100 protein-coding genes, 3 tRNA genes and 1 riboswitch (2 of these 104 cut by a window edge) are annotated in these 115,343 nt (G+C 44.2%); of the genes, 56 read left to right on the plus strand and 47 right to left on the minus strand.

The genetic code is table 11. The features are described 5' to 3' along the window. From L4C44_RS10330 to purF, 7 genes are all read left to right on the plus strand, one after another. Positions 1–3,329, plus strand: the 3' portion of a protein-coding gene (locus tag L4C44_RS10330; RefSeq protein ID WP_428804978.1) for a FimV/HubP family polar landmark protein. It extends 1,669 nt beyond the left edge of the window; the window shows 3,329 of its 4,998 coding nt (coding positions 1,670–4,998); its start codon lies off the left edge, out of view; it ends in the stop codon at positions 3,327–3,329. A 194-nt stretch (positions 3,330–3,523) separates the two neighbouring features. After that, positions 3,524–4,318 (plus strand): tRNA pseudouridine(38-40) synthase TruA, encoded by a 795-nt coding sequence (truA, locus tag L4C44_RS10335; RefSeq protein ID WP_004734161.1) that lies wholly within the window; start codon positions 3,524–3,526, stop codon positions 4,316–4,318. 176 nt (positions 4,319–4,494) lie between these two features. After that, positions 4,495–5,421: an acetyl-CoA carboxylase, carboxyltransferase subunit beta gene (gene accD, locus L4C44_RS10340; protein ID WP_017062348.1), complete on the plus strand. Its 927-nt coding sequence runs from the start codon at positions 4,495–4,497 to the stop codon at positions 5,419–5,421. Positions 5,422–5,463: 42 nt separating this feature from the next. Next, on the plus strand, positions 5,464–6,726 hold the full coding sequence (folC, locus tag L4C44_RS10345; protein ID WP_146492283.1) for a bifunctional tetrahydrofolate synthase/dihydrofolate synthase: 1,263 nt from the start codon (positions 5,464–5,466) through the stop codon (positions 6,724–6,726). Then, on the plus strand, positions 6,727–7,302 hold the full coding sequence (locus tag L4C44_RS10350) for an SPOR domain-containing protein (protein WP_052878957.1): 576 nt from the start codon (positions 6,727–6,729) through the stop codon (positions 7,300–7,302). It abuts the gene before it with no gap. Between the two features lie 61 nt (positions 7,303–7,363). Next, complete coding sequence (locus L4C44_RS10355; protein ID WP_009848678.1) at positions 7,364–7,855, plus strand: CvpA family protein; 492 nt, start codon at positions 7,364–7,366, stop codon at positions 7,853–7,855. 34 nt (positions 7,856–7,889) lie between these two features. Continuing rightward, on the plus strand, positions 7,890–9,404 hold the full coding sequence (gene purF / locus L4C44_RS10360; protein ID WP_060982247.1) for an amidophosphoribosyltransferase: 1,515 nt from the start codon (positions 7,890–7,892) through the stop codon (positions 9,402–9,404). Positions 9,405–9,527: 123 nt separating this feature from the next. Here the strand turns inward: purF and L4C44_RS10365 are convergent, their stop codons facing one another. Beyond that, positions 9,528–10,403, minus strand: a complete 876-nt coding sequence (locus tag L4C44_RS10365; protein ID WP_017067604.1) for a LysR family transcriptional regulator — start codon at positions 10,401–10,403, stop codon at positions 9,528–9,530. Positions 10,404–10,631: 228 nt separating this feature from the next. On the opposite strand from L4C44_RS10365, the gene L4C44_RS10370 reads away from it, so the two are divergent. From L4C44_RS10370 to recR, 7 genes are all read left to right on the plus strand, one after another. Next, positions 10,632–11,735, plus strand: a complete 1,104-nt coding sequence (locus tag L4C44_RS10370; protein WP_048669227.1) for a response regulator — start codon at positions 10,632–10,634, stop codon at positions 11,733–11,735. Positions 11,736–11,883: 148 nt separating this feature from the next. Beyond that, entirely contained in the window at positions 11,884–12,021 is a 138-nt protein-coding gene (locus L4C44_RS10375) for a hypothetical protein (RefSeq protein ID WP_017067606.1), read from the plus strand. A 74-nt stretch (positions 12,022–12,095) separates the two neighbouring features. Further along, positions 12,096–12,467, plus strand: a complete 372-nt coding sequence (locus L4C44_RS10380; RefSeq protein WP_146492282.1) for a YbaN family protein — start codon at positions 12,096–12,098, stop codon at positions 12,465–12,467. A gap of 161 nt (positions 12,468–12,628) precedes the next feature. Next, entirely contained in the window at positions 12,629–13,174 is a 546-nt protein-coding gene (gene apt, locus L4C44_RS10385) for an adenine phosphoribosyltransferase (RefSeq protein WP_019823185.1), read from the plus strand. An 18-nt stretch (positions 13,175–13,192) separates the two neighbouring features. Beyond that, positions 13,193–15,427, plus strand: coding sequence for a DNA polymerase III subunit gamma/tau (gene dnaX / locus L4C44_RS10390; protein WP_428804979.1), 2,235 nt, complete (start codon positions 13,193–13,195; stop codon positions 15,425–15,427). Positions 15,428–15,579: 152 nt separating this feature from the next. Next, positions 15,580–15,909 (plus strand): YbaB/EbfC family nucleoid-associated protein, encoded by a 330-nt coding sequence (locus L4C44_RS10395; protein ID WP_017062338.1) that lies wholly within the window; start codon positions 15,580–15,582, stop codon positions 15,907–15,909. Positions 15,910–15,986: 77 nt separating this feature from the next. After that, positions 15,987–16,586, plus strand: a complete 600-nt coding sequence (recR, locus tag L4C44_RS10400) for a recombination mediator RecR (RefSeq protein ID WP_019823189.1) — start codon at positions 15,987–15,989, stop codon at positions 16,584–16,586. 98 nt (positions 16,587–16,684) lie between these two features. Here the strand turns inward: recR and L4C44_RS10405 are convergent, their stop codons facing one another. From L4C44_RS10405 to L4C44_RS10415, 3 genes are all read right to left on the minus strand, one after another. Then, positions 16,685–17,344: a porin family protein gene (locus tag L4C44_RS10405; protein WP_048662027.1), complete on the minus strand. Its 660-nt coding sequence runs from the start codon at positions 17,342–17,344 to the stop codon at positions 16,685–16,687. Positions 17,345–17,575: 231 nt separating this feature from the next. Further along, a complete protein-coding gene (gene aqpZ / locus L4C44_RS10410; protein WP_327783624.1) occupies positions 17,576–18,265 on the minus strand; it encodes an aquaporin Z in 690 nt (229 codons plus the stop codon). Between the two features lie 93 nt (positions 18,266–18,358). Then, complete coding sequence (locus tag L4C44_RS10415) at positions 18,359–18,607, minus strand: YkgJ family cysteine cluster protein (RefSeq protein ID WP_146492279.1); 249 nt, start codon at positions 18,605–18,607, stop codon at positions 18,359–18,361. Positions 18,608–18,766: 159 nt separating this feature from the next. On the opposite strand from L4C44_RS10415, the gene L4C44_RS10420 reads away from it, so the two are divergent. Beyond that, a complete protein-coding gene (locus L4C44_RS10420) occupies positions 18,767–19,204 on the plus strand; it encodes a YcgN family cysteine cluster protein (protein WP_017059388.1) in 438 nt (145 codons plus the stop codon). Between the two features lie 148 nt (positions 19,205–19,352). On the opposite strand, the gene L4C44_RS10425 is transcribed toward L4C44_RS10420, so the two are convergent. From L4C44_RS10425 to rlmA, 5 genes are all read right to left on the minus strand, one after another. Continuing rightward, positions 19,353–20,930, minus strand: a complete 1,578-nt coding sequence (locus tag L4C44_RS10425) for an alkaline phosphatase (protein WP_428804980.1) — start codon at positions 20,928–20,930, stop codon at positions 19,353–19,355. 193 nt (positions 20,931–21,123) lie between these two features. Continuing rightward, complete coding sequence (locus L4C44_RS10430) at positions 21,124–23,010, minus strand: BCCT family transporter (RefSeq protein WP_285953180.1); 1,887 nt, start codon at positions 23,008–23,010, stop codon at positions 21,124–21,126. A gap of 129 nt (positions 23,011–23,139) precedes the next feature. Further along, positions 23,140–23,493, minus strand: coding sequence for a hypothetical protein (locus L4C44_RS10435; protein WP_029405548.1), 354 nt, complete (start codon positions 23,491–23,493; stop codon positions 23,140–23,142). Between the two features lie 265 nt (positions 23,494–23,758). Beyond that, positions 23,759–24,712 carry a ChaN family lipoprotein gene (locus L4C44_RS10440; protein ID WP_285953182.1) on the minus strand — a complete coding sequence of 318 codons (954 nt, stop codon included), beginning with the start codon at positions 24,710–24,712 and terminating at the stop codon, positions 23,759–23,761. A 75-nt stretch (positions 24,713–24,787) separates the two neighbouring features. Beyond that, positions 24,788–25,603: a 23S rRNA (guanine(745)-N(1))-methyltransferase gene (gene rlmA, locus L4C44_RS10445; RefSeq protein ID WP_428804981.1), complete on the minus strand. Its 816-nt coding sequence runs from the start codon at positions 25,601–25,603 to the stop codon at positions 24,788–24,790. Between the two features lie 205 nt (positions 25,604–25,808). On the opposite strand from rlmA, the gene L4C44_RS10450 reads away from it, so the two are divergent. Next, positions 25,809–26,777, plus strand: coding sequence for a nucleoside hydrolase (locus tag L4C44_RS10450; protein ID WP_428804982.1), 969 nt, complete (start codon positions 25,809–25,811; stop codon positions 26,775–26,777). A 146-nt stretch (positions 26,778–26,923) separates the two neighbouring features. Here the strand turns inward: L4C44_RS10450 and L4C44_RS10455 are convergent, their stop codons facing one another. Continuing rightward, complete coding sequence (locus L4C44_RS10455) at positions 26,924–27,808, minus strand: D-hexose-6-phosphate mutarotase (protein WP_428804983.1); 885 nt, start codon at positions 27,806–27,808, stop codon at positions 26,924–26,926. Positions 27,809–28,051: 243 nt separating this feature from the next. Beyond that, a complete protein-coding gene (gap, locus tag L4C44_RS10460; protein WP_017630988.1) occupies positions 28,052–29,047 on the minus strand; it encodes a type I glyceraldehyde-3-phosphate dehydrogenase in 996 nt (331 codons plus the stop codon). A 319-nt stretch (positions 29,048–29,366) separates the two neighbouring features. Here gap and msrB point away from each other — a divergent pair, with 319 nt between their 5' ends. Beyond that, entirely contained in the window at positions 29,367–29,804 is a 438-nt protein-coding gene (msrB, locus tag L4C44_RS10465) for a peptide-methionine (R)-S-oxide reductase MsrB (protein WP_428805016.1), read from the plus strand. Between the two features lie 172 nt (positions 29,805–29,976). On the opposite strand, the gene L4C44_RS10470 is transcribed toward msrB, so the two are convergent. Beyond that, on the minus strand, positions 29,977–30,783 hold the full coding sequence (locus L4C44_RS10470; RefSeq protein ID WP_146492304.1) for a DUF2989 domain-containing protein: 807 nt from the start codon (positions 30,781–30,783) through the stop codon (positions 29,977–29,979). Positions 30,784–30,896: 113 nt separating this feature from the next. Here L4C44_RS10470 and L4C44_RS10475 point away from each other — a divergent pair, with 113 nt between their 5' ends. Beyond that, positions 30,897–31,178, plus strand: coding sequence for a YeaC family protein (locus L4C44_RS10475; RefSeq protein WP_146492272.1), 282 nt, complete (start codon positions 30,897–30,899; stop codon positions 31,176–31,178). A gap of 104 nt (positions 31,179–31,282) precedes the next feature. Here the strand turns inward: L4C44_RS10475 and ansA are convergent, their stop codons facing one another. Together ansA and sppA are read right to left on the minus strand one after the other, a co-directional pair. Then, on the minus strand, positions 31,283–32,299 hold the full coding sequence (gene ansA, locus L4C44_RS10480) for an asparaginase (RefSeq protein ID WP_060982262.1): 1,017 nt from the start codon (positions 32,297–32,299) through the stop codon (positions 31,283–31,285). 118 nt (positions 32,300–32,417) lie between these two features. Further along, positions 32,418–34,268, minus strand: coding sequence for a signal peptide peptidase SppA (gene sppA, locus L4C44_RS10485; protein WP_428804984.1), 1,851 nt, complete (start codon positions 34,266–34,268; stop codon positions 32,418–32,420). Positions 34,269–34,547: 279 nt separating this feature from the next. On the opposite strand from sppA, the gene L4C44_RS10490 reads away from it, so the two are divergent. From L4C44_RS10490 to L4C44_RS10500, 3 genes are all read left to right on the plus strand, one after another. After that, positions 34,548–36,557, plus strand: coding sequence for an NADPH-dependent 2,4-dienoyl-CoA reductase (locus L4C44_RS10490; RefSeq protein ID WP_048660802.1), 2,010 nt, complete (start codon positions 34,548–34,550; stop codon positions 36,555–36,557). Between the two features lie 207 nt (positions 36,558–36,764). After that, the gene (locus L4C44_RS10495; protein WP_428804985.1) at positions 36,765–37,313 is read left to right on the plus strand and encodes an NAD(P)H nitroreductase; all 549 of its coding nucleotides are present in this window, start codon (positions 36,765–36,767) and stop codon (positions 37,311–37,313) included. 115 nt (positions 37,314–37,428) lie between these two features. Continuing rightward, positions 37,429–39,405, plus strand: coding sequence for a DNA topoisomerase III (locus tag L4C44_RS10500; protein WP_428804986.1), 1,977 nt, complete (start codon positions 37,429–37,431; stop codon positions 39,403–39,405). A gap of 39 nt (positions 39,406–39,444) precedes the next feature. Here the strand turns inward: L4C44_RS10500 and L4C44_RS10505 are convergent, their stop codons facing one another. After that, complete coding sequence (locus L4C44_RS10505) at positions 39,445–40,446, minus strand: DUF3080 domain-containing protein (protein WP_428804987.1); 1,002 nt, start codon at positions 40,444–40,446, stop codon at positions 39,445–39,447. Between the two features lie 7 nt (positions 40,447–40,453). Continuing rightward, the gene (locus tag L4C44_RS10510; RefSeq protein WP_146492266.1) at positions 40,454–41,140 is read right to left on the minus strand and encodes an SDR family oxidoreductase; all 687 of its coding nucleotides are present in this window, start codon (positions 41,138–41,140) and stop codon (positions 40,454–40,456) included. Positions 41,141–41,401: 261 nt separating this feature from the next. Here L4C44_RS10510 and L4C44_RS10515 point away from each other — a divergent pair, with 261 nt between their 5' ends. Next, a complete protein-coding gene (locus L4C44_RS10515) occupies positions 41,402–42,322 on the plus strand; it encodes a histone deacetylase family protein (RefSeq protein ID WP_428804988.1) in 921 nt (306 codons plus the stop codon). 66 nt (positions 42,323–42,388) lie between these two features. Here L4C44_RS10515 and L4C44_RS10520 read toward each other — a convergent pair. After that, positions 42,389–42,479 (minus strand) — tRNA-Ser (locus tag L4C44_RS10520). A gap of 227 nt (positions 42,480–42,706) precedes the next feature. Here L4C44_RS10520 and L4C44_RS10525 point away from each other — a divergent pair. Beyond that, positions 42,707–42,865, plus strand: a complete 159-nt coding sequence (locus L4C44_RS10525) for a hypothetical protein (protein WP_372383956.1) — start codon at positions 42,707–42,709, stop codon at positions 42,863–42,865. Here L4C44_RS10525 and L4C44_RS10530 read toward each other — a convergent pair. The 3 genes from L4C44_RS10530 to L4C44_RS10540 form a co-directional block, all read right to left on the minus strand. Beyond that, positions 42,852–42,942: transfer RNA gene (locus tag L4C44_RS10530), tRNA-Ser, on the minus strand. The two genes, L4C44_RS10525 and L4C44_RS10530, sit on opposite strands and share 14 nt — an antisense overlap. Before the next feature lie 138 nt (positions 42,943–43,080). Then, positions 43,081–44,889 carry a DUF3413 domain-containing protein gene (locus L4C44_RS10535; protein WP_327783639.1) on the minus strand — a complete coding sequence of 603 codons (1,809 nt, stop codon included), beginning with the start codon at positions 44,887–44,889 and terminating at the stop codon, positions 43,081–43,083. Between the two features lie 28 nt (positions 44,890–44,917). Beyond that, positions 44,918–45,145, minus strand: a complete 228-nt coding sequence (locus tag L4C44_RS10540) for a YejL family protein (protein ID WP_017068253.1) — start codon at positions 45,143–45,145, stop codon at positions 44,918–44,920. Between the two features lie 84 nt (positions 45,146–45,229). Here L4C44_RS10540 and yejK point away from each other — a divergent pair, with 84 nt between their 5' ends. From yejK to L4C44_RS10555, 3 genes are all read left to right on the plus strand, one after another. After that, the gene (yejK, locus tag L4C44_RS10545; RefSeq protein ID WP_017061190.1) at positions 45,230–46,234 is read left to right on the plus strand and encodes a nucleoid-associated protein YejK; all 1,005 of its coding nucleotides are present in this window, start codon (positions 45,230–45,232) and stop codon (positions 46,232–46,234) included. Positions 46,235–46,339: 105 nt separating this feature from the next. Next, on the plus strand, positions 46,340–47,746 hold the full coding sequence (locus tag L4C44_RS10550) for an Hpt domain-containing protein (protein WP_428804989.1): 1,407 nt from the start codon (positions 46,340–46,342) through the stop codon (positions 47,744–47,746). A gap of 76 nt (positions 47,747–47,822) precedes the next feature. Continuing rightward, positions 47,823–49,001: a chemotaxis protein gene (locus tag L4C44_RS10555; RefSeq protein ID WP_428804990.1), complete on the plus strand. Its 1,179-nt coding sequence runs from the start codon at positions 47,823–47,825 to the stop codon at positions 48,999–49,001. Positions 49,002–49,092: 91 nt separating this feature from the next. On the opposite strand, the gene nhaC is transcribed toward L4C44_RS10555, so the two are convergent. Continuing rightward, positions 49,093–50,529 carry a Na+/H+ antiporter NhaC gene (gene nhaC / locus L4C44_RS10560; protein WP_017063453.1) on the minus strand — a complete coding sequence of 479 codons (1,437 nt, stop codon included), beginning with the start codon at positions 50,527–50,529 and terminating at the stop codon, positions 49,093–49,095. A gap of 500 nt (positions 50,530–51,029) precedes the next feature. Here nhaC and asd point away from each other — a divergent pair, with 500 nt between their 5' ends. Both asd and L4C44_RS10570 read left to right on the plus strand, forming a co-directional pair. Next, positions 51,030–52,148 (plus strand): aspartate-semialdehyde dehydrogenase, encoded by a 1,119-nt coding sequence (asd, locus tag L4C44_RS10565; protein WP_017629874.1) that lies wholly within the window; start codon positions 51,030–51,032, stop codon positions 52,146–52,148. A 120-nt stretch (positions 52,149–52,268) separates the two neighbouring features. Then, entirely contained in the window at positions 52,269–52,790 is a 522-nt protein-coding gene (locus tag L4C44_RS10570) for a prepilin-type N-terminal cleavage/methylation domain-containing protein (RefSeq protein ID WP_428804991.1), read from the plus strand. A gap of 45 nt (positions 52,791–52,835) precedes the next feature. Here the strand turns inward: L4C44_RS10570 and L4C44_RS10575 are convergent, their stop codons facing one another. Next, positions 52,836–53,681 carry an ion transporter gene (locus L4C44_RS10575; protein WP_428804992.1) on the minus strand — a complete coding sequence of 282 codons (846 nt, stop codon included), beginning with the start codon at positions 53,679–53,681 and terminating at the stop codon, positions 52,836–52,838. Between the two features lie 149 nt (positions 53,682–53,830). Continuing rightward, positions 53,831–54,469: a YchE family NAAT transporter gene (locus tag L4C44_RS10580; RefSeq protein WP_004734056.1), complete on the minus strand. Its 639-nt coding sequence runs from the start codon at positions 54,467–54,469 to the stop codon at positions 53,831–53,833. Positions 54,470–55,107: 638 nt separating this feature from the next. Here L4C44_RS10580 and adhE point away from each other — a divergent pair. Further along, positions 55,108–57,813: a bifunctional acetaldehyde-CoA/alcohol dehydrogenase gene (gene adhE / locus L4C44_RS10585; RefSeq protein WP_123304746.1), complete on the plus strand. Its 2,706-nt coding sequence runs from the start codon at positions 55,108–55,110 to the stop codon at positions 57,811–57,813. Between the two features lie 187 nt (positions 57,814–58,000). On the opposite strand, the gene L4C44_RS10590 is transcribed toward adhE, so the two are convergent. The 3 genes from L4C44_RS10590 to sodB form a co-directional block, all read right to left on the minus strand. After that, the gene (locus L4C44_RS10590) at positions 58,001–58,684 is read right to left on the minus strand and encodes an SDR family oxidoreductase (protein ID WP_146492258.1); all 684 of its coding nucleotides are present in this window, start codon (positions 58,682–58,684) and stop codon (positions 58,001–58,003) included. A 277-nt stretch (positions 58,685–58,961) separates the two neighbouring features. Continuing rightward, positions 58,962–59,465, minus strand: a complete 504-nt coding sequence (locus L4C44_RS10595; RefSeq protein WP_372383960.1) for a VC2046/SO_2500 family protein — start codon at positions 59,463–59,465, stop codon at positions 58,962–58,964. Between the two features lie 248 nt (positions 59,466–59,713). Continuing rightward, entirely contained in the window at positions 59,714–60,298 is a 585-nt protein-coding gene (gene sodB, locus L4C44_RS10600; protein WP_004734050.1) for a superoxide dismutase [Fe], read from the minus strand. Positions 60,299–60,567: 269 nt separating this feature from the next. Here sodB and L4C44_RS10605 point away from each other — a divergent pair, with 269 nt between their 5' ends. Together L4C44_RS10605 and L4C44_RS10610 are read left to right on the plus strand one after the other, a co-directional pair. Further along, a complete protein-coding gene (locus L4C44_RS10605; protein WP_004741702.1) occupies positions 60,568–60,906 on the plus strand; it encodes a Grx4 family monothiol glutaredoxin in 339 nt (112 codons plus the stop codon). A gap of 98 nt (positions 60,907–61,004) precedes the next feature. Beyond that, entirely contained in the window at positions 61,005–61,634 is a 630-nt protein-coding gene (locus L4C44_RS10610) for a DsbA family protein (protein WP_146492255.1), read from the plus strand. Positions 61,635–61,676: 42 nt separating this feature from the next. On the opposite strand, the gene L4C44_RS10615 is transcribed toward L4C44_RS10610, so the two are convergent. From L4C44_RS10615 to rnt, 4 genes are all read right to left on the minus strand, one after another. Continuing rightward, complete coding sequence (locus L4C44_RS10615; RefSeq protein ID WP_428804993.1) at positions 61,677–66,035, minus strand: transporter substrate-binding domain-containing protein; 4,359 nt, start codon at positions 66,033–66,035, stop codon at positions 61,677–61,679. Positions 66,036–66,081: 46 nt separating this feature from the next. After that, positions 66,082–67,425, minus strand: a complete 1,344-nt coding sequence (locus L4C44_RS10620) for a response regulator (protein ID WP_428804994.1) — start codon at positions 67,423–67,425, stop codon at positions 66,082–66,084. Positions 67,426–67,698: 273 nt separating this feature from the next. Continuing rightward, positions 67,699–69,024, minus strand: coding sequence for a Na+/H+ antiporter family protein (locus L4C44_RS10625; RefSeq protein ID WP_048659751.1), 1,326 nt, complete (start codon positions 69,022–69,024; stop codon positions 67,699–67,701). A 65-nt stretch (positions 69,025–69,089) separates the two neighbouring features. Then, entirely contained in the window at positions 69,090–69,734 is a 645-nt protein-coding gene (gene rnt / locus L4C44_RS10630; RefSeq protein ID WP_017632534.1) for a ribonuclease T, read from the minus strand. 188 nt (positions 69,735–69,922) lie between these two features. Here rnt and motY point away from each other — a divergent pair, with 188 nt between their 5' ends. Then, positions 69,923–70,804 (plus strand): flagellar protein MotY, encoded by an 882-nt coding sequence (motY, locus tag L4C44_RS10635; RefSeq protein ID WP_428804995.1) that lies wholly within the window; start codon positions 69,923–69,925, stop codon positions 70,802–70,804. A 102-nt stretch (positions 70,805–70,906) separates the two neighbouring features. Here motY and L4C44_RS10640 read toward each other — a convergent pair whose 3' ends face one another. The 9 genes from L4C44_RS10640 to rsxA all read right to left on the minus strand — a co-directional run bounded on the left by L4C44_RS10640 (position 70,907) and on the right by rsxA (position 79,265). Next, the gene (locus L4C44_RS10640; RefSeq protein ID WP_004734047.1) at positions 70,907–71,341 is read right to left on the minus strand and encodes a DUF2753 domain-containing protein; all 435 of its coding nucleotides are present in this window, start codon (positions 71,339–71,341) and stop codon (positions 70,907–70,909) included. A gap of 200 nt (positions 71,342–71,541) precedes the next feature. Further along, positions 71,542–71,958: a lactoylglutathione lyase gene (gene gloA / locus L4C44_RS10645; RefSeq protein ID WP_428804996.1), complete on the minus strand. Its 417-nt coding sequence runs from the start codon at positions 71,956–71,958 to the stop codon at positions 71,542–71,544. Positions 71,959–72,084: 126 nt separating this feature from the next. Continuing rightward, positions 72,085–72,720: an endonuclease III gene (nth, locus tag L4C44_RS10650; RefSeq protein WP_010437137.1), complete on the minus strand. Its 636-nt coding sequence runs from the start codon at positions 72,718–72,720 to the stop codon at positions 72,085–72,087. 184 nt (positions 72,721–72,904) lie between these two features. Then, positions 72,905–73,597 (minus strand): electron transport complex subunit E, encoded by a 693-nt coding sequence (locus L4C44_RS10655; RefSeq protein ID WP_076656929.1) that lies wholly within the window; start codon positions 73,595–73,597, stop codon positions 72,905–72,907. After that, the gene (rsxG, locus tag L4C44_RS10660; RefSeq protein WP_428804997.1) at positions 73,597–74,226 is read right to left on the minus strand and encodes an electron transport complex subunit RsxG; all 630 of its coding nucleotides are present in this window, start codon (positions 74,224–74,226) and stop codon (positions 73,597–73,599) included. The genes L4C44_RS10655 and rsxG overlap by 1 nt, the downstream gene beginning before the upstream one ends. 12 nt (positions 74,227–74,238) lie before the next feature. After that, the gene (rsxD, locus tag L4C44_RS10665; protein WP_017105543.1) at positions 74,239–75,285 is read right to left on the minus strand and encodes an electron transport complex subunit RsxD; all 1,047 of its coding nucleotides are present in this window, start codon (positions 75,283–75,285) and stop codon (positions 74,239–74,241) included. Beyond that, on the minus strand, positions 75,285–78,083 hold the full coding sequence (rsxC, locus tag L4C44_RS10670) for an electron transport complex subunit RsxC (RefSeq protein ID WP_428804998.1): 2,799 nt from the start codon (positions 78,081–78,083) through the stop codon (positions 75,285–75,287). Before rsxC ends, rsxD begins: the two co-directional genes overlap by 1 nt. 7 nt (positions 78,084–78,090) lie before the next feature. After that, positions 78,091–78,684, minus strand: a complete 594-nt coding sequence (rsxB, locus tag L4C44_RS10675; protein WP_004734040.1) for an electron transport complex subunit RsxB — start codon at positions 78,682–78,684, stop codon at positions 78,091–78,093. Between the two features lie 2 nt (positions 78,685–78,686). After that, positions 78,687–79,265, minus strand: a complete 579-nt coding sequence (rsxA, locus tag L4C44_RS10680) for an electron transport complex subunit RsxA (protein ID WP_004734039.1) — start codon at positions 79,263–79,265, stop codon at positions 78,687–78,689. Between the two features lie 830 nt (positions 79,266–80,095). Here rsxA and L4C44_RS10685 point away from each other — a divergent pair. From L4C44_RS10685 to L4C44_RS10705, 5 genes are all read left to right on the plus strand, one after another. Continuing rightward, a complete protein-coding gene (locus tag L4C44_RS10685) occupies positions 80,096–80,908 on the plus strand; it encodes a winged helix-turn-helix domain-containing protein (RefSeq protein ID WP_428804999.1) in 813 nt (270 codons plus the stop codon). A gap of 145 nt (positions 80,909–81,053) precedes the next feature. Then, entirely contained in the window at positions 81,054–81,419 is a 366-nt protein-coding gene (locus L4C44_RS10690; protein WP_285953198.1) for a hypothetical protein, read from the plus strand. A gap of 102 nt (positions 81,420–81,521) precedes the next feature. Beyond that, on the plus strand, positions 81,522–83,009 hold the full coding sequence (sph, locus tag L4C44_RS10695) for a sphingomyelin phosphodiesterase (protein WP_428805000.1): 1,488 nt from the start codon (positions 81,522–81,524) through the stop codon (positions 83,007–83,009). Positions 83,010–83,709: 700 nt separating this feature from the next. Then, positions 83,710–85,041 carry an excinuclease ABC subunit B gene (locus L4C44_RS10700; RefSeq protein WP_146492246.1) on the plus strand — a complete coding sequence of 444 codons (1,332 nt, stop codon included), beginning with the start codon at positions 83,710–83,712 and terminating at the stop codon, positions 85,039–85,041. Positions 85,042–85,060: 19 nt separating this feature from the next. Then, the gene (locus L4C44_RS10705) at positions 85,061–85,501 is read left to right on the plus strand and encodes a hypothetical protein (RefSeq protein WP_146492245.1); all 441 of its coding nucleotides are present in this window, start codon (positions 85,061–85,063) and stop codon (positions 85,499–85,501) included. Between the two features lie 351 nt (positions 85,502–85,852). Here L4C44_RS10705 and L4C44_RS10710 read toward each other — a convergent pair. Further along, positions 85,853–85,928: transfer RNA gene (locus tag L4C44_RS10710), tRNA-Asn, on the minus strand. Between the two features lie 509 nt (positions 85,929–86,437). Between L4C44_RS10710 and uvrB the strand changes: the two genes are divergently transcribed. From uvrB to luxU, 3 genes are all read left to right on the plus strand, one after another. After that, the gene (uvrB, locus tag L4C44_RS10715; protein WP_146492244.1) at positions 86,438–88,468 is read left to right on the plus strand and encodes an excinuclease ABC subunit UvrB; all 2,031 of its coding nucleotides are present in this window, start codon (positions 86,438–86,440) and stop codon (positions 88,466–88,468) included. Between the two features lie 302 nt (positions 88,469–88,770). Next, positions 88,771–90,159 carry a quorum-sensing sigma-54 dependent transcriptional regulator LuxO gene (luxO, locus tag L4C44_RS10720; RefSeq protein WP_146492243.1) on the plus strand — a complete coding sequence of 463 codons (1,389 nt, stop codon included), beginning with the start codon at positions 88,771–88,773 and terminating at the stop codon, positions 90,157–90,159. A gap of 24 nt (positions 90,160–90,183) precedes the next feature. Next, positions 90,184–90,528, plus strand: a complete 345-nt coding sequence (luxU, locus tag L4C44_RS10725; RefSeq protein ID WP_146492242.1) for a quorum-sensing phosphorelay protein LuxU — start codon at positions 90,184–90,186, stop codon at positions 90,526–90,528. 89 nt (positions 90,529–90,617) lie between these two features. Here the strand turns inward: luxU and L4C44_RS10730 are convergent, their stop codons facing one another. Continuing rightward, positions 90,618–91,505 (minus strand): YvcK family protein, encoded by an 888-nt coding sequence (locus tag L4C44_RS10730; protein ID WP_146492241.1) that lies wholly within the window; start codon positions 91,503–91,505, stop codon positions 90,618–90,620. Between the two features lie 194 nt (positions 91,506–91,699). After that, positions 91,700–91,852, plus strand: a riboswitch (molybdenum cofactor riboswitch). Here L4C44_RS10730 and moaA point away from each other — a divergent pair. From moaA to L4C44_RS10785, 11 genes are all read left to right on the plus strand, one after another. Beyond that, the gene (moaA, locus tag L4C44_RS10735) at positions 91,841–92,830 is read left to right on the plus strand and encodes a GTP 3',8-cyclase MoaA (protein ID WP_102339796.1); all 990 of its coding nucleotides are present in this window, start codon (positions 91,841–91,843) and stop codon (positions 92,828–92,830) included. It overlaps the preceding riboswitch by 12 nt. A 356-nt stretch (positions 92,831–93,186) precedes the next feature. Then, positions 93,187–93,699 carry a molybdenum cofactor biosynthesis protein B gene (gene moaB / locus L4C44_RS10740; protein WP_004734027.1) on the plus strand — a complete coding sequence of 171 codons (513 nt, stop codon included), beginning with the start codon at positions 93,187–93,189 and terminating at the stop codon, positions 93,697–93,699. Positions 93,700–93,711: 12 nt separating this feature from the next. After that, a complete protein-coding gene (moaC, locus tag L4C44_RS10745) occupies positions 93,712–94,191 on the plus strand; it encodes a cyclic pyranopterin monophosphate synthase MoaC (protein WP_017093480.1) in 480 nt (159 codons plus the stop codon). After that, positions 94,188–94,433 (plus strand): molybdopterin synthase sulfur carrier subunit, encoded by a 246-nt coding sequence (gene moaD / locus L4C44_RS10750; protein WP_017632501.1) that lies wholly within the window; start codon positions 94,188–94,190, stop codon positions 94,431–94,433. The genes moaC and moaD overlap by 4 nt, the downstream gene beginning before the upstream one ends. 2 nt (positions 94,434–94,435) lie before the next feature. After that, positions 94,436–94,891: a molybdopterin synthase catalytic subunit MoaE gene (gene moaE, locus L4C44_RS10755; RefSeq protein WP_327783650.1), complete on the plus strand. Its 456-nt coding sequence runs from the start codon at positions 94,436–94,438 to the stop codon at positions 94,889–94,891. A 652-nt stretch (positions 94,892–95,543) separates the two neighbouring features. Beyond that, positions 95,544–97,175 (plus strand): ABC transporter substrate-binding protein, encoded by a 1,632-nt coding sequence (locus tag L4C44_RS10760; RefSeq protein ID WP_327783651.1) that lies wholly within the window; start codon positions 95,544–95,546, stop codon positions 97,173–97,175. Between the two features lie 114 nt (positions 97,176–97,289). After that, positions 97,290–98,210: an oligopeptide ABC transporter permease OppB gene (oppB, locus tag L4C44_RS10765; protein ID WP_017062174.1), complete on the plus strand. Its 921-nt coding sequence runs from the start codon at positions 97,290–97,292 to the stop codon at positions 98,208–98,210. A gap of 12 nt (positions 98,211–98,222) precedes the next feature. After that, complete coding sequence (gene oppC, locus L4C44_RS10770; protein WP_428805001.1) at positions 98,223–99,125, plus strand: oligopeptide ABC transporter permease OppC; 903 nt, start codon at positions 98,223–98,225, stop codon at positions 99,123–99,125. Between the two features lie 42 nt (positions 99,126–99,167). Beyond that, positions 99,168–100,139, plus strand: a complete 972-nt coding sequence (locus tag L4C44_RS10775; protein ID WP_048659733.1) for an ABC transporter ATP-binding protein — start codon at positions 99,168–99,170, stop codon at positions 100,137–100,139. Continuing rightward, positions 100,136–101,128, plus strand: a complete 993-nt coding sequence (oppF, locus tag L4C44_RS10780; protein WP_017632507.1) for a murein tripeptide/oligopeptide ABC transporter ATP binding protein OppF — start codon at positions 100,136–100,138, stop codon at positions 101,126–101,128. The genes L4C44_RS10775 and oppF overlap by 4 nt, the downstream gene beginning before the upstream one ends. Positions 101,129–101,326: 198 nt before the next feature. Beyond that, complete coding sequence (locus tag L4C44_RS10785; protein ID WP_146492237.1) at positions 101,327–102,274, plus strand: glutathione S-transferase family protein; 948 nt, start codon at positions 101,327–101,329, stop codon at positions 102,272–102,274. Here L4C44_RS10785 and L4C44_RS10790 read toward each other — a convergent pair. The 3 genes from L4C44_RS10790 to L4C44_RS10800 all read right to left on the minus strand — a co-directional run bounded on the left by L4C44_RS10790 (position 102,266) and on the right by L4C44_RS10800 (position 106,939). Further along, positions 102,266–103,249 (minus strand): GGDEF domain-containing protein, encoded by a 984-nt coding sequence (locus tag L4C44_RS10790; protein ID WP_146492236.1) that lies wholly within the window; start codon positions 103,247–103,249, stop codon positions 102,266–102,268. The genes L4C44_RS10785 and L4C44_RS10790 overlap by 9 nt on opposite strands. Before the next feature lie 180 nt (positions 103,250–103,429). After that, the gene (gene pta, locus L4C44_RS10795; protein WP_285953202.1) at positions 103,430–105,595 is read right to left on the minus strand and encodes a phosphate acetyltransferase; all 2,166 of its coding nucleotides are present in this window, start codon (positions 105,593–105,595) and stop codon (positions 103,430–103,432) included. Between the two features lie 147 nt (positions 105,596–105,742). Next, complete coding sequence (locus L4C44_RS10800) at positions 105,743–106,939, minus strand: acetate kinase (protein ID WP_017107306.1); 1,197 nt, start codon at positions 106,937–106,939, stop codon at positions 105,743–105,745. A 341-nt stretch (positions 106,940–107,280) separates the two neighbouring features. Between L4C44_RS10800 and yfbV the strand changes: the two genes are divergently transcribed. The 4 genes from yfbV (at position 107,281) to L4C44_RS10820 (ending at position 112,695) form a co-directional block, all read left to right on the plus strand. Further along, entirely contained in the window at positions 107,281–107,733 is a 453-nt protein-coding gene (gene yfbV / locus L4C44_RS10805) for a terminus macrodomain insulation protein YfbV (protein WP_017099049.1), read from the plus strand. A 316-nt stretch (positions 107,734–108,049) separates the two neighbouring features. Next, complete coding sequence (locus L4C44_RS10810; protein WP_146492234.1) at positions 108,050–109,015, plus strand: ABC transporter substrate-binding protein; 966 nt, start codon at positions 108,050–108,052, stop codon at positions 109,013–109,015. A 190-nt stretch (positions 109,016–109,205) separates the two neighbouring features. Continuing rightward, complete coding sequence (gene malZ, locus L4C44_RS10815; RefSeq protein WP_428805002.1) at positions 109,206–111,059, plus strand: maltodextrin glucosidase; 1,854 nt, start codon at positions 109,206–109,208, stop codon at positions 111,057–111,059. 169 nt (positions 111,060–111,228) lie between these two features. Next, positions 111,229–112,695 carry a GGDEF domain-containing protein gene (locus L4C44_RS10820; RefSeq protein ID WP_285953204.1) on the plus strand — a complete coding sequence of 489 codons (1,467 nt, stop codon included), beginning with the start codon at positions 111,229–111,231 and terminating at the stop codon, positions 112,693–112,695. Between the two features lie 30 nt (positions 112,696–112,725). On the opposite strand, the gene dusC is transcribed toward L4C44_RS10820, so the two are convergent. Together dusC and L4C44_RS10830 are read right to left on the minus strand one after the other, a co-directional pair. Further along, positions 112,726–113,682 carry a tRNA dihydrouridine(16) synthase DusC gene (dusC, locus tag L4C44_RS10825; protein WP_428805003.1) on the minus strand — a complete coding sequence of 319 codons (957 nt, stop codon included), beginning with the start codon at positions 113,680–113,682 and terminating at the stop codon, positions 112,726–112,728. An 86-nt stretch (positions 113,683–113,768) separates the two neighbouring features. Further along, complete coding sequence (locus tag L4C44_RS10830) at positions 113,769–114,323, minus strand: prepilin-type N-terminal cleavage/methylation domain-containing protein (protein WP_285953205.1); 555 nt, start codon at positions 114,321–114,323, stop codon at positions 113,769–113,771. 210 nt (positions 114,324–114,533) lie between these two features. Here L4C44_RS10830 and L4C44_RS10835 point away from each other — a divergent pair, with 210 nt between their 5' ends. Then, positions 114,534–115,154 carry a YecA/YgfB family protein gene (locus L4C44_RS10835; protein ID WP_061018518.1) on the plus strand — a complete coding sequence of 207 codons (621 nt, stop codon included), beginning with the start codon at positions 114,534–114,536 and terminating at the stop codon, positions 115,152–115,154. Between the two features lie 125 nt (positions 115,155–115,279). Here the strand turns inward: L4C44_RS10835 and dsbB are convergent, their stop codons facing one another. Next, a protein-coding gene (gene dsbB / locus L4C44_RS10840; protein WP_428805017.1) for a disulfide bond formation protein DsbB crosses the window boundary here: on the minus strand, positions 115,280–115,343 show its 3' portion. It continues 446 nt past the right edge of the window; only the last 64 of its 510 coding nucleotides appear in the window; its start codon lies beyond the right edge, outside the window — the gene reads right to left on this strand; it ends in the stop codon at positions 115,280–115,282.

Here is a 115,343-nt window from a genome sequence, read left to right on the forward strand (position 1 = left end):
CTTCGGCTTCTAGCGTAGAAGATGATATTGACGATATCTTTGCTCAGGTTGCCGCTCAGAACGATCAAGCGAATGATCCTTTTAACCTCGATAGCGACGATGAGATTGCCACTAACTTAAACAGTGGTTTGGCGTCTGATGATGATATCGAGAACATTCTATCTCAGTTCGATAAGCCAATCGTAGATGAAGAACCTCAAGATAGCGTTGACCTGCTTGATGAGCAATTGGCAGGGGATGACGTTGATCTAAGTAACTCGACAGACCTCCTTGATGAAATGTTGGAAGACGAATCGGGTGTAGAGTCTGAAAGTGAGCCTTTAGGTTTTGACTCCCTATCTGAACTTGAAGAGCTTTCTGGTTTATCGACGGATGATGACCTAAACATCGCAGAAGACAGCACGGAAACCTTGGATGAATTGATAGGCGATTCTGACGATGATGATTTCGAACTTGATGCCGAAAGTACCGACTTACTGGATGATTTTCTTGATAGTGAATTGTCAGGTGATGAGCTTTCAGCGGATGTACAAGAATCAGAATCTTTAGACCCGTTTGATGACTTACTGACAAGTGGCATTGAAGATGAGCTTGAGTCTGAAGAGAAGGCGTTTGATAAAGAGCTTGATGCAGCCTTTGGTTTTAACAACGTCAACGAGGAGCCGGAAAAGGATTCAGGCGTTGCTCTTACTCCGTTAACCTCAGAAACATCTGACGTTGAGCCTGAGCAAGCGTCGGACATTAGTGAAATAACACAACCTGAAATCGTTCGTGATGAATCGCTAGATTCGGAACTGATCCAAGAAAGTGCTGACGTTAAGCCAGAAAATGATGAAAACTTCAATCGTGATGACTTTATCGATGACTTGTTCGGTGTCGCACCGGCAACGGATGCTTTGCTTGATGACTCGCTAGAAACAACAGACGAAGCGTTGATTGATGAGTTAATGACTTCTGATGACAATGATTCGCTGCAAGCGACAGAAGAGCCTGTTGAGCCCTCAATTGAAAATACGGTTGAACTAGAGCAAGCGTCTCTTTCAGATAGCAACCAAGCATCAGCGGACGAAATTGCATCATCGGTTGAAGATGACGAACTGGATATCGACTCGCTGTTATCTGAGAATTCTGATTTTGACAAACCAGCTTTTGAAGAGCGAGTTCAAGAAGAAACTGCGTCACTAGAATCAGAACCGAAAGAAGCCGACGTACAAGAGCAGCGCGAAGACATTGCTGCTAGTTCTGAAGAGCAAGCTTCACCATCATCTTTAAATGATATCTCTGAATATGAAGAAGAGACGGTTGAAGACTGGTTAGCTGAAGCGATCGACGATGTAGAGTCGCCTGCGGACGTAGCTTCTGATTTTGACTTTGAACCGAAAATCCAAGGTAGTGAACAATTTGAAGATGTTGTTGAATCCTTGCCAGAGCCAGAGCCAGAGCCAGAGCCAGAGCCAGAGCCAGAGCCAGAGCCAGAGCCAGAGCCAGAGCCAGAGCCAGCTCGTGCTGCAAATATGCCAGAGAACATTCCGAATGAATTTGGTGTGCCGCAAGACGATGATTGGCTGATTGAAGACGATACGTCTGCACCAGAAGTATTAGCAGAAACTGATGTAACACCAGAACCAGTAACACCTGTTGTTGAACCTCAGTTAGACGCTGAACCGCAAGTTGAAGCTACACCACAAGCGGAAGTGGCAGAACAAGAAAGCGAAGAAGAATTCTCGTTTGATGACTTCGAACTTCCAGAGTTTGGTGAAGAAGACGCACTGGCGGAAGCTGATGCTGCGCCACAATCAGAAATAGCGAAACAAGAAAGCGTAGATGAGTTCTCGTTCGATGACTTTGAGTTGCCAGAGTTTAGTGAAGAAGACGCACTAGCGGAAGCTGATGCTGAATCAACACCAGAACCAGTAATGCCTGCTGTTGAGCCTCAATTAGATGTTGAACCTCGAACTGACGCTCAGGGTCAAGACGACGAAGAGTTCTCGTTTGATGACTTTGAGCTACCAGAGTTCGGTGAAGAAGACGCACTAGCAGAAGCTGATGCTGAATCAACATCAGAACCAATAACGCCTGCTATTGATTCTCAACCAAGTGTTGAATCACAACCAATCGCTGAGCCTCAACTAGATGCTGCACCAAAGGCTGAAACTGCTAAACCAGAAAGTGAAGAAGAGTTCTCGTTTGATGATTTTGAGTTGCCAGAATTCGGTGAAGAAGATGCATTAGCTGAAGTGGTGAGTGAGCCGGATGAAGCTCAATTAGAACAAGACCTATCTGATGGTACAGAGAAGTTCGAGTTCAATGACCTTGATCTTCCAGAGTACGATGAAGAAAGCGCAAAAGCGGACTCTGTTTTAGATGATATTGAGCAAAGCAGTGCTGAGCCAGTAGCAGAAGATGAAGACGTAGAGTTCGATGAGCTTGATTTACCAGAATACGGTGAAGATGAAGCCATCTCAGACGCGTTTGCAGAGAAACCAACACCACTGACTTCTTTCAGCCCACAAGGCGAAGAGCAAGATGCGTTGCATGATTTGTTCGCGAACCCACAAAGCTTCAGTCAGGCTGAAGATTTCTCGAATCCACAAGACTCTGAGTTGGCTGGTTTTACACAGCCAGAAGAATCACTGAGCACAGCTTCTGAGCTAAACTCAACGCCTACAGCGGTTCAAGACGAACCACTAGAAGGCTTTGATGACTTTGATGAGACAGCATTAGCTGAGCTGCTTTCTGAAGATGTTCAAGACTCTGTCGACAACATGTTTAATAAGCCATTGGATGCAACATCGATTGATAGTGCAGGGCTAGATATTGATGCCATGCTTGAAGTTGGTGGCGAAGACTGGAAAGGCTTTAACCTAGCGCCAGAGCAACAATCGAGCATGCATCATGATGTGCCTGACGACCAACAAGAGATTTGGGCGTCGGCTGAACAGCAAGCTGAACCGAAGATCAAAGAAGAGAATTGGGCTCAACAAGACAACCTAACCGAATCAGGCAGCAGTCGTGATAAGCAATACATGACGATTGATGAACTGATGGCTCAAGTCGAGCGAGAAGGTGAAGAAGTCACTAATCCAGACGATGAAGAGCTTAAACTGGATGTTGGTCTCAACGAATTCCCTGATGTTATCGGTGATATTGGCAATTATGATGTCGACAGTAATGCAGAAGCTGCGGGTAAGCTTGATTTGGCTAAAATCTACATCGAGATGAGTGACTCGCATGGGGCAATTAAGCTTCTAGAAGAGGCAATCGTTGACGGCAGCGATGATATTCGTCGAGAGGCAAAAAATCTTATCGATTCGTTAAACGGTCGATAAATTAACAAATCATAAAGGGTAGCGTTGGCTACCCTTTATTTTTAGATGATACAGAGCGCTATTGTTTGATTTGCTTTCCCAAAAGCATCGCCTAGGTCGATGCTGATTGTTTATTGAAGTTTTAGCCCCATCCTATTTGGGCTAGCACTGATTTCCGTATATACTTCTCGCCCATTTTCAAAGAGAACAAGAACATGAAAATTGCTTTAGGTATTGAATATAACGGTACCCACTACTTTGGTTGGCAGCGCCAACGAGACGTGAAAAGTGTCCAAGAAGAATTGGAAAAGGCTCTTTCAGTTGTCGCGAATCACCCTGTAGAAGTTATGTGCGCAGGTCGTACAGATGCCGGTGTTCACGGTACGGGACAAGTCGTTCACTTTGAAACTAATGTCGATCGTAAAATGGTGGCATGGACAATGGGCGCGAATGCCAACATGCCAAAAGATATTGCGGTTCGTTGGGCGACAGAAGTGAATGAGGATTTTCATGCTCGCTTCTCAGCAACTGCCCGCCGTTATCGCTACATTATCTTTAACCATGCACTTCGCCCTGGCATTTTGAATTCAGGCGTGAGCCATTATCATGGCCATCTTGATGAGAAAAAAATGCACGAAGCGGGTCAGTACTTACTTGGTGAGAATGATTTCACTTCGTTCAGGGCAACACATTGTCAATCCCGTAGCCCATGGAGAAACATGATTCACTTGAACGTGACTCGTCATGGACACTACATTGTGATTGATATTAAAGCGAATGCGTTTGTTCACCACATGGTGAGGAATATTACTGGTAGCCTTATTGCCGTAGGTAAAGGTGAGCAGAAACCAGAGTGGATCCAGTGGCTTTTAGAAGCTAAAGATCGAAAAGTAGCCGGCGCAACTGCAAAAGCGGAAGGTTTGTATCTTGTGGATGTTGATTATCCTGAACATTTTGAGCTACCACGAGAGCCAATTGGTCCTCTATTTTTGCCGGACAATTTGAACTAAATGTGAGACTTAGGTTCAAAAAATATTACGGTTTAGTGCGTAAGATAGTGCCAGAAAATAGGTACAACCAGTTTTTTATCTACAGTCGCTGTTTTATGTGCTTTAATTCCCACGCATAATTCCCAAATTTATTTCTTTCGCAATCAAGCGGAAGAATCGAAACAAAAAGGTCTTCCATGAGTTGGCTTGAAAAGATTTTAGAAAAAAGCAACATCGTAACATCTCGTAAAGCGTCTATCCCTGAGGGTGTTTGGACTAAATGTACTTCTTGTGAGCAGGTTCTGTACCATGCAGAACTAGAGCGTAACCTAGAAGTATGTCCAAAATGTGACCATCACATGCGCATGAAAGCACGTCGTCGTCTGGATACCTTCCTAGACAAAGGTGAGCGTGTTGAACTCGGTGCTGATCTTGAGCCACAAGACAAGCTGAAGTTTAAAGACTCAAAGCGTTACAAAGAACGTATCTCTGCTGCTCAAAAGAACAGTGGTGAGACAGACGCATTAGTTGCAATGAAAGGCGAACTGCTTGGTTTACCTATTGTAGCGTGTGCTTTTGAATTCTCATTCATGGGCGGCTCAATGGGTTCTGTTGTTGGTGCTCGCTTTGTGAAAGCGGTAGATGCTGCTATTGAGAACAACTGTGGTTTAGTTTGTTTCTCTGCAAGTGGTGGTGCTCGTATGCAAGAGGCATTGATGTCTCTAATGCAAATGGCGAAAACCAGTGCAGCTCTAGAGCGCTTATCTGCGAAAGGCCTACCGTTTGTTTCAGTAATGACCGATCCAACAATGGGCGGTGTTTCTGCAAGTTTGGCAATGCTTGGCGATATCAACATTGGTGAACCAAAAGCACTGATTGGTTTTGCTGGACGTCGTGTAATCGAACAAACGGTACGTGAAGACCTTCCTGAAGGTTTCCAACGTAGTGAGTTTCTTCTAGACCACGGTGCTATCGACATGATCGTTGACCGTCGTGAGATGCGTCAGCGCGTTGCAAGCCTTGTTGCTAAAATGACCAACCAGCCTTCACCATTAGTAGTTTCTGTGAACGATTCACCGAATGAAGCTACTTATGAAGTACCAGAAGCGCCAGAAAAAGGGTAAAGTACCTTCTAACAAACCAACTTAATTATGGTTATGAGTTAGATGAGTCAACAACCTATTCCTCAAGCCACATCCTCTTTGGAGATGTGGCTTGATTATTTATCAAACATCCACACAACCGCTATTGATCTTGGATTAGACCGAGTTCAGGCCGTCGCCTCTAAGGCAAACCTTACCAAACCTGCTCAACATGTTATTACTGTTGCCGGAACCAATGGCAAAGGCTCTACATGTGCACTGATGGAAGCGATTCTATTGGACGCTGGTTACTCAGTTGGTGTCTATAGCTCTCCCCACTTAATTCGCTATAACGAGCGTGTTCGTATCAACGGCCAAGATCTATCTGATGAAAAGATGGTTCAGTCTTTCGATTTCATTGAAAAAGAGCGTGGCGAAATTAGCCTGAGCTTTTTCGAATATGGCACTTTAGCTGCGTTACGTGCGTTTCAAACTGAAGCGGTTGATGTTGTGCTATTAGAAGTTGGTTTAGGCGGACGTTTAGACGCTACCAATATCGTTGAGCATGATGTTTCTGTGATTACTAGTTTGGCTGTCGACCATGTTGACTGGCTTGGTGATGACATCAATGTAATTGGCTTTGAGAAAGCGGGCATTTATCGTAGCGGTAAACCAGCTATTTGTGGTCAACCTAAACCACCGGCAACGGTTGCGGCACACGCTGATGACATTAAGGCTGAGTTCTACCAAGTTGGTATCCAATACACCTATGATGTTGACGGTGATACGTGGAACTGGCGCAGTGGCGCATTTCAACTGGAATCGCTACCTATTCCAAGCCTGCCGTTACCTAATGCTGCAACTGCGTTGATGGCATTGGGCACATCAGAGCTTAGTATTAGTGACGTGAACGTTGTTAACGGTATGAAGAATGCGCAGCTTCCAGGGCGTATGCAGCAAATTAGCGAACAACCCGTGATTGTGCTTGATGTGGCGCACAACCCTCATTCTGCTGAATATTTTGCGCAGCAAGTTACGAAGAAGTATGCAGGTAAAAATTTACACGTTGTAGTCGCCATGCTTCATGACAAAGATATCCCAGCGACATTGGAAGTATTAGCGCCAATCGCAACTCATTGGTATCCAGCTTCATTACAAGGGCCACGCGCAGCGACAGCCGCTGAATTGTGTCAAAGCCTACCTGACAGCGTAGAGCAGCATTCAAACCCTGTCGCAGCGTTTGAAGCGGCTTTAGCTGCTGCTAAAGGTGACGATGTTGTGTTGGTTGTCGGTTCTTTCCATACCGTGGGTGAAGTGTTGGAGCATTGGCAGAAAAAAGGAAACTAAATGGCAAGTAAATTCCAAAGCCGATTAGTCGGCACCATCATTTTAGTGGCCATTGGCGTGATTGTATTGCCCGATGTGCTAGATGGTAAGAAGCTCCACTATAAAGAAGAGTTTGCAAGCATTCCGATTAAGCCTGAGCTTGATAGTAATGTTGAAGTGTTTGAAGTACTCGATCCTGTTGAAGATCAGATAGCGCTACCGGATTCTCCGGTTGAGCAAGTGGTTGAAAGTGGTCGTACTGACAATTCAAACACGCAAACCGCGTCTTCTTCCAATAATAAAGAAGCAGACAAAGTGGCGGTCGTGGTTAAGCCAGTACCGGAAAAAAATGAATACCAAGACAGTGCTTGGATTATTCAATTGATGGCTTTGAAGAATGCTGACAACGCAAAAAATGTTGTTAAGGATCTGCAAAAGCGCGGTTATCAGGCTCACACCAAGCAAGAAAAAACTTTTACGCGAGTAATTATTGGCCCGGATGTCTCTAAATCCAAACTTGAGCGACAAATTAAGGAATTAGAAAAAATTACGGGTTCAAAAGGCCAGTTGCTCAAATTTAAACCGTTAAATCCATAAGAAAACGTTTGCGTCAGCATTTTTTCTGTTAAAATGCGCGCCAACTTAAGATGAAGAATTCATGAATTGGTTAGATTTTGTCATTTTAGGCGTGATCGGCTTCTCTGCCGTGATCAGTTTAGTTCGTGGTTTCGCTAAAGAAGCCTTGTCACTCGTAATTTGGTTTGGAGCATTTTTTATTGCTAGCCAGTACTACGCTAAATTAGCGATGTACTTCACCAATATCGAAGATGAGATGTTTCGAAACGGAACTGCGATAGCAGCATTGTTTGTTGCAACGTTAGTTGTGGGTGCCTTAGTTAACTATGTCATCGGTCAGCTAGTTCAGAAAACAGGCCTGTCAGGTACAGATAGAATCCTCGGTGTCGTCTTTGGTGGCTTACGTGGTGTTTTGATTGTTTCTGCAGTGTTGTTTTTCATGGATGCGTTTACTGCATTCCCAAGTTCTGAGTGGTGGAAGAATTCGCAATTGGTTCCGGAATTTAGTCGAATCATTGCGCCGTTCTTCGAGCATTTACAAGCAACATCTAGTTTCTTATCTGGCGCGCTCTAGCGCCAGTTAATGTCGAAAAATCGAGGATTAGGACATGTGTGGTATTGTTGGAATCGTGGGTTCAACACCTGTAAACCAGTCTATTTATGACGCTTTAACGGTATTGCAGCATCGTGGCCAAGATGCCGCTGGTATTTGTACCATAGAAAGCAATCGTTTCCGTCTGCGTAAGGCGAACGGTTTAGTAAAAGATGTTTTTGAAGCAAAACACATGCAGCGCCTACAAGGTGAAGTTGGTATTGGCCATGTTCGTTATCCTACAGCGGGTAGTTCAAGTGCGTCTGAAGCTCAGCCTTTTTACGTAAACTCTCCTTTTGGCATTACGTTGGCACACAACGGTAACCTGACGAACGCAAATGAAGTTCGTGAAAAGTTGTTCGAAAAAGACCGTCGTCATGTAAATACAACCTCTGACTCTGAAGTTCTACTGAACGTATTAGCTCATGAGATCGATACCGTTAAAGGTAACGTGACTTCAGATGACGTTTTCCGCGCTGTTGCAAATGTGCACCGTACAATTCGTGGTGCTTATGCTGTAACTGCGATGATCATCGGCCACGGTATGATTGCATTCCGTGACCCACATGGTATTCGTCCACTGTGCCTTGGTAAGCGTGAAGTTCAAGGTAAAACAGAGTACATGGTAGCGTCTGAATCGGTAGCACTCGATGCTGTTGGTTTTGACTTCATGCGCGACGTAGCACCAGGTGAAGCTATCTACGCAACGTTTGACGGTGAGCTTTTCACTAAGCAATGCGCAGACAACCCACAACTAAACCCATGTATCTTTGAGTTTGTATACTTTGCACGCCCAGATTCATTTATCGACAAAATTTCGGTTTACAGCGCACGCGTTGAGATGGGTGAGATGCTTGGTAAGCGTATTAAAGAAGAGTATGCAGACTTAGATATTGATGTGGTTATCCCAATTCCTGAAACATCGAATGATATTGCGCTACGAATTGCTCAAGCGATCAATAAGCCATACCGTCAAGGTTTCGTGAAAAACCGCTATGTTGGCCGCACGTTCATTATGCCTGGTCAGCAACAACGTAAGAAGTCGGTTCGCCGTAAGCTCAACGCAATCCGCTCTGAGTTTAAAGGTAAGAACGTTCTTCTAGTTGACGATTCTATCGTTCGTGGTACGACATCAGAGCAAATCATCGAGATGGCTCGTGATTCTGGCGCAAACAAGGTTTTCATGGTATCAGCGGCTCCAGAGGTTCGCTTCCCTAACGTTTACGGCATTGATATGCCGAGCGCGACAGAGCTGATTGCTCATGGTCGTGATAACGAAACGATTTGTAAGCAGATTGGCGCAGATGCTCTGATTTTCCAAACACTACCAGATTTGATTTCTGCAGTAGGCATGGGCAATCAAGACATCGCACGCTTCGATACATCAGTATTCAACGGTGAGTATGTAACGGGCGATATCGACCAAGCGTACCTAGATTTCCTAGACTCTTTGCGTAATGACGACTCAAAGGTTCAACGTGAGATTCAACAAGATCTTGCGAACTTAGAGTTACACAATGAAGGTGCTTAATTAGCGTTTCGTCAGTAATAAAGAGTTTTTTGCTAGCAATGATTCAATATTGCTAGCGATACAGAAAATAAAAAACCAGAGCATCGGCTCTGGTTTTTTTGTTTGTGGAGAAGGAGATTGATCTTAATGAATGTGGTACGCGATCACAAAATCAATAAACAATCTAACTTTCTCTGGTAGATGGTCTTTGTGGTTGTAAAGCATATAAATATCACGAGGGTTAGCGCTCCAGTCTTCTAAGACTTGTACTAAGCTGCCATCTTCAATGTATTCACGAATCATCACGTCAGGCATCAGGGTAATACCTAGGCCTTCTGAGCAAGCTTGTCTCACGACATTAAGCGCATTGGCGTTGAAACGGCCTTTCTCGCTATTTACCACCGTCTCTTCATTCGAATTACTCAGCTGCCACTTAATCAGCGGGTAGCCTTTGAGTAGCGAATGGTTCGCTAGCTCTTCAGCATGGCTTGGAGCTGGGTTCTTCGCTAAGTACTCAGGGCTCGCGATAAGAATATCTTTGACTTCACTGATTTTGCGAGCGATTAGGCTTGAATCACGCTGCGGGCCGACACGGAAAATTACGTCCCACTCAGTTGGATCCAGCTGATCTGCTTGGTTGTTCATCATCAGCTCAATATTGATATCAGGGTATTGAGTCATGAATTCACTGAACATTGGCATCATCATGCGCTTGGTCAGATTTGAGGGGGCCGTAATACGAATCTTACCGGAAGCGCCTTTGCACACGTCAGTTAACTCTTCTGCGGTAGAAGAGAGACGTTGCAACAGCGGAGAGCATTCATTGAAGAAACGTTCGCCTGCCTCTGTTAAAGAAAGTTTACGCGCGTGTCTATTGAGAAGCCTAAGGTTCAAAGAATCTTCCAAGGCTTGGATGCGTCGTGTGATGGTCGCAACCGGAATCATAGTCTTGCGCGATGTTGCGGTGTAGCTCCCATTTTCAACGACGAGTCGAAAGAGGTTTAAATCATCTAATTTCATAAATCCAGACACATTTGTTTACAATCTCATCTAATTTATACGTAACAGTGAGATCAATGTTTGCGTTACGTCAACTCGTTGCACTATTTACAAGTATTCCAACCCTGGTCACGAATTACCAGCAAAGAGTGCAAATTTGTGTATTTAGCATTTTATTACTAAGTTTTATATTAGTTCTTAGAACAGATAACAATAATAATTCGACTTAGTTTTGTGAGGTTATAGATTATGTACAAAACTCACAGTCAGCCAGTAATGACCTCGGCTCAGGAAGTAATTAACCAAAAATGCGTGATGTTGGTTGATGATGATCCTATTTTTCGCCGTATAACCAGCGCGTACCTAGACAAGGTCGGTTATAAAGTGGTTGAGGCTGAAAATGGACTGGACGCTCTGCAAAAGCTTAGAGACTCAGCGCCAGATTTAATTGTGTGTGACTTATCAATGCCAATACTTGATGGCATAGAGCTTGTGGAAGAGCTCAGTTTAGAGTACCCGTCACTGCCTATGATCGTGGTGTCCGGCACTGATGATATGTCTGATGTGGCGAAAGCCTTGCGATTTGGTATTAAAGACTTTTTAGCGAAACCGTTAGAGGATCACGGTCATCTAGGAAGTGCGATTGCGAATACATTGACAGATTCGTTCGATAACATTTCAGACCAACGAGATTTTTCGAGCCAGTGGTTCTGTGTGGATGACGGGGGAGAGATCCCTGAAGACCAAGAACTGCATTGGCACCTGAATTACCTTCAAGATAATCCAAGCGCAGCAAAAGATTTACTGCATGCGCTGCTTCCAGAGAAAGATACGCGACAAGGCTCATGGCGTTGCAGTTACCGTTTACTGCAATCAACAGAGATGATGCCACTTGTGTTTGATTATGCGTGGATGATGAACGGGCAATTTGCTTTTTACCTCGTCGATTCATCGTCTTCTGATAATGGCGGCTCAGCAACAACATTGTTGGTGAGAGCGCTGTTCCACGATTACATAAGAAACAGAAAAGATTTTAATGTTGATCTCAAAGATATTGCTGAGATCTTAGAGAAGGGGATTCGTTGCTCTAAATGTTCTACCCCAGTGAATGCCTTGTTTGGTGTTGCCGACCTTGCCGAGGGAACCATCTCCATTTTACCTGCGGGCTTAGATGGGCAATGGTCGAATGGTGAATTGAATCAACATATTGCAGCAGGTGAGCGCTTGGGCGAGAACTGCAAGAAGAACTTTATAACGCGGGACCTTCCGATCGAACAGGGCTGCCAACTTTCGTTAAGCCTACTTGGAGCGGCAAGTTTTAGTTTAGACATACACCAAGGGTCTACCGATTAACCCTATATTTCCTCGGTTTTTGTGAATAATTGATTAAGGTATAGTTGCGCAAATGGTGCGGCTATGCCTTTTTTGTTAAATGTCGATTTAGCAAAGCGGGTTTGGTTCGCCAGATACTTACCTTTACTAACAAAAACAAGAAGCAATCATGGCAGATAACAAAGACTTTCAAGACCCGTTTAATGTATTCTATTTTTTAGGCTTTCTAGCCGCATTTTTAATGATCCCATTGCTACCTGCAACACTTACGTTGATCCGTGTATTCAATGGTTACGCAACATTCTAGTTAAGCTGTCGTCGCTGATTAACGATAGCTAACTCAAGGAGGCCACAATTAGCGTTCGAGTTTTAAGTCTCAATATTGCTGGTGGCCTTTGCATATTTCTCGCAGTTCTAGGGATAGTTTTACCTGTTCTGCCAACCACACCTTTTCTCCTTCTTGCTAGCGCATGCTTCATGCGAAGTAATCCGAAAGTTCATAAATGGATGCACGAGCACAAAACGCTGGGTCCTTTACTGAACAATTGGTACCAACACGGTGCCGTAACCAAACAAGTTAAAACGCGCGGCGTATTCTTTATCTTGTTGAGTTTTGCGTTATCCATCTACTTTGCCCCTATCATGTGGGTCAAGGCTTTCCTAATTTGTGTACTTGTTATTCTTCTCACATGGTTTATGCGACTTCCAACTCATGAGTTGGTTGCTGACAGCAAAGAAAATCACTACCATTAAGCCAGTGTGCCTGCTTGTATAGCGGGCGTTTATTATTTCAGCAATCAGAGTTATGACTCTCGTTGCAATGAATACCAATCGTACCTTTCCTTAATTCCAAGCGTTGATGTTTGATTCGTTGACGAGAGTTTGGAAAGCGGCCTAATGAAGTGCATAAGATTATGAACACAGAAAAAATCTCTCTGATCAAAGCAAGCATCAAAAGCATTCCTGATTACCCTAAAGCGGGTATTTTATTCCGTGACGTAACAAGCTTGATGGAAGATCCAGCGGCTTACAAAGCGACAATCGACTTGCTAGCGGAAACATACAAGGACATGGGCTTTACTAAGATCGTTGGTACTGAAGCTCGTGGTTTCTTATTTGGTGCGCCTTTGGCACTAGAGCTAGGTGTTGGCTTCATTCCTGTTCGTAAACCGGGCAAACTGCCTCGTGAAACTGTGGCACAATCTTATGAGCTTGAGTACGGCACAGATACGCTAGAAATCCATACTGACGCTATCGTTGAAGGCGATAAAGTGTTGATGGTTGATGATTTGCTAGCAACGGGCGGTACGATTGAAGCAACAACAAAGTTGATTCGTCAGCTAGGTGGTGTGGTAGAACACGCTGCATTTGTTATTAACCTTCCAGAAATCGGTGGTGACAAGCGCTTACAAGGCTTAGGTCTAGAAGTGTTTAGCATCTGCGAATTCGACGGCCACTAATCCTTTTCGGAATTATTCATGAGCTATCTTGCGTTAGCGCGAAAATGGCGACCAACCAAATTCAAAGAAGTGGTTGGTCAAGCCCATGTTTTAACAGCATTAGAGAATGCCCTTAGCCAAAATAGGTTGCACCACGCGTACCTATTTAGCGGAACACGCGGTGTCGGTAAAACGACCATCGGCCGCTTGTTTGCTAAGGGACTTAACTGTGAAACAGGCATTACTTCAACCCCTTGTGGTGAATGTGCAACTTGTAAAGAGATCGATGAAGGTCGCTTTGTTGACCTGCTAGAGATCGATGCGGCATCACGTACCAAGGTAGAAGATACCCGTGAGCTTCTGGACAATGTTCAGTACAAGCCAGCGCGTGGTCGCTTTAAGGTTTACCTTATCGATGAAGTACACATGCTTTCTAGGCACAGTTTTAACGCGCTTCTAAAGACGTTAGAAGAGCCGCCTGAGTATGTTAAATTCTTGCTCGCAACGACTGATCCGCAAAAGCTTCCTGTGACGATTTTGTCGCGTTGTCTGCAGTTTCATCTTAAGCCGATCAGCGTTGATAATATTCACGAACAGCTTGACCACATTCTTGAACAAGAGAGTGTGACGTCTGAACCTCGTGCGCTAGGGATGATTGCTCATGCTGCTGACGGCAGTATGCGTGATGCTCTGAGTTTAACGGATCAAGCTATCGCATTAGGCAACGGTAATGTCATGACAGACACCGTGGCTCACATGCTCGGTACGCTAGACACCGACCAAGCAATTCACCTGCTTGAAGCGATCAGCAGTAAGCAGCCTCAAGTGGCTATGGCTTGTATTCAAAGCCTTGCTGAGAACGGCGTAGAGTGGGATGGTTTGCTGAATCAGCTTGCGACTCAACTCCATCGTTTGGCGATGTTCCAAGCTCTGCCATCCACATTAGATAAAGCACAACCAGATGCTGAGAAGCTAGAACTGTTGAGTAAGGCACTAAGCCCTCAAGACATTCAGCTTTACTACCAGATCGTGTTGAAAGGTCGTGAAGACTTACCGTTGTCGCCAACCGCTCGTGTTGGTATTGAGATGGTAGTTTTACGCATGTTGGCCTTTAGACCTGCTGAACAAACGGTTGCAACAGCAATCTCGACTCAGTCGACAAGCACTGCACCAGCAGCTCAAGCTCAGAGCATTGCTCAATCTGTGAGCCAACCTGCGCCAATGGCAGCTCCGAGACAGCCTCAGATGCAACAACAGGCGCCTCAACAGCAAGCTATGCAGCAACAATCGGTACAACAGGCTCCACAGCAGAATCCGGCACAGTATTCAGATTCGCAAGGTTACGCTGATCACGCAGGCAACCAAGGTTATCCAGAACAGGGTTACCCGCATAGTCAGTATGATGCGCCACCGGCTTATGACGAACGTCCTAGCTACGGTGCAGAGCAGCCTCAACAATCGAATTATCAGAATCAAGCGCCAGCTCAGCCGCAAAACGCTGCACCTTCAGCGCCACCTGCTTCTGCTGCTCCGCAAGGACAATCAGAACGTCCGGCTTCACCTGTCAGTGGTTTACGCCACCAATTGCGTTCTCAACGCAGGGGCAGTACAACACCGGACAACAAAGGTTCAGCGCCAAAAAAGGCTAAAGCGACACCAGCTAAAACTTCAGTTCTTGACCGAGTTGCTCAGCAACACGGTGGCTCTGAGCGGGTGTCGCCAGCTTCTTTATCTGCCTCCTCTGCAGAAAAGGTAACCAATGATAATGAACCTTATCGCTGGAAACCGTCTAAACCTGTAGTGAAAGAGGTGAGCAAAGAGCTTACACCTACTCAGATCAAGCGTGCGTTAGAGCATATTAAGACACCAGAAATGGTCGATAAATTGCTTCAAGAGTCGATTGCTCAAGATGAATGGTCCGCCACGATTCAAAAGCTAGAGACAGCCAAGCTTGTTGAACAGTTAGCATTGAACTCAGTGTTTGCTAAAAACGACACATCAATCACTTTAACGTTAAGAGCGAGCCAAGCTCACTTGAATACGGACCGCGCGCAGAGCGAACTATTACAGTCGCTCAATACTGTGCTCGGAGAGGAGTGTCATTTGAGTGTTGAAATCGGTGATGGTGGAGAAACGCCACTAGAATTACGAGAAAGGTTGTACCAAGGCAAGTTGAAAGACGCGTTTACCAGTTTGGAAAACGATGCCAACGTACAGTTTATCGAAAGACGTTTTGCTGCAGAACTCGACAGAGACAGCGTTCGTCCTATCTAGAACACTTTCTCGTTTAGTGACCGGCATATCATCCCAGATAAGCAAATCTGAGAACTGAACATCGAGGGGTTGAATCACACTGGCTTAACCCCCATTTAAGCACGTATAGCTTAATTAATTTTAATAAACCAATTAGACCAGAGAGTATTAACATGTTTGGTAAAGGCGGTATGGGCAACATGATGAAGCAAGCCCAGCAAATGCAAGAGCGCATGCAAAAGCTTCAAGAAGAAATCGCAAATATGGAAGTTACAGGTGAGTCAGGTGCTGGCCTTGTAAAAGTAACGATCACTGGTAGCCACAGCGTTCGCCGTGTTGATATCGATGAAAGCCTAATGGAAGACGATAAAGAGATGCTTGAAGATCTTATCGCTGCTGCTTTCAACGATGCGGCTCGTCGCGTTGAAGAAACTCAAAAAGAGAAAATGGCTAGCGTAACTGGCGGAATGCAACTTCCACCAGGTATGAAGATGCCTTTCTAAGAAACTATTTCTAAAGGTTTATTCAAGCTGCGGTTTATCTTGAGTAAACCGTTACTTGAAAATTAGAACGGTTAAATATGCGTACCAGTCATATGCTGGAGCATTTGATGGAGGCCTTACGTTGTCTACCTGGGGTTGGCCCCAAGTCGGCGCAGCGTATGGCCTTTCATTTGTTACAGCGCGATAGAAAAGGCGGCCTACAGTTGGCTGAAGCTCTTAGCCAAGCAATGACCGAAATTGGTCACTGTAATGAGTGCCGTACTTTTACTGAAGAAGATACTTGCCACATTTGTACCAATCCTAAACGTCAGGAAAATGGTCAAATCTGTGTAGTAGAGAGCCCTGCAGACATTGCAGCTATCGAAGCAACTGGCCAATACTCTGGTCGTTACTTTGTTCTTATGGGTCACCTTTCACCACTTGATGGTATTGGTCCAAGTGATATCGGTCTCGATGTGCTGGACTACCGCTTACGACGTGGTGATATCTCTGAAGTAATCCTAGCGACCAACCCGACAGTTGAAGGGGAAGCGACAGCGCACTACATTGCTGAGCTATGTAATGCCCATGAAGTGAACGCAAGCCGTATCGCTCATGGTGTTCCCGTTGGTGGTGAGCTAGAGCTGGTGGATGGCACCACGCTTTCGCACTCCTTACTCGGTCGTCATAAGATCTAAAAAAGCCGCTTGGTGAATTATCACTGAGCGGCTTTTTCTTTATTAAGGCAGTCTGAATATCTTCCCTATATTCACTTTAGCTGAATATCACTATCTAATTAGAAGCGGTAATCGACAGACACAGTAAACTCGCTGTTGTTTGGTACAGATAGTTCAATTAAATTGCCTTCAGAATATGATTCGAACATATGACGGTATTGGAAATCGGCAGAAACGTTTTTCATGATCTTGTATTGAACACCGGCTTGTAAACCGTACACAAAGTCAGTTTCTTTAGATTTAGCTGAACCATTCTCTGAAGAGTCAATTAGATCAATATACTCGCCTTTAAAAGTGTTTTGTGTCATACCAACCGTCGCGCCACCAAATACGGAGAACTGAGAGTTAATGGCGTGAATATAGTCATAAGATAAAAGGAACTCTGTCTGAGCTAAATCTAGATTAATTTCGTCCTGATCCCCACGGCTATGCCATAGTTCATTGTCACCAGTAAAGTTAATCGTACCAGTAATTCTGTGGTTTTCTTGAATGTAAGCACCGCCACGAATATGGAAAGCAGCGCCTTTGGCTGTTTTACTTTCTTTAAAGCCAGGTCCAGAGATTTGAGCTTTAGCCGAGTGGTAACCCAAACCACCACCAACAAAAAACTCGGTTTTAATTGGCTCTGGCATTAATTCAGGGGTTGGTGCCGATTCGTTAGCGAAAGCTGTTGTTGCCGTTAAAGAAGAAAGAGCTAGTACAAGTAGTGTTTTTTTCATTGTTATGTCCATCGGTATAGGGAATGGGGTGCATTATGCGCAGCACTGACAACTGCGGCTAATGATTCAATGGAATAGCCCTGTTAACCAAAAGTTATTAAGCTAGAGGTGACCGATGTGATAGGAAGATACAGGTAGAGCTTTATAAGTAACTAAACGACATAAAACACAAAGCCGCTAATTTAACGGCCTTGCATTTATTTAACGTAGGTTTTGATTGAGTTATAGGACTTAATCTGAACCTCTCACTGCTTTGTAGATCATTGCGCCAATCACGGCACCAATAATCGGTGCAACCCAGAATAGCCATAATTGCGACACAGCCCAATCACCGACAAACACAGCTACGCCAGTACTTCGAGCGGGGTTCACTGAGGTGTTGGTTACAGGAATGCTGATAAGGTGAATTAGGGTTAAACATAGACCGATAGCGATAGGTGCGAATCCAGCCGGTGCTTTTGAATCGGTTGCGCCCATAATCACGAACAGGAACACCATGGTCATGACAACCTCACACACGAGTGCTGCGGTAAGTGAATAGCCTCCTGGAGAGTGTTCACCATAACCATTTGAAGCAAAGCCTGATGAGACAACGTCAAAACCTGCTTGGCCGGAAGCTATAACAAATAGCACGCCACCCGCGATAATACCGCCAATCACTTGGGCAATAATATAAGGCGCAACATCTTTGCCATCAAAGCGACCACCACTCCATAGACCGATGGTGACAGCTGGGTTGAGGTGACAACCTGATATATGCCCAATAGCAAAGGCCATGGTGAGTACGGTTAAACCAAAGGCGAGGGAAACTCCGAGTAGACCAATTCCCACATCGGGGAAAGCGGCGGCCAATACTGCACTACCACAACCACCTAACACCAACCAAAATGTACCGAACATTTCTGCGATATACCTATTCATAACGATCCTTATTAATCTTTACCAGTATCAATAAGATAGTTTAAATTTATCAAAGTTGTGAAATCTTGGGCATATATAAAAAGAAAAGTATTGTTAGGTTATTGCTTCGAGCTCAATAAGGTTATCAAGTGCTTCTTGATCTGTTTTTCCACAGATGATAGGACAAGCTTTAAATTGGTGACACACCTTGGGGCGTGAAGACTGACCAAATAGCTTACAGAGATTTTGCTCATTTAATTGAATGCAACGCACGCCAGCAGGCTTGCCATTTGGCATTCCAGGAATAGCAGATGTAATACTTGGAGCGACACAGCATGCTCCACAACCTAGGCGACATTCCATCAAATTAAACTCACTAAATAACAGGGTGCGCGATAGTAGCAAAAAATGATGAGAGTGACAGCTGTTGATTGAATCAAAGAATGAACAATTATTATCCTTGAACTTTTTATGGGCTAGCGGTATAACACGCACCCCAGTAAAAGAGTAAGAAGTAATCCTATGACGAATCCATTTTGGCAAGAAAAGACACTAGAACAAATGACCGAGAATGAGTGGGAATCACTGTGTGACGGTTGTGGTAAGTGTTGTCTACATAAGCTAATGGATGAAGATAGCGATGAAGTGTACTACACCAATGTAGCGTGTAGCTGGTTAAACGACAAAACATGTTCATGTAAAGATTACCCGAACCGCTTCACTTCAGGTGAAGAGTGTTTGAAGCTGACTCGTGACAAGATCGATGAATTCCATTGGTTGCCAGATACTTGTGCCTATCGTCTTCTATCTGAATCTAAGCCGATCCCTGAGTGGCACCCATTGATCACTGGATCAAAAACAGAGATGCATGCAGCTGGTGAAAGTGTTCGTAATAAAGTGGTTTACGAAATTGATGTTGTTGATTGGGAAGACCACATTTTGAACCACCCAAATCGTTAATGATTAAAGAAAAACAGTCGCTCAATAGCGGCTGTTTTGCTATTTGGCGTCACCTAAATTTGAAACTTACTTAGTTTAAAGGCTTAAAGGTTTAAAACAAAAAACGCCCCGAAGGGCGCTAAAGTTAAACGAGCAAAAAAGATTCAGGCTAGTTTACTTGTTGTTTAATGTACTCACCTAGTTCTGAGTGGTGCATGATTTTCGAAACTGGCAGTATCTTTTCAGCAGGACCCCAAGCAAACACGTTCACTGGTGTGTGAGTGTGTGTACCTGTACCCCAAACGATGTTTTGACCTGTTGCTTGTTCTCGAGCAAGTAGGTTGCCACGGTCGTTATATGGGAAGAATGCATCGAAATCGTTGATAGCAGGCACTTCTTCTGCCGACAAATATTTGTGCTGAGCCAATCGGTATGGGTTCGGCTTACTTGCTAATACATTTTTCGCTTGTTCAGCTGTAATAGGGAACTCACTGCTTTTGTTGACGATCTCAGCGAGCTTTTCAGGTGTTTGCTGCGCTTTATCCAGCTTCTGAAATTCGCTGATCATGCCGTAGTAGCTTTGCTTCTGATTATATAAACCATCGAGAATATCGAATGCACCAAAGTTAAAGTTAGGTGCATAGTCGCGGTCGGCGAAGGCTTCACCAGAACGTTTCTGTGGTTTTGGTAGGTCGTTAGAAGAGTAGCTGAAGCCAAAAGATCCTGTTTCATGGTCTGCAGTTACAATCACGATCGTGTCTTCACGATCTTTTGCCCATTCATACACTGTTTGGATCGCTTCATCAAATTTGAGCAGTTCATGCAGCATAGTGCCTGCATCGTTACTGTGTCCCGCCCAATCTATTTGGCCGCCTTCGACCATTAGGAAAAAGCCATCTTCATCTTTGGATAGGATGTTGAGCGCTTTTTGTGTCATCTCTTTCAGGCTTGGCTGAGTTCGTTCGCCACTCTTTTTCTTGTTGCTGTAAGCGATGCCATCATCCATGCCTGAGTAGGCGAACAGGCCAAGTAGTTTATCGCCCTTAGCGTCGTCTAGCATGTTGCGATTAAACGCCAGTTGGTAGCCGTCTTTCTCTGCTTCAGTCAGCAGGTTACGGTCGTCTTTACGCTTCGATTTGAGATAAACATCACCTTGAGTTAGTTTTTCAAGTTGCTTATAGGTTTCACCTTTGTCGTTGGTCGATTTAGGGATCCAATGACGCAGTCCTCCAGAGAGCATCACATCAGCGCCGGTTGCTAGCATATCAGATGCAATTTGATTCTCTAAAGAACGGTGAGGTTGGTGAGCGGCGAAAGAAGCAGGGGTCGCGTGAGTTAAGCGCGTGTCGGAAACTAAGCCGGTCGCTTTGCCTGCTTTTTTCGCTTTCTCAAGTACTGTCTCAACATGGTTACCCTGAGAATCGATACCGATCACCTCTGAACCGCTGTAGATACCCGTTGCAAGCATGGTCGCAGAGCAAGCTGAATCCACTACGATTGCGTCTTCCGGATGCGTTAGGGATGAACCAATAACCCCTTCTTGAGCAAGTTGATAAATGGCCGTTTTGTTCCCTTTATAGATTGAATTTGGCGCTTGGTTTGCGTAGGTTTCCAATAAGCCAACTTGCTGAGGTCCCATACCGTCGCCGATCATCAGAATGACATTTTTGATTTCTGCTGAAAGTACGTTGAATGAGAGTGTAGAGGTTACCACTGCGGTAACAATTGGTTTCATAAACTTCTTCATTAGTTATCCCTTTTTATATAAGCGGGATGATTAGAACACCGATTTGTGTCAAAGTCGTTTCATATTTATTTCATCAATATGAAATTGAGCAATAACTCAAGTTTTTAGAAAAGCATAAAAAAAGGCTCACATCTCTGTGAGCCTTGGTCGTATTTAGGAGGGTCCAAATCAATGGACTGCGTCATGGCTAATGTCAAGCAAGCGGTAAGTCTGCAACCACCTGGTTGAACGTGATACGAGCATTCTGAGCTTGCTCAGATAACTCGATCTTTTTCGCTTGTGCGGCACTAAGATTACTCTCGGCCAACTCAAGTGCTTGTTGTAGATTCTCTGGTAACTCGTGAGTTTCCATTTGTGAACCTTGTTCTAACACATAAGCGCGAATTTCTTTCTTCACTGCGGCAAGTTCTGTGTAAGCAATACGCTCAAGTTCTGCGGCTTCTTGCGCAGCATCTTTTTCTTTCTCAAATTGAGCCAGCGCCATACCTTCTGCAGACCAAGGGTCCATGTCTGGCAGTTCTTCGATGTTGATCGTTGGCTCGATGTACGCATCTTGATGGCGCAGGTCTAGGTTTGTCGCACGAACCGCTGAAATCATCAACATGACAGAGATAGCAAGCAGCGGCAGGCCACCAACAATCGCCGCCGTTTGTAGCGTACTTAGACCGCCCAAGAACATTAGAATCGTTGGTAGGAACGATAGAGTAAATGCCCAGAACATACGGTTCCAACGCATTGGTTCTTCTGTCACGTTGTTTTGTACAACAGACGCTAGGATGTATGAGATTGAGTCAAAGGTTGTCGCAGTAAAAATGATACACAGTAGTGTAAATACCGCGATAACTAGTGTGCTCATTGGCAGTTGGGCAAGCATCGAGAAGATAGCTTTGGTTGCGCCTTCAGCATTCAAAATAGCAACGACATCTAGCTCACCAGAAAGTTGCAGTGATAAGCCGTAGTTACCTAAAATCATGAAGAATAAGAAACAACCTAGAGAACCAAAGAAGATCGAACCTGACACCATTTGTTTGATGGTTCTGCCGCGAGAAATACGCGCAACAAACAGACCCATACTTGGTGCAAATACTAGCCACCATGCCCAGTAGAAAATTGTCCAGTCTTGTGGGAAGTGAGTATTTTCAAAGGTACCGTAACCACCAAATGGTTCAGCCCAAGTTGCCATCACGAAGAAGTTAGATAGTAGACGACCAATTGAGTCTAAACCTGTTTCTAGCATGAAGATTGTTGGACCTGCAATCAGAACGAAAGCCAGTAGACCCATCGCACCCCAGAAGTTGATGTTACTTAGGATCTTGATGCCTTTTTCCAATCCAGCATAAGATGAGTAAGCAAAAATCGCAGTACACACTAAAAGAACCATCACTTGCGTTAGGTTATTTTTAGGTAGACCAAATAGGTGATTCAGACCTTCAGTGATTAGAGGTGCAGCTAAACCTAGCGTTGTTGCAGCGCCGCCTAATAGACCGAAAATGAAAAGGATATCGACGATTTTTCCAGGTACGCCTTTACTGCGGTGTTCACCAAGAACAGGCATTAACGCACTAGAGATCTTTAGAACTGGCTGTTTACGTACATAGAAGAAGTAAGCGATAGGAATCGCCGGGATCAGGTAGATAGACCAAGCGATTGGTCCCCAGTGGAACAAACCGTAAGTTGCAGCCCAACGAACCGCTTCTTCACTACCAGGTTCTAGTTGGAAAGGAGGTGATTGGTAGTAGTAAGCCCACTCAATACAGCCCCAGTACAAGATACTTGCACCGATACCGCCACAAAATAACATTGCAGCCCATGATGCTGTTTTGAATTCAGGCTCTTCATCAGCTTCGCCCAGTTTAATTTGTCCCATATCACTGAACACAACGTAAACCATAAATGCACAGGCAGCGAGGCCTAGTGCAAGATATAGAAATCCAAGTTGGTCAGTCATGAATGTTTTCGCAACCGCAATCCAGTCTGCGCCCTGTGCTGGGAACAAAATTAGCGGGAAAACTATCGTGAGTAGGAGTGCAATCGCACCAAAGAAGGTAGGCTTGTCAATAAGCTCAAAAGTGTTTTTCACGAGTATTATTCCATTAAAATGAGAGCGGAATTATGGAATGAACTCGTTTTTTAGACCAAATCGGGTCTGTTGTCGTGACGACAAATCGCTTTAATGCAGAAGGAAATCTGCGGTAACAGGAGAGTAAAGTTAGATTAAAGCGAGTAGGATGCCACCAACGGTTGCCGCTGCGGATAAGTATTGCCCTGCTGAATAAGAACCATCGTCCTCTTCTTCAATCTTATCTGGATGATCCATACCTAAAGCGCCATGAGCAAATGACTCTACCTTATCGGTAACGGTCGCGTTTTCAGCTTCGACTTTTTTGGCTTCTTTATCGATTTCTTTAAGTGCAGATAATAGAGCTTTGCCTTCATCAGAAAGCTTGACGGTATTTTGTTCAACCTTAAGAGGTGCAGGCTGTTCAGCTTCAGTGCTTTTAGCTTGTGCATTCATTTGCGAAGGTGAATACAGCTGAGTATTACTCGTTCCTACTGGCGTCATATCGCCCTCCTTACCTATCCTTAAATATAGTATCGGCAGAGGTGTGAAAAACTTGTGCAATTAATCATCGATAGTGATGTTTTTTATTCGCACATTACATTTTCTTCTGCTTGGTTAAATTGTCTATTTACTAAGCAAGTCCTGTGCCGATAAGAATGTTTGATTTTAGATAGAGTTAGGATGAATGACGGGAACGTGATCTAGTTCTGACGATGGACTGATTATCTAGGATTAGTCCATCGACTCTTTAGCTTAGAAGAATGGTTTAGTCACATTCTAGGCTAGCACTGCGTTTTGACAGGTGCTTGTATGCCTTCATTCGGTTCTCTTTCTTAACAAAGCGAGCCGGTGGCGAGAGAACTTCAAGCTGATAATCGCTGTTATCCGATGTGATCTCTTCAACTGGGCTGATGATGGCGATTTTCAAATCAGGGTTACGGCGTAGAATTGATGCCGCCGTCCCTAAACCACCCTCGGTGTGGAACATGCCTGCTACATGAATCACTTGTTTATTCGGATTCGACGCTAGGTAATCCACAATTGATTCAGCCATGGTTTCATCCCAGGTTACTTGAGCGGCAAACTGCTTTTCTGTTTGCTCTGGCGTGCCGTGATGCATAGAAGCCATGAACTTTTCTTTGTATGGGCTATCGCCAGTATCCACTTCTGCAGCAATCCATAGGCGTTGCTCGGTCGATAATTGGTCTAGGTAAGGCAATCCTTTACGGCCAATGCACTGAACGAATGGCTTTGGTGCATTTGCCGCAATAACATCGACGTCGTTGGCTTTTGAGAACTCAACTAACGCGCGGTAATCACTTTCGTAATTTGGCCACGCCGCTGCTTGAGACATGAGAATTTGTTCGCCAATTTCACCGTTTAAGTATTGGTCGAGTGTGGTTTGGTGCTCTCGAGTGAACTGTTCCATTGAAAGTGTAATGTTTGATGTTGCATTGCGGCGCGCTTTTAAGAAATCAGTTTGAAAGCGGTGGATGGCGGAGTGAGTATGCCATTCGCCAATAAGAATGACGTCAGCGTCTAGCAACTCTTGAGGTAAAGCGTTAAGTGAGAGTGCTTCGCCTTGTGGTGAGGCAAACTGGTAATCGTAGTAGGTGGAAACGGTTTCCGGTTGAACCACTTTTTGAGAAGTGTTTTCTGAGGGTTGATTAGCACAAGCTGTGAGAAGAGTGGCTAATCCGGTAAGAATAATACGTCGCATGAAATGCCTCCTTGAAGAACACGCATACTAAAGGAGGCAAGATGAGATTTCAATGCAAACGATAATCAATATCAATTAAACCTGTTTGCGATACACTCTTAGCATAAAGTCAGCTTCACAGTTGAATTGCTCTGCGTTGGTGAGTTGTTGTTTAAACTCTTCAGTCGCTTTCCAAGCAAACGGCGTCATCTGTAGTAGGTCGAATGCATCTGACCCCGATAGTTCCATCATATAGTTTAGATGCTCTTGGTGTTCAAGCGTAAAACCTTCGATCAATTCAGGATCTTCATCGTGTAAACGCACACCATCATAAATGGCGTCACGCAACTGATATAGGTGTCGGCTTGCCGGTGTTACTGTAATCACGACACCATTGTCTTTAATTGTACGTTGGAGCTCTTCTGCCTTACATGGTGCATAAATGCGCAGAATGCCGTCTAAGCTGTTTTCTGCAAAGGGTAGGCGATGGCTAGAGGCAACAGAGAAGTCGACTGCTGGGTAGCGTTTAGCGGCGTATTTGATAGCAATCTTAGAAATGTCTAGACCAAAAATAGCACCGTTCTTATCTTGAAGATTCAACGCGATTTCATTGGTGTAATACCCTTCACCACAGCCAATATCCAATAGGCTAGGTGCAGTTTCTGGCAGGTAGTTTGAACATAGTTCGACTACTGCTTGGCGCATAGGATTGTAATGGTTGCCTTCTAGGAAACGACGACGTGCTTGCATCATCTCTTTGTTGTCACCTGGATCTTTTGAACGTTTATGATGTGCAGGCATCAAGTTGACATAGCCTTCTTTCGCTAGGTCGAACTGATGGTTCTTTTCACACTTAAACGTACGATCGTGTTGAGATAAAGGTTGGTGACACAAAGGGCATTGGTAAGTCATGACGATCTCAGAGGCATATAGTTGGGCGCAGATTCTATCAAAAAGGTCAGCATCAGGCTAAATAAAAAAGCCAAGAAGACCAGTCATTAGAGTGGTGATTTTACGGCTTATCATAATAAAAATCATAGCTTAGGTTTAGGTCACGTTTATCTCCGTTTTTTCTGGGTATCGTCTACCTTTCCCTACTGTTTAATTAGAAGCTGATATGACAAAGAAAATCATCCTAGATACAGATCCGGGCATCGATGATGCAATGGCCATCCTATTTGCAGAGGCTCACCCTGAGATTGAGCTCATGGGCATTACTACGGTTTATGGTAATGCGACGATAGACAATGGTACTCAGAACGCACTCTATTTGAAGCAGAAATTTGGTATGAAGGCGCTTGTAGCAAAGGGTACTGATAAGCCCTTGGTTAGAGATCCTGTTGGAGCTACGGTTGTGGTGCATGGCGAAGCGGGGTTTGGTGATGTTAAAGCACCAAGTGCGCTAGAAGTTACAGCGATTGAAAAGCCGGCTTATCAGTTCATTATCGACAGTGTTCGAGCTGAACCGGGAGAGATTACACTCGTGGCCGTTGGGCCTCTCACTAACCTTGCTCTGGCGTTGGAAGCTGACCCTGAAATCGTCGACTTAGTAAAGGAAGTGGTCATTATGGGCGGGGCCTTTGGTGAAAATGACCACAGAGGTAATGTGACTCCATTTGCCGAAGCGAATATACACGATGACCCTCATGCAGCCGACAAGGTATTTACTGCCTCATGGCCTGTTGTGATTATCGGTCTTGATGTTACTGAAGAGAGTTTTTTTACTCGCCAATACCTTGATGATCTGCGAGACGAAGCAGGTGAGGTGGGACAGTTCATCTGGGATGTTAGCCGTTACTATTTAAAGTTCTATTCCGAAAAAGTGGGAATGGAAGGGTGTCATGTTCATGATCCATCAGCGATTGCTTATGTCATCCAACCTTCTTTGTTTGAATGTCGAAGTGGTGCGGTTAGGGTTGTCACGGATGGCCCTGCGGAAGGTATGACGATTCAAAAAAGCGATCAACGTAGCTATATGAATGATGAATGGAGTTCGTTCCCTGCACAAAAAGTGGGTGTCAAAGTGGACGACACGGCGCTGCTGTCACTCTATAAAGAAACGTTAGTTCAATTTTCACAGAGCTAAGCCTGCTATTAAGCACGCGATAGTTCTAATCGTATAGAACTAGGTACTTAACAGCCATAAAAAAGGCCGGGGTTAACCGGCCTTTAATGTGTCTCACTGTACTTAATTGGTTACTGAATAGCTTACTTAACTATTTACCGAACCGGTTACTGAGCAGCAAGCACTGTAATCAACTGGTGGCTTTCGCCTGGCTGCAGTGTTTTGCCTGCTTCTAGGCTTGGTGCGTGCAGTGTTGATTCAACACATAGCATGGTTAGGTAACCATCGTCTTGCATGTCGCCCATACTAGTAGCGCCTTCCGCCCACGGGTTCCACAATACTGCAGAGTTATGGCCGTGGTTTTCAACCGTTAGAGTACGATCCAGCTTTTGGTCAGCAACAAAGATTTGCGCTTCTGGCTGAGTGTAAACGCGGTCAATCGTATCGGTTAATACAAGCTCAGCACCGCCTTGGCAGATCTTGCCACCTTGCAGGCTATCAATGTACTCAGCACCCATACCTGTGGTGGTTGTGCTGTGAATATCGCCAACATTTAGGTAAGTGTGCAGCGCGCCAGAGAAAGTCCATGGCTGTGAATCTGTGTTCTTCACATCTAATGTTACTTTCAGTTCATCGCCAATCTCAACATTTAGGCGCGCATCGAACTGATGAGGCCATACTGCCAGCGTCTCTTCACTAGGTTTAAGACCTAAGCTTACAATCACACCAGCTTCGCTTTCGCGGTGCTCAACTAATTGCCACTCGCTTGAACGAGCAAAGCCATGTGCAGGAGCTGCAATGCGGCCAAACCAAGGCCAACATACTGGAATACCACCGCGCAGTGCTGTTTTGCCATCAAACTTAGCTTGTTGGCTCATCCAAATAAGGTCTTCTTGGCCTTGTGGTTGGAACGACACGACATGGCCGCCAAACAGTGAAATCGCTGCGTTTGCTTTATCGTGGATAACGCGAACCAGTTTTACACCTTCGTGTTCAACGATAGTGACGTTGTCAGAAAGTACAGCCAGTGCAGGTAGAGTTGATAAATCCATTACATGATCCTTCTAAGGAAATTGAATTCAAATGCTGACTAGAGCGGTGCTTGTATTTCTATGAGTAACAAGCAAGAGTCAGTATTAGAATTGAATTTTGCGTTTGGGCCATCTCGATGAACTTAGATAGACGCGGTTTAAAAGATAGCAGGTATTAAAAAGGCGACACTAAGGTCGCCTTTTTCAAAGTCTGCTCAAAACAGTCTTCGCTAATGCTTATCTAAAGCTATTTCTAAAAAGAAATTACTTAGAGATGTGAGCGATTAGGTCTAGAACTTTGTTTGAGTAACCGATTTCGTTGTCGTACCAAGATACAACTTTAACGAATTTGTCAGTTAGAGCAACACCAGCTTTAGCATCGAATACTGAAGTTTGAGTTTCGCCGATGAAGTCTTGAGAAACAACTTGGTCTTCTGTGTAACCTAGAACGCCAGCCATTTCGCCTTCAGAAGCTTCTTTCATTGCAGCACAAATTTCTTCGTAAGATGCAGCTTCTTTTAGGTTAACTGTTAGGTCAACTACAGATACGTTAGCAGTTGGTACACGGAAAGCCATACCAGTTAGAAGGCCGTTTAGTTCTGGAAGAACAACGCCTACAGCTTTAGCAGCACCAGTTGAAGATGGGATGATGTTTTGAGAAGCACCACGGCCACCGCGCCAGTCTTTAGCAGAAGGGCCATCTACAGTTTTTTGAGTTGCTGTAGTAGCGTGAACTGTAGTCATAAGACCAGACTCAATGCCCCACTTATCGTTAAGTACTTTAGCGATAGGTGCAAGACAGTTAGTAGTACAAGAAGCGTTAGAAACGATGTCTTGACCAGCGTAAGATGCTTGGTTAACGCCCATTACGAACATTGGAGTTGCATCTTTAGAAGGACCAGTAAGAACAACTTTCTTAGCACCAGCAGTGATGTGCTTACGTGCAGTCTCGTCAGTTAGGAAAAGACCAGTAGCTTCAGCAACAACGTCTACGTTGATTGCGTCCCACTTAAGTTCTTCTGGGTTACGCTCAGCTGTAACACGTACAGTTTTACCGTTAACGATTAGGTTACCGCCTTCAACTTCAACAGTACCGTTGAAACGGCCGTGAGTTGAGTCGTACTTAAGCATGTATGCCATGTATTCAACGTCGATAAGGTCGTTGATACCAACAACTTCGATGTCATTGCGCTCTTGCGCTGCACGGAATACGAAACGACCGATACGGCCAAAACCATTAATACCTACTTTGATAGTCATTGTAGTTGCTCCACAACTTAATTTCTGATTAAAGATAACTGGTAGTAAAATTACAGAATCCAGTATACATCTGCAATAGATAATCCGACTTAACTTGTTTAATGTCAAAAAAAAGCGACGCTTTTCTTAACAATTGGGTGTAAGTGGTTGAAAATTGACCATTGCGAGTGGCTCTGTACCCTTCCAGTTGGGTAAAATACCCCTAAATGATGATTCACTTATGAGTGTATATGTACAATGTTTTCTAGTGAGAAAGTATGTGCTACAAAACGACTCATATGCAAGCCTTTATAGAAAAAAGTAAATATAATAAATGAGAATGTGGAGAGATATTAACGTGATTCAAAAGGGAGGAAATATGATAAAGCCTGATGAATACTGGCGTGAACGCCTATCAGACGACGAGTTTGCAGTATGTCGTCAACGTGGTACTGAAGCCCCATATAGCGGTAAGTTACTGCACAACCAAGACACAGGTGTCTATAGCTGCACATGCTGCGAAAGCCCTTTGTTTCTGTCGGATAACAAATATGACTCTGGGTGTGGTTGGCCAAGCTTTGATGCCCCAGTAAATGATGAAGCAGTACGCTATATAGAAGATCTAAGTCACGGAATGAAGCGTGTAGAGATCCGTTGTACCGCTTGTGATAGCCATTTAGGTCACGTTTTTCCTGATGGTCCGAAGACCACTGGTGAACGGTTCTGTGTTAATTCAGTGTCGTTAATTTTCAACAAAAATGACGAAAGTACGAAATAACTTGTAACTATTGTCTAATCCTTACAGGTCGCATTTGTCGATTTAGGAATGCTGAAACGCCCAAGATTTCAGATTTAACTCTAGTACAAATAAAAACAGCTACCAAAAAGGTAGCTGTTTTTTTAAAGCAGGTGAATAAGAAGCTTAAGTTAGAACACTATAAATGAAGCGATCAGTAACTCGGGACGATTGAAGGGCTGTAGACCCCATCCTCAATAGCTTCGACAATTTTGTCTGCGTCTTTATTTAACTGTTTGTATTTTGAATCTTCAAAACGATAGAGAACGGCCAGTTCCGCTTCTGATGCAATTGGTACATCAAACTCTTTGGCAACCATCGCCCAGACATACGCCTTTTCCATATGGCCCAAGCTGTGATTGATGCTGGCCATTGACTTAAAGATCTCTGTATTGACGGCAGAGTTGCTCGACAACGTTAAGGCATTATTAAGCAGCTTAAGTGTTTTAGCATGATCTCTGGTGGTATAGAAGGTTGCTAAGGCATATTGCATCTCTGCCGTGTTTAACGCTTCTGTGCCTTCCAGTTGTAGGAAACTGCGTCTTGCGTTGGTGTCTCCAGTTTGCGACCACAAGAAGTAAAGCGTTTCCGGTGTATCAGATTGCGATAGCTCACCAACAATGCGCTCAGACTCTTCAATACTGTGCATTAAAGAGGTAAAGCGGCGCTCTTGCAGTTTAGATTGGTCAATAGTTTCGATCTGAGCTGCGAGCTCTAGGCACTTTTTGTAAGCAGTGACTAATTCGAACTCTTTAATCTTATTGATTTCGGAGGGGTGTTTCTGAACTTCAAATCGATGCCAGATAAGATCGGTACGTGCGACACGACATTGCCCATCGTTCATGTTCAATTGTTCACACTGAAGGCCCGGGTTGCTTTGGCACAGTTGATCGGTATTTTTGTTTCCTTCAAGACACCCAACCAGAGTGAAAGGCAATAGGCTAATCGCCAACCATTTCATAATTTTCATATTCCTTCACTTGTGATCAAATGCACTTATTATCGGTCAGGTTCTTGACTCAATTCTGTTACGGGTTATTTTCTGGTGAAAATTGTTAAAACTAAGGCTTTACCATGGATGCAGAACAACTTCTTAGCGCAATGACACCCGAGGTCTACGAACGTTTAACTTATGCAGTTGAAACGGGTAAATGGCCAGAAGGTACGGCGCTCTCAAAAGAGCAGCGCGACTCGTGTATGCAAGCGGTTATGTTATATCAATCTAAACATAACTCTGAAGCTCAACATATGACAATTGCAGCTGGTGGTGAGATTAGCTTTAAATCTAAGTCTGAACTAAAGAAACAGTTTAAATCAGATCAAGACGATATTGTTAGGGTTAACCCTAATCATTAGGCTTAAATTACAACAAAGGGGTGGTAATGTGCCACCCCTTTTACTTTAAGCCGTTTATTTATAAGCAATAAAACGATTTAGTTCACGTTAAGTGGCTAACAGACTTATAAGCTCATCTCGCCACGCAACACTTGTTGCATTTGAGTTTTCACTTCTTCGTAGCTTAGATTTTGGCTTAATAGGTAGTGAAGTTTCGCTAGTGCCGCTTCCGGAGTCATATCATAACCACTGACAACCCCAGCTTCTGCTAAAGCACAGCCCGTCGCATAGCCACCCATGTTCACTTTACCTGCTAAACATTGAGTTAGGTTTACCACGATAACTCCACGCTCTGATGCGTCTTTTAGGTGCTGAAGTAGTTCTGGGTTTTGTGGTGCGTTACCCACACCAAAAGTAAGTAGAATCATTGCGTTAACAGGCTGCAATAGTGTGTTGCGGATCACTTCATGTGATATGCCAGGGTACATAGTGATTACGCCGATAGGTTGCGGAGTAATATTATGAACCTTGAAAGCACCTTCAGGCTGCTCGTTTACCTTTACGTTATTGCTGATTTGGATATTGATACCCGCTTCTAGCAATGGGTTCAGATTTGGAGAAGTAAACGCATTGAAGCCATCAGCGTGTGATTTTGTGCTGCGGTTACCACGCATTAACTTGTTGTTAAAGAACAGCGTCACTTCGTTTATTGGGTAGTTTGCAGCAATGTGTAGCGCATTCAGTAGGTTTGCTTGTCCGTCTGAACGAAGCTCTGCTAATGGGATCTGAGAGCCCGTTACAATCACAGGTTTGCCGAGGTTTTCAAGCATGAAAGACAGTGCAGAGGCGGTGTATGCCATAGTATCTGTACCATGCAGGATAACGAAACCATCGTACTTATCGTAGTTCGCGCGGATGTCATCAGCGATAGTCTGCCAATCAAGTGGCGTCATATCTGAAGAGTCCATTAATGGAGAGTATTCGTGAATGGTGTACTCAGGCATCTCTGGGCGATGGAATTCAGGCATGCCAGCTAGCTGCTTATCCATGAAACCTGCGACTGGAACATAGCCGTGGTCAATAGACTTCTGCATGCCAATTGTGCCGCCGGTGTACGCGATATAGATGTGTTTTCTTTCCATGGCGAATAATACTTAGTGTGATATAGGGAACAGGGGGGCGATTATAGCGAATTATCATGCAATAAAAAGAGGCACCTAACACAGAGGCGCCTCTTGATAATAAAGCGTTGAACTTATCTTATTGAACTTGGCAATTTAAGCAGAAAGCGTAGCGGCCTTGTGGGTCGTTAAAGTTGCCTAACAGCTGGCTATCTTGAGCTAACTGTTGAGTAACAGGCTGTAAACTGCTTGGTATCATCGATTGAATATCAAGGCCTATCGACATCTGAACTTGGTTCATAAATTCTTGAATAAATTGTTCAGTGGCCGAAAGTGGCTCTTCTACCCAGTAGATGTTGTAGCTTTCAAGTTCTGCAAGTGAAGCCGCAGCTGCAACCGCATCATCAAAATCGCCAATCTCATCGACTAAGCCTTTCTGGATTGCATCTTGACCTGTCCATACTCGGCCTTGAGCGATCTTGTCTACAGCATCGACTTCCATGCCGCGATTTTCTCCAACTAGGCTGATGAATCGGCGGTAACCGTTTTCAATGCCCATTTGAAAAGCGTCTTTCGCGCCATCGCTAAGTCCTGTCGTAATACCGATACCTGAGAAAGGTGACGTACCAACGCCGTCAGTGTAAACACCAATATCGTTTAATCCTTTTTCGAAGGTCGTGATAACACTGAAGATACCAATCGAACCGGTGAGCGTGGTTGGTTGCGCTAGGATCTTATCCGCACCCATCGAGATCCAGTAACCACCTGAAGCAGCAAGGCTCGACATCGACACAACAACCGGTTTACCTGCTTGCTTGATCGCTTCTATTTCATTGCGGATCACTTCTGAAGCAAATGCGCTACCACCTGGGCTATCTACACGAAGTACAACGGCTTTCACTTTATCGTCATTACGCGCTTGGCGAAGTAGGGCTGCAGTAGTATCACCACCAACCGTACCACGCGGCTGTTTACCATCCATAATTGCGCCGCTAGCAACAATCACGGCGACATCGTGTGACTCACTGGTCATGTCTGGAAGCATGGTTGCAAGGTATTCGTAGTAACCAAACGCGTTGTAGCTGTCTTGACCGTCACTGCCGAAAACATCGGCAAGCTCTAGTCGAACTTGTTGGCGTGTCGCTAGCTCATCCACTAAGCCAAGTTTCTCAGCCAGTTTTGCAATGTCACCGTCCACAGACTCAAGTTCTTTCAAGAACGTTTCCATGCTTGGGTTCAGTGTTTTAGCATCGATCTGACGGTTGTTGCTGACGTCATCAACGTACGCACCCCACAGTTGGCTTAACCAACGAGAAGCGGACTCTTTCGCTGCATCTGACATGTCGTCACGAATGAAGGGCTCGATAGCTGATTTATAGGTACCAACACGGAACACGTGCGTATTTACGTCTAGCTTCTCTAATAAGGTTTTGTAGTAAAGCGAATAGGCGCTGTAACCTTTGAGAAGCACACCACCGTCAGGGGACATGTACACCTTAGTGGCGTAACTTGCCAGGTAGTATTGGCTCTGGTTGTAGAAGTCACCTACCGCATAAATCGGCTTACCCGACGCTTTAAACTCATTTAAGGCTTTAGCAATGTAACGCAGTTTAGTTAGATTGGTCTCTGGCAGCTCTTTAAGTGCTAAAACAATACCCGTTACATTATCGTCGTCTTTTGCGTAGCGAATCGTTTCAACGATATCAAACAGGATGTTTTCTTTTGGAAGGTCTTTGCCTAGCAGCGAACCCGTGACCGAATCCATCGGGTTAATATAGCGGCTTTGCTCTACGATAGGGCCAGACAGGTTAAGTACTAACGCTGATTCTTGTGGAACAGTCGGCTGGGCCGTATCTGAATGGAAGTACACAAAGTAGATGATGGCGATACTGAGTAAAAAGAAAAGGTTTACCAGCGCAAGACGCACAAACGTGATGAGCTTCCAAATCCCTTTAAAGATCATGCCTATAAATTTGAATATTTTTTTCATTCTGTCTCCGCAGTGAGATCACGTCGCTTTAACAAGCCGTAGTACCATTAATCTCAAAAATATGAACTGCTTAGTATCCTACGATAATTCCCAAGCTCAAACTATACCAAGAATTGTTAATCGATATATATTCTCATTAAGTGTAGTTAGATTAAGAACTTTTGAACGATTAATACATCCTGCATTATGATCGGTGTTACAAAAATGTAAACGGCTGTTTGAACTTTTGGTAATTGAGTTATATTGTGGTCTGACCACAAGGATATAATAATAGAAGTGATGTCTGCCATGTACCCACATTTACTTGAACCACTCGATCTTGGTTTTACTCAATTACGTAACCGTGTATTGATGGGATCAATGCACACAGGTTTAGAAGAAAATAAAGAAGGCCTGCATAAACTCGCCGCGTTTTATGAAGAGCGAGCAAAAGGAGGCGTTGGCCTTATTGTTACCGGTGGTTTTTCTCCTAATTTACGTGGCAGATTGACCCCATTTAGTGCTGAATTCAGTAAAGTGAAGCACGCAAAAGCTCACCAAGTTGTTACTGAAGCCGTGCACAAGCATGGCGGTAAAATTGCCCTTCAGTTGCTGCATGCTGGCCGCTATGCAATGCACCCATTCGCGCAAAGTGCTTCTGGTATTAAAGCGCCAATTGCTAAGTTCGCACCTAGCGAGATGAGCCCTCGTCAGATCAAAAAGACCATTGGTGCCTTTGCCAATAGTGCCGAGCTCGCTCAAGTGGCAGGTTACGACGGCATTGAGATCATGGGATCGGAAGGTTACTTGATTAACCAGTTCATCTGTAAGCGTACCAACATGCGTTACGACGAGTGGGGCGGTTCTTACGAGAAGCGTATGCGTTTCCCTTTAGAGATCGTTAAATCGATTCGCGAAGCGGTGGGTAAAGATTTCATTATTATTTTCCGTTTGTCGATGCTTGATTTGGTTGAGCAAGGCAGCACGTTTGAAGATGTTGTTCTTTTGGCTCAGAAGCTAGAAGAAGCGGGCGTGACTATCATCAATACTGGCATTGGTTGGCATGAAGCTCGTGTTCCGACTATCGCGACACAAGTACCACGAGGTGCTTTCTCTTGGGTGACGGAAAAAGTGAAACCATACGTGTCGATCCCAGTGGTGACTTGTAACCGAATCAACACACCAGAAGAGGCCGAGCGTATCCTCAGTTCAGGACAGGCCGACATGGTATCAATGGCGCGTCCATTTTTGGCTGACCCTGACTTTGTTAATAAAGCCGCTCAAGACCAAGCTCAGTTCATCAATACCTGTATCGGTTGTAACCAAGCTTGTTTAGATAACGTGTTTAAAGGTAAACGTGCGAGCTGTTTGGTTAACCCACGAGCTTGTTACGAGACTGAAATTGTTGTTCAACCTGCTCAAGCCACTAAGACCATTGCGGTTGTCGGTGCAGGCCCCGCAGGCTTGGCTTGTGCGACGACATTAGCGCAACGTGGACACAAGGTTGACTTGATAGAGAAGAATGACCGTATCGGTGGACAATTCAGACTGGCAATGCAGATTCCGGGCAAAGAAGAGTTCAGAGAAACGATTCGTTACTTTGCTAACCAAATCGATGCATCAGGTGTGAACCTGAAACTGGATACCGAAGCAACGTTTGAGATGTTGCTGAAGTACGATGAAGTGGTGATGGCGGCAGGAGTTGAACCGAGAAAGCTCGATATTGAGGGCATCGACCAAGAAAACGTAGTCGATTACCAAACCTTGATTCGCGAAAAGACACCAGTAGGCGAAAAAGTCGCGATTGTTGGTGCTGGTGGTATTGGTGTCGATGTGGCAACCATGCTAACCGAGCCTACTTCTCACAGTTTAGATGACTGGCTGCATGAGTGGGGCATCGATAAGAATATGGAACACCCAGGTGGTTTGTATCCTTACCCGGATTCATTCAGCGATAAGACAGTCTGGGTAATGCAGCGTAAAGCGGGTCGTGTTGGTAAAGGCCCGGGCAAAACCACAGGTTGGATTCATAAACGTACGCTAGAAAAGCGCGGCGTGAACCTACTGGGTGGCGTGAGCTACAACAAGATTGATGACCAAGGTCTGCATATCAGTATTGGCAAGAAAGAACAGGTCCTCGATGCCGATTCCGTTATCGTATGTGCGGGCCAGGTGTCAGTTCGACCATTCGAAGATATGTGGCAAGAGTTTGGTGGCAAACTGCACGTGATAGGCGGTGCCGATTATGCCGGTGAGCTAGATGCAGTACGTGCTATCCGTCAAGGTGTTGAGCTAGCTATTAAGTTATAGAATCATCTATCAAACTGTAATCTTATCGGTAGATATTGTTACTTAGTTTGCTGAGCTAGATTTTGAACAAGGCTCCTAAGTCATAGATTTAGGAGCCTTTATTGTTTCTAATCTAGGCCAAATGGCTAGTCGTTGAGATTTATTATCGTTTGTATTCTGTGCTAAAGTTCAAGTATACAAATAATAAAGAAATAGTAAGGACTTCAAATGGATGCTTTGGATCTATTGCTCAACAGGCGCTCAATCGCAAAACTCTCTGATCCGGCACCTGAAGGTGTAGCGTTAGAAAATATCATCAAAGCGGGCTTACGGGCTCCAGATCACGGCGCACTAACACCTTGGCGCTTTGTTATCGCGCAGGGTTCAGGTCTACAGAAGCTTTCAGACATATTGGTGCGTGCCGCTGAAGCGGATGCAAGCGAAGAAGCGGTTATCGAGAAAGTAAAAAAAGCGCCGTTCCGAGCTCCAATGGTGATTACCGTTATTGCAAAAGTTACCGAGCACGAAAAAGTGCCCGCGTTCGAACAACATCTGTCTGCGGGTTGCGCTGCACAAGCCATGCAAATGGCTGCTGTCGCGCAAGGCTTCCAAGGCTTTTGGCGCTCAGGTAAATGGATGTTCCACCCAGAAGTACACCAAGCATTTGGCCTAGAAGGCGACGACGAAATTGTTGGTTTCCTATACCTTGGCACTCCAGGCTGTACACCAATGAAAGTGCCAGAGCGTGACTTCTCAAAGTTCGTTGAGTTCTTGTAAAGAGCGTTGAAGCTTGAATAGTGGAATGCTAACTGTATAAACAACCAGTTTTTCTTGATTTCTAGGGGTCACATTAGATAATGTGGCCCTAATTGTTTGTAGCATCTGGAAAAACATGTCTCGCCTTATTATTGCTGAAAAACCAAGCCTCGGCCGCGCGATCGCTGCTGCACTGCCTAATCCACAGAAGAAAGACCAAGGGTTTATCAAATGTGGCAATGGCGATGTGGTGACTTGGTGTATTGGACACTTATTGGAGCAGGTTGAGCCAGACGCTTATGACGACCGCTACAAGAAATGGAACCTAGCCGATCTCCCTATCGTGCCAGAGCAATGGCAGCTAAGACCACGCAAGACTTCAAGTAAACAGCTCACGGTGATCCGAAAGCTATTGAAGGACGCCACTCAAATTGTTCACGCCGGAGACCCGGATAGAGAAGGACAGTTGCTGGTTGATGAAGTGATCGATTACTGCAAGGTCTCTAAGGCCAAGAAAGAGTCGATGGACAGGCTACTGATCAGCGACTTGAACTTACCTGCTGTAAAGCGTGCACTTTCTCAAATGCGTAGCAACCGCGACTTTATCCCACTGTCTATTTCCGCTTTAGCACGCTCTAGAGCCGATTGGCTGTATGGCATGAACATGACTCGCGCTTATACCTTGCTTGGTCAAAAGGCTGGCTACCAAGGCGTGTTGTCGGTAGGGCGAGTGCAGACTCCAGTACTTGGTTTGGTTGTAAGACGTGATGAAGAAATTGAGAATTTTTTTCCTAAAGATTACTTCACTTTACATGCCTTGATTCCTTACCAAAATAACGGGCAGAGCTTTGATATTCGTGCTCGCTGGAAACCGAGCGAAGCGTGTAAGCCGTGGCAAGATGAAGAAGGGCGCGTGCTCAATCGCAAGTTGGTTGAGAACGTGGCTAACCGAATTGCGAATCAACCCGCGACGGTAACGGAATCAGAGCAAAAGCAAAGTAAACAAGCTGCGCCACTGCCTTACTCGCTGTCAGCACTGCAGATTGATGCGTCTAAGCGTTTTGGTATGAGTGCTCAGCAGGTTCTCGACACGTGTCAGTCGTTGTATGAGAAACACAAACTCATCACTTACCCGCGTTCTGATAGTCGCTATTTACCTAAAGATCACTACTCACAAAGAGAGTCGGTAGTGGATGCTATCGCTAACAATGCGAAAGAGCTGCAAAGTGGTGCTCACGGTGCGGATCTTTCTCTTAAATCAAAAGCCTGGAACGACAGTAAGGTCGATGCTCACCACGCAATAATCCCAACACCAAAGAAATCATCGGTGAATGGTTTGTCTGCCAATGAGATGAAAATCTATCAGCAAATCGCTCGCCAATATCTGATGCAGTTCTACCCACCGGCTGTGTTTGCGGATGCTAAGTTAGTGTTTGATATCGCTGGTGGTGTGTTCATTGCGAAAGGACGTCAGCTTATCAACCCAGGTTGGAAAGTGTTGATGGGGAAAACGGACACCGAAGAGAAAGGTGATGGCACGGATACGGTTCCTCCATTGGATAAAGGTACGGTGTTGACGTGTCGTGAAGGCGTGATTGGTGATAAGAAAACCGAGCCACCAAAATATTTTACTGAAGCGACCTTGCTACAAGCGATGACAGGTATCGCGCGTTTTGTTGCGAACAAAGACCTCAAAGCCATTTTGAAAGAGACTGATGGCCTTGGCACTGAAGCGACTCGTGCGGGTATTTTAGATACGCTATTCAAAAGGCAACTGCTAACGCGCCAAGGTAAGAGTATTCATAGTAGCCCTGCGGGGAGAGGCTTGATCCATGCCTTACCTGAGGATTCGACCTTTCCAGACATGACGGCGCATTGGGAACACCAGTTACAAGGTATGGCCGAGCGTAACCAAGCGTACCAACCTTTCATGCAAGCGCTAGAAAGCAAGATTGATGGTTTGATGGGCAAGGTAAAAACGGGCGAAGTTCCTGAATCTCTGCGTCATCTTCCTAAAGTTGAGAGACCCGCTTTTAAACGTCGTAAAGGCGGTGGTGCGAAGAAAGCTTATGCCAAGAAAGGTACCTATGCTAAGAAAGGCACTAAAAGCTAGGAACTGAGAGCAAACAGCTGTTTATTGGCGATACTGGAATTAACGACCGACTTTGCGTCCGCAGCGCTTAAACAGCTGTTGCCAATAATCAACATGGCGGCGAGTGGATGATCGAAAGGCTTGATGCGCATCTTTGATGGGAAAGTAATAACTGTGCAGGTCAGGTTGCGCGTCAAACATCCCTAGTTGCGGGGCTAACTGCTGGTAAAAGCCATCCAGCTGCGCCATGTAAGGCTGAACCTTACCTATGTATTGCTGCTCGAATACATTGTTGAGATAACGAAACTTAGTGGTGTCTCGCTGCTTCCCGCAGATGATGTTGGCATCAAAAGTAGTGAGTTGCTTGGTGATGGTATCAAGCTCAGCTGAGGTACGGGCGAGCGAGTAGTATAAATCCCCGAGCGTAGAGCTCTTCTCTAATACTTCTTGAACCTCAGTAGTCTTGCCTGAAACGAGCGGAACGTTTAACGCTTGATTGATATGTTCTAAGGCATCACTGGTTTGTCGTACCTGATCGCCGATATCAGCACGTAACCACTGACTACCACGCATTTGCGACTGCATCGCTTCACTGGCATAGATTAGATTCCATTGGTGCAGTGGAAATTGTGCGAGTTTCTGTTGCTCGATTTCTCTGAGTAATTCTACGATCTCTGGATCTAATTCGTTATTAGATAAACACTTACCAACACCTTCCAGTAGAGCGACTTGATAATCGTAATTCCGGAACTCGTCGGCGACTTTTCCAAGTACGGAATTTCTTTCTGCAATCAGATTGAATAACCCACATTGTCGAAGTTGATAACTGTCGATGAGACCGATAGAAAGTGAGGGCACGTCAAGCAACAGCTCTCGCTTTCTCGGTAGGTTTTCAAACTCCCAGTCATCATTGAGTTCTTTTGCATCTTGTACTCTGGCGACCTTAGTTTGATAGTCGTCGAACAAGTCGCCGGGGCCATTACTGAAACAGCCAGCTAGCATCACTGTCAGACAAAACAGCGTTGAGTGCTTAACTAGGTTTGAGAGAGGCCCTGCATTCATCTGTGGATCACCAGTCTATTTCGCTGCCATCGAAATTGAAGAAGTGACCACTCACTTCGGTATTCGCTGACTCGATGACTTTAATAAGGCCGGATGCTGAAGTGTCGGTGTCGATCAGAGCATTCGGCCCGCCCATTTCAGTCTGTACCCAACCTGGATGCAGTGCTAACACCGTAAAGCCATTCTCGGTTAAGTCGTTGCTTAGGCTCTTCACCACGGAGTTTAGAGCGGCTTTAGAGGAGCGATAGATATAACCGCCGCCTGAGGTGTTCTCAGTCATACTGCCGACTCTAGAGGATAAACAAGCGACCTTTTTGATATCGCTGTCTTCTAATAAAGGCAATAGCGTTTCGACAAGTTTCAGCGGAGCAATAGTGTTGACTTCAAAAACACGACGCCACTCTTCGACATCGGTATTACCCAGCCCATAACCTTTAGGACCATAGTAGCCAGCGTTGTTGAGCAAGATATCAATCGGTTCCATTTGCGAGGGGAGTTGGCCTACTGCTTGGTAATCGGTTATCTCTAATTGAATGCAGGTTAGGTTGCTGTTGTGCTTTGCGAGTGAGAGCAGTTCTTTTGCTGAATTGGCTTCACGATAAGTCGCGTACACCTTGTGGTTACCTTTCAAGTACTGCTGAGTCAGGCTTAAGCCAATGCCGCGGTTCGCTCCAGTAATAAAAATTACGCTCATGGTGATTCCTTTTCAGTTCAATTAGTTAAGTTTGATGGCTTAACACGAGAAAATCAACGCTCCACCAACTGGCCATTAACATTCCTACAAAAATCATTACTGCTGTTACTGAGCCGCAGATCACCCCAAAGATGAGTATTAGGTTTCTCATTGCTGTCTCTTTTTGAAACTTAATATAATGATAACCATTATCATTAATTAAGGTTGTCGCCTAGGCTGAGACTGTTATGATTTTGAGAAAGATACGCAATTAACCTGATTATGATTCCTTTAATTTACCACCCAATCTATTCGCAGTTACCTTTACCAGAAGGTCACCGTTACCCAATCAACAAATATCAGTTGTTATATAGTGCTGTTGAGAAACGAATGGATAGCGAACCTCGATGGAAGAGCAAGTTTGAAGTGTTTCAACCAACGCCGGTTTCGGTTGAGCAAGTAAAACAGGTACACGATAGTGACTATGTCGATTTACTTGTGTCTGGTAATTTGCCAGCGGCCAAAATGAGACGCATCGGGTTCCCGTGGAGTGAGCAACTGATCGAAAGGACACTCTACTCAAGTGGAGGAACTTGTTTAGCGGCTGAAATGGCCATAGAGAGTGGTTTAGCGATTCATTTGAGTGGTGGTTATCATCACGCACACCATGATTTTGGTAGCGGATTTTGTTTGTTGAACGATCTGGTTTTAGCGGCAAAACATGCGCTGACCTTTGAACATATCGATAAAGTGCTTATCGTCGACAGCGATGTTCATCATGGTGATGGCACTGCGACTCTTTGCCAAGATAATGACGACATCATTACTTTGTCGTTCCACTGCGATAAAAACTTCCCTGCACGAAAACCGCTATCTGATTTAGATGTGCCGTTAAGTCGTGAAACAGAAGATAAAGAGTTTCTGCGTTGTTTTGAGCAAGTCACCAAGCTGGCGATTGCTCACCATCAACCTGATCTCATTATTTATGATGCGGGTATCGATATCCATCAAGACGATGAACTAGGCTATTTGAATGTGTCTACACAAGGGATATTTGAACGCGACTGCTTGATGATCGACTTAGCGAAATCAGAATCTATCCCGATGGCATGTGTTGTTGGTGGTGGCTATCGAACACAGCATGAAGATCTGGTTCCTATTCACATGCAATTATTGAAAGCGGCACTAGAAGTGAATGTTTGACGTGACAAACTCGGGTTTTCTCCAGATACAAAAAAGCCGCTGATTTCTCAGCGGCTTTCTTTAATGTGGTGGAGGGATAGGGATTTGAACCCTAGAACCGCTATTAACGGTTGCCGGTTTTCAAGACCGGTGCTTTCGACCACTCAGCCATCCCTCCGATGCCGCGTATAATATAAGGGAGGCTCTCGCTTGTAAATACCCTTATTAACTGACTGCTTTTTTTATGAACGCTTTTCGATGTTTTTGTGTTGAGTGGCTATTTATTATGCTTTTTTGATGGTTTTCTTATTGGTGTTCGCTAAATCGGGCTAAAGCGAGCAGTGCGAACATCTTAGGCTAGCGACATAACGGTGTAATGGTTGAAATGCTGGTGTGGACTTGTGAGTGAGTGACAAAGAAAGTGGAAGTTTGATGGTAATGCTATTGGGCAAGTTCTTTTGGATGATTAAGTTTGGTGATGAAGTACAAAGAGAAGTGATAAACCCCAGATGCAAAAAAGCCGCTGATTTCTCAGCGGCTTTCTTTAATGTGGTGGAGGGATAGGGATTTGAACCCTAGAACCGCTATTAACGGTTGCCGGTTTTCAAGACCGGTGCTTTCGACCACTCAGCCATCCCTCCAGTGGCGTGAATAATATAAGGGGCAGAGGACCTTGTAAACCCCTAATTTTCATAATTTTGTTCTGTTGCTTGTTTTCTAGTCATTAACGGCAATAAAAAAGGGAAGCCACTGGCTTCCCTTTTATTTTTGGTGATCATTTAATCATTTTTTGTGTAGAAACGCTGTAGCTCAGTGAGGCCTTGCATCAACACCGGTAAGCGAGGGCTTACGTTTTTCAGGCGCTTGTAATTCTGATCGTACAGTTTGTAGTTACCAAATTTATCTAACACAGTAGTTTGCTTGTCAGTAATCAGAGCAAGTTCACGAGAGTCACCCGCGAGAATCCACTTTCTCTTACGCTCATTAAACAGGCTGCGACCACTACTGAAATCAGTCGGGCTTGAAGATACACCCAATAGCTCTTGCATCAGAGTTACTGATACGTCTAGATGACTAGAACGGTGAGTGTACTCAGAAGCAGACTTACCAGGCCAGCTGATAAACAGTGGTACTTGTAACTGATAACGACTGTAGTTGGAGTTTGCACCCCAGCTATTCGTTTTGGTTTCGTTAAACTCAGTACCGTGGTTAGAGGTAATGATTACAACCGTGTTGTCGGTTAGATCTAAGCGCTCTAGCTCCGCATAGATTGTTGCTAGCTGAGCATCGGCGGCTTGAGCTGATTTTTGATAGTCTGCAGTAAACCGTTCCGCTGTGGTTAACGTTGAGTTTGATTCAGAGCTTGAATCGTAGCTGGCGAAGTTATCCAGTGTGGTCAGTTCAATAAAGTTAAACCAAGGGCGCTTCGCTTGCGGTGATTGAATCCAGTCAGACCAAGCTTGTATTGCACTCTGGTCATCATACGTTGCCTGTTCTGGCATCACATCACGGCCTCGGAAGATGATATCCGAGTAAAGAGCATCGCTAAAGTTGTCGCCACTGAACGCAGCAAACTTGTACTTGTGATTATCTAAAACATCGAGTAATACCGCGCTAGAGCCTTGGGCTTCGATGCTGCTCGCGTAGCTGCTCGGAAGACCATAGAACAAACCGAAAATACCAAACATGTCGTTACTAGAACTGTAGTGGTTGGTGAAGTTGATCGACTGTTGTGCGAATGCATAGCTGCTAGGCATTGATGTTTCGTTCAGTGCGTCAGAGCGAAGGTTGTTCACACTCACCATCAGGATGTTCAGATCATCACTACGACGGTTGTACTGAATTTCTTCTAGTGGGTAGCTAACGAGGTTTACATTGCCTTTGTTCGCTTCCAAACGTTCTAGATATTCTTCACGGTCTAATAGACCATGTTTTTCCATAAAGCTTTTCGCTGTCATTGGATAAGACAGTGGGAAGTTCGCTTTCTGGCTAGTAATTGGGTTATAGAAATACGCATCAGCCCACATGTAGGTCAGGTGGCTGCTGATGAAACACAAGAAGAATACGGCAGTAATTGGACGGCCAATGTGTTTATGAGACAGTTTACGCTGCTTACGCCAAACCCATTCAGATAAGCCAAGCTGTAGCAAGAAGATGAGCGGCATAACAATGAAGAGGTGCTGCAAATCAGACGTGAATGCAGATTCCTCTCCACTGAATAAAACCTCCCACACAACAGGCGTCAGGTGGAGGTTTATATTTTGATACGTTTGGGTATCAATCAGTAGGACAGTTAAACCTATGGTCGCAAAACAAACCGCAACCAAACGTAATAACTTCCTCGACGGAAGAATAAAAGTGAGCGGGAACAGCACTAATAGATAGAGCGCGAACACTAAAAAGCCAAAATGACCAACCCACGATGCAGCCAAATAGAATTGACCTAGCAAGGTTTCTGGCCAAGCAGATTGAGTAATATAACGAGTACCAATCAACATCGCAGCAATGATGTTGAAAAATGCAAACCAGTGACCCCAACCAACCAGTCGAGATACACGATCGCTATATGAGTTTGCGCTGTCTACCATTTATAATTCTTTTATCCGTCAATCAAATTTAGTGAGACTTTTTATCTTCAAGAGAAGAAATTAAAGCCTCGGCAAATTTTTCAGCAATTCCTTTGCGTTGTGAAGCAGCAACATTCTGATTTAAGACATTGGTTGCGATATTTCCAGCGATCATCAGTGAAAGTTCTGGTGAAGCTTTGTGCTTAGATAGTACAGCACCTACTTCAGCTAGGATTTTTTCAACTTGATCATCTGTGTATTTAGATATAATCGGCATAAGGACTCTAATAATGATAGTAAAAGCGGCTTATGATAACCTACTATGCACGACAACTGAAACCTGAACGGTAATATTTTCACTATGAGCCTTCACCTTTCCAACGTAATTTTACACCAGCTGAGCAAGAACGATCAGGATGAACTGATTGTTAACTATCGTGCTGAATCTCTAGAAAACGATGCTTCATCTGAAAGTCTGGTTGCTGAACTTCACCGTGTTTTTAACTCAAAAGCAGGCAAAGGGTTTGGTTCTTTCAAATCTGACAGCGAATTTCAGCAGTGGTTGCACCAACTTCGTGCTGGTGAGACAAACTTTTACGATTTTTCTCAAAAGAGTGCGCAACGTCTAAAAGATGAGCTTTCAAAATACCCATTTGCTGACGAAGGTATCTTGGTAATGGCTGAATATCAGTCACTTGCAACAGATTATCTATTCATTGGTTTGCTGCCTTCAAACCAAAGCCTAAAGGTAACTGAAGGGCTAGATATTAGTGCGACGGATTACCTTGATATCTCAAAAATGGATATCGCGGCTCGCCTAGACCTTTCTACTTATGAGACTGATAAAGAGTCAAACCGTTATTTAACTTACATTAAAGGACGTGTTGGCCGTAAAGTCGCGGATTTCTTCTTAGATTTCTTACAAGCTGAAGTGGGTCTGGATGCGAAACAGCAAAACCAAGTACTGATGCAAGCGGTAGAAGATTTCGTTTCTGACTCTAAATTAGAAAAAGAAGAAGCGATCAGCTACAAAAAGCAGGTTGCGGATTACTGTAACGAGCAGCTTAAAGCGGGCGATGAAGTGCAAGTTCGTGAACTTTCTGGAGAGTTACCAGCAAGCACAGATGGCACAAGTTTCTTTGACTATACTAGTGAGCAAGGTTACGAGTTAGAAGACAGCTTCCCAGCCGATCGTGCAACTATGCGTAAACTAACAAAATTTGTTGGTGCTGGGGGCGGTTTGAATGTTAGTTTTGATAGTCTGCTTCTAGGCGAACGTATCTTTTACGATCCGGAGACAGACACGCTAACGATTAAAGGCACACCACCGAACTTACGTGACCAATTGACTCGCAATAAGTCATAGTCGGAAGTTAACGGATAAAAGCGGCAGCAGGATGTTGTCGCTTATTTTGTGCTTAATCTTTTAGCTACTGTCATGGCTTCAAGTTAACACGCACAAGGAATATAGATGGAACAATCAGTAGCAAAGCCCAAACGCTTTAAAAAACCAGCCACCTTCTTGGTTGTGCTCTTGGCTCTGTGGCTACTTCCTTCATTGGCTCTTCTTAATTTAAGCCGTTCCTACACCAATTCTCTTGCTCAAATCGAAGAGCTCGGTATTCGAGTCAACGAGTTGAGGCAATCACTTTATTTCTCAGAACCGCTTCGAGTCTCTCGTATCAATGATCTAGCACTCGATGCTCAGTTGGTTTATTCAATCCGACTGCAGATTGAATCTGATTTTCAACACGCTTTGTTTCGCCCTGATGTGAACCAACTGTTGTACGTAGCCGATCAGTTCCTAGAAAAGTTCGATGAGTTCATCCCGATCGAAAGCCAAGTTCAAGACATCGTTGATAACATTAAGATCTTGCGTGCGGATAAAGAGCTTTCCCCTAAGTTAAAACCACTCCTAAACGAATTCGGCGTAGTGGTCTTTGAAGCGATGTATTCTGACAGTCAAAGTTCGTCTGCCACTTATCGTGCCTTTGATTCTATTCTAGAAAAATCTTATTCATTAAAAACCAAAGAGCAAGATGCACTTCAACAGCTATTGGCTGATGCTTCAGCATTGTTGAGTGATTACGCCCAGCTCAATTATTTGGTCGATAAGATTAAGAAAAACTCAGTGAATGAGCAGATCATTAAACTTGAAGCTGAGTTTCATGAGCGTCAGTTTAACCTTTTACTTGTGATGTTAGGCTTGAGCTTAGTGGCGATGAGCGCTTTGGTTGTGTGGAGTGTTAGTGTGAGAAAAGCGGCTCTGCAGCCCAAAGCAGAACAGGGTATAGCCCCTGAACCTAGCAAAGAAAAGGTTGTTAATCTTTCCGATAAGGAAGATGAATTGTTTTCAGAAAGTAGCGTTGATTCGACTCCCTCGGCAACTAACCAGTTTGAGAAAGAGCCTGAGGTACCTGAAACCGTATTGAATCAGCAACCAGAATATCAACCTCAACAAAATATGATCCCTGCAAGTCAACCTGGTACGATAGACGAGCCAATGTCGGAGAAACACATTGCCAGTGTGACGGACTCTAAGCCTGCGATTGATATTGAAGACATGTTGGAGACGCTCGATGGTGATGCTGAGTCTGTCGAATTGTTGCTTGGCGTCTTTGTACAAGATCACGCAGGTGACTACGAGAAGTTTAAGTCTTTGCTGATCAAAGATGAAACCTCCGCAGCTCGCATTGTACATAGTTTAAAAGGCGTAGCTGGTAGCATTAAAGCGTCTCGATTAGCGATTATTGCCGCAAGTATTGAAATGACAATGAAGCAGTCCAGAGCCATCAGTGAGCATGATTTAACAGAGCTCGAGCAGGCAATAAAAGCCTCGGTAGATTCAGCTCATGCATATTTAGATAATCAACGTTAACTTTTGCAGGGATTTTGACAATACTCTGACGAAGTGCTCATACAATCCGCGCCCTTAGTCTTTGTCAGAGGTTTATATGTTACGAGTTTCGAGTCGAAGTTGGATGGTGTTGGTGCTTAGCATTGTGCTAAGTGGTTGTTCTCTCTTAGAAGTTAAGTTAGATAGTCAGACGACGCCTCTCACTCAACAAGAGCTGAATGCTCGCCTCATGACGCGTGAATACGCCAAGATGTTTTTTACAAGAGTAGAAGACTCGGCGGACGTAATCGCGCAATCTTACCCTGCTGATAACACCTTACATCAATCTTATGTGTTGCTTTGGAAGATCCACGCAGAGCAAGGCTTACAGCAAGCCGCTTATCAAACTTCTCCTATGTCAGCCCTAATTGACTCATGGGTGTTCACTGCTCAAATGAATCAGTTTTACGCACAAGGTGACGGTGCTGATTTGTTCGTGACCGATGATGCTGTAGAAACAGCGCGTTTTCTTGACCAAGAAGCTGAGAAGCTAGCAAAGGGCGCATTGAGCTCAAGTGATTTCAAAAAGAGCAAAGCATTCGTTGCAGAGTTTGCCGCGAACAATCCTTTTAAAGACCTTACCTTCAGAAGTACGCCTGCTTATCGAGAATGGCTAGCTTACCTTGGTAAAGATGAATCACAGATCGTTCAGAGCCTAGGTACTATGCCAGAAGCCATGAGCGATGCATCAGACCGCTTAAGCCTAATGGCGGACCAAACGCCAAAACTGATGTCTTGGAAAGCCGAATTGGTGGCGATGAATAGCTCACTCACGGGTGAAGATTTGTCTATGACACTAGAAAGCCTTCGCCAAACCTCAGCTAGCATGCAGGACTTTATTGAAAATAACCCTGAATACATGCAAACACTAGCCTCTATTATGTCGGCAGAAATGCAGCCATTGCTCAACGACCTCAGCGATAAAACAGACCAAAAATTGGCGATGCTGAGCGATGAACGTGTCGCTCTGGAAAAGATGGTTACGCGTGAGAGAGAAGCGTTAGTTCAGATGATTGAGAAAGAGCGTCTCGAGATTGCAGGTATTGTGACATCAGAAAGAGAGCTGTTCACTCAAGATTTAGACCGTGTCTCTCAAGAAGTGGTTGTGCTTGCGATTGATAAGCTGATGGAGCTAATCAAGGGTGTGATTATTTACTTTATTCTGTTTATCTTGGTGGTGTTCTTCGCACCGTTAGGCATCGGTTACTGGTTGGGTAAGCGAACCGCAAACAAGTAAAAAACCGATAAAAAAGAGCGCTCTAGGGCGCTCTTTTTGCATTTATACCATTAACGTTTTGAGTTACGTTCGAAAGTGTTAGCCCATGAACTTAAGCTTGTTGCTTGCTTAGCTCTGTCGCTTCTTCAGCTTCAAACGCTGGTGCTGTTGGTTCACACTTATCAACGAACCAACCCATATAAGACGTCACGATAGTTACAATGATACAGATGAAGCTTAACCACATGAACGGCGCGTAAGACAGCGTCGCAACGCCAAGAATACTCGCCATGTAGATGCCGTTATCACTCCACGGAACCATACCCGACGTTAACGTGCCACCAAACTCAGCATTACGCGATAGGTTCTTACGTTTGTAGCCTAAACGGTCGTAGTTTTTCGCACAGATTTTTGGCGTAAGGATTAACGATACGTACATTGCAGAACCGAATACGTTACCCATGAAAGCCGTGCCAATGGTGCTAGTCGCTAGTGAGCCTGCGCTGTTTACGCGGCGCTCAAACACTTTAGCGATTGTCTCTAGTACGCCCACTTTATCCAGTAAGCCACCGAAACCTAGACCAAATACGATAACCGCAACCGAACCAAGCATGGAAGACATGCCGCCACGGTTAAGAATCGAATCAATAAACTCTACGCCAGATGAGATTGAGAACGGTGCCCAAGCAGTGTTGAATGCCGTTAGGAAGTCGATATCTTGGATCATGACTGCCCAGATAATACCCAGCAAAGAACCAAAGCTGATGACCGGGAAGGAAGGCATACGGAAAGCCAACAGACCAAGCACGATAAGTACTGGAACGAATGAATAAGGGGTGATGTAGAACTGAACTTCCATCGCTTTGATTACAGAGTCTACTTGGCTCATGTCAACGTTGCCCGCGTAGTGGAAACCAAACGCAGTAAACATGATGCCTGTAATCACGTAGCTGATTAACGCAACTGGCAACATGCCCTTGATGTGTTCAACCACTTCAACACCAGACATTGAAGAAGCCAGAATCACTGAATCAGAAAGCGGAGACATCTTGTCACCGAAGTAACAGCCTGACAGCACTGCACCCGCAGTAATCGGCGCTGGAACACCGAGACCTTGGCCGATACCCATCATTGCGATACCTGCTGTACCCGCAGCGCCCCAAGAAGTACCAGTTGCCAATGCGGTTAGAGAACAGATGATCATGGTCGCTAAAAGGAAGATAGAAGGGTGGATAGCTTTCAGACCATAGTAAATGATAGTAGGTACGATCCCGCCTGAGATCCAAGTACCAACAAGAGCGCCAACGGCTAAAAGTATTAAAACCGCGCCTAAGCCATTGGATATTCCTTTGAGTGCTGCTTTTTCTAAGTCTTTGTATTGGTGTCCAAGACGAATACCAAGAACCATGATAATGAACCAGCCAATATACAAGGCAAGTTGAATTGGAAGGTCAAGCTTTGCTGTAAAGGAAAAAGCAAGGGATAGAAATAGTCCTAACGCGATGAATACCTGCAATAGGTTCGGTAGGCGAGTTTTACTCTGCTTCATAAAAGCCTCTTGTGATTTCGAGCATTTATAGTGCTTCGTTATAGTGTGTGGTACAAAACGGACACTACAGTAATTAGTTTATTATATCGAAAAAATACGTCCAAGTTGTGATATTTGACTGTTAACTCAATCAATTGTGGTTTCATAATCTAAAATTTTGTTAAATTCATGATTGTTACATGTTGAAATCTGTCGCACGTTGTTTTCGTTTTGTAAAATAAAATTCTGATTAACCTTGGTTTGAAAGAGGGATTTACTGTTTGTGATGAGCGTCGATTGAACCGGTTTTGGCGATGTAAATGTTTGAATTTGACGATAATGGACGCTTAATCAATGAGGTGGAGATGGAATGTCGATACAGAGATAACTGCACGATTCATTACGTTCACTTAAAAGAAACGAAAAAGTTACACTTTTTGACAAAAAGCACTTGAGTTCTGTTTCTGAAAAACTTATAGATGGGGGAGAGCAATTTTTAATTTATACATGGAGAGTGAGCGATGAGAGTAGGTCTAGTTGGTTGGCGCGGTATGGTGGGTTCTGTACTGATGCAACGTATGGTTGAAGAGAAAGACTTCGACTTGATTGAGCCTGTTTATTACAGCACATCTCAGATTGGTATTCCTGCCCCTGTTCTAGGTGGTAAAGATGCGGGTCTACTTCAAGACGCTTTTGATATTGATAGCCTAAAACAGCTTGATGCTGTGATTACTTGTCAAGGCGGCGATTACACATCAAAAGTATACCCAGCACTGCGTCAAGCAGGTTGGAAAGGTTACTGGATTGATGCAGCTTCTACTCTGCGTATGGACGCTGATTCAATCATCACTCTTGATCCTGTTAACTTGGCTCAAATTCAGCAAGGCATTCACAGCGGCACCAACACTTTCGTTGGCGGTAACTGTACTGTGAGCTTAATGCTTATGGCTCTAGGTGGCCTGTACGAGAAAGGCATGGTTGAGTGGATGAGTGCCATGACTTACCAAGCAGCTTCTGGTGCGGGTGCTAAGAACATGCGTGAGCTGATCTCACAAATGGGTGTGATCAACGACAGCGTAAGTTCTGAGTTAGCGAACCCTTCAAGTTCAATTCTTGATATCGATAAGAAAGTGGCTGATACGATTCGTTCATCTTCATTCCCAACAGACCAATTTGGTGCTCCACTTGCGGGCTCACTGATTCCTTGGATCGATGTGAAGCGTGAAAACGGTCAGAGCAAAGAAGAGTGGAAAGCGGGTGTTGAAGCGAACAAGATTCTTGGTCTAGACGGTCAACCGATTCCTATCGATGGTACTTGTGTACGAATCGGTGCAATGCGTTGTCACGCTCAAGCACTAACGATCAAGCTTAAGCAAGACGTGCCAATGGACGAGATCGAAGAGATCATCGCAACGCACAATGATTGGGTTAAAGTGATCCCTAATGACCGTGACATCACGGCACAGGAGCTAACACCAGCGAAAGTAACAGGCACTATGTCTGTACCAGTCGGACGTCTGCGCAAGATGTCGATGGGCAACGACTTCCTAAACGCATTCACGGTTGGTGACCAATTGCTTTGGGGTGCTGCAGAACCACTACGTCGTACTCTGCGCATTATCCTTGCTGAGAAAGCGTAACTGCCTCATTTTTGAGAATAATTAACGAAGAAGCGCCTTAGGGCGCTTTTTTTGTTTCTGATGACAGAAGCCTGACTTTAAAACCTTACCTTTCGTGCGTCTTAAAGTTGGAGCTAGAAAATGAAAGCAAACCTTAAAGGTTTTACTCTTATCGAGTTGATTGTTGTTATCGTCATTATTGGTGTTTTATCGGTTGTTGCAGCACCTAGGTTTTTAAACATACAACATGATGCTAGGGCTTCGGTTATGGAAGGGTTAGGGGCATCAGTCCATACCGCAGCGGATTTAGCATTCGAAAAAGCAGCTGTGGCAGGAATGGAAGACCAAGAACGTTACCTCGTACCAAACTACGGAAGCGTACAGTTTGGCTACCCTGCTGTTGAAAAAGGGGGAATGGAAAACTTTTTGGCGATTGATTCTGGGTACCATGATTTAACGAAAGAGTGGACTTGGGCTGCACATAATAATGGGTCTGTTGGCGACCCTGATTTGTGGCTGATTACCCGATCGGAATATTTGTCGGACGTTCTTCCCAATGACTTCAATACCTCTATCGAGAAGACCCAATGCTATGTGAAATACACGGCTGCGATGGAAGCAAATGATGACTACCAAGTGGAAGTTTTCACAGATGGCTGTTAGATAGTTAAGAAAACAAAAAGAGCTCTTAGGAGCTCTTTTTTGGTTTTATTCGGTCTTGTCGGTGACGACACGCTTGTCTGGATCTGCCAATTCACTTGCACAGTGTTTGCAATACATGGCGTCAGAATCATGACCCGCTCGGTTGCAGTTAGGACACTTAACCAACTCTTTGTGTGAGTTCATTTCATTACTGAGTTCTGCAGTAATAATCCCTGTCGGCACTGCTAAAATAGAGTAACCCAATAGCATGGTCAGAGAAGCGATCGCTTTACCTAACGCGGTCTGCGGCACCATGTCACCATATCCCACTGTCGTGATGGTCACGATTGCCCAATAGATGCTGTGAGGAATACTAGTGAAGCCATTTTCTGGTCCTTCAATAACAAAGATCAGAGCACCAAAGATAACGACTAAGATCCCAACGGTGCTGAAGAAGATCAGTATCTTTCGTCTTGCCATTAACAGTGAGCGCAACAGAATATTGGAATCTTGCAGGTAGCGAACCAGTTTTAGGATTCGGAAGATACGCATCACACGAAGCAGCCTCACCACACCCATAAACGAAGCGCCAGGGAAGATGATCGTTAAGTAGGTTGGAAGAATCGCTAATAGGTCAACGACACCATAAAAGCTAGTAGCGTAAGATTTTGGCTTTGGAGAGCAATAAAGCCTCAACAAATACTCAAGAGTGAAGAGTGCAGTAAAGGTGTATTCGATATAACGCAGCTGTTGTGACCATTCACTCATTACATTAGGAATGGACTCTAAGATTAGAACTAACAGCGAAGCCAAGATTGCAACGATCAGAGAGATATCAAATGCACGTCCGGCAGGCGTGTGAGTACCAAAGATAATGACGTACAAATGATGCTTGAGTGGCTTGCGTGACATAAGGAGAGATTCATCTTCTGTTAAATGCATTAACAGTCATTATACTAGCTTCATAATAACGAGGCGAGTGAAAGCCCAATTGCTTTACTCGCCTCATCTATATTTCAATATTGTTGCCCTTTATAGAGCAACCGAAATGCCGTTAAACGTTATGCCAAACCTGGGAACAAATTACGTAAGCCATTGGCGATGAACTCGATGCCCAATGCGCCAAGAATCAAACCCATGATACGAGTGATCACGTTGATACCCGTTTGACCTAGGAAACGAACGATAACTGGTGCTGAACGGAACAAAAGCCAAGAGCATGTTGCGAATGCGATGATGCTAATGCCGATTCCTACCGTATCAATAGCAGCAGGGTAGCGAGACCCGTAAACAATGGTCGAGCTGATTGCACCCGGACCTGCCATTAGCGGCATAGCAAGTGGAACAACACCGATTTGCTCTTTGCTGATGTATTCAGATTTTTCTTGTTTGTTCTGCTTATCTTCACCGAGCTTACCGCTCATCATCGAAAATGCGATGCTCAGTAATAGTAAACCACCTGCAACACGAAATGAGTCCAGCGAGATACTAAACATATCAAGCAGCATTTGCCCCGCAACAAGAGAGACAATGAGGATCACGGCAACAGCAATGTTTGCTTGTAAGGCTGTCCTGTTCCTCTCTTCTGGCGGCATATGAGCAGTAAGAGAAACAAAAACAGGCATGATGCCGATTGGGTTTACGGCAGCAACAAGCCCAAGGAAGAATTGCATAAAAATTGCGAGTTCTAAGCCTTGCATGAGAGCGATCTCCAGTTAGCGTACTTAAGGTTGAAGGTTTGATCTGTGAATAGTCTAGGCGCGTAATGTAAGGGACAAACTCAATTTACACGAATGAAAAAAACTAACTTGAAATGGGTGTTTTTTTGTAGAAAAACTAATTGAATCTCACTTTTGTATCCTCCTTGTTGCAAGCTTGCTGCTGTTGTTTGATTTTGTAATTTTTTATTGAGTAACTGTTAACTGTCGCACGGATTTAATAAAAATTATGTCAGAATCTAGCCCGTGCAACGGTATGGATATACTCTCAGTAGCACGAATATAGCTGTATACATGTAATTTAACGGACTAAAAATGAAACTTTTTTACAGTTTATGACGCAATGTAGAAAAAAGCCGTCTGTTTGCTTGTTTTTTGTGCTAACGGAAAGTGTGATTTTAATCTATTTAAATCAGTGTCTTAAGTTCATTTTTGCGATTGCCTTACTACTTTTTGGTTAATTCTTTTTGGGTAACTGATCTGGGTCAATTTTTTTCATACAGTGAAATAATATACTCAGTCCTGAAAGCAATTTACTAAGAACGTTGTTGTTTGAGGTTAAAAGCAAGCAGCGAAATTAATAAAAAGTTTTTAATATTTATTATTTTAGGAGATCCACCATGCCTGTAACGAACTTAGCGGAACTTGATGCTCTAGTAGCTCGCGTTAAAGCAGCACAAGAAGAGTTTGCAACATTCTCTCAAGAGAAAGTAGACGCAATCTTCCGTGCAGCTTCTCTTGCTGCTAACCACGCTCGTATTCCACTAGCACAACAAGCAGTTGCTGAATCTGGAATGGGTATTGTTGAAGATAAGGTTATCAAAAACCACTTTGCATCTGAATTTATCTACAACAAATACAAAGACGAAAAAACATGTGGCATCTTAGAAGAAGATGACAACCTAGGCACAATGACTATCGCTGAGCCTGTAGGTATCATTTGTGGTATCGTTCCAACAACGAACCCAACTTCTACAGCAATCTTCAAATCTCTAATCTCTCTTAAAACACGTAACGGCATCATCTTCTCGCCACACCCACGTGCAAAGAACTCAACTAACGACGCAGCGAAACTAGTTCTAGACGCAGCTGTTGCAGCGGGTGCTCCAAAAGACATCATCGGTTGGATCGACCAACCATCTGTAGAGCTTTCTAACGCGCTTATGAAGCACGACGGTATCGCACTTATCCTTGCTACTGGTGGTCCAGGCATGGTTAAAGCAGCGTACTCTTCTGGTAAGCCTGCTATCGGTGTTGGTGCTGGTAACGTTCCAGTAGTTATCGACGAAACAGCTGACATCAAACGTGCTGTAGCTTCTATCCTTATGTCTAAAACATTCGATAACGGCGTTGTATGTGCTTCTGAGCAAGCAGCTATTGTAGTTAGCGAAGTCTATGACGAAGTAAAAGAGCGTTTCGCTTCGCACAAAGCTCACGTTCTATCTAAAGCTGACGCTGATAAAGTACGCAAAGTACTGCTTATCGACGGCAACCTAAACGCTAAAATCGTAGGTCAGCCTGCTCCAGCAATCGCTGAAATGGCTGGTGTTAAAGTTCCTGCTGATACAAAAGTACTTGTAGGTGAAGGTCTTGGTAAAGTTTCTTACGATGACGAATTCGCTCACGAGAAACTATCTCCAACTCTAGGTCTATTCCGTGCGGACGACTTCGAAGATGCTGTTGCTCAAGCGGTAACTATGGTTGAAATCGGTGGTATCGGTCATACATCTGGTCTTTACACTAACCAAGATACTAACGCAGACCGTATTCGTTACTTCGGTGACAAGATGAAAACTGCTCGTATCCTAATCAACATCCCGACTACTCACGGTGGTATCGGTGACCTGTACAACTTCAACGTTGCACCTTCTCTAACTCTAGGTTGTGGTTCATGGGGTGGTAACTCTATCTCTGAGAACGTAGGTCCTAAGCACCTTATCAACAAGAAAACTGTAGCGAAGCGAGCTGAAAACATGTTGTGGCACAAACTACCTAAGTCTATCTACTTCCGTCGTGGTAGCCTTCCAATCGCAATGAGCGACCTAGAAGGTAAGAAACGCGCATTCCTAGTAACTGACCGTTTCCTATTCAACAACGGTTACGCTGATGACGTAGTTAGCCTGCTTAAAGCACAAGGCATCGAAGTTCAAACTTTCTTCGACGTAGAAGCGGATCCAACGCTATCTGTTGTTGAGAAAGGCGCTGAAGCAATGAAGAGCTTCCAACCTGACGTAATCCTTGCTCTAGGTGGCGGTTCTCCAATGGATGCTGCTAAGATCATGTGGGTTATGTACGAGCACCCAGAAACTCACTTTGAAGAACTAGCAATGCGCTTTATGGATATCCGTAAACGTATCTACAAGTTCCCTAAAATGGGTCAAAAAGCTGAGCTAGTATGTATTACTACTACTTCAGGTACGGGTTCAGAGGTTACTCCATTCGCTGTTGTTACAGACGACAAGACTGGTGCTAAGTACCCACTAGCTGACTACGAAATCACGCCAAACATGGCTATCGTTGATGCGAACCTTGTAATGAACATGCCTAAGTCTCTAACAGCGTTCGGTGGTTACGATGCAGTAACTCACGCTCTTGAAGCTTACGTATCTGTTCTAGCGAACGAATACTCAGACGGTCAAGCTCTTCAAGCACTTAAGATGCTTAAAGAATACCTACCATCAAGCTACAAAAATGGTGCGGCTGACCCAATCGCTCGTGAGAAAGTACACAACGCAGCAACTATCGCTGGTGTAGCATTTGCGAACGCATTCCTAGGTGTGTGTCACTCAATGGCTCACAAAATTGGTGCTGAGTTCCACCTACCACACGGTCTTGCTAACGCACTACTTATCTCAAACGTTGTACGTTACAACGCGAACGATAACCCAACTAAGCAGACTGCATTCTCTCAGTACGACCGCCCACAAGCACGCCGTCGTTACGCTGAAGTTGCTGACCACCTAGGCCTAAGCCAAGCTGGTGACCGTACTGCTCAGAAGATTGAACGTCTACTGACTTGGTTAGAAGAGCTTAAGAAAGACCTAGACATCCCACTATCTATCCAAGCTGCGGGTGTTAACGAGTCTGACTTCATCGCTAAACTAGACGAGCTAGCTGTTGAAGCGTTCGATGACCAGTGTACAGGTGCTAACCCACGTTACCCTCTAATCACTGAGCTAAAAGAAGTTCTAACAACTTCTTACTTCGGCCAACCATACGTTGAAGGCGAAACTTTCGAAGGTACTACAGTTATCCTTAAGAAAGCAGACCAAAAGCCAGCTGAAGCGAAAGCGCCAAAAGCTAAAAAAGAAAAAGCTAACGCATAATAAGTAAGCATTAGTTTGAGATAAGTTTTCGCTAGCACGATACTTATCTATCGGGAAAAGATGAAGGCCCCAGTCGAGAGACTGGGGCTTTTTTTATGTTTGCTGGCTAGTCTGAGGACTTTGAAAGGCTAAAGTGATCGACTTAATGATAAATGAATTGCGCGCATTTACTTGAAGTAGGGGGGGACTAAACCTCCGCAGCCACAACTCGCCCACTAAAGTAATCATTAGAGACAATGTATTCTGTTGTTCTGGTTAGTTCATCCTGCAGTTGCGCCCAATGGCATCGGTTGAGTTTACCGTCAGAGTTATGAACCGCGGGCACAACACCACCGACTCGAATACCAAATGGAGTCAGTTCTTTCGCCCAGCTATGGGTAAAGCCGGTAATCATGGAGTTTGCGCTCTCTAAGCCTGACACATCATGGAAGTCATCGTGAGATATCACATTTACAATCACGCCTTCTTTATCTTCTTCTCGTAGCCTCTCTGCACTGATTTGTCCAAATGCGAAAAGGGTCGATGCCTTAGATGAGAGGTCATTAATAAAGGTACTGACAGGCTGATCACCAATTAGGCTAGGCATAGGGGAGCTGATCCAGTTATTGACCAGTACATCCGGTGTGGTATTGAAGGTCGATTGAATAAAATCAAACACGCTGAGAATCGCTTGGCTGTCATTTCCTTTGAGCGTGTAATGGTAAACAGAGTCGGAGAACCGAGTACATTGCGAATAAGTTGCTTGAAGTGCTTCCGTGTCTTTATCGCAAAGGATGACTGTGGCTCCAAGGTTAACAAAGTGGTTCGCAATCGTTCCTCCCAGTCGCGAGCCGGCAGATGTCACCAATATGATTGAGCTTTTTATTTCCATCCCAGTACCTAAACAAGTTGTCCATGTCGGATAAGGATGGGTTAAATTTCATACGATGGGTGTGAATTGGTTCAAACTAAGCTGTACCCATTAATAAGTTTTTATGAACTTAGTGGCAAGTCACATTTTGCAGTAACTTCAAGCGGTAACCAACATCTGGTGTTTGTAGGTTGCCTAAGGCTGGTGGTTCATATCACTCGTGTGAATGCTTTAAGGACGTGAGTTAATCGAAGAATAGCGGTGGATAGACAGCGAAAAAGGGAAAGGTAGGTGACCGCTATACTTGAGCTTGAATTTGATACTGACGTTGCGCTGTTGTTAACTCATTGTAGAGCGTGGCGTGTGGCAAATCAGGGAAATGCTTGTTTGCAAGTTTACGTCGATCATGACCAGAAAGGTTTTGGTAAACTTCTTCGGGTAAGTCAGCCGTATCTTCAGGCATAAAGGCAAGTGCTTCAGGTTTCAAATAGTGGCTGAGCTTGGCACTGGCAAGGCTTGCTTGATGAAAATGATTAGATTGCTGAGCTGAAATTTCATACGACGATTGGTTTGAACGCAGTTGTTGTGGTTCTGCTACGCCAAATTGCTTGCGCAGGCGATCTTCAGTTGTCTCTGTGATTTCAATGGTGTCTATCGGCGTGCAATCACGAACATCATTAGAGAACATAGATAACAGCAACGCGAAATCTGCACGGCGACCTTGCTCAACCGCTTGGCTGATCCCGATGCCGAACTTCAGTTCGTTGATGATTCCTGCTTTGTCTAAAGTATGTATTTGCATGTAGCCTCTCATTGGATACACCTTTAACGGCATGGAGTCGGCAAACTTTAGTGTTTAATTACAGGCGAATAGAGAATTTATGCAGGGCGATTAAGAAAGGTAACAATAGGTTAAAAAGCAGTCTTGATTGGCTGATTTGTTTCGTAATGTTCGTATTGATAGGAGTACGACAGATACAAAAAAGCTCACGCCGAGGCATGAGCTTTCAATAGGTAACTCGCTATAAATAGCGCAGCTTAAGTAATAGATTACTTAGCTAGGTTCTCTTCTACGAAAGACCAGTTTACTAGGTTCCAGAATGCAGCCATGTAGTCAGGGCGAACATTGCGGAAATCGATGTAGTAAGCGTGTTCCCATAGGTCAACAGTTAGAAGTGGAGTAACACCTTCTTCTGTTAGAGGAGTAGCAGCGTTAGAAGTGTTAACGATGTCTAGAGAACCGTCAGCTTTCTTAACTAACCAAGTCCAAGAAGAACCGAAGTTGTTGATTGCTGAATCAGTGAATTTCGCTTTGAATTCTTCGAAAGAACCGAATGCAGCGTTGATAGCTTCTGCAACAGCGCCTGTTGGTTCGCCGCCTGCTTTAGGAGCAAGACAGTGCCAGTAGAACGTGTGGTTCCAGATTTGAGCAGCGTTATTGAAAACACCACCAGTAGAAGTCTTAACGATCTCTTCTAGTGTTTTGCCTTCAAACTCAGTACCTGGGATAAGACCGTTTAGCTTAACAACGTAAGTGTTGTGGTGCTTACCGTGGTGGAAATCTAGCGTTTCTGCTGAGATGTGTGGTTCTAGTGCGTCTTTCGCGTAAGGAAGAGCCGGTAGTTCAAATGCCATTGCTCAATTCTCCATTGATATGAAAGAGTTAACTCTTTCGATTGCTTCCAGTGATATTATTATTCATGGCTCGCTATACTGCCAACCATGGTCAATTTGCTGACTTGCGATATAGTTTAGCAAGTTTTTACTTTATTAAAAGCTTATTTCATCACTTTTGTGTGAATTGTTAGCTTAGCTTGTTAACCGCTTTTTTTATATGGTTTTTATTCTTTTGGTTTGGGGTAGAATAAAGGCAATAAAAGCCGTAATCCATTAACGAGGAAGCAATGGAAACTATCGATAAAATCAAACAGCAAATTGAAGAAAACACTATTCTACTGTACATGAAAGGTTCTCCTAAGCTACCTAGCTGTGGTTTCTCTTCTCAAGCGTCTCAAGCTCTAATGGCATGTGGCGAGAAATTTGCTTACGTAGATATTCTACAAAACCCAGATATCCGTGCAGAGCTTCCAGCTTACGCACAATGGCCAACTTTCCCACAACTTTGGGTTGAAGGTGAGCTAATCGGTGGTTGTGACATCATTCTTGAGATGTTCCAAAAAGGCGAACTTCAGCCAATCATCAAAGAAGCAGCAGCTAAAGTTGCTGGTGATGACGCTGAGTAAGCTCTAGCCTTTGCGCTGAATAGTTAAAATGAGGGGCCTTAATTAGGCTCCTTTTTTGTTGGAATTGATAGAAGAGTCGACTCGATAAGGAACGAACAATGAACGTAAAACTTCATTATGTGCATGATCCAATGTGCAGCTGGTGTTGGGGATACAAGCCAACGCTTGAGTTGTTGAAACAACAATTGCCTGCGAGCATTGAGTTTAACTACGTTGTGGGTGGCTTGGCACCGGATTCTGATGAGCCAATGTCAGAAGAGATGAAAGGCAAACTGCAAGCGATCTGGAAGCAGATTGAAGCTAAGCTAGGTACCGAGTTTAACCACGAGTTTTGGACTGAGTGTAAGCCTGTTCGCAGCACTTACCCTGCGTGCCGTGCTGTAATCGCCGCAGGTTTTCAAGATCACTACGAAGCGATGCTAGAAGCGATTCAACATGCGTACTACCTTCGTGCGATGTTGCCACACAGTAAAGAAACGCACCTGCAGTTGGCTGAAGAGCTAGGCATGAACGTACAACAGTTTGAAAATGACCTTTCTAGCAAGTTATTGGAAAGTGAATTAGATGACCAGTTAGGCTTTAAAGAAGCGATGGGTGTGTTTTCTTACCCGACGTTAATGCTTGAAGTAAATGGCATTTTTAGTGAAGTTGAACTGGATTACCATTCAACTGAAGCGACGCTTAAGTCTATTCGCGGAATTCTAGTGAATAACGCTCCCGCTGCATAATCCAGCGAGAGCTGTCTGTATTAACGCAACGACTTCTAAGGTTTACTCATAAGAGTAAGCCTTTTTTTTTGTCTGACGTAGTTGGTTTATCTCCTCTGTAAACCGTTCGAATGTGGTAGTGACTTCCGCGATTGATGCTTCAATTGTTGATTCGGCTTGCTCTAAGCCCGTGGCTTCGGTTACTAGATCGTTTGCTTGCGCCTCAATGATTGCGAGCGGAGAAGCAATCGTGTCACATGCCACCATTTTTGCTGCGCCTTTAAGTCGGTGTGCCGTGGTTTTTAGTTCTCGGTATTCCTTGTTAGCCCACAGGTCGTTTATCCGTTCATTATCTTCCATGAAGCTTACGGCAAACTCAGCAAGTAAGGTCAGTACGACATCGTGATCGTCGAAGAGATCATAGAGGGTGGCGTAGTCGATCACTTGATTGTTGGTATCGCTGAAGGAGTCTCGGGCGCTTGCAGGAACGAGGTCTTCGCTTGGCTCTAGGCTCTGATTATCCTCAAAGCTTTGTTCAATATCTTGGAACAGCATCGAAAATTCATTGGCTTCTTCGTCTTTATTGGTTTCCTCGTCTTTAGGTGAATAGTTTGATGAAGCATTGACTTCCTGATTCTGTGCCTTTGATTCCTTTGCATCGTAAACATCAGTTTCACGTACTGGGTTGGAATCGTCGATTGCGGGCAGCCACTTCTCAATGGTTAATCTCATCTGCTTAATCGAAACGGGTTTAACCAAGAAGTCATCCATGCCGTGCGCGTAGCAATTAGCATCTTCACCTTGCACTGCATTTGCAGTCAGCGCGACGATTGGCAGTCTTTGAGTTTCTTGGTTAAGCTCCTCTTTACGTTGTTCTATTTGACGAATACTTGATGCAAGTGTGTATCCGTCCATTTCGGGCATGTGGCAATCGGTTAGCAATAGGCCATAGCATTTATCTTTCAAGGCGCTCAGGGCCAACACTCCGTTATCAACGATGTCGGCGTGGACACCAATATTTTCAAGCTGTTTGGCGATGACTTGCTGGTTGATGGGATGATCTTCCGCGACCAGAATCAGCCTGCCGTTGAGTTCAGCTTGTTCGCGAGTCTCTGTGGCGAGCGGCGCTTTAGTTTCGCTGTCTAATGGCGAGATTAGACTGTCGTGACTGACGGGCTTCGTTAGAACGTGAACTAAGTTATCGGGCAGCAGCGGATTCACCGACAAGCACCAAGAGTTGCCTAAAGGCTCTGGTGAGAGCATTGGGTTTTGGTTGATCACAGTGAAGCGTGTTGAGCTCGTGTGTTGCTGGATCCAAGCATCGGTAATCGCCAGTTGTTGCCACACAGACATCGCAACAAAGATGTGTTTGGGCTGATGTTTGACGACCATCTCTTTAAGTAGGTGTTTTTGATTTATGTGCAGAACCTTTGGCTCAAGATCGAAGTGTTTCAGATATCGACATAGCTCTTCTTGTTGCAGAACGTAGCCGACAATATATACCTCGTATGAGTGATTACCCACATCTAGTCCAATAGGATTCTCAACCTCCGAAGGGCAAATCAGCGTTTGTGGTAGAGCCAAAGCGTTGCTTACTGCATCTTGAAGAGTACAAGTCGGGAGGGTAACGGTAACCGTAAAGTGGCTGCCTTTTCCTTCTTCACTCGACAGTTCTATGTTGCCATCCATCTGTTCTATCAATTTCAAAGCTATAGATAGTCCAAGCCCTGTACCACCAAAACGGCGGCTAGTGGTTTTGTCAGCTTGTTCAAAAGGCTGAAATAAGCTTTGTTGTCTGTCTTTCGGGATACCAATACCCGTGTCTGAGACGGTGAGGCTAATTGTTTGTTGATGTTCGTTTTTCTTAATGACGTCGACATGTAACGAAATCGTGCCATGTTCGGTGAACTTAATCGCATTATTGAGGAAATTGTTTAGAATTTGGTGGAGTCGTATGTCGTCTGCAAACAACCATTGAGCGAGATTCGGATCTTGCCAATAGTGGAAAGCCAAGCCTTTTTGCTGTGCGTGAATGGACTGCGGCTGTACGATGCGCGCTAATACTTTGCCAAGCTCAATTTCGGTCGGGTTAAGCTCTAGTTTTCCTGCTTCAATTTTTGAGTAATCGAGTACGTCATTAACGATGTGTAGTAAGTTACGAGCCGACTGATTCAATCCTCCGTGTAGGTTGAGCAACTCTTCACTCAACTGATGCTCCTGCATTAATTCCAGTAACCCTAAGATCCCGCTAATTGGGGTGCGAACCTCATGGCTGATAGTCGCCAGGAACTGCGACTTAGCGGCGGTGGCACTTTCAGCTTTCTGGCGGGCGTTGTCTAAAGCCTGTTGCTGTTTTTTCAGTAGGGTGATGTCTGTAATCACCGTGTTCCATTCGATAGCCTTGTGGTTCGATATCTGGCTATTAAATTTCACCCATTTCAGTTCACCAGACTCTAACTGGACTTGCTGTTCGCTTTCCCAATGCCCGGTTTCAATAGCATCAAGCATACTGGCTTCAAACTGGGGTAAGTCATCCTTCGAGATAAGTTCGAAAAGATGTTGAGGATGCTCTTTTACGTTATCCACCGATAAACCGAACATATCGGTTACACCGGCGCTGACGAAGCTAAATTGGATATTCAAAGGCTGCTTGGGGCTTGTTTGAATATGTTTTAGCACCACTCCATCTATGTTGTCGGCCAATGTTTGCAAATGAGCTTCTGCGGCTTTGGCGCGTTGTTCTGCGACTTTTCGCTGCTCGATTTCTGCTGCCATTTTACGGTTCCAGAATACGATCACGAAAATGACCACAAAGATCCCAAGCCCGATGATCACTGACCATTTAGCTACTTCGCGTGGCGACAAACCTTCTTGGTATTCGTAGGTTAACCATTTGTTTTCCAAACGCTCTAGTTCGTTGGCAGGCAATGCGCCAATGGCTTTGTTGAGAATGCTCAACAGCATGGGATGGCGGAAGTTGACTGCTAGAGCCAAAGGAGCACTGTTTTGCTCATTAATGGTGCCAGTGATTTTGAATTGCCCTACATAGTCTTGATGCAATAAAGGTGCAGCATGATGAAGTGAAGCAAGCGCGAAACTGATTTCGTCTTTCTGTAATGCTTGGAATGCGCTGACGTGATTGATGTAAGGGACGGCTTGGCAAGTCAGGCAGAGAGAAGGTAGAACCGTTTTGCCTCCGGAATCTTGAATCACACCAATATTTTCGGTGCCACTTGGCGCAAAGTTACCTAATCGATCAGAGCGACTCAATAACACCCAAGGTTCAAAACTGTAGGCTTGAGTGAAGTCTATGTATCGCGCTTTATCTGTGGTTGGAGTGATGTTGGTTAGCACCATGGTCTCGCCATTATTGAACGCGACCTCTGCCGCTTCTGGTGTTAGGTAAGTGGTACTTTCAAATGATACGCCGAGCACATTACTTATCAGATTTAACACATCAGCAGATAAGCCTGAGTGTTGTTGTTGCTCATTGGTAAAGTCGTAAGGATACCAATTGGAGTGTGTGCCTACAGGGATGGAAGGGTTGTTATCAAGCCAGTTCTTTTCGTCTTGGGTTAAGTTCAATGTTCCATAATCCAGCAACATCGAGTGTTGAGAGGGAGCAAGCCATTGGTTGTAAATCGATTGCAGAGAACCTTGCTTGATGTCCTCTAAAGCAAAGTTGATTCGGCTGAGTAGTTTGTGTTTTCCTTTTTTGACTGCAAAGTGCAAGTGGTCAGCTGGAAGGTCAGGAAGAACCGATAGTGTAAGTGAGTCTTTAGGTTGTTCTCGCAGTAACGCAGAAAGCGCAAGTGCATCACCAATGTAAGCATCAACACGATTCTCTTCAATCGCGGTGAAGGCCGCTTGTGTGCTGTCTAGCGTGGTAATTCGACTCTCTGGAAGTAAACTAGGTAGGAGATCATTGAGCGCAAACCCTTTCTCTAGCGCTAAGTTTGCGGTTGCCAGTTCACTCAAGTCGTTTATTTTCAGATTTTGAGTAATGACCGCTCGTCGAATCGAGAACATGGGTTCACTGAACGTCATATATTCTTGGCGCTCTTTGGTCGAAGAGACGCCTACCAACAAATCTAATTCACCCTGTTCAAATGCACTGAGTACGCCGCTAAATGTAGGGAATAGCTCGATTTTATATTTGAAGCCTGCGTTTGCCGATACCTCATCCAACATGCTGATGAGTAGTCCTTCAGAAACAATGTTCCCAGAGGGCGTTTGATGTTGGTAGCTATAAGGAACCATGTTGTAAGAAGGTAGGCCGACACGTAATACAACTTGGTTATTCGACGAGTTTGCTAGAGGTGTACTTTCAGCAAGGCTGTGCAGTGGCCACATGAATACCGTAAGGCAACTCAATAGAAAGGCGACACACCACGTTTTCGTTTTTGTAGCATTGTTCTGCATAAAGACATCCTGTCGTTTACGTACTCATTTGGGTTTGACGGTGTGCTCAACTAACGGCGGCCAAAGGCGCTTTGGTTAGTGTGGGTAATGCAAAATTGTCTGCTTGCTGTAATGCCATACGCTGCAAAAGGGCGAGGCTGGTATGGTCTGCTTTTAGGTGGATCTCAATTTGGCGCTTTATTTGATCGACTTTGTCTTGTAGACCCAAGGCTTGATAACACAGTGCTAATAAGAAGAAAGCTTCGACATCATTGTCTGAGAACTCGTTCATTGAAATACTCTCAATACGCTCTTTTGCCACCTCATGCTGTTCGAGTTGAATGAGTTGTAAGGTTCGACAAAGCTTCAACAACGGCTTACTGAGTGCGTACGACTTTTCAGAATGAGAGAGCCTTTGCCAAGCCCCTTCAGGCTTCCAAAGTGCTAGCTCTTTTTGAGTGAGGGTTAAACTGTCTGCCCATAAGATCAGTGCTCGCTTACCAGCAGAATCCCAAATCGAGTGGGGAATGAGTTGAGCAAGCGACTTGAGGTGTAGGGTCGCTTGTTCAACATTTTTATCTAACAGTTGTAGCCAAACCATGGTGTTGGTCAGCTCAATATTACTGCCGTTTACGGTGAGCACTTGGTCGATTAGCTGGTTAGCGGATTCGAAGTCACTGGTATTGAGGCAGATCTTGACCTTAAGTTGCTGCAATTTGATGTTGCGTGGATTGTTTTCTATCAAGCTATCTATCTGACTGAGCGCGTCGTGATAATTCTGTTTAGCGATATGGATTTCAACCAGCTTAACCTTGGCAGGCAAGTAATCATGGAGCTGCAGCAAACCATTTAACATGGCTTGTGCGTCATCGAGGTGGTGATTCTTAATCAGAATGTTTGCCATGTAGATTATGGCGTCTTTCAATGTCGATGGGTCAGGGGCTTTACCAAAGAGTGGCTTTACCGCGTTAAGCCCATTCTTAAGATAGGCTTGCTCTAATGTCGAAAAGTATTGCTGTCGACACAGGGCTGATGTCACTCGTTTTATGATGTCATCGGCTCTTATTGGCTTGATCAGGTAGCCATCAGGTTCGAAGTGAGCATAGCCAAAGAAGATGTCTTGGCTATCATTACCCGTCACTATAAACACAAGGGTTTGTGGTTTGATTAACTCTTTCTGCTGCAAAAGCTCAAGCAGTTGTAAGCCATTACTACCTGAGCCTAAATCATGGTCAATCAGTAATATATCGAATCGATGTGCGCGGCAAGCCTCAATGGCATTTTGGGCATTGGAGGCGCTGATTACATTGTTGTTCGGAACACCGAGTTTGATAAGCAGTGCGCGTGTCGCACTTTGAATGACGCTGCTGTCATCAATGATGAGGTAGCGCGATCGGGCGAGTATATCCATATAGTAGCCTTCTGACGTATTGAGCCTTGCCACTTTGTCTTCTATGAATTAGCGGCTTATTTATTAAACACTTAAGTGTAGAAGTGAATTTAATGAATAGCCATAAGTTGCATATCAATGCGAACGGAATAATGTATAGAAAGTGATGTTGGTTCAGAGGGGAGTTTGTCTAAAAATTAAGGCTTAAGAAGAGAGTAAGGCTAAATTCAAAAAAGACCGCACGAGGCGGTCTTTATAAAAGTGAGCGTAGGACTGTTTAACTACAGAACCTAATTACAGAACCATGGCTGCAATCCAACCGAATACGATCAGTGGGATGTTGTAGTGCAAGAATGTTGGTACTACAGTTTCCCATACGTGCTCGTGTTGACCATCAGCATTAAGACCCGATGTAGGACCTAAGGTTGAGTCAGAAGCCGGAGAGCCCGCATCACCAAGTGCTGCAGCTGTACCTACTAGAGCGATCGTTGCCATTGGTGAGAAACCAAATGCTGCCGCTAGTGGAACGTAGATAGTCGCAAGGATTGGAATCGTAGAGAACGAAGAACCAATGCCCATCGTTACGAGTAGACCAACCACTAGCATAAGTAGCGCAGCTAGAGGTTTATTGTCACCGATGCTGGTTGAAAGAGCTTCAACCAGAGATTCAACGCCACCCGTTTGCTTCATAACTGCCGCGAAACCTGCCGCTGCAATCATGATGAAACCGATCATTGCCATCATATGAACGCCCTTGGTGAAAACATCTTGTGTCTCTTTCCAAGCAATGACGCCACCGAAGGTAAATACCATGAAGCCCGCTAGAGCACCGATGATCATAGAACCCGTCGACAGTTGAACTGTTAGCGCTGCTACGATACCAGCCGCTGCAACTAGGATGTGCTTCTTATTGATCTCTTTCACTTCTGTTGAAACAACAGTGTGAGAAGTTTCTTTGTATTGGCGAGGCTTACGGTAAGTAAAGAATACTGCGGTAAGAAGGCCGAAGATCATGCCTGCTGCTGGTAACAACATTGCCATAGGTACTTGGCTTGCTACAACGTTTTCAAGACCATTGTCGTGAAGGTTTTTAAGCAGGATGTTGTTTAGGAAGATGCCGCCAAAACCAATCGGTAACACCATGTAAGGCGTAATCAGACCAAAAGTAAGCACACACGCAACTAGACGACGGTCTAGGTTCATTTTTGCGAATACGCCTAGTAGAGGTGGGATTAAGATTGGGATGAAGGCGATATGTACAGGAATCACGTTTTGCGAAGACATGGTTACTAAGATCAACGACGCAAGGATGCCGTATTTAAGACCAGTCGATGCAGCACTGTTCTCTTTGCCGTGAATGCGTTTGATAACACTTTGAGCAAGGAGATCTGTGATACCAGAACGTGAGATAGCAACAGCGAATGTACCAAGCATAGCGTAGCTAAGTGCGATAGTTGCACCGCCACCTAATCCACTTTCGAAAGCCGCGACTGCATCGTTCAAGCCCATACCAGAGGCTACGCCACCGATAATTGCGCTGAACGTGAGAGCAACGACTACGTTTACGCGCATCAAAGCTAAAACAAGCATGATGCAAACTGAAATTACAACAGGATTCATATTATTCTCGGGATGTTGTGTTTTTTATGAAGGCAATACGAGTGAACGTTTACCGACTCTATTTTTTATTCTTCGTCAACAAGAGGCCAACCACCAAGGGCTTTCCATTTGTTTACAATGCCGCAAAATAACTCTGTGGTTTTTTGCGTATCATACAAAGCAGAGTGTGCTTCTTTGTTGTCAAATTCCATCCCTGCAGTGCGGCAAGCTTTAGCCAAAACGGTTTGACCGTAGGCAAGACCACTAAGAGCTGCAGTGTCAAAAGTAGCAAATGGATGGAAAGGGACGCGTTTAAGCTTACAGCGCTCACTTGCCGCATTAACGAAGTTCAAATCGAATGTAGCGTTGTGAGCAACCATGATTGCGCGACTGCAATCTGAAGCTTTTTGTTCTTTTCTCACTAGCTTGTAGATTTCTTTAAGGGCTTCTTGTTCCGACACAGCACCACGTAATGGGCTAAATGGGTCTTTAATTCCGTTAAAGTCTAATGCTGCCTGCTCTATATTTGCGCCTTCAAAAGGCTCAATGTGAAAATGAAGCGTTGATGCAGGTTGCAGATCTCCGTTCTCATCCATTTTTAATGTAATGGCACAGATTTCTAATAATGCATCGGTTTCTGCGTTAAACCCTGCGGTTTCCACGTCGATGACCACTGGGAAATAGCCGCGAAAGCGTTTTTTTAGGGTCAGAGCTTCGTTTTCTACAGTCATGTTAGCCCAAATGAGTGTGATTAAGGCTGCATTATTGCAGATAATAGCAGTGATAAAAACTAGGGAAGGGCAATAAATCACAAATTACCTAACCCATTTCGGCTTGATAATTGCATATTTAAACGCGAGAGAAAAATGCGGCAATTGGCTGCATTGTTAAACGAATTGCTTAAGAGATACTCCACTTTATGAAGAAACAACTCATAACAGGTTCAATGCTATTTTCGCTTCTTATGTCGTCATCGGTAATGGCACAAGAAAAGCGTTACGGAGCATCTCCTCAACAGTCAACGTGGGAGATGGTGGCTAACACGCCACTAGAATGTCGCTTAGTTCATCCAATCCCAAATTTTGGTGACGCTGAGTTTTCATCTCGTGCGAGTAAAAAAATCATTTTGGACTTTGAGCTTAAAATGCGCCGCCCAATGGGTGCGACTCGCAATGTTAGCTTGATTTCAATGCCACCACCTTGGCGTCCGGGCGAAAGTGCTGATCGCATGACAACCATTAAGTTCTTCCAACAATTTGATGGCTACGTAGGCGGACAAACGGCTTGGGGTATTTTGAGTGAGCTGGAGAAAGGGCGTTACCCGACATTCAGTTACCAAGAGTGGCAAAGTCGAGATCAACGTATCGAAGTGTCGTTATCATCGGTGTTGTTCCAAGAAAAATACAATGTGTTCAGCGACTGTGTTGCCAACCTATTGCCTTACAGCTTTGAAGATATCTCTTTTACTATTTTGCATTACGACCGTAATAGCGATCAGCTGAATAAGTCGTCACGTAAAAGGTTGAGCCAGATTGCTGATTATGTTCGCTACAACCAAGATATTGATCTTGTGCTGGTGGCAACGTACACCGATTCTGTCGACAGCAAAGGCATTAGCCAAAACCTTTCAGAGCGCAGAGCTGAGTCGTTAAGAGAGTACTTTAAGTCTCTCGGTTTGCAAGAAGACCGTATTCAAGTACAAGGCTATGGTAAGCGTCGTCCAATTGCCGACAACAACTCGCCAATTGGTAAAGACAAGAACCGACGCGTTGTTATCTCATTGGGTAGAACGCAGGTTTAGCGCCAATAAAATCTAAAGCTCAAATTAAAAAGCCCGTCGTCATGACGGGCTTTTTGTATTTGAATCAATGAACTAAACGTTGCGTCTGCGAAAGGAGCTTTCCTAGTTAAGACGGAAACGAGCAATCATTTCACAGTTGGTCGCGGTATCGATCTTTTCGACCATAGAAGCAATTTTAGGGTTGGGATGGCGTTTCATGAAATCGATCAGCGCTTTCTTACAGCAACCAATTGAATCAATAAAGCTAGAACATTGCGTGTTAGGGCATTGAGGGATAAGAGTCAGCACTTTTTCTGAAGCCAGTTGAAGATACTTAAGTTCGTACTCAGTATCACCGGCCCAGCGCCAGAATTGCGCAAGATTGTGACAAGAAATCACTGAAATCAGTAGGCGTTCATCGGCCTGAATATCGGTACGTTCTGTAATTTCTTCGCTTAAGTTCAACGCTTGCTGATAGTGAAGAATACTTCGTACAGGATCATCGAGCTGCAATGCCGTATCGGCGAGTAACGTGTGTTTTTCCCATTCGCTAATCATTGTATTACCTCACTAATCAATAGGTGGTTAATTTAAATGATAATCATTATCATGTAAAGTTTCATCAGTGAGATTGTTAATAATAATTGGTAAAGAATATCGATAATGGGGAGAGTGATAAAAAAGAAGCGAGCACTATGCTCGCTTCTTTGTTCATTTCATCAGGCGTTCTAGCCTAATCTTGCAAAGGTATTTAGGGATTAACCCTCTAGACCAGCGCTTGCTTGTTTGTTTTGGATCAGCTCAATCATGTAGCCGTCAGGATCTTTAACGAATGCGATGTGCGTAGAGCCACCTTTTACAGGGCCAGCTTCACGTGTCACATTACCGCCTGCTGCTTTAATAGCAGCACACGTTGTGTAGATGTCATCAACACCGATAGCAATGTGACCAAAAGCTGAGCCAAGGTCATATTCAGTCGTACCCCAGTTGTAAGTCAGCTCAATCACAGCACCTTGAGATTCGTCACCAAAGCCAACGAAAGCCAGCGTGTATTCGTACTCTTTGTTTTCGTTCTTACGTAATAGCTGCATACCCATTACATTGGTGTAGAACTCGATAGACTTGTCTAGATCACCAACGCGTAGCATGGTGTGTAAAATACGACCGTTTGACATGATTTGCTCCTAGCTTTAACTATGTATACGTTTTTGTAATTCTGTTTTATGCCGCTAGAAAAACGCGGCGCTTTTTAGCCAATAGGCCTGTTAGCTTCTTTCGCTTAGGGCTAACAGCTTATGAGCCTAGACGTCCGTCTTCTCTTTAAACTCACACAGGTCTTCAATGATACAACTGCCACAGCGTGGTTTACGCGCCACACAGGTGTAACGTCCATGAAGAATGAGCCAGTGGTGGACATCCAGTTTGAATTCTTTTGGAATGACTTTGAGCAGCTTAGCTTCAACATCATCGACCGTTTTACCCATCGCTAACTTGGTGCGGTTTGATACACGGTAGATGTGAGTGTCAACGGCAATAGTCGGCCAACCGAAAGCGGTATTTAATACTACGTTGGCAGTCTTACGGCCAACGCCAGGAAGGGCTTCTAATGCAGCGCGATCTTCCGGTACTTCACCATTGTGTAGGTCAAGCAGCATACGACACGTTTTGATGGTGTTTTCTGCTTTCGAATTAAACAGGCCTATGGTCTTGATGTACTCTTTTAAGCCATCAACACCTAAGTCGAAAATTGCTTGTGGAGTATTGGCCACTGGGTAAAGCTTATCAGTGGCTTTGTTGACACTGACATCGGTTGCCTGCGCTGATAAAAGTACGGCGATCAGCAACTCGAAAGGGCTGTTCCAGTTAAGCTCAGTCTCTGGTTTTGGATTGTTTTCTCTTAAACGCTCAAGTATTTCTACTCGTTTTACATTGTTCATAGCGACATTACTTTCAAATAGTTAGGGCTTGAGCTCCAGAGTGGGTATTCAATAAACTCTAAATGCTCAGGCTTTATCATCGGTTACGCGCTCTTATGAGCGTCATTATTATGTGTACTTGGTCAATCTAATTACCTGCTGAGTGGGTTGAGCTACTCAGCAGGGTTTAAGCTACTGTAACTTATTAAGCATTGGTAACGCGAGCGCGTTCAATGACTGGTTTTTCTTGTTTAGGCTGTCTAGATTTTGCTTGGTTGTCGATGATGTTTTTCAACGCAATCAAGAAACCAACACCAATAAAGGCACCTGGCGGAAGCAGGGCTAGCAAGAAGCTGTTATCAAATTGGAATATCTGGATTCGTAACACAGAAGCCCAATCACCAAGAAGCAGATCTGCACCATCAAATAGAGTGCCGTTACCAATAACCTCACGCATTGCACCCAGTACCACCAGTACCGATGTCATACCAAGACCCATCCAGAAACCATCTTGAGCAGCAGGCAATACCTCGTTTTTAGAAGCGAAGGCTTCAGCTCGACCAATGATGATACAGTTGGTTACGATCAGCGGGATGAAGATACCCAAAGACAGGTAAAGGCCATACGCGTAAGCATTCATCAGAAGTTGAACACAGGTTACCAGTGACGCAATGATCATTACGAATACTGGAATACGCACTTCTTTTGGTACGTGGTTACGAACCAGAGAAACTGCAACGTTCGAACCGACCAATACAAGCAGAGTCGCAATACCCAGCCCAAGTGCGTTAGTCACCGTTGAAGAGACAGCCAACAGAGGACATAAGCCAAGTAGTTGAACTAGGGCAGGGTTGTTAGCCCACATGCCATTTTTGATTAGTGTTTTATGGTCACTCATTATTCACCACCACAATTTAGAGGTTGAGTAAGCAATGCTTGGTTGTTTTGGTTAACGTATTGAACCGCTTGTTTGACAGATTTCACTACCGCTCTTGGCGTAATGGTTGCACCAGTAAACTGATCGAAGTCACCGCCGTCTTTACGAACCTTCCAACGGTCAAGATTAGAGTCTGTTACTTGTTTACCAGCAAACGAAAGAATCCAATCACTCACACGCAGATCAATCTTATCACCCAAGCCTGGAGTTTCTTGGTGAGAAAGTACACGAGTGCCTAAAATAGTACCGTCGATTTTCATCCCAACAATGACTTTAATCGCGCCATTGTAGCCGTCAGGTGCAATCGCTTCGATCGCAATCGCGCTTGGCTCACCATTAAGTTTAGCGATGTAAGCTGGCATCGCTTGCTCAGTACCCAGCTCTGCTGCTTGAACCAAAGTACAGGCTGAAAATAGTTCATTATCATGCAGATCGTGCGGGATAACTTGGTTAAGAACAGACAGTAACTGAGCCTGTTCTTGCTGCTTAATCTGGTCTTTGGTCAGGTAGTGAGTTACCGCGACCAAACCTGTCGAAGCACACGCAAAAATTGCGAGTACAAGGCCGTTTTTCTTAATTGCATTTAGCATGGTATCCGCTCCTTAGTGGCCGTATGTACGAGGTTTGGTGTAGTAGTCAATCAGTGGAACACACATGTTGGCTAACAATACAGCAAACGCCACGCCATCAGGGAAGCCACCCCAACTGCGGATAATAAAGACTAACCCGCCAATCAGGGCACCAAATACCAAGCGACCTTTCACTGTCGTCGAGGCTGAAACCGGATCGGTTGCAATGAAGAATGCACCAAGCATGGTCGCGCCAGACAATAAATGAATGGTTGGAGAAGCGGTTTCACCAGGCGTCAGCACTAAGAACACTAAGCTAAACAGCGCAAGGCTAGCAATAAAAGCGACCGGAATATGCCACTGAATCACACGTTGCTTGATGAGCACCAAGCCGCCGACTAGGTAGGCAAGGTTAACCCATTCCCAGCCCACGCCAGCTAACCAGCTGAATTGTGGCTGAGACAGAGCTTCGGAAGCGGTGTTGCCTGCCGTTAATGCGGTTTTGAATGCATCGAGTGGTGTTGCCATCGTGGTGCCATCAATACCAAGACGCGCTTGTTGAAGAGATAAACCTTCGTTATTGAAACCGGTAAAGATCATCAAAAATGAGTCAACAAAGCTCGTTGCTTCAGCTGTTAAGCTGGTCGGCGCATTCCAACTGGTCATTTGAACTGGGAATGAGATTAGCAAAACAACGTAAGCAACCATCGCGGGGTTAAACGGGTTTTGTCCAAGGCCGCCATAAAGGTGTTTTGCGATGATGATAGCGAAGAACATACCTATCACTAGAATCCACCACGGAGAGTGTGGGGGAATCGCGACACTGAGTAGCCAAGCGGTCACAACAGCGCTGTAATCACGTAATGCCATCACTGGCGGACGTTTTCTTAGCAGCATGACAGCGGCTTCAAAGGTAACAGCAAGTGCAATAGCAAATACTAACTGGATGAGCGTACCCCATCCAAAGAAGTAGGTTTGAGCTAGTAGACCTGGCAATGCACAAATAGCCACCCATTTCATGAGATCAGGGGTGCTTCTACGATTGTGCGCGTGCGGTGAGCTGGCGATAAAGAAGGCCACTACTCTTTCTCCTCATTGTTCTTTTTATCTTGCTCTTGCTGCGCTTTTCTTGCTTTAGCACGAGCAATTGCGGCAGCAACGGCTGCTTTCTTAGGATCGACGGGTTCTGATTGAGCATCAGATTCAACCACAGTCTTTTTTTCAACTAAAGGTTCAGCTACAGGTTCGAGAGCGATTTCTTCAGCGTCGACCGGCTTAGCTTGCTGTGCTTTCTTCGCTTTAGCACGCGCGATAGCGGCAGCAACAGTAGCCTTCTTAGGATCGACAGCTTCTGGTTGAGTTTCAGCTACCACTTCAATTACTGGCTCAGGCGTTTCTGCTGTCTCAGTCTGTTTCGCTTGCTGAGCTTTCTTCGCCTTTGCACGGGCAATCGCAGCAGCAACCGCGGCTTTCTTAGGAGCGACTGACTCTTGTTGAATTTCAGCTTCAACTTCAATTACTGGCTCAGGGGTTTCTACTGTCTCAGCCTGTTTCACTTGCTGTGTTTTCTTCGCTTTAGCGCGAGCTATTGCGGCAGCAACGGCGTCTTTCTTGGCATCACCAGTACTTTCAGCTGGAGCACCAGAAGCTGATTCTGCTTGCTGTGCTTTCTTCGCTTTAGCACGCGCAATAGCGGCAGCAACGGCATCTTTTTTGGCATCACCAGTACTTTCAGTTGGAGCGTCAGAAGCTGATTCTACTTGCTGAGCCTTCTTGGCTTTAGCACGGGCAATAGCGGCAGCAACGGCATCTTTCTTGGCGTCGCCAGAGCTTTCAGTTGGGGCTTCAGAAGCTGCTTGCGCTTGTTGAGCTTTCTTGGCTTTAGCGCGAGCTATTGCGGCAGCAACGGCGTCTTTCTTGGCGTCGCCAGAGCTTTCAGTTGGGGCTTCAGAAGCTGCTTGCGCCTGCTGTGCTTTCTTGGCTTTAGCGCGAGCTATTGCGGCAGCAACGGCGTCTTTCTTGGCGTCGCCAGAGCTTTCAGTTGCGGCTTCAGAAGCTGCTTGCGCCTGCTGTGCTTTCTTCGCTTTAGCACGAGCGATAGCGGCAGCAACTGCGTCTTTCTTAGCGTCGCCAGAGCTTTCAGCTGGAGTGTCAGCAGCTGCTTGTTGCGCCTTGCGTTCTCGAGCTTGACGCTTACGCTCTTCACGTAGCTTCGACATTTCAGAGTTGTCTGGTTCAGCACTGTCTGCTTTCTGAGCCGCAGCTTGTTTCGCTTTTGCCTTAGCAATTGCAGCGGCTACCGCAGGTTTCACTGTTGGCTCTTCACTTGGAGCCTGCTCAGCTGCGGCTTTTTGTGCTTTAACACGTGCAATCGCAGCAGCAATTGCATCGTCACCGTCTGCCGCTTTCATGTCTTTGCGACGGTTATCCGCGGCTTTCTTGAAGCGGTTTTCACGTTCTGCTTTGTCACGCTCCATACGAGCGTTTTTCTCTTCGAAACGAACCTTGGCACGCTCTGCGGCCGTTGCTTCGTCTTTTCTTGTTTTGATTTCGGCTTTCGCTTGGCGATAGTACTGAACAAGAGGAATTTCACTTGGGCAAACAAACGCACAAGCACCACATTCAATACAGTCTTTAATATTTAGCTCTTCGCACTTGTCCAGCTCATTGGCTTTCGCGTGCCATTGCAGCTGTTGAGGCAGCAGAGAGGCAGGGCAAGCTTCAGCACACGCGCTGCAACGAATACATTCCATCTCGTAAGTGCTTGGTGAGATCTCACGACGCGTTGGCGCTAAAATACAGTTCGACGTTTTAGTGATTGGCACATTGGCGTGTGGCAAGGTAAAGCCCATCATAGGGCCGCCCAAAATCAAACGCGGCAGTTTTTTATCGGCTTTGTAGCCAAACTCTTCAAGTAACTCGAGTACAGGTGTACCTAATAGTGCCCAAACGTTACGAGGTTGCTTAAAGGTTTTACCGGTTAATGTCACAACGCGGTTAACCACAGGTTCGCCGTCAATTACCGCTCGCTTAATCGAGTAAAGAGAGCCGACGTTCTGAACTAAAACACCAATGTCTGCAGGGATGCCGCCAGCCGGAACCTCTTTATTAGTAAGGATCTTGATCAGCTGTTTCTCACCACCAGAAGGGTATTTAGTTGGGATAACACGAATGACGATATCTTTGTCTTTCGCCGCAATCTCAAGTGCTTTTATTGCAGCTGGCTTGTTGTCTTCAATGCCGATAACAGTCAGCTTTGGTTGAAGGATGTGTTCAACCACTTCGATGCCTTTTAGTACTTCTTCGGCATGCTCTTGAAGCAACTTGTCATCGGAGGTGATGTAAGGCTCACACTCCGCAGCGTTGACGATCAAAATATCAGTGCGGCCTAAGCCTGATTGAAGCTTTTTGGCGGTAGGGAAGCCTGCACCACCCATGCCTGAGATACCAGCTTGGCGAATTACATCAAGCAGTTCATCGGATGTCTTTGTAGAAAAATCTTCAACTGGGTGTTTTGCAACCCAAGCGTCTAGGCCATCAGGTTTAATAACCACGCACATATCGCTCAAGCCTGAAGGGTGAGCGGTAGTTCGTGGTTCGATAGCGGTAATCACACCCGATGTTGGTGCATGTACCGGCAAAGTAAAACCAGTCTCTAAGGCCGTCAGTTGTTGGCCTTTTAGTACAGTGTCACCAACAGCAACCAACAAGTTACCAGGCTTACCGATGTGCTGTTTTACCGGAAGAACGATTTCTTCAGGAAGCCTTGCATGCACGATATCAGTAGTATTCGACTGTTTCTTGTTTTCAGCAGGGTGCACACCGCCCGGGAAGTTCCAAATAGAGCCCGCGCGAATTTGTTCAATTAAAGAGATCATACTAACCCTACGCCTTAGGCTCTGACGCGGTCGCATCAGTCGCTTGGTTAGTGATATCAGTAACAGGAATGATGTTCATCTGCCATTTCCAATTTTCAGTCGTTGTTGCCACTGGAATCATTTCGATACAGTCAGTAGGGCATGGTGCAACACATAGGTCACAGCCTGTACATTCATCTTTGATGACGGTGTGCAGCGCCTTGGTGCCACCAACAATGGCGTCAACAGGGCAGGCTTGAATACACTTGGTACAGCCGATACACATATCTTCGTGAATGAAGGCAACGGTTTTTACTTTGTTATCTAAGTCATGAGCGGAGTCTTCAACTTCTACGCCCATTAAATCTGCTAACTTCTCAATGGTTGCTTGGCCACCGGGAGGACATTTGTTGATCTTGTCTCCGTTAGCGATCGCCTCTGCGTATGGGCGACAACCAGGGTAGCCACACTGGCCACATTGAGTTTGCGGTAAAATGGTGTCGATTTGATCAACGATAGGATCGGCTTCTACTTTAAAGCGGATAGAAGCAAAGCCCAAAATAGCGCCAAAAACAGCGGCTAAAACGGCTAGCGCAATGATCGCAATTAAAATGGTACTCATGCTTATTTCACCAACCCAGTAAAGCCCATAAATGCCAGAGACATTAGGCCTGCTGTGATCATCGCAATCGATGCGCCTTTGAAGGGCATTGGAACATCAGCAACCGCAATACGCTCACGCATCGCAGCAAATAGGATCAATACAAGAGAGAAACCAACCGCTGCGCCGAAACCATAGATGATCGACTGAATGAAGTTGTGGTTTTCATTAATGTTCAGAAGTGCCACTCCTAATACCGCACAGTTAGTGGTGATAAGAGGCAGAAAGATACCCAATAGGCGATATAGCGTTGGGCTGGTTTTGTGGACGACCATTTCCGTAAATTGAACAACCACCGCGATAACCAAGATAAAGCTCATGGTACGCAGGTATTCAATACCCAGAGGGGTAAGGATGTAGGTTTCTACTAGGTATGCAGATACTGACGCTAACGTCAAAACGAAAGTCGTCGCGAGGCCCATGCCAATCGCAGTCTCCAGTTTCTTGGAGACTCCCATGAAAGGACATAGCCCTAAAAACTTCACTAGCACAAAGTTATTGACCAGCACTGTGCCAACCAACAACAAAAGGTATTCGGTCATAATGGATTAATTCTTGAGATTCCGATCCCGATATTATCCTGCTTTGCTCACCTAATAACAACCAGTGAACGGTGTGGTTTTGTATGTCTGATGGAAATTTATACGCTTAATAAGAGGATAGCAGATCTCATTGCAACAAATCAGTTGTTCTAAAGCGTAAGAATGATACACATATTATGGACGTGTTTGGGCTCTTATACGTGGTTTTCTTAAGCATAGAATTGACGATTTTAACGAGGGTACTGTCAAACTTTTCTTGTAACAGGCCTAGGAGGCGCCCTCTTGTTGAGCAATTGTACGTATCAGTTTTAGAAAACCGTTTCATCATTGAGGATTGAGGGGGGAAAGAGCAAAATCATTTACCCAAAATGAGTCTGACATAAGCAAAAACTTAATCCGCGGAGATTAGTTTGTTGTAAATGAAGTTTTGAGCGAACGTGTAGCTAGAGGTTTTTTTTGTAAGAACAAAAAAAGACTTACATTTCCTGTAATTGTAAGTCAATTTTTGAGTTAAATTGTAATATTCTTTAATAATTGAGTGAAATCCACACTCTTTTTTTTATGAAATAGTTATCAAGTTTGAAATATATGTATTTTAGTTTTTTTTGTTTCATGGCGACGCTTTTTTTATATATAGTTGCGTTTACAAAAAAGTTACTTATTTTGCCTTTTTAAATAACCATTTGATTAATCCCGTTAACGTTCGGTTAGTGGTAAATGGTTGAATGAATCAAGTGACAGATAAAAATTATTTTAAATAACCCCAATATTTATCCATGAAAATTATATTTGTATAAATATTATGGTTATTCATTTTTTAAGGCTAATTTATGTACAAAGTAAATAATTGGTTAATTCACTTAGACCACCCGTTAGTGACTGATTTACTCAAAAATGAAGAAAAGCGCATCGGCTATCACGATCATCTTGTGATTCTAATGTTGTGTGAAAACGCTGGAAAAATTAATACTAAAGAAGATTTGTTGAAAAGAGCTTGGCCAGGAAAACATGTCTCTGAAGGCTCACTGACACAATCGATCAGCGCGATACGCACTTTGCTTGAGGATAATGGTAAGCAACAAAAGTATCTAAAAACGGTCGCCAAGGTTGGTTATAAACTAGAAAGTGAGGCAGTATCGTGGCTAGAAGACGATGATGATAAATCAGATAACCAAGACAACTTATTCGCTGGGGAACCAAGCGGTAAGACTGAGGGCTTTGAAGAGAGTTCCGAAAAAAAAACACGATTCACATTCGGACGTAATCAAATCTATATTGTTCTAGGCTGCGTATTCATAGCGATTGCGGCACTGTTTCCATTGGTGTTCACTGCAAAAGCCCCTAAGTTAACGAGCTGGCTTCCACTGACTAAAATGTTTTCTAGCGAAGCTTTAACTGTCTATTGTGATAATGAAGAAGAGGCCAACTTGGTTGCAAAAGGCGTTAAGCTTTTGGTTTCTCAAGAAGCTAAACAAGGTAGGTTAAGCCGATTGATCCTTGCTCATTCTCAAGAAAGCTTATCTATTGTAATACTCAAGCCATTGGCACCGCCTGTCAATTTAGTGGTTTTGTTTGAATCTCCTCAATCAACGGATGATCTGGTTGGTATGGTTAAAGCGGAGCTTAGTCGCTATGTTCACTAAAAATAAAAGCGTTTATTTTCTTCTGTTTTGTCTTTGTTTAATGCTGGTTTCCATTGCATATAGTCTACGTTCGAAAAATAATGTTTTGGTCAACTCTACGACCCTATATATGACAATAGATGGTGACTATATGGCCACGGAGCACATGGACGTCGTGATCAGTGATGAAAATTTTGAGGCGGTTACGGTTATAAAAGAAGCAGGACTCAATAACACCTTAGATATTTACACAAAAGGAAAATTCATTCGCAAGAGTAATGGGCTATTTAATGTAAGCTTGCGTGAAGAACGCGTTGAGCATGGAGACATTGATTTTGAACATGATGACGACATGCTCGTTTATGATAAATATATTGAAGCGCGAAAAAAGCTATCGTTTTTTAAATCGGTTCAAGTTGTTGAAGAGTTGCCGAACCAATATATGCTTATCATTTCAAATAGTCCGGTAAAGAAAATGGTTGCTGTAAAGATTGAGCCTTTACCAATTGAAGACTTTTATGATGACTATTAATATTTTAACTATGGTTTGATATTTTTTTTAGGTCTATTTCATTATTATCAATTGTATCATTATGGGAGGATGCACCACAGTTTAATAGGAGATGCACTAACCATGACTAAATATCTAATATCAGTCTTGCTCATACTGATCACTCTTACTTTGCGAGCTGAGGAGATCAGCTCACCCCCCAAGATAATGAATTATAACGTTTATATGCTGGATCATCGTCTCGGAATTTTCGTTGGTGGGACTAATCCAAATAAACGAGCACAGTTGTTGGCGAACTCTTCGGTTTTTGATGATACCGACGTGGTTATATTTAACGAAGTGTTCGACAACCAAGCAAGCCAAATACTTATCGATACACTAGCTCAGAAGTTTGGATATCTAACTCCTGTTTTGGGCCGTACAAAAAATGGCTGGGATCACACTGAAGGTTGGCGATCGACATCTCTTGATGATGGCGGCGTGATTGTATTTAGTAAATATCCAATTGAGTACAAGTCACAAGTGATCTTCAGAGATGGGTGCGGTGCAGACTGGGCATCTCAAAAAGGTTTTATACACACTGTCATTAATAAAGGTGGAGAGAGGTACAATATTATCGGCACCCACGTTCAAGCTGATGATGACACCTGCAGCACTCCTCCTTCTGTGGTTAGACAAGACCAGTTTGCACAAATAGAGAACTATATTTTCGGGTCAAACCGCTCAGCTGACGAAATGTTTTTTATTGCTGGTGATTTAAATGTAGCAAAAGACTCACAAGAGTTTTCTTCAATGCTCGAGACCTTAAATGTATCAGAGCCAACCAATTACGCTGGTGCGCCATACTCATGGGACCCTGCAGTAAATGGTTTAGCACACGCAAACTATTCTGATCTAAAAGGGCAATTACTTGACTATGTTCTGGTCGAGCGTAGTCACAAGCAACCCAAGAACTGGCACAACCAAGTGTTAGATATAGTATCGGATAGAGTTGTTCTACCTGGCACACAGGAGCCGTATTACTTTTATGAGTATTCAGACCATTTCCCTGTCGCTGCGTTTGAGTATGCAGATGAAAGCACGCCAATTCATAGCGTGCGTCCAATCAATAAGCCATATAACTCAATCAGGCTAAAGCATCGATCGACTGGTGAATATGTTTACGCGGATCCAAATGTGCCTAATGGCTGGCTTACCTACGGTCGCGATGGAGAGCAATCCAACGCTAAGTTTAAGTTAGACAACTGGCATCCATATAATGGTACTTGTATTCACGACCATGACTATGTACAGATCTCAAGAAAAGATGATTATAAAGATTACTATTGGACCTATAGTAGTAATACGTATTACACCGAAGATCACGACTCTTCTGACTTCATGAAGATAAGCCGCCTAACAGAATCCGAAAGCTGCATCCAGAATGGTGATGTCGTATATATTTATGATCATGCGCATCATTTGTGGACATCAGCGGACAAATATCTTGAGCCTATAAATACGTACATCAAAGCGACTAAGGAGCTGCCAGTTAGCGAAAATGGGCTGTTCATTATTGAGATGGATAACTTTGAATTCTCTGACTGGGAATCGAATATAACTCATAAATGAACATATTCTAAATATTGATTTTTCTTGAAATTACTTGATTTTCAGTACTATTTGACTTGTTTGGTTTATTGTAAATAGTCAAACATTAGAGTGTGTTCAGCGATGGTGGAGGGTAGTGCGGTTAGTCGGCTCTGCTCTTCTGCTGCCACTATCGTTAAAATAAAAGCCACATTAATGTGGCTTTTTACATTATAAAAACAATGTACTTAATTATCGATTGGTCAGTTAATGATTGATTGAATTTTCGAGAATCATAGTGTGTTGAAAATTGGTTTTCATAAAGACTTGAATTATAGAAACTAGTTGGAAAGGTTTTGGCTTTAGTAAGATATTTAATTATGAACTTTGATGGATACTTTGAAAAAATACAAATTCAAATAGAGAAGATCGATTCGCTAGAAGACCTACTAGTATGGCGAAAGAGAATTAACATAGGACACTCCGGTCTTTCATTTCGGACAGAACAAGGTCGGCTTATTTCCCATTGCTATCGAAGGTTTAAGGACAAAGAATATGGAATTACTGATTTTAACTCTTCCTGTGAGATATAAAGTGTTCAATAACAAATTAATTATTACTCAGGAATATTCAACAATAAAATAGATTTTTTTATCACAATTTAATTGTGAATATATTCTTTTGACTCGCTAATTTTAAAAGGCATCGATATTGGTGCAAATGTAGTTAAAAGGAACGAGTGATGAAATTAAAACGCTTCAGTTTAAGCTTGATAACAGTCTCTATGTTATCTGGCTATGCTAATGCATCTCCTATCCCTGGGATTGATGATGCCTACTTCACAGGGGCTGATGAGTATGTTGCGTACGATGATCCGGCAACAGCCTGTGATATCTTTAATGCCAAAGTAGAATACATTAATAATCATCTAGATCAGCAGGGTTTACCTGGAAAAATTGCGAACCTCTGTCAGCATGCAAGAATAGAAGATGGCCAAATTGAAGAGCAATTTATTATCACTTCTCAGAATGGTGCTTATAGCTATGGTAAGGAGAAGTACAAAATTCATGAACAGGTTGATGTCGCACGTACCATCGATTTGTTGATGTTTTCTCAGTCAAATAAGACTAACTATATTATGGCGGTTGACGGCAGTATGAATGTAACGCGTCAAACCCTTGCCGACGGAGGCTATTTTTTCGAGTGGGAAGATGAGAAAGTTGCTCCGCACTTTTATTACCAAGAAGGATACTTAGGTCAGATCTTCCATGGAAATTCTCAATTTAATTTCATGTCAGGTGAAAATGTCTACAATTGGGCTCACAAGAAAGCCGTTAATGAGGCGCCCAATAATGCGGAAGAGCAATCAAGGCTGACTTGGAAATACTTGTCTGAAGAATGTGAAAACGATAAAAACAACGATTATTGTCTCCCTCAAAGCCGATATGGAAATCTGTTTGTGAACCAGCAAAGCTTTCCAAGTTCGAGTAATGTGAACAAAGAGATTTCGTTAGCTGAAAGTACGTCTTATAGCTTTGATATTACTGGCTCTTTTGAAGCGAGCAAATCAGATGGTCCGTCTGCTGGTCTCGGAGTGGGTTTTGGTTTTAGCCAAACCAAAGAATCGAGTCAGACACACAGTATGTTGAATTACACCTCGGTTGATGAAGGCAATGATATCGGCCACTCGGTTGTCCAGACTATTAATACAAAAGCTGTGGGAGAAGCTGGGTATTACAGAGATGCTCCATCTGCAGAATTTTGGCATGTAAAGAATGCTGCTGAAATTTGGGGTGAAGACCTGTACCGAGTTTACGATCTAAAGAGCTATGAGACGTGGCAAGAAAACTACACTGCTGATTGGAATACTTGTCGTGATCAAAAACTGGTATTCGGTAATGCGGTGACGGTTTCGCGCGCCTATCTCAATATGTATGGCAGTAGTTGGTCAATTAATGAGAATGAGTCAACTTTATACCAAAGAGATTCTAACTACGGCATTACGATCGATACCGATTGCACTATTGACGATAAAGGTCAAACGTTCCGCATCATGAAAGAAACAATTCTTTAGTTATTAGAGGGTAAAGAGAATGAATTTTGTTAAAAGTACTATTTTTGCTAGTACACTGCTATTGTCTTTGGCTTCTAATGCTGCGAGCCTATCTACCATTGGAACGCAAGATAATGGTGTGTTCAATGAGATGCAGCAAATCCAACTGAAGTCTGCTGGAGAGCGAAGCTCTGGGAAGTCTGCGGATATCTTTTTTATTAATAGTAATGATGTTCAAGTTGAAGATCTGACTAAAGAGCTACTGAAAGATTTTAACTCTATCGTGATCGTTGGCGACTCATTTAAAAATAAAGAGTTGATGATCGAGTTAGTTGGGTTTGGTATCGAGAGAGAAGTAGTGGCTATAACCAATATCCACGACTCATCGAAGCGTCAAATCAATACCTACAGCAAAGGCGACAAAGCTGGCAATGATAAGGTAGCTGCAGTGCTGATGGACACTATCGCTCGTCACCTGTAATGCAATATAAATGGATTTTACGGGATAACCCATTACTTCTCGGGTAGTTTGTAGTCTCAAAAGTTAAGTGAGCCACGGATTCGTTCGTGGCTTTTTTGATCGCCCTAGAACACAGAGCTTAGTGCAGGCCAATGCTTCGGCTGAGACATAGGTTTGGTACAAACCAGTCGCTTCAAAACGCAAAAAGCCGCATCAAGTGATGCGGCTTCTTAAAATTTGGCCCCCTTGTCGAGACTTGACCCGGGCGGGTGGGACGGTCCGACGATTCGGGTGTGACATTAACTTGGAACAAGTTAGTCGCAGTTACATACGAAAAAAGCCCAATCTTTCGATTGGGCTTTTTTTTGAATTTGGCTCCCCTTGCAAGACTTGAACTTGCGACATACGGATTAACAGTCCGCCGTTCTACCAACTGAACTAAAGGGGAATTGCTTGTTAGCGACGCGAATTCTAATAAGAGACCTATTTTCTGTCAACAAAAAATAGCAGAAAAAAATAAGATAAAAAACTTTACTTTCTTGGACGCCTTATCGGATTTAGCTTTGCTTTAGTTATCCACCAAAATTGTGGATAAGTGTGTGTGCGAAACTTTAACAACAATAATTGAGGTAAATCTGAAAATGCAAAAATTATAGCTAACGTGATGTATTTAAAAGAATAGTACCAAAATATCACGGTTGTATAACTTTTGTAGATTATAAAGCGAACAGTAAAACAAGAGGTATTTTTAGATTTTTTGGGGAAAAGTAGTGGATTAAAATTCGAGTAATTTAGCTGAGGAAACTTTGCAGGGGCACGGATAATACCAAGTTCTAAAAATAAAAGCTATCACTGATATTCAATCTTAAGGCGCATTTCTCTAGATAATAGTTGCAACGAGATGGCTCATAGAGTGACAATGACCTGATTAAAAACACAGTATGGAAATGGCAACCTATGAGCAAACTCTTTGATTTGGTATCGGACTACAGCCCGTCCGGTGACCAGCCGACAGCGATAACCAGATTACTAGATGGATTAGATTCTGGTTTGGCACATCAAACTCTATTAGGGGTAACGGGCTCAGGTAAAACCTTTACTCTCGCTAATGTCATTTCCCAATCGCAAAGACCTGCCATTCTGTTAGCGCCGAACAAGACGTTGGCTGCTCAGCTTTATGGCGAGATGAAATCTTTTTTTCCAAATAATGCCGTCGAGTACTTCGTTTCTTACTACGATTACTACCAACCAGAAGCTTACGTTCCGACCACAGACACATTCATCGAGAAAGATGCGTCTGTGAACGCTCATATTGAACAGATGAGGCTTTCGGCAACCAAGGCCTTACTAGAACGAAAAGATGCCATCATTGTGGCTTCGGTATCTGCTATCTACGGTCTTGGTGATCCTAAATCTTATTTGAAGATGATGCTTCATTTAAGCCGTGGCGAGGTGATGGATCAGCGAGACATCTTACGCCGCTTGGCTGAGCTACAATATTCGAGAAATGACGTCGCGTTTGAACGTGGTCAGTTTCGTGTTCGTGGTGAAGTGATTGATATTTTTCCTGCTGAATCTGACCAAGATGCAGTTCGAATTGAAATGTTCGATGACGAAGTAGATTGCATCAGTATTTTTGATCCCTTGACTGGTGCGGTGAAGCAAAGAGACTTGCCGCGCTTTACCGTTTATCCGAAAACTCACTATGTAACGCCAAGAGAGAAAATCCTTGAGGCGATTGAGAATATCAAGGATGAACTGCGCGATCGTGCTCAATACTTAAAAGACAACAACAAGCTTTTGGAAGAGCAACGTATTTCTCAGAGAACTCAGTTTGATATCGAGATGATGACGGAGCTTGGTTTCTGCTCTGGTATCGAAAACTATTCACGATATTTGAGTGGCCGTGCGGAAGGTGAAGCGCCTCCGACATTATTTGATTACTTACCTGATGATGGTCTGCTGATTATCGATGAGTCACACGTGACTGTGCCGCAAATAGGCGCTATGTATAAAGGTGACCGCTCTCGTAAAGAAACCTTGGTCGAATTTGGCTTTAGACTGCCTTCAGCGTTAGATAACCGCCCAATGAAGTTTGAAGAGTTCGAGTCTATAGCTCCACAAACGATTTTTGTGTCGGCAACGCCGGGTAATTACGAGATTGAAAAATCAGATGGCGAGATTGCTGATCAAGTCGTTCGTCCTACTGGCCTGTTAGACCCGATCATTGAAGTAAGACCCGTCGCGACTCAGGTTGATGATTTGCTGTCTGAGATCAGAATCCGTTCAGTGAAAGAAGAACGCGTGTTGGTCACAACATTGACTAAGAGAATGGCGGAAGACTTAACCGAATATCTAAGTGAGCACGGCGTTAAAGTGCGTTACTTGCACTCGGATATTGATACCGTTGAGCGTGTCGAGATCATTCGAGACCTACGTTTGGGCGAGTTCGACGTGTTAGTGGGCATTAACTTACTTCGCGAAGGCTTGGATATGCCGGAAGTGTCGCTGGTGGCGATTCTTGATGCAGACAAAGAGGGCTTCTTGCGTTCTGAGCGCTCTCTGATCCAAACCATTGGTCGTGCCGCGCGTAACCTTGAAGGTAAGGCGATCTTATATGGTGACTCGATTACTAAGTCGATGAGAAAAGCGATTGATGAAACAGATCGTCGTCGTGAGAAACAGCAGGCCTACAACCAAGAGCAAGGCATCACGCCGCAAGCGCTGAAACGTAATATCAAAGACATTATGGAGCTGGGTGATATCACCAAGTCGAAACAGCAGCGTCAATCTAAGCAAGTCCCACTATCTAAAGTGGCTGAGTCTTCAGAAAGTTATGCCGTGCTTACGCCGCAACAGCTTGATAAAGAGATCAGTAAGCTAGAAGCAGCGATGTATCAGCATGCTCAGAACCTGGAATTTGAATTAGCGGCACAGAAACGTGATGAAATTGAGCAGCTAAGAAAGCAATTTATTACTAATAGCTAATCTCGCGTTTTACTCAAGAAGTTGATCCCCTCAAGACAAAAACTGAGAGTGTTTCAGACAAAAAAACAGCCAGTAGTAAATGTTCTACTGGCTTACGTTTGTGAACACTCGGTTCACTAACAACGTCAGTTGGCTAGGTGACCCGAAGGTCATTTACACTACTGCATCGTTCGTGCCATATAGATAAAACATTGATTGTTTGAAGTAAGTAAAAAAACACACTACAAATATTGTGGCTAATTTGCATAATGCAAAGCGGAATGCGACTATAATAAGAAATGCAAAATATAAATGGCTAGGATATGCAATCAAAAACGCTAGATAACAAATCGAAGTATTTGTTGATGGTAGAGGATACCGCTTCGGTAGCAGCTTTATATCGCTCGTATCTTACACCGCTCGAAATTGATATCAACATTGTCGGCACTGGCCGCGATGCAATCGAGAGTTTGAATCATCGAATCCCAGACCTTATTTTATTAGATCTACGTCTGCCTGATATGACGGGTATGGACGTGCTATTTGCTGTAAAACAAAAGTATCCTGAAGTTCCGGTTATCTTCATGACGGCTCATGGCTCTATCGATACTGCCGTAGAAGCGATGCGTCATGGTTCTCAAGATTTCCTTATCAAACCGTGTGAAGCAGACCGACTCCGTATTACGGTGAACAATGCGATCCGCAAAGCTACCAAGCTTAAAAACAGCTCGGAACACCCGGGAAACCAAAATTACCAAGGCTTCATCGGCAGCAGCCAGACCATGCAGCAGGTTTATCGAACTATCGATTCTGCTGCATCAAGTAAGGCGAGTATTTTCATTACGGGTGAAAGTGGTACGGGTAAAGAGGTATGTGCAGAAGCTATTCACGCTGCGAGTAAGCGTGGAGATAAGCCGTTTATCGCGATTAACTGTGCCGCTATCCCTAAAGATCTGATTGAAAGTGAGCTGTTTGGCCATGTGAAAGGTGCCTTTACGGGCGCGGCAACTGATCGCCAAGGGGCTGCTGAGCTTGCTGATGGCGGAACACTGTTTCTCGATGAACTGTGTGAAATGGACCTTGAACTGCAAACTAAGCTGCTGCGTTTTATCCAAACTGGTACTTTCCAAAAAGTAGGCTCTTCGAAGATGAAGAGTGTGGACGTTCGTTTTGTTTGTGCGACCAACCGTGATCCTTGGAAAGAAGTACAAGAAGGTCGCTTTAGAGAAGATTTATACTATCGTTTATACGTGATTCCACTGCACTTGCCGCCATTGCGCGAGCGTGGTGAAGATGTTATCGAGATTGCTTACTCGTTACTAGGCTATATGTCGGTTGAGGAGGGGAAGGCGTTTGTTCGTTTTGCTCAGGAAGTTCTTGATCGCTTTAATCAATATGAGTGGCCTGGGAATGTGCGCCAACTACAAAACGTATTACGGAACGTGGTGGTATTGAATAATGGCAAAGAGATTACTCTTAGCATGCTTCCGCCACCATTGAACCAGCCGATTGAGAACAGTCTGCGCTTGAAAGAGAAGCAGAACGAAGACATCACGGTAAAAGATATTTTCCCATTATGGATCACTGAGAAGACGGCTATCGAACAGGCCATTAAAGCGTGTGACGGTAACATTCCACGAGCAGCAGGTTTCTTAGATGTGAGTCCTTCGACCATATACCGCAAGTTACAAACGTGGAATGCGAAGCAGTAATCACCAAACAATAAGAAAATCATAATGACGAAAGTATTAAATCAGCAAAAAGTTGATGAGCTTGCCGGCGAAATAGGGCAAGAGAATGTTCCTGTTTTACTGGAGATCTTTTTAGGTGAGTTGAAAGGCTACTACGAACACCTAGAGATAAATAAGGAGTCGGATACTTCTAAGTACTTGGCTGATATCAGTCATGCACTTAAGAGCAGCGCCGCGAGTTTTGGCGCGGACTCTTTGTGTAGTTTTGCGATTTGCTTGGATACGAAAGTGAAGCAAGCGCTGCCTGTCACTGAGGTTGACTTTCAAGATATGCAGAAACTGCTGTTATCCACCTACCAAGAATACCAGCAGTTGATGGCAGATATCTAAAGCGGTAGGGTATTACATATATTAAAAAAGGAGCATGAGGCTCCTTTTTGTGTTTGTTGGGGGGTGGAAATCAGATTCAGCTAATCAAGTTAAACCAACTGCTCCCTAATCGCTTGTTGGAGTTTTACGCGGTCGTGTCGCCAATCTCGATTCGGTGAGGCAAGATCAGTGGTCACGCAATTCCATAACCCTTCAAGTTCAGGGTGTGGCACATTGCCTAACACAATGTCTATCTTTCTTGCCTTACAGGTCCGTTCGCACCATTCCAATTGTTCCTGAAGTGTCATCTTGCCTGCTGGACCATGTTCTGGCGAAAGGTTTTCCACGAAAATAACCTTGGCGTTCCTGTTTTCAGCAATTGCTTTGCCGATCTCTGGTAATAAGAGCGGAGGCATAACACTGGTTAGAAAGCTTCCAGGCCCAAGAACGATACAGTCTGCTTGTTCAACGGCTGTTACTGCTTCTCTAGTTGCGGGCACCTCCGGCGATAAGTCCATCATGCGCAGCTTTTCTGTCATGTCATCAACGTTGGTCTCTCCAGTGACCCAACGGCCGTCCATTGAAAGAGCGGTCAGGTCTGAAGGGTGCTCGGTCATCGGCACGATATTAACGTCGACCTTAAGCATATTTCGAATTAGGTTAATTGCTTCCAATGGACGAACCGAGAGGTTGTCTAACGCAGTGAGCATCAGGTTACCTAGGTTATGACCATCGAGTTCGCCTTGGCCGCGAAAGCGGTATTCAAACATCATCGAACTGATTGAAGGTTCAGTGATCAATTGGTTGATACAGTTGCGTGTATCTCCCCAAGCGATACCACCTTGGCAGTCTCGAATTCGTCCGGTTGAACCGCCATTATCCGTTGTTGCAACAATGCCGGTTGCGTTGTTACCAAAGTCTTTTAATGCAGCAAGCATACGACCTAAGCCATGGCCTCCACCGATTGCTACGACTTTCTTTGAAGAGTAAATATTCATTTTTTGTTCTTGTTAGATTATTACCAACTATAATTTAGGTTAAATGCTTCTCGCTATATACTCAACAAGAGTTATTTTGAGCGTTTGATACGTTTTTTTTGCCGATGTGACCCGTTTTTTACCATCAGAGCTAGATTCACGTACAAATATTAAGTATTTTATTACTCAGCTACTGCACGTGTGAATATAACGTGCGGTTGCCATAACTCCGAGCTCTCGCATGCTAAGTCGCACAGTGGTATTTGCTGTACCGATACGCATCAAGAGCCAGTGACATGTTGTCACAAGGGCTTAATTGGAAATGATTATGCCTCCCGTGTTTGGAAAGGTGTTCCGTGGCGCAACAATTCGAAGATAGATTCCATCGCAAGTTTTATTACTTGCGCTTGTCGGTTACAGACGTCTGTAACTTTAAATGTACTTACTGCTTGCCGGATGGTTATAAACCGTCAGGGCAAAAAAACTCGTCTTTTTTAAGTGTTCCAGAGATCAAACGCGTTGTAAAAGCGTTTGCAGATTGTGGTACCTCAAAGATCCGCATTACAGGCGGAGAGCCGAGTCTGCGTAAAGACTTTCCTGAAATCATACATACCGTTGCTTCTACTCCAGGCATCGAAAAAGTAGCCACGACAACGAACGGCTATCGCATGGAGAAACAAGTAGGGCAGTGGCGTGATGCTGGTTTAACCCATATAAACGTCAGCGTGGATAGCTTAGATTCACGTATGTTCCATCAGATCACTGGTGAGAATAAGTTTACCGAGGTTATGCGAGGTATTGATAAAGCGTTTGAGGTTGGCTATGAACAAGTCAAAGTCAACGTTGTATTGATGAAAGACCTCAACAGTCAGGAATTACCAGCCTTCCTTAATTGGATCAAAGACAAACCTATTCAATTACGTTTTATCGAGCTGATGAAAACCGGCGAGATGGACGAGTTGTTTGATAAACACCATGTATCGGGCGTTGCGATTCGCAATCAGCTTATTGCTAACGGTTGGCTACTAAAAGTCAAAGCCGCTAATGATGGCCCTGCACAAGTGTTTGTCCACCCAGACTACAAGGGTGAAATTGGTTTGATCATGCCTTACGAGAAAGACTTTTGTGAGAGTTGTAACCGCCTGCGCGTGTCTGCGACAGGTAAACTTCACCTATGTCTGTTTGGCGACCACGGTGTTGAACTGAGAGATCTGATTCAAGAAGATCAACAAGAGCAAGAGCTCATTGATCGAATTCAGGCTCAGCTTCAAACCAAGTCCGTTAGCCACTTCTTACATGATGGCAACAGCGGCATGACTCCAAACTTGGCGTCAATCGGCGGTTAACCCGCTATACACTCTAAAGCATTTTATCGCTCAGCTTCATTAGGCTGGGCGAATCAGTCTAGGGCGTGTTGCTCTTTCGAGCTGATTTTTGCAGCGAGTTGCTGGGTATTTATACAAGGCAGAGGCTTTGATGTGTAGCTAGCCTACATGAGAAGTCGATAACGTAGTAGAAATGACCAGCAAACGCTGCCCGAAGGGTTCGGCTAAAAGCGTTTTACTCTTTGTTGAGGGAGATTTGCTTAGAATGACTAGGCTACTTCCCCCTCGCCGCGATTAAAACGCTTTTATCTCGAACAAAATTTAATCACGAAAGGCCAACACGCCCTCATAATTGAAAAATTTATATAGGTGAACAAATGGGTCACGCAGAAAGCAAATTCCAAGCAGCAAACATCGCAGTACTAACGGTTTCAGATACGCGTACAGAAGAAAATGACACGTCAGGTGGTTACCTAGCTGAACATGCTAAAGAAGCGGGTCACAACGTTGTTGATAAGCAAATCGTTATCGACGACATGTACAAGATCCGTGCGATCGTATCTAAGTGGATCGCTGATGAAAGTGTACAAGCGATCATGATCACTGGCGGTACGGGCTTCACTTCTCGTGACAGCACGCCTGAAGCGCTTAAGCCACTATTCGACAAAGAAGTAGAAGGCTTTGGTGAGCTATTCCGTCAAGTATCTTACGAAGAGATCGGTACATCGACCATTCAATCTCGTGCGATTGCGGGCTTTGCTAACCACACAGTAATCTTTGCGATGCCAGGCTCTACAGGTGCTTGCCGCACGGGTTGGACTAAGATCATCAAGCAACAGATGGATGCTAGCCACCGTCCTTGCAACTTCATGCCACATCTTTCTGTATAAGGCGGTTTGAGCATGAGCCAATTTACACACATTAACGCGTCTGGTGAAGCAAACATGGTCGATGTATCGGCTAAAGCTGAGACAGTACGTGAAGCGAGAGCGGAAGCTTTCGTAAAAATGTCTGCTGAAACACTAGAGCTGATTGTTTCTGGTAGCCACCATAAAGGTGATGTTTTCGCAACGGCACGTATTGCTGGTATTCAAGCGGCTAAAAAGACGTGGGATCTGATTCCACTGTGTCACCCTCTACTATTAACCAAAGTAGAAGTGCAGCTTGAAGCTATCGAGTCTGAAAACAAGGTTCGCATCGAATCTGTTTGTAAGCTTGCTGGTAAGACTGGCGTAGAAATGGAAGCGCTAACGGCTGCTTCTGTTGCTGCGTTAACGATTTACGATATGTGTAAAGCTGTTCAGAAAGACATTGTTATCGAGAATGTACGCCTGTTAGAGAAGACGGGTGGTAAATCTGGTCACTTTAAGGTGGAATCATGATTACAGTTCTTTTCTTTGCTCAAACTCGTGAACTTGTTGGTGTGGACAGCGTTGAAGTTGATGCACAGTTCAAGACGATTGAAGCGATTCGCAGCCACCTTGTAGCACAAGAAGGCAAATGGGATATCGCTTTGGAAGAGGGCAAGCTTCTAGCTGCGCTTAACCAATCAATCGTACCTTTGACGACTGAAGTGAAAGACGGCGACGAAGTGGCTTTCTTCCCACCTGTCACTGGAGGCTAAGCATGGATCCAAGAGTATTAGTGACAGCAGAGGATTTCTCTGTAGGCGACGAATACGGCTACTTGGCTCAAGGTACAGCTGCCGGAGCGATTGTGACGTTCGTAGGTAAAGTTCGCGACATGAACCTCGGCGATAACGTGATTGGTTTGTCTCTTGAGCACTACCCGGGTATGACAGAAAAGTCGTTGAGCGAGATCTGTGATCAAGCTGAAGCGCGCTGGCCTATCCAGAAGATGCGAGTGATTCACCGAGTTGGTGACTTAGATATCGGTGACCAGATTGTTTACGTTGGTGTATCAAGTGCGCACCGAGGTGCTGCCTTTGAAGCTTGTGAGTTTGTTATGGACTTCCTGAAAACCACAGCGCCGTTTTGGAAAAAAGAACGTACCACCGAGGCGACTCGTTGGGTCGATTCTCGCGATTCAGATGCAAAAGCAGCAGAGCGCTGGGAGAAGTAATTTCTCTTAAAGTGATGTTGCTTCAACATTTACTCATTTATATATGAGACAGTCAAAAGCCGACCACTTAGGTCGGTTTTTTTGTACCCGCCACCAATTAATTTATAAACATCCAGCGCTTCAATAAATTGTTAATCACTGCTGTTGCATATAAATTCAACCATCAGTTTTGTCTGAATTAGTGCATCGAATTTTCCGTTTTGGTGCAGTGCATTATGCTGTTTTGTATAAAGTGATAACCCTCACAAATAGTGGAGTCTATTTAGGGGATATGTGATGTGCAATTAGATTTCATGTGGCATTAATGTTAATTTGCTGGCGGTGTTCTAGCATAAGATGCTAAAAAAAAGTATCAATACAGATACATCAACACTAAAGGCTGTTTTTTAATTAATCCTTATGTGTAACTCACTATTCATTAGGTTTTTATTAGAGATTTACACTATTACCTTAAGTAATTCGGAGAATTATCCGATTTTTTGCGACTTGTTTATGGCAAATTACTTCAATGGTTGATAGTGTGTGCCTCAATCTTTGTAAGGTTTTAGATTTTTATGCTTAAATTTTGAGCTAAATAAATCTAAATCACTGCCGTTCAGTGAACCTAGCAAAGAAGTCATGGATGCAATACGGAAAACTTGGAGTTTATTAAATGTACAAGAATAAAATCACTCAGGCCCTTCTTCTAGGTGCTGGTTTGGCAGTGGCTGCCACGTCTACTCTTTCTATCGCTGCTGAAGTTCCAGCAGGTACAGAATTAGCAAAAGTTCAAGAACTTGTTCGCGGTAACGGTACTGAAGTTGCTACTATTGACCCACACAAATCTCAAGGTGTACCAGAATCTCACGTAATCCGTGATCTCCTTGAAGGTCTAGTGAACCAAGACGGCGAAGGTAATACTATCCCTGGTGTTGCTGAAAGCTGGGAAACGACAGACAACAAAACATTCACTTTCCACCTACGTAAAGACGCAAAATGGTCTAACGGCGATCCTGTAACAGCTCAAGATTTCGTATACAGCTGGAAACGTGCAGTCGATCCTGCGACGGCTTCTCCATACGCTTGGTACATGGAATATACCAAGATGGCGAATGCGAAGGACATCGTAGCGGGTAAGAAAGACAAGAGTGAGCTAGGCGTTAAAGCTGTAGATGCAAACACGCTTGTTGTTGAATTAGAAACAGCGGTACCATACTTCGTAATGATGATGGGCCACACAACAATGAAGCCAGTACACCAGGCGACTGTTGAAAAATACGGTGACCAGTGGACTAAGCCAGAGCATTTTGTTGGCAATGGCGCATTCTCTGTTGATAAATGGGTTGTTAACGAGCGTCTAGTACTTAAGCGTAACGACCAATACTGGAACAACGATAAGACGGTTCTAAATAAAGTAACCTTCCTACCAATCGAAAACCAAGTAGCGGAAATGAACCGCTTCCTATCTGGCGAAATCGATTTCACAAACGAACTTCCAACTGAGCACTTCAAGCGCCTTCAAAAAGAGTACGCAGAAGATGTATCTGTAGCGGGTAACCTATGTACTTACTACTACATCTTCAATACGAAGAAAGCACCATTTGATGATGTTCGTGTTCGTCAAGCAATCTCTTACGCGATCGACCGTGATATCGTAACAGGTGCTATCCTAGCGCAAGGTCAAAAACCTGCGTATTTCCTAACGCCTGAAATCACAGCTGGCTTCGATCCTGAGCTACCTGCTTACGGCAAGATGTCTCAGAAAGAGCGTAACGCAGAAGCGGAACGTCTTCTTGAAGAAGCGGGTTACGGTAAAGACAACCCACTTAAATTCAACCTGCTTTACAACACTTCAGAGAACCACAAGAAGATTGCTGTAGCGCTAGGTTCTATGTGGAAGAAAACACTGGGTCTTTCTGTAACACTTGAGAACCAAGAGTGGAAAACGTACCTATCTTCTAAAGATTCTGGTGACTTCGAAGTAGCACGTGCTGGTTGGTGTGGTGACTACAATGAAGCGTCTTCGTTCCTAACGCTAATGAAGAGTAACAACACTACCGGTGGTGTTCACTACGACAGCGCGGCTTACGACCAGATCATCGATAAAGCACTTAACTCAACTTCAGAAGAAGAGCGTAAAGCACTTTACCTAGAAGCTGAGGCGCTAATGGCAAACGACATGCCAATCGCTCCTATCTACCAATACGTTAAATCTCGTCTACTTAACCCGCATGTTGGTGGTTTCCCAATCAACAACGCGGAAGACAAGATCTTCTCGAAAGACCTATACATCAAAGCTCAATAATAAGCTTCGATTCTAAAAAGTTAATATAACTATAACGATACAGGCACTACATGCGCAGGGCGCGCATGTAGCGTCTTTCTAATTTTAATTGTCACAGACTGAAAGAGTGAGTTTATGCTTAAATTCATTATGAAAAGGATATTTGAAGCGATTCCAACCATGTTGGTGTTGATCACTATATCTTTCTTTCTCATGCGTTTCGCACCGGGTAACCCGTTTTCAAGCGAACGTCCATTACCGCCAGAAGTTATGGCTAACATCGAAGCTAAATACGGCTTAGATAAACCAGTATTTGAACAATACACCACGTATTTGACAAATATCTTACAAGGTGACTTCGGCCCCTCGTTTAAGTACCAAGATTACACAGTAAATGAGCTGATCGCGGTTGCACTTCCAGTATCTGCGAAGGTAGGTTTCGTTGCCTTTATCTTCACACTATTGATGGGGGTCACTGTCGGGACGATTGCTGCCTTGAAGCACAACACCTGGGTCGACTACACCATAATGTCGACCGCCATGCTCGGGGTGGTAATGCCATCTTTCGTGTTGGCACCGGCGCTTATTTACCTTTTCTCCCTGCACTGGAACATATTCCCAGCAGGTGGTTGGCATGGCGGTACATTCATGTACATCGTGCTGCCTGTTATCGCGATGTCTCTTCTTTACGTAGCAACCTTTGCTCGTATTACTCGTGGTAGCATGATTGAAACGCTAAACAGTAACTTTATCCGAACTGCACGTGCAAAAGGTCTAAGCTACCGTTACATCATTCTAAAACATGCACTTAAGCCAGCAATGCTGCCTGTTGTTTCTTACATGGGCCCTGCATTCGTAGGTATCATCACAGGTTCAGTTGTTGTTGAAACCATCTTCGGTCTACCAGGTATCGGTAAGCTGTTTGTTAACGCCGCGTTTAACCGTGACTACTCGCTAGTAATGGGTGTAACCATCTTGATTGGTTTCCTATTCATCTTGTTCAACGCAATCGTTGATATTTTGCTAGCGCTGATTGACCCGAAAATTCGCTACTAACAGGGACTGGTTATGTTGAAGAAAAAAGAAAATTTAGAAGCGATCGAAAAGTTCTCTGAGAGTTTAGAGATTGAAGGTCGTAGTTTGTGGCAGGATGCACGCATTCGTTTCATGCGTAACAAAGCTGCGATGGTCAGCCTGTTCATCCTTACTATTATGGTACTGGCAGTTATCTTCTTACCGATGCTAGCTCAGTACACTTATGATGATACTGACTGGTACGCAATGCACGTGGGTCCAAACGCGGATCATTGGTTTGGTACTGATAGTTTAGGCCGTGACTTGTACGTTCGTACGCTTATCGGTGGCCGTATCTCACTAATGGTTGGTGTGATGGGTGCCTTCGTAGCGGTACTTATTGGTACGCTTTACGGTGCAGCTTCTGGCTTCATCGGTGGTCGTACTGACCGAGTGATGATGCGTATCCTAGAGATCTTGTACGCGGTTCCATTCATGTTCCTAGTTATCGTTCTAGTAACATTCTTTGGTCGTAACATCATCCTTATCTTCGTTGCTATTGGTGCGATTGCTTGGCTCGATATGGCGCGTATTGTACGTGGTCAAACGCTGAGCTTACGTAGTAAAGAGTTCATTGAAGCAGCACACGTATGTGGTGTGAGCAAATGGAAGATCATTACACGTCACATCGTACCAAACGTACTGGGTATCGTAGCGGTTTACTCTACGCTGCTTATTCCAAGCATGATCCTTACAGAATCATTCTTATCTTTCCTTGGTCTTGGTGTTCAAGAGCCTATGACAAGCTGGGGCGCATTGCTTCAAGAAGGTTCGCAAACAATGGAAGTTGCTATCTGGCAATTGATGTTCCCTGCGGCATTCATGGTAGTTACGCTGTTCTGCTTTAACTACGTAGGTGATGGTCTGCGCGACGCGCTTGATCCAAAAGACAGATAAAGAAATAGCAATTAAAAGCTATAAAAGATTAAGGAAGCAATAATGAGCTTATTAGATGTCAAAGATCTGCGCGTCGAATTTACCACGCAAGATGGTATCGTAACCGCAGTAAACGATCTGAACTTCTCACTCAATCAAGGCGAAACGCTGGGTATCGTGGGTGAGTCAGGTTCAGGTAAATCACAAACTGTATTCTCTATCATGGGCCTGCTGGCTAAGAACGGTATCATCTCGGGTAGCGCGAAGTTTGAAGGTAAAGAGATTCTTAACCTTCCAGAGAAAGAGCTCAACAAAGTTCGAGCTGAACAGATCGCGATGATCTTCCAAGATCCGATGACATCACTGAACCCTTACATGAAAGTAAGTGATCAGTTGATGGAAGTACTTATGCTGCACAAAGGCATGGGTAAAGCAGAGGCGTTTGAAGAATCAGTACGCATGCTTGAAGCGGTTAAAATCCCTGAAGCACGCAAGCGTATCACTATGTACCCACACGAATTTTCTGGCGGTATGCGTCAGCGTGTGATGATCGCAATGGCACTATTGTGTCGTCCTAAATTGCTTATTGCTGATGAACCAACAACCGCTTTGGATGTAACTATTCAAGCGCAAATTATGGAATTGCTGAACGAATTGAAAGATGAGTTCAACACGGCAATCATCATGATCACCCACGATTTGGGTGTGGTTGCAGGTTCATGTGACAAGGTACTTGTGATGTACGCTGGTCGTACAATGGAGTACGGCACGGTTGATGAAATCTTCTACGAGCCAAGCCACCCATACGCTGAAGGCCTGCTGAAAGCGATTCCTCGTTTGGATACAGAAGGTGAAATTCTACCGACTATTCCAGGTAATCCACCAAACTTACTTCGCCTGCCAACAGGCTGTCCTTACCAAGACCGTTGTCACCGTGTAATGGACCGTTGTAAGCAAGAAGCACCTATTTTGACGCCATTTGGTAATGACCGTCAGCGTGCTTGTTTTTCTGACTGGGAGACTTGGACAAAATGAGTGTAGATAAGCAGTTATTATTAGATATTAAAGACCTGAAAGTTCACTTTAGCATCGCAGCTAAATCAGCGTGGCCTTGGGCAAAACCGTCAAACCTGAAAGCTGTTGATGGCGTTGATATTCACCTTTACGAAGGAGAAACGCTGGGTGTAGTAGGTGAGTCTGGTTGTGGTAAATCGACATTTGCTCGTGCAATCATTGGTTTGGTTGAAGCGACAGACGGCGAAGTCATGTGGTTAGGCCAAGACCTAACTAAAATGCAGGAAGTGCAGCGTCGTGAAACTCGTAAAGAGATTCAGATGATCTTCCAAGACCCACTGGCATCGCTTAACCCGCGTATGTCTGTTGGTGACATCATTGCCGAGCCTCTAGAGACTTTTTACCCAGAACTTTCTAAACAGGAAGTGAAGGACCGAGTTAAAGAGATGATGGCAAAGGTTGGTCTACTACCAAACGTAATCAACCGTTACCCACACGAGTTCTCTGGTGGTCAGTGTCAGCGTATCGGTATCGCACGTGCTCTTATCTTAAAACCTAAGATGATCATCTGTGATGAACCTGTTTCGGCATTGGATGTATCTATCCAAGCTCAAGTAGTTAACCTTTTGAAGGAATTACAAAAAGAGTTAGGTTTGTCTTTGGTATTCATCGCACACGATTTGTCGGTTGTTAAACACATTTCTGACCGCGTGTTGGTGATGTACTTAGGCAACGCGGTAGAACTTGGCGAATCAGATGCATTGTTCTCTGATCCTAAGCACCCATACACCAAAGCGTTGATGTCTGCAGTTCCAATTCCAGACCCACGCTTAGAGCGCAGCAAAACCATTCAGATGCTGGAAGGTGATCTACCGTCACCAATCAACCCGCCATCAGGTTGTGTGTTCCGTACTCGTTGCCCGCAAGCAACAGAGGCGTGTGCGCAAACTAAGCCAACGATTCAAGGCGATGACGTTCACGCAGTATCTTGCTTGCACGTACAAGTCTAGAGCCTATTTAAAACGGTTCAGCCTGTGACAGGCTTAAGCGCGACTAGTTATTAGAGTCGCGCTTTTTTTGTCTTAGGCTTATTGGTTCGCTCAACAAGCTTCATCAAAATATTCGAACAACTAAGCCAACTTCTTCTAGTTTTGAAAAAGTTGGCTTTTTTTATACTAGAGAAAAGTTAGCATCACAGAGGTTTGGATATGGGCAAGTTAGTTGAAGGTGTTTGGCACGATGTGTGGTACGACACCAAAGAAAGCGGTGGTAAGTTCGTTCGTGAGGATGCGGGCTTTCGCAACTGGGTTGAAAATAAAGCCGGAGCGCAATTTGAGCCAGAAAGTGGTCGTTACCACCTATACGTATCGTTAGCTTGTCCGTGGGCGCATCGCACGCTGATCTTCCGTGAACTGAAAGACCTAACCGATCACATCGATGTGACAGTAGTTTGCCCTGATATGATGAGTGAAGGGTGGCAAATGGGTTTGCCTGAGCCTCTGTTCGGTCACACTCGCATGCACCAAATCTACACCCAAGCCAAACCGGACTATTCAGGTCGAGTCACGGTTCCTGTTTTATGGGATAAGAAAACCAACACCATCGTGAGCAATGAGTCGTCTGAAATCATCCGCATGTTCAATTCAGAATTTAATGAGTTAACAGGTAACACCGATGATTACTACCCATGGGAATTGGCGAGCAAGATTGACGAATGGAACGACTACATCTATCCGAACATCAATAACGGCGTTTATCGTACCGGCTTTGCGACAACACAAGAGGCTTATGAAGAAGCGTATGACGCGTTATTTGAAGCGTTAGACAAAGTGAATGCCCATCTTAGCGAGCACCGTTATCTGGCAGGTAATGAGATTACAGAGGCGGATTGGCGGTTGTTTACCACTTTGGTCCGATTCGATGCAGTGTATGTGGGTCACTTCAAGTGTAACAAGCAGCGAATTGCGGACTATGAAAATATCCAGGGCTACCTAAAAGAGCTGTATCAGATCGAAGGCATCAAAGAAACGACCGACTTTTATCATATTAAGCGTCACTACTATTACAGCCACGCAGGTATTAATCCAACTCAAGTTGTCCCTGTTGGGCCTAACTTGGATTTAGATTCCCCGCATAGACGTGATGAGTTAAGCTAATATCACTTGATTTCTTCCATTTGATTTCGCTTGATATAGTGCTTTATCAGTTTGTTGAAGCGCTGTATCAACGCTATGTTCAGAAAGAGATAAAGGAACTAACCCTCCACTAATCGTCACGTTTAGTGAGTGTTCGTTGTCGTAAATTATGTTCTTTTCAATAGATTTACGAATCATCTCACTGAAGTGAAAAGCACTGTCTGCATCTGATGCTTCAAATACAATACAAAACTCCTCACCACCAACACGATACAGTTTATCCGAGCCTGCTGTTTCTTGAATCACCTCACATGTAGACTTGAGAACCGTATCTCCACAACTATGTCCGTAACTATCGTTTATTTTTTTAAAGTGATCTAAGTCGAAATGGAACAAATAGAGGTTATGTAGGTGGGCTAACTCATGGCTCGCGTCGTGTAATAGGCACAGCCGATTTTTGGCCTCGGTTAGGGAGTCCGTGAGTGCTAGAGTTTGGAGGTTATGTTGAACCCGTTCTCTTACTTCTTCATAAGCAAATGAAATGATCCATACCGTTATATAAGGCAGAGAAAAATTAAGAAACGCAAAAGGATTTGTTTGGACGTGGTTTTGATTCACGACAGTTAAGCATGTAACCAGAACTGCCAAGGTTAAAAGGGAGCCAACATAGCGATTGAAAAAAAGGTGATACAAAAGTGGTAAACAGAATGTCCACAAAATAAGAGCAGAGGACACCTTTGTAACGGTCAATCCATACATGATGATAAATGTAAAAAATGCAGCGATGCTTGGGTAGTGCCAACTTCTAATTATATTTTTCTTACTTTCAACAAGTACATAAAAGCAGAACAGTGAGAAAATCAATTCAATAGCTGCGAAAGTATGCGCACCTATATAAAGGTAATTAAGGCCTGCTAAGCCAAGAGAGATAACACCGAGTGTCACGCACGCAACGGTAAGAACTTGATTTTTTTGGGCACTGATAGATGGCAGCATAATTTACATGATGAGTCATTAGTCGCTAAATACTAGCAACTAAATTTAAAGAAATCTCTAATATACGTATTTTTAGTAGATGATATTAGTTAAGTGGTATAGGTCTAATTTGAAAAAATAGATAAGTACAAATAAAAAACCCTCGCGAGTGGCGAGGGTTTTGCATAGTAGAAACAGCAATTAGTTAATTACTTTTTCTTCAGCTTGAGCGGCTTGGTCTGCTTGGATAGCCGTTAGAGCTACTGTGTAAACGATGTCGTCTACTAGAGCGCCACGAGACAAGTCATTTACTGGCTTGCGCATACCTTGAAGCATTGGACCGATAGATACTAGATCTGCTGAACGCTGTACAGCTTTGTAAGTCGTGTTACCCGTGTTTAGGTCTGGGAATACGAATACAGTCGCTTTACCAGCTACTGGAGAGTTTGGTGCTTTAGAAGCAGCAACGTTTTCCATGATAGCAGCATCGTACTGTAGAGGACCGTCGATCACTAGATCAGGACGTTTCTCTTGAGCAAGCTTCGTTGCTTCACGTACTTTATCTACGTCTGCACCCTTACCAGATTCACCTGTAGAGTAAGAGATCATAGCAACGCGTGGGTCGATACCGAATGCCGCAGCAGAATCTGCAGATTGGATAGCGATTTCAGCAAGCTGTTCAGCTGTTGGATCTGGGTTGATCGCACAGTCACCGTATACAAGAACTTGATCAGGCAGAAGCATGAAGAAGATTGAAGATACGATAGAAGCATCAGGAGCAGTCTTGATGATCTGGAACGGAGGAACGATAGTGTTCGCCGTAGTGTGAACAGCACCAGAAACTAGGCCGTCAACTTCGCCAGCTTCAAGCATCATAGTGCCGAGGAATACAGAATCTTCTAGCTTCTCACGAGCTACAACTTCAGTCATACCTTTAGCGCCACGAAGTTCTACTAGACGAGCTACGTAGTTTTCGCGAACTAATGCAGAATCGATGATCTCAACGCCAGCGCCAAGCTCAACACCTTGCTGTGCAGCAACACGACGGATTTCTTCTGGGTTACCTAGAAGTACACACGTTGCGATACCGCGCTCAGCACAGATAGCCGCAGCTTTAACTGTACGTGGCTCATCACCTTCAGGAAGTACGATGCGCTTAGCTGCTTTACGAGCAAATTCAGTTAGCTGGTAACGGAATGCTGGTGGGCTTAGACGACGGATACCTTGAGTACCTTCAGATAGAGAATCAATCCAAGGGCCGTCAATGTGGCTTGCAACGTGATCGTTAACGAACTCGATACGCTCTTTATCGTCTGCAGGAACTTCTAGGTTGAAGCTCTGTAGGTTAAGAGACGTCTGCCAAGTGTTACCTTGAGCCTTGAAGATCGGTAGACCTGAAGCGAATGCTGGTGCACAAAGGTTAGCAATGCTTTCTGGAATGTCGTAACCGCCAGTAAGTAGGATTGCGCCAATCTCAACACCGTTTTTCGCAGCAAGAGCCGCAGCAACGATAACGTCAGGACGGTCTGCAGAAGTTACTAGCAGTGAACCTGGTTTGAAGTGCTCAATCATGTGCGGTAGGGAACGTGCACAGAAAGTGATGCTCTTTATACGACGAGTAGCAATCTCACCTTCGTTAACGATTTCAGCATTAAGGTGCTTAGCCATATCAATCGCACGAGTTGCGATTAGGTCGATGCTCCATGGCACACAACCAAGAACACGGATAGGACTTGAGTTGAAGATTTGCATTACTTCAAGGTTCGCTTGCTGAGCTGTGTCTGCATCGTCAAAGATTTCAGATAGGTCAGGGCGAGTACGACCAGCTTCATCAACAGGAGCGTTAAGCTTGTTGATGATTACACCTTTGATATTCTTGTTCTTAGTACCGCCGAAGTTAGAACATGCTACTTCGATACGCTCTTTAAGTTGCGTAGGGTTGTCAGTACCAGGAGTCGCAACGAATACGATCTCCGCACCAAGTGTTTTTGCGATTTCCGCATTTACTTGGTTTGCAAATGGGTGCTTACGAGTAGGTACTAGGCCTTCGATTAGCGTTACTTCTGCGTCTTTGTTGATTTTGTTGTATTGCTCAACAACAGACTCAAGAAGTACGTCCATTTTCTCGCTACCGATCAAAGCTTCAGCTTTAGTCATTGCGATTGGCTCACCAATCTTAATGTCGCTGTTTGCGCTGATGATAGTAGACGTTAGATCTGGTTGGTTACCACCGCTACGAGGTTGAGCGATTGGCTTATAGAAAGAAACACTTACGCCTTTACGCTCCATAGCGCGAAGAACACCCATGCTAACACTAGTAAGACCAACACCAGCGCTTGTAGGGATAAGCATAATAGTACGTGACATTGACGAACACCTTTGACTATTGGAAATAAAAAAAGCTCAACTGCTATTCCCACCGATATTTAAATTGGGGTAGGAATAGAAGTTGAGCCCCATTTTCTTAATATGAAAAACTGACTAGCTTCTAGTGAAGCTAGTCAGGAAAATCAATTAAAGACCTGCTAGTTTCGCAGTGTCTTCAGCAATTACTAGCTCTTCGTTAGTAGAGATAACCATTGCAGGGATACGGCTGTTAGCTGTAGTGATAGTACCTTCGCCGCCGAAACGAGCTTTAAGGTTAGCTTCACCGTCAACTTCGATGCCGAAGATGCCTAGGCGGTTAAGAACCATTTCACGGATTGGGCCAGAGTTCTCGCCGATGCCGCCAGTGAAAGTGATTGCGTCTAGACGACCTTCTAGAGTTGCAGTGTAGCCAGCAACGTACTTAGCTAGACGGTGACAGAACACGTCCATTGCACGAGTTGCTTCTTCTTTCTCACCGTAGTTGTCTTCAACGAAACGACAGTCAGAAGTCACTTCAGTTAGACCCGCTAGGCCAGACTCTTTAGTTAGCATGTTGTTGATTTCTTCAACAGAGTAACCAAGAGCGTCGTGTAGGTGGAAGATGATCGCAGGATCTAGATCACCACAACGAGTACCCATTACTAGACCTTCAAGAGGAGTAAGACCCATAGAAGTATCTACAGATTGACCGTTCTTGATAGCACATACAGAAGCGCCGTTACCTAGGTGACAGTTGATGATGTTAACTTCTTCAACTGGCTTGTTTAGTAGGCCTGCAACTTCACGAGTGATGAATAGGTGAGAAGTACCGTGCATGCCGTAACGACGGATGCCGTGCTCTTTGTACAGGTTGTACGGTAGAGCGTATAGGTAAGACTCAGAAGGCATAGTTTGGTGGAACGCAGTGTCAAATACAGCAACGTTTTGTAGACCAGGGAAGTTCTGTTGAGCTGCTTCGATACCGATAAGGTGAGCTGGGTTGTGAAGAGGTGCGAAAGTCGCAGCATCTTGAATACCCTTAAGAACTTCATCAGTGATAAGTGCAGAAGAAGTGAACTGCTCGCCACCGTGTACGATACGGTGACCGATAGCGCCAAGGTTAGCTTTAAGCTCAGGCTTAGAAGCAAGAATAGTTTCTACCATGAAAGATAGTGCTTCTACGTGAGCTGCGCCCGCGCCTAGTTGTGCTTCATGCTTGCCATCAAGTTTCCACTTCATACGAGCTTCTGGAAGACCTAGACACTCAGCAAGACCAGTTAGGTGCTCTGCACCTGTTTCTGCATCAACAACAGCGAATTTAAGAGAAGAACTACCACAGTTTAAAACTAAAACTAGCTTAGACATTAATGACTACCTGTTTATTTTTCTGATCGAAATCAGTTAAGGATGAAAATTAATCTCAAGAATAGTCGAAGCACATAGGCTTGCGTACTAACCTTGGTCAAAAAAACGTTAATTTCCGTATAAAGTGAAAGCGCTCTTTATCAAAAAGAGGCTTGTGCATTCCTTGCAGAAGTCTTCCCAAAGTTGCTTAAATTGTAAATAAGGGCAACAATGAGATTGAGGTCTGCAAATAATAGCGATATTGTGCAAATATAACAAAAAAATTTGAAAGAATATTATTTTTCGTCAAATTTTTGTGTTTTTAGTTGATGGTTTCAACTTTTTTTTAATGGGAGACTCATATGAGCAATAGAGTTGGTTTAGCTAGTAGTTTAAAAGATGGCCAAAAGTACATGGATCTCTGGCCCGTCCGAAAAGAGTTAAACGCGATCTTCCCAGAACAGCGCATTATTAAAGCGACGCGTTTTGGCGTGAAAGTGATGCCTGCGATTGCCGCTATTAGTGTTCTTACACAAATGGTCTTTAATAATTACCAAGCGATGCCACAGGCTGTGGTTATGGCTTTGTTTGCAATCAGCTTGCCGCTTCAAGGCATGTGGTGGTTGGGCAATCGCTCAAATACACAACTTCCGCCGGCGCTAGTATCTTGGTACCGTGAATTGCATGAAAAGATCACTGAAACGGGTTTTGCGTTAGAACCGATGAAGTCGCGCCCTCGTTATAAGGAATTGGCGATTATCTTGAATCGCGCATTCCGTCAGTTAGACAAATCTTCAATGGAACGTTGGTTCTAAGAAAACCTCACGGCTCCCTATCGTCTGAGAACAGCTATATTTAGTTGATGGCATGTTCTCAGATTCGTTCCCATCACACTTTTTGTTTATCTTACTCTTTGCTGTTCGTTTCATTTGCCTCTTGTTATTCACTTCATTTCTTACCTACGGATTCAACCCAACCAGCCTTTTGACGCATAATTCGAGCTTTGTTGTGTTTTTGTTAAATATCACTTCAAGTCATCAAAACTTACTGGTAATAATATCAATAGTGAATTTAATGTTGTGTTCTCTCTAGATCGAGCAATAACAACGAGCGCTTGATGAAGGGAGTATTATGGGTTCTGTAAGAAGAGTATTAACGGCTGCGTTGAGTGGTTGTCTGTTGATGTGGGCTAGTAGCGTGGCAGCAAATATTGCCAAGGTATCGGTTTCACAAGTTGTCGATCATCCAGATTTGAATGCAACGCGCTTAGGGCTTCTTGAAGGATTAAGAGCTAAAGGCTTTGAACCCGGTAAGAACTTAGAATTTTCCTATGAAATGGCTGATGGCAACCCGGCTCAGGCAGCAAAGATTGCCAGAGAGTTGGTCAGTGAAAACCCACATGTACTCGTTGGTATCGCAACACCGACTTCTCAAGCTTTGGTTTCAGCAACTCGCTCGATACCAATTGTGTTTACCGCAGTAACTGACCCCGTCGGTGCAAGGCTTGTCAAACAGTTAGATAAGCCGGGCCGAAATGTCACGGGTCTTTCTGATCTCTCGCCAATCGTCCAACATGTATCTTTGATCAAAGAGCTTCTTCCTGAGGCTAGTTCAATCGGTGTCGTTTATAACCCTGCCGAAGCGAATGCCGTTGCGTTAGTTGGGTTATTGAGAAAGGCGACCCGAGACTTCGGGTATACACTTCATACTGAAAAAGTGCTGACTATCGATGATGTAGAAGCAAAAGCCGAATCCGTCGCGAAGAAATCTGATGTTATCTATGCGTTGACCGACAATACGGTTGCTAGCGGTATGGAGGGGCTGATAGACGCTGCAAACCAAGCTGGCACACCTGTGGTTGCAGGAGCGACGTCTTATGTGGGCAAGGGGGCGATTGCTGGTTTAGGCCTAGATTATTATGATGTTGGGATTCAAACTGCGGATTATGTGGCTGCAATTCTTAACGGACAGAAGCCAGGGAAGTTGAGTGTCAAAACTGCGCAGAGTTCTCAGCTGGTGGTGAACCTAGATGCTGCTCGTAAGCTTGGCGTGACTGTACCTCAGTCTGTGATCGATCGTGCGATAGTTAGTCGTTGATATAACAATTCTAAATTAGATCTCCCTATAAAAAACGAGCAATTCATTTGTTCATTTTGAGAGATATCGACTTACTGAAAACAAAGTGGATCTACAAAACGTGATCTACTTTAACGGATGTTATTTTTCTCATTGTGGTCAATGAAATTTTTCATATCTTAAGCAAATTGAACATTGCTCGAGAAACGCTATGAAACCATTTATCTTTCATGCCCAAACTTCTGATTACTTCTATGAAAAAGATGGCGTATTAACCGTAACAATAATGTCTGAACGTGATGACTGGAATAGAGTTCTCTTGAGGCATGAGCCGGATAACGAAGAGTATCTGCTTGATATGATCAAAGTCGGTACTGAAGGTCGCTTGACGGTGTGGCAAGTCTCTTTTCCAGTTAATTCAGACAGAGACATTACTCATTATGTATTCAAGTTAGTCGACTCAAACGGACAGCACTGGCTTGATGCTAGGGGTATACATAGTCGCGTTCCTAGCCGTGAGTTTCATTTCAAGTTTAATGCCCATCACCGACCACCATCATGGGTGTCGGAGCAGGTCTTCTACCAAATCTTCCCAGAACGTTTTTGTAACGGTAACCCGAGTATCAGTGTTAAAGCTGGGGAATATCGCTTAAAAGACAACACCTTAGATGTCGTGGTGAAAGAGTGGGGTGACTCTGTTGAAGGACATAATGGAACGGGTGCTGCGGAGTTCTTCGGTGGCGATCTCGCAGGCATTCATAGCAAGTTAGATTATCTACAAGACCTAGGTATCACCGCTCTGTATCTCAATCCAATTTTTCAGTCCCCTAGTAATCATAAATATGATACGACGGATTACTACAACATCGACTCGCATTTCGGAACCAATGACGAGTTCGCTGCACTTTCAAATGACATCCACAAACGTGATATGAGAATCGTTCTGGATGCTGTGTTTAATCACACCTCTGTCGAGCACCCTTGGTTCGATAAGCTGAAAGTGACAGGATCGGGTGCCTATGACCACCTAGGCTCGGCATTTCACGATTACTATTTTTTCGCCCCTGACAACCCTCAACAATATGTCGGTTGGAAAGGGATTAGTTCTCTTCCTGTCTTAAACTTTTCCAACGCTTCCGTGCGGGATTACATATACCAGTCACAAGACTCTGTGATAAAGCACTGGTTGAAAGCACCTTATAATGTCGATGGGTGGCGCTTCGATGTGATTCACATGTTAGGCGAGGGTGAGGGCGCTTATAACAATGCGCATTATGTGGAAGCATTTCGAAATTCAGCAAAAGCAGAGAATTCGGAAGCCTACATATTAGGAGAGCACTTCTTCGAGGCTACATCGTGGTTACAGGGGGCACAAGAAGACGGATCGATGAACTATTATGGTTTTGCTCACCCAGTACGTGCGCTATTGGCTAAGCAAGACATCGCGTACGAGCCGATTGAAATTGATATGTTAGATTTCTCTGATTGGTTAGCTGAAGCGAGGGCGAAGGTTCCATGGCTGAATCAGCTATCACAGTTAAATCAACTGGACAGTCATGATACGGCTCGACTACTGACGCTACTGGGTGGCGACCAGGCTAAACAAAAGTTGGCGCTGACTTTACTGTTTACCTATGTCGGAACCCCGTGTCTATACTACGGGACAGAAGTGGGAGTGGAAGGCGGGCAAGACCCGGATAACCGAAGATGCTTCCCTTGGGGAAAGGAACACTCTTCGGCTTGGTTTCCATTCCATCAAGCGTTGATAAAACTAAGAACAGAACGTCACAGCTTACAAAGTGGCTCCTACTTAGAGTTATATTGTGATACTGAGACTTTAGTGTTTACGCGCTGTCTTAAGGGCGAAAAGACACTGGTTGTGCTGAACTTATCCCAAGATGAAAAGCTGTTGTCTTTGCCTGTGTGGATGCTTGGACAAGAGCAAGGTGAGCTGGTCGCTTTGCTTGGTCGAATAGAACGTGTTTTGATCTGTAACGGTACCGCAGATATTGTTATTCCAGCGATGCAGTCGATGATTTTTGACGTCGTCAATAAACTGGATTAAATCACTCAAGACTAGTCCTGCTTAGTCTGGGCTAGTTTTTTAAAGTTTTGAGTGAATGGGAAAGATCGATTCATATCAATTTACACTCTTTTACCTCGTGGGAAATGACAATTAATGTAATAATATTAATGGGGTAAATGAAAATAGCTGAGCGCTAAGAGCAAATTATATGAAAGTAAATAGGCACTTTAGCCTTACCTTTATCTTCGGGTTTCCCGCGGTGATCGCGACGATGCTGCTTGGCTTAATCGGAAAGAACCATTTTGATTCGGTTAAAAAAGACATCGACAGCGAGTTCCATCGTATCGAAGAGGTGTTCAAAAGAACCACAAAAGTGGTGACTGCTCTAGATTACAGCTTCTCCAACTACTACAAATCCGGAAACCCTCTCTTTCTCGATCACAACAAACAAGTTGTGGATGGGCTTTGCCAAATCTGGCCTATTGATGTGCTACTCCTCGCGGACGGTAAAACTTCAGACATTCCTTCTGTCGATATCGACTATATGCTGGTCGGCCAAGAATCCCTTTGTTCCGAAACCAGTGATAGCTACAAGAGCGCCTCAGAAAAGATAGCTCTAGCTCCTATTCTTTCATTTTTATCTCAGCTTGATGAATACCACGACGGCGTGCACTTTATTGATACGAGTGGCTATGTGATCTCTTCGCCGGAAGATTTTGCCAAAGGACTCAGTAAAGAGCTGCTCTCGACTATAAAGAGTCGTCCTTACTGGCAGAAAACTGCCAACAACCCTGACCAGCTCACGCTCTCTGGCCCTGGTTATCGCTTTGATTCCCTTGACCGCATGATCAGTATGACCATCCCTGTATTCCATAAAGGGGTTCACCAAGGGATGCTGTCGGTAGATATTAATGCTGGCAGGTTGCTTGAGAATTCTAATGGGCATCTGGCTGGTCGGATAGATATTATCGATACTACTCGCTCTGCGCCGATTGATAGTGCGGCTTTCTACCATGAGATTAACCTAGAAGGTGTCGCATCCCATCATGCCATGTATTACGAATTGGACTTTGCCAAAGAAGTGGAGCACTTTTTTCTCTACGAGAAAGACAGCCTTATTGTTGCCATCATCGTGTATCTATTCTCTGTAACTATTTTCTTTTACGTCAATTCCAATATAGAACGTGGTTACTTCAAAGATCTCGCAGCCAAAGATCCTATGACAGGTTTATTGAATCGCCGCGGGTTAGAAGCATTCTGGCGTAATGTAGAGCACGATCAACTGTTTGCCTTAACTGTATTTGATATCGATGATTTTAAGTTAATTAACGACACCTACGGTCACGACAAGGGTGATGATGTGATTCGTTATATGTCACGTCAGATAAGTAACAGTGTACGAAGCAGTGATGTTGCAGCACGGTTTGGCGGAGAAGAGTTCGTTGTTTACCTGAAAGGTGATGACCGTGATACGATGATTAGAACGTTACAGCGCGTGAAAGCTGCAGTTTGCAATAAATCATCAGATATCGTCCCAAATGGCTTTACGATTTCTGGAGGCGTCTGCATTGTGGAAACAAAGCAGAGTAAACTTAATTTCGATGAGATATTTAAGTACGCTGATGAAAAGCTGTACGTGGCTAAGACGGCGGGTAAAGACCGTCTCGAATTTTAGCCACACTGTTGAATCGTTAAGCGCCTCATCTTAAACAGGTTGGCGGCGTTCTTCTTGATAACGTTGAAGACGCTCTACAATCGGTGGCGCTTTCTTGAAAGTACGAATTTCTTTAAACAGTTCGTTCGCTTCAGGGTAGCCTTTACTTAAATAAACAAACCACTGCTTCACTCTATTGGGGTAGTACATACCTTTGTCCCCTTTAATTTGAAACTCTGAATAGCGCAGCAAAAGTTCAATGACTTTATCCCACGGCATTTTCAGGTGGTTGTGCTTAACGACGTTACCAAGGTTTGGAATATTGAAAGCACCGCGGCAGACCATCAATGAATCGACGCCTGTTGCTTCTATGCAATCTTGACCATCTTGATAGTTCCAGATTTCCCCATTAGCAATCAACGGTAGAGAAGTTTTTTCTCTTATTTGATTGATGTAATCCCATTTGATTTCGCTGGCTTTATAGCCGCCAACTTTGGTTCTTGCATGCACGGTGAGTTCGTCAGCTTTTGCTTGCTCGATAGCGTCGACAATTTCAAAGCACTCTTCCGGGTGCTCCCAACCTAATCGGATTTTTGCGGACACGGGAATATGTGCAGGTACCGCTTCTCGACAAGACTTCACCACTTGATAGATGAGTTCTGGCTCTTTAAGCAGTGACGCACCACCATTACTTTTGTTGACCGCCTTTGCTGGGCAACCAAAATTAAGATCAATGCCTTTAGCGCCTAAGCTAGCAGCTTGAAAGGCATTTTCGGCCATCCAATTTGGATGTTGCCCTAAAAGCTGGAGATGGATGGGCACACCAGCCATGGTCTGAGAGCCTTGATGCAGCTCAGGGCAAATACGGTGGAACACATGTGGAGGAAGAAGTTGATCAACGACGCGCACAAATTCTGTTACACAGAGATCGTAATCATTAATCTCTGTGAGAATTTCACGCATTAGATGGTCTAGAACGCCCTCCATAGGGCCAAGTATTACGCGCATGTTGCTTTACCTAAAATGAGTGGCCCGAAACTGAGTGAACCGAAAAATTCGAGGCGTGATTGTACGGCGTGTTAGTTAGATTGTCACTAAGGAGCGGTGTTCGCCATTTCTCGAGTTACTCTTATTTCTCCGGTAATTGGTGAATAATAGAGAATGGGTAAACGTTCAGAGCTTGTAAAGCTTGGAGTGTAGTAGTAATAGCATTCGGGTGTTCCAGTATACCAACTAACAATGGCTTCATCAGAAGGCAAAATAAAGCCAGTATCGTATTGAGAACGAGCGACCAAATCAGAATCAATCAAAGAGTTCCAAAGTGCCACACATTGGTCACCGCTAACTTGTGGAGTCTCAGCTGGCGGAGTATCAAGAACTGAGATTGGAAACCCAGTTTCTGACGGATATACATCACCTTCACCATAATTCACCACTTGATCAAAAGTAGGCTCACCATCGACAAGCCATTGCGAGTGATACATATCGATACTATTTCTAAATGCTGAAAACGCACCTTGCGCCAATGCTTCATGAGCATCCCGCTGAACACCAAGAAAACGAGGCGCAGCGGTTACCGCTAATACACCCAAAATAACGACCACCACAATAAGTTCGAGTAATGTAAAACCTTGGGACTTTGATTTCATGATGAATACGCCTGTATGTAACTGAATGTTTCAGTGGGCGTTTTACACCCAATATTCTGATTATCAAAGCGAAATAAGTAAAATGTCGATGATATTTGAATAGCAATGGTTTGCGTAAGTTTGTTTGCGAGAAAACAGAGGAAAGTGGTTGGCGACATCTTGGTGAGTATGGCGTTATAATATCGAAAATGCCCAATATCCAGAGCTTTCATGACATATCAATTATTAAGCCTACCAGAATCAATCACAGATATTACTCCGCAGTTTATGGAAGGTGCAATCCTTGCGTCTAACTTAGCGACAAAGCCACTCGATCCTGAAGAATGGATTGCTATCGTAGCGCCCGAAGCGGGTAAAGAGCTGGTAACAACGGTTACAGAACAGATTAACCGTCAGCACAACCTGATTCAGCGTAATGAATATTTACTGACAGACGTCTTGGCTGAAGGTGACTTTAACGAGCAGTTCGCCGATTTTTCTGAAGGCTTCATGATGGTTTGGCCAACAGTGGAAGAGCAGTGGCAGAGCGTGACCGTTGCGGATGGCACTTTGCGAATGTTGCAAGCGCTCCTAACAACGTTGATGTTGGCGATTGATGAAGAACAAACTCAACAACAAATGATCGCTGCAGGGCTTACTAACCCACCATCGCTTGCCGATTTAGTGGGTCAAGTCGATCTGATGATTTCAGAAGTGGCTATGGCAGCGGATGAAGCGATGCTGGGCAATAAATCCCAGAGCGTGAACCCGTTTAAAGATATTGGTCGAAACGACCTGTGCCCTTGTGAGAGTGGTAAGAAGTTTAAACAATGCTGCGGTAAAAACAGCTAACCTCGGATTGTTGAGTAACTTAGCTTGAGTGAATAACAGACTTTCTTTAAGTGCCCAAAATTTAAGTAATAAAAAAGTCGACCTTTGGGTCGACTTTTTTGTTTTTGAAGATGATGAGCTAATTGTTAGTCATTCTTTGATTTAACGAATTGAGAAATCACTACAAAACCGAAAGCAATTAAGTTACCC

Origin of the sequence: Vibrio satsumensis (assembly GCF_050337435.1) — a bacterium.
In the GTDB taxonomy this organism is placed as follows: Bacteria; Pseudomonadota; Gammaproteobacteria; order Enterobacterales; family Vibrionaceae; genus Vibrio; species Vibrio satsumensis.

Coding starts and splice junctions, on each gene's coding strand:
- dnaX (WP_428804979.1), top strand. CDS start 13,193: ATGAGCTATCTTGCGTTAGCGCGAAAATGGCGACCAACCAAATTCAAA.
- L4C44_RS10705 (WP_146492245.1), top strand. CDS start 85,061: ATGAATTTTGTTAAAAGTACTATTTTTGCTAGTACACTGCTATTGTCT.
- L4C44_RS10760 (WP_327783651.1), top strand. CDS start 95,544: ATGTACAAGAATAAAATCACTCAGGCCCTTCTTCTAGGTGCTGGTTTG.
- rsxB (WP_004734040.1), bottom strand. CDS start 78,684: ATGAGTACCATTTTAATTGCGATCATTGCGCTAGCCGTTTTAGCCGCT.
- oppC (WP_428805001.1), top strand. CDS start 98,223: ATGTTGAAGAAAAAAGAAAATTTAGAAGCGATCGAAAAGTTCTCTGAG.
- aqpZ (WP_327783624.1), bottom strand. CDS start 18,265: ATGAATAGGTATATCGCAGAAATGTTCGGTACATTTTGGTTGGTGTTA.
- L4C44_RS10500 (WP_428804986.1), top strand. CDS start 37,429: ATGTCTCGCCTTATTATTGCTGAAAAACCAAGCCTCGGCCGCGCGATC.
- L4C44_RS10550 (WP_428804989.1), top strand. CDS start 46,340: ATGGAACAATCAGTAGCAAAGCCCAAACGCTTTAAAAAACCAGCCACC.
- L4C44_RS10475 (WP_146492272.1), top strand. CDS start 30,897: ATGGATGCAGAACAACTTCTTAGCGCAATGACACCCGAGGTCTACGAA.
- accD (WP_017062348.1), top strand. CDS start 4,495: ATGAGTTGGCTTGAAAAGATTTTAGAAAAAAGCAACATCGTAACATCT.
- adhE (WP_123304746.1), top strand. CDS start 55,108: ATGCCTGTAACGAACTTAGCGGAACTTGATGCTCTAGTAGCTCGCGTT.
- luxO (WP_146492243.1), top strand. CDS start 88,771: ATGCAATCAAAAACGCTAGATAACAAATCGAAGTATTTGTTGATGGTA.
- L4C44_RS10785 (WP_146492237.1), top strand. CDS start 101,327: ATGGGCAAGTTAGTTGAAGGTGTTTGGCACGATGTGTGGTACGACACC.
- folC (WP_146492283.1), top strand. CDS start 5,464: ATGAGTCAACAACCTATTCCTCAAGCCACATCCTCTTTGGAGATGTGG.
- L4C44_RS10395 (WP_017062338.1), top strand. CDS start 15,580: ATGTTTGGTAAAGGCGGTATGGGCAACATGATGAAGCAAGCCCAGCAA.
- asd (WP_017629874.1), top strand. CDS start 51,030: ATGAGAGTAGGTCTAGTTGGTTGGCGCGGTATGGTGGGTTCTGTACTG.
- rsxG (WP_428804997.1), bottom strand. CDS start 74,226: ATGCTAAATGCAATTAAGAAAAACGGCCTTGTACTCGCAATTTTTGCG.
- L4C44_RS10595 (WP_372383960.1), bottom strand. CDS start 59,465: ATGCAAATACATACTTTAGACAAAGCAGGAATCATCAACGAACTGAAG.
- L4C44_RS10450 (WP_428804982.1), top strand. CDS start 25,809: ATGACAAAGAAAATCATCCTAGATACAGATCCGGGCATCGATGATGCA.
- yfbV (WP_017099049.1), top strand. CDS start 107,281: ATGAGCAATAGAGTTGGTTTAGCTAGTAGTTTAAAAGATGGCCAAAAG.
- L4C44_RS10540 (WP_017068253.1), bottom strand. CDS start 45,145: ATGCCGATTATATCTAAATACACAGATGATCAAGTTGAAAAAATCCTA.
- L4C44_RS10425 (WP_428804980.1), bottom strand. CDS start 20,930: ATGAAGAAGTTTATGAAACCAATTGTTACCGCAGTGGTAACCTCTACA.
- sppA (WP_428804984.1), bottom strand. CDS start 34,268: ATGAAAAAAATATTCAAATTTATAGGCATGATCTTTAAAGGGATTTGG.
- L4C44_RS10690 (WP_285953198.1), top strand. CDS start 81,054: ATGGACGTCGTGATCAGTGATGAAAATTTTGAGGCGGTTACGGTTATA.
- uvrB (WP_146492244.1), top strand. CDS start 86,438: ATGAGCAAACTCTTTGATTTGGTATCGGACTACAGCCCGTCCGGTGAC.
- L4C44_RS10375 (WP_017067606.1), top strand. CDS start 11,884: ATGGCAGATAACAAAGACTTTCAAGACCCGTTTAATGTATTCTATTTT.
- moaB (WP_004734027.1), top strand. CDS start 93,187: ATGGGTCACGCAGAAAGCAAATTCCAAGCAGCAAACATCGCAGTACTA.
- L4C44_RS10515 (WP_428804988.1), top strand. CDS start 41,402: ATGATTCCTTTAATTTACCACCCAATCTATTCGCAGTTACCTTTACCA.
- malZ (WP_428805002.1), top strand. CDS start 109,206: ATGAAACCATTTATCTTTCATGCCCAAACTTCTGATTACTTCTATGAA.
- L4C44_RS10435 (WP_029405548.1), bottom strand. CDS start 23,493: ATGACGCCAGTAGGAACGAGTAATACTCAGCTGTATTCACCTTCGCAA.
- L4C44_RS10730 (WP_146492241.1), bottom strand. CDS start 91,505: ATGAATATTTACTCTTCAAAGAAAGTCGTAGCAATCGGTGGAGGCCAT.
- apt (WP_019823185.1), top strand. CDS start 12,629: ATGAACACAGAAAAAATCTCTCTGATCAAAGCAAGCATCAAAAGCATT.
- L4C44_RS10620 (WP_428804994.1), bottom strand. CDS start 67,425: ATGGATATACTCGCCCGATCGCGCTACCTCATCATTGATGACAGCAGC.
- L4C44_RS10820 (WP_285953204.1), top strand. CDS start 111,229: ATGAAAGTAAATAGGCACTTTAGCCTTACCTTTATCTTCGGGTTTCCC.
- ansA (WP_060982262.1), bottom strand. CDS start 32,299: ATGGAAAGAAAACACATCTATATCGCGTACACCGGCGGCACAATTGGC.
- L4C44_RS10775 (WP_048659733.1), top strand. CDS start 99,168: ATGAGCTTATTAGATGTCAAAGATCTGCGCGTCGAATTTACCACGCAA.
- L4C44_RS10685 (WP_428804999.1), top strand. CDS start 80,096: ATGTACAAAGTAAATAATTGGTTAATTCACTTAGACCACCCGTTAGTG.
- truA (WP_004734161.1), top strand. CDS start 3,524: ATGAAAATTGCTTTAGGTATTGAATATAACGGTACCCACTACTTTGGT.
- L4C44_RS10625 (WP_048659751.1), bottom strand. CDS start 69,024: ATGAATCCTGTTGTAATTTCAGTTTGCATCATGCTTGTTTTAGCTTTG.
- L4C44_RS10590 (WP_146492258.1), bottom strand. CDS start 58,684: ATGGAAATAAAAAGCTCAATCATATTGGTGACATCTGCCGGCTCGCGA.
- L4C44_RS10455 (WP_428804983.1), bottom strand. CDS start 27,808: ATGGATTTATCAACTCTACCTGCACTGGCTGTACTTTCTGACAACGTC.
- L4C44_RS10580 (WP_004734056.1), bottom strand. CDS start 54,469: ATGCAAGGCTTAGAACTCGCAATTTTTATGCAATTCTTCCTTGGGCTT.
- sodB (WP_004734050.1), bottom strand. CDS start 60,298: ATGGCATTTGAACTACCGGCTCTTCCTTACGCGAAAGACGCACTAGAA.
- L4C44_RS10835 (WP_061018518.1), top strand. CDS start 114,534: ATGACATATCAATTATTAAGCCTACCAGAATCAATCACAGATATTACT.
- purF (WP_060982247.1), top strand. CDS start 7,890: ATGTGTGGTATTGTTGGAATCGTGGGTTCAACACCTGTAAACCAGTCT.
- moaC (WP_017093480.1), top strand. CDS start 93,712: ATGAGCCAATTTACACACATTAACGCGTCTGGTGAAGCAAACATGGTC.
- sph (WP_428805000.1), top strand. CDS start 81,522: ATGACTAAATATCTAATATCAGTCTTGCTCATACTGATCACTCTTACT.
- L4C44_RS10575 (WP_428804992.1), bottom strand. CDS start 53,681: ATGTCACGCAAGCCACTCAAGCATCATTTGTACGTCATTATCTTTGGT.
- rnt (WP_017632534.1), bottom strand. CDS start 69,734: ATGACTGTAGAAAACGAAGCTCTGACCCTAAAAAAACGCTTTCGCGGC.
- L4C44_RS10830 (WP_285953205.1), bottom strand. CDS start 114,323: ATGAAATCAAAGTCCCAAGGTTTTACATTACTCGAACTTATTGTGGTG.
- gloA (WP_428804996.1), bottom strand. CDS start 71,958: ATGTCAAACGGTCGTATTTTACACACCATGCTACGCGTTGGTGATCTA.
- L4C44_RS10535 (WP_327783639.1), bottom strand. CDS start 44,889: ATGGTAGACAGCGCAAACTCATATAGCGATCGTGTATCTCGACTGGTT.
- rlmA (WP_428804981.1), bottom strand. CDS start 25,603: ATGACTTACCAATGCCCTTTGTGTCACCAACCTTTATCTCAACACGAT.
- L4C44_RS10655 (WP_076656929.1), bottom strand. CDS start 73,597: ATGAGTGACCATAAAACACTAATCAAAAATGGCATGTGGGCTAACAAC.
- L4C44_RS10640 (WP_004734047.1), bottom strand. CDS start 71,341: ATGATTAGCGAATGGGAAAAACACACGTTACTCGCCGATACGGCATTG.
- L4C44_RS10415 (WP_146492279.1), bottom strand. CDS start 18,607: ATGGAATGTCGCCTAGGTTGTGGAGCATGCTGTGTCGCTCCAAGTATT.
- gap (WP_017630988.1), bottom strand. CDS start 29,047: ATGACTATCAAAGTAGGTATTAATGGTTTTGGCCGTATCGGTCGTTTC.
- oppF (WP_017632507.1), top strand. CDS start 100,136: ATGAGTGTAGATAAGCAGTTATTATTAGATATTAAAGACCTGAAAGTT.
- L4C44_RS10365 (WP_017067604.1), bottom strand. CDS start 10,403: ATGAAATTAGATGATTTAAACCTCTTTCGACTCGTCGTTGAAAATGGG.
- L4C44_RS10495 (WP_428804985.1), top strand. CDS start 36,765: ATGGATGCTTTGGATCTATTGCTCAACAGGCGCTCAATCGCAAAACTC.
- nth (WP_010437137.1), bottom strand. CDS start 72,720: ATGAACAATGTAAAACGAGTAGAAATACTTGAGCGTTTAAGAGAAAAC.
- moaD (WP_017632501.1), top strand. CDS start 94,188: ATGATTACAGTTCTTTTCTTTGCTCAAACTCGTGAACTTGTTGGTGTG.
- L4C44_RS10810 (WP_146492234.1), top strand. CDS start 108,050: ATGGGTTCTGTAAGAAGAGTATTAACGGCTGCGTTGAGTGGTTGTCTG.
- motY (WP_428804995.1), top strand. CDS start 69,923: ATGAAGAAACAACTCATAACAGGTTCAATGCTATTTTCGCTTCTTATG.
- L4C44_RS10800 (WP_017107306.1), bottom strand. CDS start 106,939: ATGTCTAAGCTAGTTTTAGTTTTAAACTGTGGTAGTTCTTCTCTTAAA.
- moaE (WP_327783650.1), top strand. CDS start 94,436: ATGGATCCAAGAGTATTAGTGACAGCAGAGGATTTCTCTGTAGGCGAC.
- msrB (WP_428805016.1), top strand. CDS start 29,367: ATGTGGAGAGATATTAACGTGATTCAAAAGGGAGGAAATATGATAAAG.
- yejK (WP_017061190.1), top strand. CDS start 45,230: ATGAGCCTTCACCTTTCCAACGTAATTTTACACCAGCTGAGCAAGAAC.
- rsxA (WP_004734039.1), bottom strand. CDS start 79,265: ATGACCGAATACCTTTTGTTGTTGGTTGGCACAGTGCTGGTCAATAAC.
- L4C44_RS10610 (WP_146492255.1), top strand. CDS start 61,005: ATGAACGTAAAACTTCATTATGTGCATGATCCAATGTGCAGCTGGTGT.
- L4C44_RS10355 (WP_009848678.1), top strand. CDS start 7,364: ATGAATTGGTTAGATTTTGTCATTTTAGGCGTGATCGGCTTCTCTGCC.
- nhaC (WP_017063453.1), bottom strand. CDS start 50,529: ATGAAGCAGAGTAAAACTCGCCTACCGAACCTATTGCAGGTATTCATC.
- L4C44_RS10790 (WP_146492236.1), bottom strand. CDS start 103,249: ATGCTGCCATCTATCAGTGCCCAAAAAAATCAAGTTCTTACCGTTGCG.
- pta (WP_285953202.1), bottom strand. CDS start 105,595: ATGTCACGTACTATTATGCTTATCCCTACAAGCGCTGGTGTTGGTCTT.
- luxU (WP_146492242.1), top strand. CDS start 90,184: ATGACGAAAGTATTAAATCAGCAAAAAGTTGATGAGCTTGCCGGCGAA.
- recR (WP_019823189.1), top strand. CDS start 15,987: ATGCGTACCAGTCATATGCTGGAGCATTTGATGGAGGCCTTACGTTGT.
- L4C44_RS10510 (WP_146492266.1), bottom strand. CDS start 41,140: ATGAGCGTAATTTTTATTACTGGAGCGAACCGCGGCATTGGCTTAAGC.
- L4C44_RS10350 (WP_052878957.1), top strand. CDS start 6,727: ATGGCAAGTAAATTCCAAAGCCGATTAGTCGGCACCATCATTTTAGTG.
- L4C44_RS10505 (WP_428804987.1), bottom strand. CDS start 40,446: ATGAATGCAGGGCCTCTCTCAAACCTAGTTAAGCACTCAACGCTGTTT.
- rsxC (WP_428804998.1), bottom strand. CDS start 78,083: ATGATCTCTTTAATTGAACAAATTCGCGCGGGCTCTATTTGGAACTTC.
- L4C44_RS10605 (WP_004741702.1), top strand. CDS start 60,568: ATGGAAACTATCGATAAAATCAAACAGCAAATTGAAGAAAACACTATT.
- L4C44_RS10405 (WP_048662027.1), bottom strand. CDS start 17,344: ATGAAAAAAACACTACTTGTACTAGCTCTTTCTTCTTTAACGGCAACA.
- L4C44_RS10555 (WP_428804990.1), top strand. CDS start 47,823: ATGTTACGAGTTTCGAGTCGAAGTTGGATGGTGTTGGTGCTTAGCATT.
- L4C44_RS10490 (WP_048660802.1), top strand. CDS start 34,548: ATGTCTGCCATGTACCCACATTTACTTGAACCACTCGATCTTGGTTTT.
- dusC (WP_428805003.1), bottom strand. CDS start 113,682: ATGCGCGTAATACTTGGCCCTATGGAGGGCGTTCTAGACCATCTAATG.
- oppB (WP_017062174.1), top strand. CDS start 97,290: ATGCTTAAATTCATTATGAAAAGGATATTTGAAGCGATTCCAACCATG.
- L4C44_RS10420 (WP_017059388.1), top strand. CDS start 18,767: ATGACGAATCCATTTTGGCAAGAAAAGACACTAGAACAAATGACCGAG.
- L4C44_RS10440 (WP_285953182.1), bottom strand. CDS start 24,712: ATGCGACGTATTATTCTTACCGGATTAGCCACTCTTCTCACAGCTTGT.
- L4C44_RS10370 (WP_048669227.1), top strand. CDS start 10,632: ATGTACAAAACTCACAGTCAGCCAGTAATGACCTCGGCTCAGGAAGTA.
- L4C44_RS10700 (WP_146492246.1), top strand. CDS start 83,710: ATGAAATTAAAACGCTTCAGTTTAAGCTTGATAACAGTCTCTATGTTA.
- L4C44_RS10615 (WP_428804993.1), bottom strand. CDS start 66,035: ATGCAGAACAATGCTACAAAAACGAAAACGTGGTGTGTCGCCTTTCTA.
- L4C44_RS10570 (WP_428804991.1), top strand. CDS start 52,269: ATGAAAGCAAACCTTAAAGGTTTTACTCTTATCGAGTTGATTGTTGTT.
- L4C44_RS10470 (WP_146492304.1), bottom strand. CDS start 30,783: ATGAAATGGTTGGCGATTAGCCTATTGCCTTTCACTCTGGTTGGGTGT.